Genomic DNA, 106173 nt, shown 5'->3' on the forward strand with positions numbered 1-106173 from the left:
CCCCCGCCGCCCGCGGCCACGAGACTGCCGGCGGTGCCGCCCCCGGCGAAGCCGTTGGCGCCGCCAGCGCCGCCGCCGACACCCTGGCCTGCCGTGCCTGTGCCGCCGCCGGCCCCAAACCCATTGGCCGCCGACTCGCCGCCGCCGCCACCACCTCCACCCGCACCGCCGACGGCGCCTACGGCGCCGCCGCCTTGGCCGCCGCGGCCGCCGCCCGAGATGACGTCGCTGCCAACGTTGACCATCTCGACAGTGCCGCCGGCACCTCCGACGCCGCCCGCACCGCCGGCGCCCCCGCCGGTGCTGTCGCCGCCTTCTCCCCCGCCGCCACCGCCACCGCCGCCAATAGCGGTACCGGCGGTGCCGGTGTTGGTCAGGAGGCCGCCACCGCCGGCGCCGCCGTTGCCACCGACGCCGCCGACGGCTCCGTCACCGCCGTTGCCGCCGCTGCCACCATGGCCCCCAAGGACATTGAGGTTGCTGCCGAACACGTCGTTGGCCCCACCGACACCACCGGTGCCGCCGGCGCCACCGTTGCCGTCGGCCCCGCCCTGGCCCCCGAACAATTCCGCGGCCTGGCCGCCGACCCCGCCGCTGCCGCCGAGGCCACCGTTGCCGCCGTTGGTGGCGGCGGTCGTGGGGCTCAAGGTGTCCCCGCCGGCTCCGCCGGTCCCACCGATGCCGCCGGCACCACCGGCTCCGCCACCGCCCAGGAACAGTCCGCCGCGGCCGCCGGCCCCGCCGTTGCCTCCGTTACCGCCGGCGCCGCCGTTGGCGTGGGTCGCGGCAGAGCCCGCAGTGCCGGGGGTGCCGTTGCCGCCGTCCCCGCCACGGCCGCCGTTGCCGAAGAAGAAGGCGTTACCGCCTTTGCCACCGGGCTGTCCGGGCGCCCCGGATCCGCCATTGCCGCCGTTACCCCAAAAAATGCCACCCGGCCCGCCCGGCTGCCCGGTCCCAGGCGCCCCGTTCGTGCCGTTGCCGATCAACGGGGTCCCAAACAATGCGTCAGTGGGCGCATTGATCACTCCGCGCACGTCTTGCCAAACGGTCTGCAACGGCGAGACGTTGGCCGCCTCGGTGGCCGTATAGGCGCCCCCCGCGCTGTTCAGCGCCTGGACAAACTGGGCATGAAACGCCGCTTCCTGCGCAGCGAGCGCCTGAAAATCCTGGCCGTGGTCGGAGAACAGCGCCGCAATCGCCGCCGACACCTCATCTCTACCGGCGGCCAGAAGCCCCGTCGTCGCGGCCGCCGCCGCGACGTTGGCTGCGGTGAGCTTCGAGCTGATACCGGCCAAATCCGTTGCCGCCGAGGTCATTATCTCCGGCGCCGCGATCACATAGGACATGTCGGCCCACCTGCCTAGCGAGCCCCCTGGTTGTCACCTGGCTCGGCGGTCCTCCACCGTCAGAACAAGAAGGATTCTAGGCCTGCCGGTCCCAAAGCACACCCACTGCGATCGCTCAAATCGGTGATCTCGGGGTGCGCCGCGGCCGCACTATCCTTCGGCCGAGTCGGCCGCCGCGATCAACGCGCCCGCCAGCTTCCGCGCTTCGGCCGGCGTGATGATCGGGGTGTCCGGGCAGTCGATGATGATCTCGCGCAACGCGTGCCCGTCCGCGTATTGCAGGCCGATCACCGATACCACGACGTCGGCGCGTCGGCCGTCGTTGGTGGTGTGCTTGATTTTCCATTCGGGGCCATCGAATGCCCGGAAGCCCCCTTCGAGGTAGTCCCATTCGTCGACGCAGGTCGCCCGGGCGGGTGGGGCAAGGTTGGGTTTCATGGCTAGATCCTTTCCACGATTCCCCCCGCGGGCACGAGTAGTCCACTACGTCAATCGACCGCGCCTGGCGCCGGACGGCGCGAAGGCGGCTACGGCAACACGGTATGCATCAGCATCACGTCGTAGGCCGACCACAGCGACAGGTTGAAGTACAGATCCCGCCCCGACGACCAGGGGTGGATCATCGGCGCGTAGATGCCGCCGGGCATCGAGAATGCCGACACCAGCGGTTGCTCCCCGCTCCACGGTCCCGTGGGCGTCGGCGCGGTCCGCGCCACCACGTCATTGCTGCCGCCGTTGGTATACAGCACCAGGTACTGCTTGAGGTAGCTGTTGTACTGGGCCGACATCTCACCCACGGGTCCGGGCCACAGCGGCGTCGCCGCCCCCGGATTGGCCGCGACCCAGTGTCCGCCGTTGTCGCCGTTCCAGTACTGGTACTTGCTCAGGTCCGGAAGGTAGTTCGGGGGAACCCGCGACAGAAACGTCGCGCCGCCGCGCCCCGACGGCGTGCCGAACTGGTAGAGGTAGCCGTCGTTGCCCTTCATGAAGGCGCCCATCTGGAAGTTCTCGTTCCCGGGCGTGAACCCCATCCCCGGGATGGCATCGGGCGAGGCGGTGCGGATGGTGCTCGGGAAGATCCCCCAGTTCTGGCCGTTGTCAACGGATCTCGCGATCGCCGAGTAGTTCGTGCTCCATTCCCCGTCGCGACCCCACTGCCTGATGGACATGTAGCTCATGTACTGGGTCCGCCCCAGGGAGATGGCGGCGGTCGGAATGATGCCCGTCTCGTGCGTGGCCTTGTGGATGGTGTTGACGACCTGCTTGGAAAGGCCGGTGGTCCACACCGGCGAGCCGGAGTATCGGTCGTTGGGCACGCCGTCGGAGATGTGGATTCCGTGCGAGAGGTCGCGGTCCGAACTGCGGAACAGCACGTTGTAGCGCCATTGCTGACCGTGCACCTTGCAGTAGCCGAAGGTGTCACCGAACGCCATCAGGACCTGGCGGTTGGCGGGATCGCCGTTGTCCCAAGCGATCCCGAGGTCGGTCCCGGATATGCCGAAGCGTTGCAGGGTCTTGTTGGGGCCGTCGGTTCCGGTCACCCAGTCGACGAGCGACGTCGGGGCGCCCGCGATGTTCGCCGGAGGCGCCGCCGGTTCGGGCTGCGGCGGCACCGGCGCCGCGTTGGGCTGGAGCTGGTTGGCGTTCGGCGGCTGCGGGACGCCGGGCGCGGGCGGATTCGGCCCGGGCGGCGGCACCACCCCGGCTTGGGGTTGGATCGGCGCGGAGTACCGCTGGCCCCCGGCTCCCGGCTTGAGGAACGACGAGATCAGCGGACCCAGCTTCGGCAACGGCGCCTGGTCGTTCGCGTGCGAGGGCCTGCGCCCCGTCGGCGGTTGGACGACCGGCTGGGGCGCGGGCATCGCCGGCGGCGCGGCCGGCGGATCGACGTTGGCTTCCGGCGCGCTGCAGGGCGTCGCGTTCGCCGACGGTGCCGGGCCTATCGCCACGAAGAAACCGATGGCGGTCATCGACGCCACCGATAGCGATAGGACTCGAGGAATCGCCGTCAAGGTCACACCTTCCCAGGAGCAGGCCGTCGCATTGACGTCCGCAGTTGGCTCATGTGACGATAGTGATCAGCGTGGCTTCTGTGACCAGTGATGTGCTGATAGGTATCCATCCGTGACCGTGTCGCAACGCATCGGTTTCCCGCGACGAGGCCGACGGTTGTCGCTGTGAGGCGGGCACGGCGGCGCATCCTCGAGATCACCTCGGACCCGTGACGCCAAGGGGCGAAGCCGGCCCGGCCGCGGTACGCTCCCATCCGGCAGCACACCACGGTCGGCACCGCCAGACCAAGGAGGCATCCGGTGAGCGTCCCGAATCAGTTGCCGCCGGACCCATTCCAGCGGCCCGCTTTTCTTCGGCGTGTGGTTGCGGCGTCCATGGCCGGCACCGTCGTCGAATGGTATGAGTTCTTCCTGTACGGCACGGCCGCCACACTGGTGTTCAGCAAGGTGTTCTTTCCGCGCGGGGGCAACGAACTCGACGCCATCCTCGCCGCCTTCGTGACCTACGCCGTCGGCTTCGCTGCCCGCCCGCTGGGCGGCGTCGTCTTCGGCCACTTCGGCGACCGGTATGGGCGCAAGAAGCTGCTGCAGTTCAGCCTGCTGCTGGTGGGTGCCGCGACCGTCCTCATGGGCTGCCTGCCCTCGTTCGCGCAGATCGGCTACTGGGCCCCCACGCTGTTGGTGGTGCTGCGCTTCTTCCAGGGCTTCGCCGTCGGCGGCGAATGGGGCGGCGCCGTGCTGCTTGTCGCGGAGCACAGCCCGAAGCTCACCCGCGGTTTCTGGGCGAGCTGGCCGCAGGCGGCCGTGCCCGGGGGCAACATGCTGGCCACCGTCGTCCTGCTCGGCCTCACGTCGACGCTGTCGGACGCGGCGTTTCTGAGCTGGGGGTGGCGCGTCGCGTTCTGGTTGTCGGCGGTCGTCGTGCTGATCGGCTACTACATCCGCACGAAGGTGACGGACGCGCCCATCTTCCTCGCGGCCCAGCAGGAGGCCGAGCGCTCCAAGACGAGCCAGCTCGGCGTGGTCGAGGTATTAAAGCGTTATCCGCGTGGCGTTTTCACCGCGATGGGGCTGCGCTTCGGCGAGAACACGATGTACTACCTGGTGGTCACCTTCTCCATCACGTACCTCAAGGTGCAGGTGCACGCCAACACGAAGGTCATCCTGTGGTGGCTGCTGGCCGCCCACGCCGTGCACTTCGTGGTCATTCCGCTGGTCGGGCGCCTCAGCGACCGATTCGGCAGGCGCCCAATCTATTTCGTTGGCGCGCTCTGCGCCTGCACCTGGGGCTTCTTCGCCTTCCCGATGATGGACAGCCGGCAGAACGCGGTCATCATGACGGCGATCGTCATCGGTCTGGTGTTCCACGGCCTGATGTACGCGGTGCAGCCGGCGGCCATGGCGGAGATGTTCCCGACGCGGATGCGCTACTCCGGGGTGTCGCTCGGCTATCAGGTCACCTCCATCGTGGCCGGTTCGCTTGCGCCGATCATCGCCGTCCGGCTGCTCGAGACGTACAAGTCCTCGGTGCCCATCTCGTGGTACCTGGCGGGCACCGCGGCGGTGAGCGCGGTGGCCGCCCTGGCCGCCCGCGAGACCAAAGGCATCGACTTGGCGGCCGTGGACCTCGCCGACGCCGAAGCCCTCCGGGGCCGCGCGACCACAGCCGCGCCGCGCGCGGATGGACCGGAACCGACGGAGCTTGTCGAGGGCCCCGTTTAGCACTGGCGCCGCCCTGAACAGCGCAAAGGCGAATTGAACCAGTTCAGCAAGCATTCGTGGTTCCGCTATCCCGTTATTTCGTAATGTTTGTCAACCGCCCCGGGCGGTAATGATCCAAAAGAGGCGTGCGCGTCGGCCGGCCTTCGCGCCCGTCTAGGTCCCGTCGGTTCAGCCCGAGAGCCGACGGGGCCGCCCTCATTTTCGGGCCTCGCGGAGTAGCGTTCCGCGTATGGACGGCTCGGCGGGCGTGTGGATCCTGGGCGGCTACCAAAGCGATTTCGCCCGCAATCTCACCAGGGAAGGTCGCGACTTCGCCTCGTTGACCGCCGAGGTCGTCCAGGGCACGCTGGCCGCCGCGAAAATCCCCGCCGCTGACGTCGGCGTCGTTCACGTGGGCAACGCGTTCGGCGAGATGTTCGCGAGCCAGGGTCACCTCGGGGCGATGCCGGCGACGGTGTGCGACGAACTCTGGGACACGCCGGCCTCGCGGCACGAGGCTGCGTGCGCGTCGGGCAGCGTGGCGGCGCTGGCGGCGATGGCCGATCTGCGGTCGGGCGCCTACGACGCCGCGCTGGTGGTGGGTGTCGAACTGGAGAAGACGGTGCCCGGTGACACAGCCGCGCAGCACCTCGGCGCCGCCGCCTGGACCGGGCACGAAGGGGCCGGGGCGCGTTACCTGTGGCCGTCGATGTTCGCCGAGGTCGCCGAAGAGTACGACCGGCGCTACGGCTTGGACGACGCGCATCTGCGGGCCATCGCGCAGCTCAACTTCGCCAACGCGCGGCGCAACCCCAACGCCCAGACGCGCGGATGGACAGTTCCCGACCCGATCAGTGACGACGACGCGACCAACCCGATCACCGAAGGCCGGCTGCGCCGCCTCGACTGCAGCCAGATGACCGACGGCGGTGCGGGGTTGGTCCTGGTCAACGACGCGTATCTGCGCGACCACCCGAAGGCGCGCCCGATGGGCCGCATCGACGGCTGGGGTCACCGCACGGTCGGGTTGGGTCTGCGACAGAAGCTCGACCGTGCCGCCGACGATCCGTACGTGGTGCCCCATGTGCGGGCGGCGGTGCTCGATGCCCTGCGCCGCGCGCGGGCGACGCTCGACAACCTCGACGGGTTCGAGGTGCACGACTGCTTCACGCCCAGCGAGTACCTGGCCATCGACCACCTCGGGCTGACCGGCCCGGGCGAGTCGTGGAAGGCCATCGAAAACGGCGAGATCGAGATCGGCGGCCGGCTGCCCATCAACCCCAGCGGCGGACTGATCGGTGGCGGCCATCCCGTCGGGGCGTCCGGTGTGCGGATGCTGCTCGACGCGGCCAAGCAGGTCAGCGGCGGAGCCGGCGACTACCAGGTCGCCGACGCCAGGACGTTCGGCACCCTGAACTTCGGCGGCAGCACCGCCACCACCGTCAGCTTCGTCGTGAGTGCAACCGAAGGTTCGTAAGCATGGATGTTGAGATCGTCGGCAAGTTCCTGTCGACCCTGCCCGATGACGACGACCATCCCTACCGGACCGGCCCCTGGCGCCCCCAGACGACGGAGTGGGACGCCGACGACCTCACCGCCGTGGAGGGCGAAATCCCCCACGACCTGGACGGCATCTACCTGCGCAACACCGAGAACCCGCTGCACCCGGCGCTCAAGACCTATCACCCCTTCGACGGCGACGGCATGCTGCACGTGGTCGGATTCCGGGACGGAAAGGCCTTCTACCGCAACCGCTTTGTCCGCACGGACGGGTTCCTGGCGGAGAACGAGGCCGGCGAGCCGCTGTGGCCGGGCCTGGCCGAGGCGGTGCAACTGACCACACGGGAGGACGGTTGGGGCGCTCGCACCCGGATGAAGGACGCGTCGAGCACCGACGTGATCGTCCACCGCGGTATCGCGCTGACCAGCTTCTACCAGTGCGGCGACCTGTACCGGCTCGACCCGTACTCCGCCAACACCCTCGGCAAGGAGACCTGGAACGGTCGCTTCCCCACCGACTGGGGCGCGTCGGCGCACCCCAAGGTGGACGGCAAGACTGGCGAGTTGCTGTTCTTCAACTACAGCAAGCAAGAGCCCTACATGCGCTACGGCGTGGTCGACGAGAGCGACGAGCTGGCCCACTACGTCGACATCCCGCTGCCCGGGCCGCGGCTGCCGCACGACATGGCGTTCACCGAAAACTACGTGATACTCAACGATTTTCCGTTGTTCTGGGATCCGAGGCTGCTCGAGCACGACGTGCACCTGCCGCGCTTCTACCCCGACATTCCGTCGCGCTTCGCGGTGCTCCCCCGCCGCGGCTCGACGGACGACATCCGATGGTTCGAGGCGGACCCCACCTTCGTGCTGCACTTCGTCAACGCCTACGAGGACGGCGACGAGATCGTGCTCGACGGCTTCTTTGAAGGCGATCCGCAACCGCTGGACACCGGCGGAACCAAGTGGGACAAGCTCTTTCGCTTCCTGGCGCTGGATCGCCTGCAGGCCCGGCTGCACCGGTGGCGCTTCAACGTGGTGACCGGCGCGGTGAAGGAAGAGCAACTGTCGGAATCGATCACCGAGTTCGGCACCATCAATCCCGACTACGCGGCGCGCGATTACCGCTACACCTACGCCGCCACGGGCAGACCGGGCTGGTTCCTGTTCGACGGCCTGGTCAAACACGACCTGCTCACCGGGAACGAGGAAGGCGTCTCCTTCGGCGACGGTGTCTACGGCAGCGAGACCGCCATGGCGCCGCGGGTCGGCGCCACCGGCGAGGACGACGGCTACCTCGTCACGCTGACCACCGACATGAATGCCGATGCCTCCTACTGCGTGGTCTTCGACGCCGCCCGCATCGCCGACGGCCCGGTGTGCAAACTCCAACTCCCCGAACGCATTTCCAGCGGCACGCATTCGACGTGGGCGCCCGGCGACCAGCTGCGACGCTGGCACACGTCGGAGTCGGCGCCCAGCGGGCTGGGGCTGTGACGATGTATCCCGCATCCAACCATCGGGCCACCCACTGGCCCCCGCATCTGGCGCCGCTCGGCGCCCTGCGCTTCGCCCGCCGCTCGTCGAACTTCGAAGAAACAGTGGGGTTTTACCGTGAGCTGGTCGGGCTGCCGCTCTACGAAACGTTCGAGGCCAGCTACGGCAGCAACGGCACCATCTTCGGCATGCCCAGCTGGAACCTGACGCTGGAGATCGTCGAGTCGGTCGAGCCCGTCGCCGTCGACGCCGGTGAACAGCTGTGCCTGTACTTCCCCGATCGGGAGTCGCAGCAGGCCGCGATCGCGCGCCTGCGGGCGGCGGGGCTGGCCCCGGTCGAGCAGCACCCGTACTGGGAGGCGACGGGCGCGGTGACCTATCGCGACCCGGACGGCCGCGAAGTCGTCTTCGCGCCCTTCGTGTTCGGCGTCAACGAGCCCACCGACAGCGCCGGCTCGGGCAAGCACGAGTTCCCGTCGGCCTGAGGCGTCAGCGGTCCGCTGCGGCCAGCGCCGTGATCACCGCGATGACGGAGCACGCCACCGCAAATCCGGCGCCCACCGCGCCGACGTAGAGCCCGTACTCGGCCGACACCGGCGGGTTGACGTTGAGCTTGTAATACCACACCGTCAGCGCCACGATCAGCAGCGAAATCACCAGCGCCGCAACCGAAGCCAGCTTCACCGACAGGCCACGCCCCACCATCGCCCCGGCCACCAGCAGCGACGAGGACAGCAACACGATGAGCTGTCCCGCGCCGAAGCCTCGCGGCAGTTCCAGGTTCCCGTGCGTGCCCCCGATGGCGCTGGCCCAGCCGCCGCCGTTGACGGCTGTCGTCAACCACGGCATCCAGGCGCTCGCCGAAATCAGCAGGGCGAAAAACGCCACCAGCCAGCCAGGGCGCAGGCGGCGAGTCATGGTTGGGAGATTAGCTGACTCGCCGCCGCGCCGGTGTGACCAACGCCGGGGGGCGCTAGCTCTGCAGCGACGACAGGTTGAAGTTGACGCCCGTCGGGTCGGTCGCCGCCGCCAACCGGCCGTAGGGGGTGTCCTCGGCCGCCCGCACCACCGCGCCGCCGTTGTCGGCGATCACCCGCAGCGTCTTGTCGACATCCTCGGCGCCGAAGAAGATCGTCCAATTCGACGGGACGCCGTCCGGCAGGCAGCCCGCGCCATCCATCACGCCGAGCAATTGCTGGTCGCCGAACCACGCTGTGCTGTAACGGAATTCGTCGGTGTCGGAAACCGCCTCGGTGCGCCACCCGAACACCTCACGGTAGAAGTCGACCGCGGCCGCGAAGTCGCGGGTGGTGAGCTGGTGCCACACCGGGGAGCCGGCCTCCCCGATCACCTCGAAGCCGCGGTGCTCCAGCGGCTGCCACAGCCCGAAGAGCGCGCCCGACGGATCGGTCAGCAGGCCCATGTGGCCCTTCGCCGGTACCTCCATCGGGCCCATGCACGCCGCGCCACCCGCCGCGGCCGCCGTGGACACGGTCGCGTCGATGTCGGCGGTGTGGAGGTAGGTGACCCATCTGTCCGGCGAGCCGAACTCGGGCCGGTTGGCCATCAGGCCGGCGACCTGTTGGCCGTCCTTGGTGGCGTTGGTGTATCCGCCGTATTCGGGGCCGGCGGACTCGAACGTCCAGCCGAAGACCGTGCCGTAGAAGTCCTGGGCGCGGTCGAGGTCCGACGTCGTCAGATCGATCCAGCAGGGCGCGCCCAGCGGCGCGCTGTCACGGATGGGCACGATGACCTCTCCTTTGTCGTGTGTCCTGGCCCCGTTCGCGGGGTTCGCACATATCGACTGGCGCCGACGCGGAAACTCATCGGCCGGGAGGTCAGGCGCGGGCGCCGCCGTGGCCGTTCATGCCGGGATCGGGTGCCGTGAACACCCTGACGAAGTTGCGCAGCGATTGGTTGATGTCGCTGCGCAGCGCGGCGGCGACGATCATGCCGATCGGCCCGAACAGCGCCGGACCGCCCAGGTGCACGTCGAATCCGACGATGGAGCCTTCGTCGGTGGGCCGCACCTTGGCCATCAGCTTGACCTTGACGCCGCCGACGCCATCCCCGTTGAGGGTCATGCCTTCCGGTGGCTTGTAGCGCACGACCGTCCACTTGATGCGGTTGTACATGCCCTTGACCTCGACGATCGACTCGACGACCGTCCCCTTGTCGATGTCGTCGGGCAACGTGCTGCGCCACACCCGATGGATGGTCAGCCAGTCCTTGTACCGCGACAGGTCGGAGGCGTGCTTCCAGGCCACCTCGGGCGGCAGCGGTACGTCGATTGATCCGGATAGTTTCGCCATGCGCTCAGTTCTGCGGGTCGTTGTCGGCGGCGGAACCGGCCGCCTTCTTGGCCTGGTCCTGCACCTTGTGGATGGTGTCGGAGTACTTGCCCTGCGTCTTGTCGTCGACGAATTCGCCGGCCTTGTCGATCGCCATCTCGACCTTGTCCGCGTTTTGCGACAACAGGTCCTTCGCCTTGTCCAGGAATCCCATCTTCGTGTCCCTTCCCCGAGGATTCGCCCGGAATTTTACTTGGCGGCCGTCACCGGCTCGCGCCACAGCCGCGGCTGCACGCCCAGCATCCTGGCCCGGATCCACCACGTCGCCTCGATCGCGGCGGCGCCCAGCACCCCGATCCCCAGCGCGGCCGAGGTCACCGCCGGATTGGACGGGTCGAGCAGGAACTTCTGCTGGGCCAGCGGGAGGCTGAAGATCACCACGTACGCCAGGCCGGAGCAGACGACCAGCGCCACCCGCCACCACTCATACGGGCGGGCCGCCACCGCGAGCACCCACAGGCCGCTCACCAGCAACGTGATCAGCGCAGCGGTCGACGCCTGGTCCTGCTGCTGGAACGTGGCGTGGCGACCGTGATAGGCCAACAGGTAGGAGACGAACGTCGCGACGCCGACGACGAGTCCGGATGGCAGCGCCGAGGACAACACGCGCCGCACGAAGCCCGGGTAGGCGCGTTCGTTGTTGGGCGCCAAGGACAGGATGAACGACGGGATCCCGATGGTGAACCACGCCGCGATGGTGACGTGGATCGGCTGGAACGGGTACAGCAACGGGTCGGCGTGCAGGGGTTTGGCGAGCAGGCATTCGAAGCCCACCAGCAGCGCCAGCAGCACCGAGTACACCGTCTTGGTGAGGAACAGGGTGGCGACCCGCTCGATGTTGCCGATCACCCGCCGACCCTCGCCGACCACATACGGCAGCGTGGCAAACCTGTTGTCCAGCAAGACGATCTGCGCCACCGCGCGCGACGCCGGGCTGCCGGCTCCCATCGCGACACCGATGTCGGCGTCCTTGAGGGCCAGCACGTCGTTGACGCCGTCGCCGGTCATCGCGACGGTGTGGCCGTGCGATTGAAGGGCGCGCACGATGGCCCGCTTCTGGTCGGGCCGCACCCGGCCGAAGGTGGTGTGGTCGTCCAGCGCGTCGGCCAGCTCCGCCGGTTCGGTGGGCAATCGGCGCGCGTCGATCGCGTCGCCTCGCAACCCGAGCTTGCCCGCGACGGCGCCGACCGACACGGCGTTGTCGCCGGAGATCACCTTGACCGAAACATCCTGGGCCACAAAGTAGTCCAGTGTCGCGCGGGCGTCGGGGCGCACCTTCTGCTCGAGCACCACCAGCGCGACCGGCGTGACCCGCCCGGGCGCCGCCGGATCGTCCACCGCCGACTCGGAGCGGCCCAGCAGCAGGACCCGCAGCCCTTGCGCCCCGATCTCCTCCGCCCGCTCGGCTTCCGCCGACGCCGGATCGAGCAGCACGTCGGGCGCGCCGATCACCCAGTCGCCGTGCTCGCCGAAGGACACGCCGCTCCACTTGGTGGCCGATTTGAACGGCGCGGTGGCGGTGGGCGTCCACCCGGGTGGCCGGTCATACGTCGCGGCGATGGCCTGCATGCTCGCGTTGGGGCGGGCGTCCTGCGCGGCCAGCGCGGCCAGCGCGTCGGCGACCGCGTCGGGGTGCGCGGCGCCCAGCTCGATGACCTCGGCGACCCGCATGCCGCTTTCGGTGAGGGTGCCGGTCTTGTCGGCGCACACCACGTCGACGCGCGCCAGGCCCTCGATGGCGGGCAGTTCCTGCACCAGGCATTGGCGCTGCCCCAACCGGACGACCCCGACCGCGAACGCCACCGACGTCAGCAGGACCAGGCCCTCGGGCACCATGGGCACCAGCGCGCCGACCGTCCGCAGCACGGCCTGCCGCCAGCCGGCGTGCGTGGTGAAGAACTGCGTGTAGATCGTCAGCAGGCCGGCCGGCACCAACAGGTAGGTGACGAACTGCAGAATGCGGTTGATCCCGTTGCGCAGTTCGGATTTCACCAGGCTGAACTTCCTGGCCTCCTCGGCGAGCTTGGCGGCGTAGGCCTCCGGGCCGACCTTGGTGGCGCGGTAGGCGCCGATGCCGGTGACGACGAAGCTGCCCGACATCACCGCGTCGGCGGGGGCCTTGGCGATAGGGTCCGCTTCGCCGGTCAGCAGCGACTCGTCGACCTCGAGGTTCTCCCCCTCGACGAGCTCGCCGTCGACGACGACCTGATCCCCGGGGTCCAGTTCGATGATGTCGTCGAGCACGACCTCGCCGGGCAGCAGCGTTCGGGTGCCGGATTGCCTGCGCACCAACGGTTTCGCCTGCCCGACGATCGCGAGCTTGTCCAGCGTCTGCTTGGCTCGGATCTCCTGGACCATGCCGATCACGCTGTTGGCGACGATGAGCAGTCCGAACAGCCCGTTGATGACCGAGCCCGTGACCAGCACGATCGCCAGCAGCACGCCCAGGATCGCATTGATCCGGGTGAACACGTTGGCCCGGACGATCGCCGCGACGCTGCGGGTGGCCCGTTCCGGGACGGCGTTGCTCTGCCCCGCGGCTACCCGCTGTGCCACCTCGGCATCGGTCAGGCCCGCGATCATCGGGTGAAGGTTCCCAGCTTGTCGGAGTCGAAGTACTCCAGGTTCAGGGTGTTGCTCGCGAAGACGGCCTTGGAAAGGGTTCCGGGCGGGGCGTTTTCGTCGGTGATGGTGAAGGTGAACGTGTCACCGTCCCAGTGCGTCAGTGGGAAGGTCCGGTTTTTCGGGCCGAGCGACAGCTGCAGCGCGCCGCTTTGTTCGGTGACTACGGCCGGACGCCAGTAGTCGCTGGCGTAGACGCCGGCGTAGTCGCCGAGCGGTCTGGGCGGCGCGGGGTGGGGCGGGGGCTGCTTGCCGACCAGCGAGCCTTCCGGGTTGTTCATCCAGCCGATCGCCTGCCGGTAGAGGTCGGCCCAGTTCTCGCGAATCTCGCCGTACTGCACCAGATCCATGAACTGCGCGGTCAGCGTCTCCGGCACGCCGATGGGTGCGGCGTTCGTGAGCGCGATGATGCCCAGGTCCTCGGACGGCAGCACCACGAAGTTCGTCGCCTCGCCCAACGAGAAAGCGCCGGAATGGCTGTATTCCGTGCGGCCCGACGAGGCCACCGAGACGTTGAAGCCGTACCCGTAGAAGCCGGAGCGCGCCTTCGGTGTGGTCGCGGGAACCGAGACCACCTGCGCGGTGGTGGCGGGCAGCAGCGCCTCGGGTGACGCGATGCGCTGGCCCTGATAAGTCCCGTTGCCCAGCAACATGATCAGCCAGCGCGCCATGTCATTGACCGACGAGCTCACCCCGCCCGCGGCGGACTGGGGATCCGGGTCGCGCTGAAAGCGCGGCTCCCATTTGTCGCCCGCCTTGACGTGGTTGGCGGCGCGGTTGGGCCGGGCGAGGAAATCGGCGAAGCGCGAACTCGTGGCCGTCATGCCGAGCGGGCGGTACAGCGCCTCGTCGGAGAGGTCTTCCCAGGGCTTGCCCGCGGCGGCCGCCACCGCCTCGGCGGCGGCGGTCACACCGAAGTTGGTGTAGGCGTAGCTGTTTCGAAACGGTGCGAGCGGCAGGTACTTGAGGCGCTCGAGCACCTGCCGGCGGTCGTAGCCCAGATCCTCCAGCTTGTCACCGGCGTGGTCGGGCAAGCCGGAACGATGCGAATACAGATCGGCAATTGTCGCGTGGCCGGTGACATAGGGATCGCTCAGCGCGAACCACGGCAGCTTCGACACGACGGGCGTGTCCCAGGCGACGACGTTGCCGCTGACTTCGTGTGCCACCACCGTCGCGCCGACCGATTTCGACACCGACGCCAACTGGAAGACGGTGTCGGCGTCGACCCTGTTGTCCGGCGCGTCACCCTTGCTGGTATCCCGGACGCCAAAGCCCTTGGCATAGATGGGTTTTCCGCCGTGGACGATGGCCACGGCCATGCCGGGGATCCCGGTGCTCTTCATCAGGTCGGCGACCAGGCCGTCGACCTTCGCTACGGCATCGTCGATGCGCCCGGCGGGGATCTGGACGCCCGACACTTCGTTGGGCGGCGCGCCGGACGGAGCGGGCGGCGGCGCCGACACCGGCGGCGCGGGCCGGCATCCCGTCAGCGCGAGGACGGCCAGCGCCACAGCGGCGGTCGCCGCGCGTTTCCCCATGGCCGGACTCTAGCGCGGCGGCTACACGCGCCGCGGGCGGAGCGCGGCAACGACCCGGGCCGGGATGACAATCGATTTAACGTTCCCGACTCACCGCCGACACGACCCGGCGCCACATTATTCACAGGAAGGGCACGGAAAGGTATTTCGACATCGACAATCCCTACTGGGAGGCGGTCAAGGATCGCGTCGAGGCCGACAGTTTCCGGGGGAACCCGGTCGTCGGTGAATACCGTTTGGACCGAAGCGTCGAGGAGACCATCGCCCGCACCCCCAACCGGCAGCGGCTCGTCAAACAGTACTGCTGGACCATTCCGGACCCCGGAACCGTGGCGTTCGTGGCCGAGCACGCCACCGGTGGCCTGGTCGATCCGATCGCGGGCACGGGTTATTGGGCCTACCTGCTCGGGCAGCTGGGCGTCGATGTCGTCTGTTATGACCTGAACGCCGGGAGCGATCGGTGGCATGGCGACCGGTCCTACGCCGGGATCTGCGCGAAGGATTGCACGGAAGCGGTGGCACTGCACCCCGACAGGACGCTGTTTCTTTCGTGGCCGCCCCATGACGAGGACGTCGGCGCGCGCATCCTACGGGCATACCGAGGCGGTCGCGTGATCTACGCCGGCGACGCCCGGGGCGGCGCCACCGGCGATGATCAGATGCACCGCATACTCGAGATAGATTGGGCCACAGTCGATTCCCGTCAGCCTGTCCAATGGTGGGGCCAACACGACTGGGTGACCGTCTACGAGCGCAACCAGCCGGCCGAGCCGAACGGCTCGTGAATCAGAGCCGCCACCACGGGTTGAACCTGCGGGGCGCGGCGGGATCGATGCGTTGGCCAGGCACCGGCACCGCCACCTCCACGTGCGCGGGCTCGGCCGCCTTCAGCACCCGCTCGACCGGCTCGGCCCACGGGTGCGGGGCCAGCCGGAACGTCCCCCAGTGGATGGGGACCAGCAGCCCCGAGCCCGAGTCGGTCACGTCCAGGTGCGCCCGCACCGCCTCTTCGGGATTCATGTGGATGTCCGGCCATGCCGTGTTGTACGCCCCGATGGGCAGCAGGGTGAGGTCGAACGGGCCGTGGTCGGCCCCGATCTGCGCGAAGCTCTTGGTGTAGCCGGTGTCGCCGCCGAAATACGCGCGATGGCTCGGGCCCAGAAAGGCCCAGGAAGCCCAGAGGGTCGTATTGCGGTCGAAGAAGCGACCGGAAAAGTGCCGCGCCGGCATGCAAATCACGGTGAGCTCGTCGAGCTTGGCGCCCTGATGCCAGTCGAGTTCGACGATGCGGTGCTCGGGAATTCCCCACGCGCGCAGGTGGGCGCCGACCCCGAGCGGCACGAAAAATGGGGCCCGCTGGGTGTGTGCCAGCGCCATGACCGTGTCGATGTCGAGGTGGTCATAGTGGTCGTGGCTGATGACCACCGCATCGACGGCGGGTAGCCCCTCCAATTGCACCGGCGGCGGATGCAGCCGCTGCGGCCCGACGATGTCCGACGGCGAGCATCGGTCGCTCCAGACCGGATCGGTGAGCACGCGGTAACCGTCGATCTCCACCAGCGCCGTCGAGTGGCCGAACCAGCTGACGGCCAGCCTGCTGGCGGCGCCGTCGTAGATTTCCGGCGCCGCCAACGGGATCGGCCCTTTGGGCCGGCTGCCGCCTCGCCCGGCCAAGAGCTCCCACACGATGAGCCGCAACTCCTCGCGGTCCATCTTGTAGATCGAGGCGGGGTCGAGGTTGACGAACTCCCCGTCGGAGTAGTTGGGCGATGCCTCAGCAACGGCCCGGATCGCCGCCGGCGACGCGCCGAGCGCGGCCGGGGCGCCGTGCAGGGCGCGCACCAACCAACTGCCGGCCGCCAGCGAGGCCGTGCCGGCGGCCAGTCGTAGCGCCCCCCGCGGCATGACTGTCAGGCTCCCTGAAACTTCGGTGGTCGCTTTTCGATGCGCGCGACCTGCGCCTCGATGACGTCCTGGCTGGCCCACGCCCGGTCGAAGAGCTCCTTGTGCTCCGGCCACGCTTCCTGAATGGCGCCGTCGTCGTTGAGCACCCGCTTGGCGTGCTGGACCGCCAGCGGCGCCAGGCCCGCGACCTCGGCGGCCCAGGCCTGGGCGTCGGCCAGCGTCCCGATGCGGTTGACCATTCCCGTCTGCAGCGCCACCTCGGTGGTGAGCTTCTCCGCGGTCAGCAGCATCGCGCGGGCCCGTCCGTGACCGACCAGCGAGGACAGCCGACGGATGCTCCAGTTGTCCAGGGCCAGGCCGTATTTGGCGGTCGGAAACTGAAAGAACGCGTCCGGCGCGGCGACCCGCAGATCGCATTGCATGGCCAGTTGCAAACCGGCGCCGATGGCCGGGCCGTTGATGGCTCCGATCACCACGATGGGCGCCGCGTCCATGACCTTGTGCAGCTCGATGAGCCGGTCGGGATAGTCGGCGGCGAACGCGTCCCCGGACAGGTCCGCGCCGGCGCAGAACACGGTGCCCTGGCCGGTCAGCACGATCGCGCGGGTCGACCCGTCGTCGCCGGCCTTGGCGATGGCCTCCCGCAGTTCGTCGACGAGCTGGGAATTCAGGGCGTTGCGACGCTCGGGGCGCTGCAGCTCGATGGTCATAACGGCTTCGGTCTGGGTCACGCCGATCATTAACCCAGCCTATATAGCCTCGTTTGGTGACTCGCACCACGACCGGACAGCTGCTGGATGCCGTGCTCGACGAGGGCTCCTTCGTCAGCTGGGACACCGAGCCGATGGCGGTTCCCGTCTCGGATTCCTATGCGCGGGAGCTGGCCGACGCGCGCGCCGCCACCGGCCTGGACGAAGCGGTGCTCACCGGCGAGGGCCGCATATCCGGACGCCGCGTGGCGGTGGTGGTGTGTGAGTTCGACTTCCTCGGCGGCTCGATCGGGGTGGCCGCGGCCGAGCGGATCACCGCCGCCGTGGAGCGGGCGACCGCCGAGCGGCTGCCTCTGCTGGCCTCGCCGAGCTCCGGCGGCACCCGCATGCAGGAGGGCACGGTCGCGTTCCTGCAGATGGTCAAGATCGCGGCGGCCGTCACCCTGCACAAGCGCGCGCACCTGCCCTACCTGGTCTACCTGCGCCACCCGACCACCGGCGGGGTGTTCGCCTCCTGGGGGTCGCTGGGCCACATCACCGTCGCCGAGCCGGGCGCCCTGATCGGCTTTCTGGGGCCCCGGGTGTATGAGCTGCTTTACGGCGAACCCTTCCCGGCCGGCATTCAGACGGCGGAAAACCTGCAGCGCCACGGCGTGATCGACGGCGTCGTCCCGCTCGAGGACCTGCGCCGCACCGTGGATCGCGCGCTGCGGGTGATCGCCCACCCGCCCGAGCCGCTGCCCGGCCCGGAGCCCCCCGAGCCGACGCCCGAGGTGCCGGCGTGGGACTCCGTCGTGGCGTCCCGGCGGCCGGACCGGCCCGGTGTCGGCGCCCTGCTGCGGCACGGCGCCACCGACTGCGTGCTGCTGTCCGGCACGGGCCGCGGGGAGGCGGCGACCACGCTGCTGGCGCTGGCCCGCTTCAACGGCCAGCCCGCCGTGGTCCTCGGCCAGCAGCGCGTCACGGGCGGAATCGTCGGGCCCGCGGCGCTGCGCGAGGCCCGGCGCGGCATGGCCCTGGCCGCCGAACTGCGCCTGCCGCTGGTGCTGCTGATCGACGCCGCCGGACCGGCGCTGTCGGCCGAGGCCGAGGAGGGCGGGCTGGCCGGCCAGATCGCCCAGTGCGTCGCCGAGCTCGTCACGCTGGAGACGCCGACGGTGTCGGTCCTGTTGGGTCAGGGCAGCGGCGGACCGGCGCTGGCGATGGTGCCCGCCGACCGGGTGCTGGCGGCGCTGCACGGCTGGCTGGCGCCGCTGCCGCCGGAGGGGGCCAGCGCGATCGTCTTCCGCGACACCGCCCACGCGCCCGAACTTGCCGGCGCGCAAGGGATTCGGTCGGCCGACCTGCTGGCGTCGGGAATCGTCGACGCCATCGTGCCCGAGCATCCCGACGCCGCCGACGAGCCGGTCGAGTTCAGCCAACGGCTGTCGCGCGCCATCGCCGCCGAGGTACGGGCGCTGCGCGAGACGGCGCCGGCCGAGCGATTGGACGCGCGCCTGCGGCGCTACCGCGGCATCGGACTGCCCCGCGACGCTTAAGCCGCAGCGCCCTCGTCGGGCAGACCGAGGTAGCGCTGGATCGTCGGGCCGAGCCAGTCGACGATCTCGTCGCGCGTCATCTCGACGACCGGGGGCAGCCGTAACACGAAGCGGCACAGGGCCATACCGAGGATCTGGGTGGCGATCAGCCCGGCCCGCACACCGGACTGCCCGGCGGGCACCAGGGTGGCGACCAGCGGCTGCAGCTGGGCCCCGAAGATCTCCTGCATCCGTTGGGCGGCTTCGCCGTTGGTGGCGCTGGAGCGCAGCAGGATGACCAGCGCCTCGTCGCCCTCCCAGCGTTCGAGGAAGTGGCGAACCACCGATCGCCCGACCTGCGTCCGGTCGGCCGAGGCCAAGTCCGGAAATCTCAGGTCGAAGTCGGCCGCCGCTGCGAACAGCTTGTCCTTGCTGCCGTAGTAGCGCATCACCATCGCGGGGTCGACGCCAGCGTCGGCGGCGATGGCGCGGATGGTCGCGGCCTGGAACCCGGACGCGCCAAATCGCTCGCGGGCCGCCGTCAGGATGGCGGCCTTGGTTTCTTCGGACGATCTCCTCATGTCAACAATTGTAGGCCAACAACTGTTGACATTGCCGCACCGGCGCGCCAGCATGGAGTTATGCCAACAAGCGTTGACTTGAAACGAGAGGAGCCAACCATGAACGACACCGACGTCCTGGTGGTCGGCGCGGGACCCACCGGCCTCGCGCTAGGCGCTTCCCTGATTGCCCGCGGGATGCGCGCGGTCCTGGTGGACAGGCTGGCGGAGGGGCAGAACACCACCCGCGCGGCCGCGGTCAATGCCCGCACCCTCGAGGTGCTGGAGGATCTCGACGTGGCCCCGCGAATGGTCAAAGCGGGGCTGATCGCGCCGCGATTCACGATCCGGCAGGGCCGGCGCGTCCTGATGCCCGTCGACTTCAGCGAGTTGCCGACGAAGCATCCCTACACGCTGATGCTCTCGCAGGCCGACACCGAACGGCTGCTGTTGGAGCGCCTGCGCGAACTGGGCGGCGCGGTGATCCGGCCCAAGGCCTTGAGCCGCCTCGCCCAGGACGCCGACGGCGTCACCGCCACTTTCGACGACGGCGAGACCATCCGGGCCCGCTATGTCGTCGGGGCCGACGGCATGCACAGCACGGTCCGCGAACACGCCGGAATCGGTTTCAGCGGAGGCGAATTCGGCGAATCGTTCGCGCTCGCCGACGTCCGGCTGGCCGGGGAGGCGCCCCGCGCCGAGGTGATCCTGTTCTACGCCCGGGAGGGCCTGAACGTGCTGGCGCCGCTGCCCGGCGACATCTTCCGCATCGTCGCCCCGGTCGCGGACGCGCCGAAGGAACCGTCGGTGGAATTCGTCCAGGACCTGCTGGACACCCGGGGCTTCGGGCCCGGCGAGTTGAAGGTCACCGAGTTGCTGTGGGGCACGCGGTTTCACATCCACCACCGCGTCGCCGACAGCTACCGCGCGGGCCGGCTGCTGCTGGCCGGCGACGCCGCCCACGTGCACAGCCCCGCCGGCGGCCAGGGCATGAATCTCGGTATCGCCGACGCGATCTCGTTGGGCGGCGCGCTCGCGGAGGTCCTGCGCGGGGGTTCCGACGCCGCGCTGGACGCCTACGCCGCCGCGCAGCGCCAGCGGGCCGAGCAGGTCCTGAAACTGACCGGGCGGCTGACCCGCATCTCCACCCTGCCGCGCCCGCTGCGCCCGATCCGCAACTCGACAATGCTGCTGGCCGCGCGCGTCCCCGGCGTGCGACGGCAGCTCGCGGTGCAGCTGAGCGGCCTCGGGCGCCGTTGAGCGCGGCGAGTGGACGCAAAAGTCCCTAATCGGGGCCGCTTTAGGGGCTTTTGCGTCTGCCGGCGCCAAGTCGCGCCTCCCACCGCCGAAAGCAGCGATCCGGCACAATGGGCCGCATGGACACTGGTGCCACCTCGCCTCGGGTGTTGGTCGTCGACGATGACTCCGACGTGCTCGCCTCGCTGGAACGTGGCCTGCGCCTGTCCGGGTTCGAGGTGTCGACGGCGGTCGACGGCGCCGAGGCCTTGCGCAGCGCCACCGAGACGCGCCCGGACGCCATCGTGCTCGACATCAACATGCCCGTCCTGGACGGCGTCAGCGTCGTCACGGCGCTGCGGGCCATGGACAACGACGTGCCGGTCTGTGTGCTCAGCGCGCGCAGCTCGGTCGACGACCGGGTGGCGGGCCTGGAGGCGGGCGCCGACGACTACCTGGTCAAGCCGTTCGTGCTGGCCGAGCTGGTCGCACGGGTCAAGGCGCTGCTGCGCCGCCGCGGCGCCACCGCGACGTCGTCGTCGGAGACCATCACCGTCGGTCCCCTGGAGGTCGACATCCCCGGCCGTCGCGCGCGGGTGAACGGCGTCGACGTCGACCTGACCAAGCGGGAGTTCGACCTGCTGGCGGTGCTGGCCGAACACAAGACGGCGGTGCTGTCCCGCGCGCAGTTGTTGGAGCTGGTGTGGGGGTATGACTTCGCCGCCGACACCAACGTCGTCGACGTGTTCATCGGCTACCTGCGGCGCAAGCTGGAGGCAAACGGCGGCCCGCGGCTGCTGCACACCGTCCGCGGAGTCGGGTTCGTGCTGCGAATGCAGTAACCATGCACTGAACAGGTAGACCGTCATGAAGATCCTGTCGCGGATTTTCGCCCGTACGCCCTCACTGCGGACCCGGGTGGTGCTCGCGACGGCCATCGGCGCCGCGATTCCGGTGCTCATCGTCGGCGCGGTGGTCTGGGTCGGGATCACCAACGACCGCAAGGAACGCCTCGACCGACGGCTCGACGAGGCGGCCGGTTTCGCGATCCCCTTCCTGCCGCGCGGCCTCGACGAAATCCCACATTCGCCCAACGACCGCGACGCCATCATGACGATCCGCCGCGGCAACCTGGTCAAGTCGAATTCCGACGTCACGCTGCCCAAGCTGGACGTCGACTATGGCGACGCCTACGTCAACGGGGTGCGTTACCGGGTCCGGACGGTGGAAATTCCCGGGCCCGGGCCGAGTTCGCTGGCGGTCGGCGCGACGTACGACGCGACCATCGCCGAGACCAACAACCTGCACCGCCGGGTGATGCTGATCTGCGGATTCGCCATCGGCGCGGCCGCGGTGTTCGCGTGGCTTCTGGCCGTTTTCGCGGTGCGCCCGTTCAAACAGCTTGCCCAGCAGACCCGTTTGATCGACGCCGGAGACGAGGCGCCGCGCGTCGAAGTGCACGGCGCCAGCGAGGCCGTCGAGATCGCCGAGGCGATGCGGGGCATGCTGCAGCGGATCTGGGACGAGCAGAACCGGACCAAGGAGGCGCTCGAATCCGCACGCGACTTCGCGGCGGTGTCCTCCCACGAGCTGCGCACCCCGCTCACCGCGATGCGCACCAACCTCGAGGTGCTGTCCACCCTCGACCTGGCCGACGACCAGCGCAAGGAAGTGCTCAACGACGTCATCCGCACCCAGTCGCGCATCGAGGCCACCCTGAGCGCGCTGGAGCGATTGGCCCAGGGCCAGCTGTCCACCTCGGACGATCAGGTGCCCGTCGACATCACCGAGCTGCTGGACCGCGCCGCGCACGACGCCATGCGGGTCTACCCGGAACTCGAAGTGTCGCTGGTGCCTTCGCCGACGTGCATCATCGTGGGGCTGCCGGCCGGGTTGCGGCTCGCGGTCGACAACGCGATCGCCAACGCCGTCAAACACGGTGGCGCGACCCGGGTTCAGCTGTCGGCGGTCAGCTCGCGGGCCGGGGTGGAAATCGCGGTCGACGACAACGGCAGCGGCGTTCCGGAGGAAGAGCGACACGTGGTGTTCGAGCGGTTCTCGCGGGGGTCGACCGCCTCGCATTCCGGCTCGGGCCTGGGGCTGGCCCTGGTGGCCCAGCAGGCCCACCTGCACGGCGGGACGGCGTCGCTGGAGGACAGCCCATTGGGCGGCGCCCGGCTCCTGCTGCGCATCCCCGCGCCGAGTTAACGCTGCGCCGAGCGTCGAGTTGTTGCGCGAAATTACGCCATTCTGGCGCAACAACTCCGCGTTCGTCCGCGGGTTACTTCCTCGAGCTCTTCCGCCACGGCGTGAAACAGGCGCGCGCCGCGGACTCTTCGTCCTTGAACCAAACCTGGGCGACCGTCGGGTCGTAGGTCTCGTCTTCGGGCGTGTAGTACAGCCGGGTGTCCGAACGACCCTTCACCAGCCACCCCGCCGGTCCGCCGCCGTCCGGGGTGGCGCGGGCCGAGCCCGGGCCGTAGGGCTCATACGGCAGGACGGGCTTCCACGAGCTTGGTGACTCCGCGGCGGTCGGCAGCTTCTTCGGCGGCGGCCGCATGCCGGTGGGCGCCTTTTTCACCGGGCGCCCCTTGGCGCCCGGAGGCCGCTTGCCGGGTGGAATCTTCTTGCCCGGTGGGACTTTTCGCGGCGGCGCCTTCCGCATGCCCGGAACCCTGTTCGCCGGTGCGCCTTTGGCGGGCGGGCGCGCCTTCTTCGCCGGGGCCTTCTTCGGGGCCGGGCGTTCGGCCTTGGCTTCGTTGGCGGCCGCCCTCTTGGCCAGGAACCTCTTGATGAACGAGAACCTGGGCCTGGGGGGCTTTTTCGTCTCGGGAGTTGTCGCAGGCTCCTCCGGGACGGAAGGCTCCGCCGCCGCCACCGGTTCTTCCGCGTCGGAATGTCCCACGGCCGCCGACTCATTCGCCAGCTCATCGGCCGGCCGCTCATCCGCGCTGGAGAGCTCCGCCGCCGGCGGCTCTTGCTCGACTGGTGGCTCCGCAGCCGACGGCTCGTCCGCGACGGGAGCATCCGCGGCCGACGGCTCGGGCTCAACCGGAATGAATGTCGTCGGTTGTTCTTCCTCCGCGGGAAGATCCGCGACCGGCGGCTCGTCCGCGACGGGAGGCTCCGCGGCCGACGGCTCGGGCTCAACCGGAATGAATGTCGTCGGTTGTTCTTCCTCCGCATAGGGATCCGTGACCGGCGGTTCTTCCGCGACGGGTACCTCCGCGGCCGACGACTCGTCCACGACGGGAGCCTGCGCGGCCGGCGGCTCGGGCTCAACCGGAATGAATGTCGTCGGTTGTTCTTGCTCCGCGGGAAGCTCCGTGACCGGCGACTCTTCCGCGACGGGGACCTCAGCGGCCGGCGGTTCTTCCGCGACGGGTACCTCCGCGGCCGACGACTCGTCCACGACGGGAGCCCGCGCGGCCGGCGGCTCGGGCTCAGCCGGAATGAATGTCGTCGGTCGTTCACGCGTTGCGAGGAGGTCCAAGACCGGCGACGGCTCTTTCGCGACGCGAGGCTCCGCCATCGGCGGCTCCGGCTCCACCGGAATCGCCATCGTCGGCTGCTCCTCGACCGGAATCTTTGTCGTCGGCGGTTCTTCCTCGACCGGGATCTTCGTTGTCGGCGTTTCCTGTTCGACGGGGATCGTCGTCGTCAGCGGGTCGTCGTCGGCGGGGACATCGATCGCGAAGAACTCGTAGGGGGCCGGAATCCTCGTCGTCGGGGGCTCGTGCTCGATGTCCGCAGCGGCGGCCGACGCCCCCGCCGGCGCCGCCGCCGCCATCGAACGTTTGACGGGGCGCACCGTGAGCGCGAGCGTCAACACCAAACCCATCACGAACGACAGGCCGAAGAGCAACCAGTGCATGTGGCTCATCGCTCCCTGCCTATCCCGCGACCCGCCGAGGCGGCGGGGACTTCGTCAACGTCGACGCGTTTGTTCATGATGTTGGCGATCACCCGCGCAACGGCCGAGCCCGCCACGAAAGCGAGGAGGTACCACAACCACTGGATCACAAAATCCATGCCGGATCTCCTTAACTGACAACGATTTCGACGCGGCGGTTCTTGGCCCGGCCCTCCGCCGTGTCGTTGGACGCGACGGGGTTTGCCGAACCGAGGCCCTTAACGATCAGCTGAGGGCCTGCGACGCCATGGGCAACAAGGAAATCGGCGACCTTTTGAGCCCGCTGGGTGCTCAACGGAATGTTGATCGCCTCGACGCCCGAATTGTCGGCGTAGCCGTTGAGCGTCACATGCGCGGCCGGACACACCTTGAGCTTGTCCGACACCTGGGTCAGTATCGGCTCGTCGGCCGGGGTCAGGCTGACCCCGTCGTTTGCGAACGTAATCGGGCCACCGGTCACGGCGGTGATCGCCACCTGCAGATCGTTGCACTGCGCGGCGGCCGGCGCCGCACCCGGCGGGTTCTGCCCGCTGATCACCAACTTGTCAATGACGTTGAGATTGGACCAGATGCGCACCGCCTCGAGGTGGACGGTGTTGTTTTGGTCTTGCGATGCGGCGGTGCCCGCGAAGGTGATGGTGTCCCCGCTCACCGTGAGACTGAAATCGGGAATCGGGGCGCTGTCTTTGAAAAATGGTCCGGCTTTTGCGAAGTCGAGCGCGTCGATATTGGGATTGATGCGCATTTGATCAACGATGTTGGCGCCCGGCGGCAGCGCCCCATTAAGCGCCCTGAGCAACGCGGCTTTCGAGGAGTCGTCGGGGAAATCCCCGCTGACGGTAACGGTATTGCCGTTGCGGGTAATTGAGAGCGGCGCCAACGTCAGCTTCGGGGCGGCGGTCCTGCTCGTCGGCGCCGCACCGGCCGGGCCATGAGCGGATCGGGGTCGCTCGAACGCACCGTAACCGATTGCCGCAATCAGCAACGGAATAACCATGACAGCAATCATCCACGGAAGGCCGATCGAGTGCCGCTCTAATTCCGGATCCGGCTCCAAGTCGGTATCTGCGGGCGCATGCCGCAAATCCACCCCTAACCCCACCATTGCCCCCTTGGTCATTAGTCACCCGCACTTTCGTTTTGCAGGCGATATGCAGCCTACCGATTCGGCGCGGCGGCGCTGGCCAGGTCGGGCACACTGGAGCGATGGGAAACGGCAGAAAACCGACCGACAGCGAAACCCTGGCTTACATCCGCGGCCTCGTCGACGAGGAGAAAACCCTGCGGTCGCAGCTGCAGCAGGGCGAAATCAGCACGTCGGAGGAGCAGGATCGCCTGCGTCGGGTCGAAGTCGAGCTCGACCAGTGCTGGGACCTGCTGCGGCAGCGCCGCGCGCTGCGCGAAACCGGGGGCGACCCGCGTGAGGCGCAGGTGCGCCCGCCCGACGAGGTCGAGGGCTACCTGAGCTGAGCGACGCCGACGCCTTCGATGCCGTAGTCGTCGGCGGCGGCCACAATGGGCTGGTCGCGGCCGGCTATCTGGCCCGGGCGGGTCTTCGGGTGCGGTTGCTGGAGCGGCTGGATGAGCTCGGCGGGGCCGCGGTTTCGGCGCAGGCCTTCGACGGGGTGGGGGTTCGGTTGTCGCGGTACTCCTACCTGGTCAGCCTGCTGCCGGCCCGCATCGTCGACGACCTGGGCGCCGCGGTGCGACTGGCCCGCCGGCCGTATTCGTCCTACACGCCGGATCCCGGAACCGGGGGGCGCAGCGGGCTGCTGGTCGGGCGCCCCGGGACGTTCGGCGCCATCGGCGCCGCGGAGGACGAGGACCGTTTCGCGGCCTTTTACCAGCGCTGCCGGGTGGTGACCGAACGGCTCTGGCCGACGCTGCTCGAGCCGCTGCGCACCCGCGAGCAGGCCCGCCGGCACGTCGTCGACGGCGGCGATCCCGCCGCGCCGGCGGCATGGCGGGCCATGGTCGACGAGCCGATCGGCCGCGCCATCACCGACGCGGTGGGCAACGACGTGGTTCGCGGGGTCATCGCGACCGACGCGCTGATCGGCACCTTCGCCCCCCTCGACGACCCCGCACTGCGGCAGAACGTCTGCTTCCTCTACCACGTGCTCGGTGGCGGAACCGGTGACTGGAACGTCCCCGTGGGCGGGATGGGTGCGCTGACCGCGGCCCTGGCGTCGGCCGCCTCCGGCCACGGCGCCGAAATCCTGACCGGCGCAGACGTTTTCGCGGTCGATTCCGAGGGTCTGGTGCGCTACCGCTGCGGCGACAAAGAGCACGCGGTGCGCGGCCGGTTCGTGCTGGCGGGCGTCACACCGACGGTCCTGGCCGGCCTGCTCGGCGAGCGGCCGGCGCCCCCGGACCAGGGCGCGCAGGTCAAGGTGAACATGGTGCTGCGCCGCCTGCCCCGGCTGCGCGACGACGCCGTCACGCCCGAGCAGGCGTTCGCCGGGACGTTCCACGCGAACGAGACCTGGACCCAGCTGGGCAGCGCGTATTCGCGCGCGGTCGGCGGGCACATCCCGAATCCGCTGCCCTGCGAAGCCTATTGCCATTCGCTGACCGATCCGAGCATCTTGTCGGCGGAGCTGGTCCGGTCGGGCGCCCACACGATGACGGTGTTCGGCCTGCATACCCCCCACTCGCTGTTCGACGGCAGCTACTCCGGCGCCCTGCGCGACCGATTGACGGAATCGGTGCTGGCGTCGCTGAATTCCGTTCTGGCGGAGCCGATTCAGGATGTCCTGATGACCGATGCGCAGGGCCGGCCGTGCCTCGAGACGACGACCACCCTGGACTTGCACCGCAAGCTGGGGATGACTGCGGGCAACATCTTCCACGGCGGGCTGGCGTGGCCGTTCGCCGACGACGACGACCCGCTGGACACGCCGGCGCGGCGCTGGGGGGTCGCCACGGCGCACGATCGAATCATGTTGTGCGGCTCGGGCGCCCGCCGCGGCGGGGCGGTGTCGGGCATCGGCGGCCACAACGCCGCGATGGCGGTGCTGGCCTCGCTTTAGCCGGTTTGGCTAGCGCTCGTTGATGGTGGCGTAGTCGCGCTCGGTGTACCCGGTGTAGATCTGGCGCGGGCGGCCGATCTTGCTGTCGCCCTCGTCGTGCATCTCACGCCAGTGCGCGATCCAGCCGGGCAGCCGGCCCAGCGCGAACAGCACCGTGAACATCCGGGTCGGGAAGCCGAGCGCCCGGTAGATCAGGCCGGTGTAGAAGTCGACGTTCGGGTAGAGCTTGCGTTCGACGAAGTAGTCGTCGGTGAGCGCGGCCTCTTCGAGTTCCTTCGCGATGTCGAGCAGCGAGTCGTCGCCGCCCAGCTTGCCCAGGATCTTGTCGGCCTGTTCCTTGACGATGCGCGCCCGCGGGTCGTAGTTCTTGTAGACGCGGTGGCCGAAGCCCATCAGTTTGACGCCGGCTTCGCGGTTCTTCACCTTGCGGACAAATTCGCCGACGTCGTCACCGCTCTCGCGGATCTGCTCGAGCATCTCCAGCACCGCCTGGTTGGCGCCGCCGTGCAGCGGCCCCCACAGCGCGTTGATGCCGCCGGAGATGGAGGTGAACAGGTTGGCGCGCGACGAGCCCACCAGCCGCACCGTCGACGTGGAGCAGTTCTGCTCGTGGTCGGCGTGCAGGATGAACAGCATGTCCAGCGCCCGCACGATTTCGGGGTCGGCGTGGTACGGCTCGGCCGGCAGCCCGAACGTCATCCGCAGGAAGTTCTCCACCAGGCTCAGCGAATTGTCCGGGTAGAGGAAGGGCTGCCCGATCGACTTCTTGTAGGCGTAGGCGGCGATCGTAGGCAGCTTCGCCAGCAGCCGGGTGGTCGACAGCTCGACCTGACCGTTGTCCATCGGGTCGAGCGCGTCCGGGTAGTAGGAGCTCAACGCGTTCACCACGCTGGACAACACCGGCATCGGGTGGGCGTTGGGCGGGAAGCCGTCGAAGAAGCGCTTCAGATCCTCGTGCAGCATGGTGTGCCGCTGGATCCGGCTGGTGAACTCGTCGAGCTGCTCCTTGGTCGGCAGCTCGCCGTAGATGAGCAGGTAGCTCACCTCGATGAAGGTCGACTTCTCGGCGAGCTGCTCGATCGGGTAGCCGCGGTAGCGCAGGATGCCGGCGTCGCCGTCGATATAGGTGATCGAGCTCTTGCACGAGGCGGTGTTGACGAAGCCGTTGTCGAACGTCGTGTAACCGGTCTTGGACAGCAGGGGGCCGAGCGCAATCCCGTCGGCTCCTTCAGTGGCTTGCACGACCTCAAGGTCGATCTCGCCCCCTGGGTACTTCAGAGTTGCGGTGTCGTCGGTGTCGGCCACGAGAACCCCTTTGCGCTCTGGCTGGCTTAGCTGCCCTGACTCGGTGCTTATAGCTGAAGGTAGTCGTTATCGGGACGGCGCGCCTGCGCGGGGTCGGGTCCGCCGGTCTGGCGGCCATCGGCCGGTTAAGCGGCGGTGAATTTGGGACGTGACGGGTGTCATAGCCGGGCCGGTCGCAGACAGCGGCGCGGCGCGGGTTCAGGGCTGAAGGCGCTCGATCCGGGCGTCGGTGACGCGAATCCGGTTGTGCACCCGGTTTTCCCGGCCCTGCCAGAATTCGACCACCTCGGGCGCGATGAGGTAGCCGCCCCAGTTGGGCGGCACCGGGACGGATTCGGAGTCGGCGAAGCGCGCGGTGACCTCGGCGAGCTGGTCCAGCAGCGCCACACGCGACGGGATCGGGCGCGATTGGTGTGACGCCCAGGCCCCCAGTTGGGAGCCGCGCGGCCGCATCGACCAGTAGTCCCGCGTCACCTGCGGGTCCACCTTGGTCACCGGCCCGCGGATGTGGATCTGCCGTCCCAGCAGGAACCAGGGGAAGGTCGCCGACGCGTACGGCGTCGCGGCCAGCTCGGCGCCCTTGTCGGAGTCGTAGTTGGTGAAGAAAGTGATTCCGGTCTCATCGGCGCTCTTGCACAACACCGCTCGGCTGACCGGCCTGCCGTCGGCGACGGTTGCCAGCACCATGGCGTTGGGCTCGGCCACGCCGGCGCGCTCGGCATCGTCGAGCCACCGGCGGAACAGCGCGAGCCACCCGTCGGCCAGCCAGTCCTCGTCCAGGTCCGGGCTGCCGTCTTTTTCGACCGACCCGTACTCCACGCGCATTCTCTCGAGGTGTTCTCGCCCCGTCTCGGAACCTGCTCCGGGGGCCGGTCCTGCCATTACGCCAACGCTACCGGGGGTTGCTACCGGCCGGTAGCATCCGCCCGGCGGTGGGGTGCGAGAATTTCTCCTATGACTGTGCCCGAGAACTTTGTCCCCGGCCTCGAGGGCGTGGTGGCGTTCACCACCGAAATTGCCGAGCCGGATAAAGACGGCGGCGCGCTGCGTTACCGCGGCGTGGACATCGAGGACCTGGTGACTCAGCAGGTCACGTTCGGCGACGTGTGGGGCCTGCTGGTCGACGGCAAGTTCGGGCACGGGCTGCCGCCCGCAGAGCCCTTCCCGCTGCCGATCCACACCGGCGACGTGCGGGTCGACGTGCAGGCGGGCCTGGCGATGCTGGCGCCGATCTGGGGCTACAAGCCACTGCTGGACACCGACGACGCCACCGCCCGCGATCAGCTGGCCCGGGCCTCGGTGATGGCCCTCTCCTATGTCGCACAGTCGGCCCGCGGCATCTACCAGCCCGCCGTGCCGCAGCGTGTCATCGACGAATGCCCAACCGTCACAGCGCGATTCATGACGCGCTGGCAGGGTGAACCCGACCCCAGGCACGTCGAGGCCATTGACGCCTACTGGGTGTCGGCCGCCGAGCATGGCATGAACGCCTCGACGTTCACCGCGCGGGTGATCGCCTCGACCGGCGCGGACGTCGCGGCCTCGCTGTCGGGCGCGATCGGCGCGATGAGCGGCCCGCTGCACGGTGGGGCCCCCGCGCGGGTGCTGCCGATGATCGAAGAGGTCGAGCGCACCGGCGACGCCCGCGGCCTGGTCAAGTCGATCCTGGACCGCGGCGACAAGCTGATGGGGTTCGGCCACCGCGTTTACCGCGCCGAGGACCCGCGGGCGCGGGTGCTGCGGGCGGCCGCGGAACGGCTGGGCGCCCCGCGCCACGAGGTCGCCGTCGCGCTGGAGCAGGCCGCGCTGGCGGAACTGCGCGAGCGGCGCCCGGACCGCGCCATCGAGACCAACGTCGAGTTCTGGGCCGCGGTCATCCTGGACTTCGCCCGGGTGCCGGCCAACATGATGCCGGCGATGTTCACCTGCGGACGCACCGCGGGGTGGTGCGCCCACATCCTCGAGCAGAAGCGGCTCGGCAAGCTGGTCCGCCCCTCGGCCATCTATGTGGGACCGGGCCCGCGCAGCCCGGAAGCCGTCGAGGGCTGGGACCGGGTTCTCACCCACGCCTGATCCGCGCGCGGTGTAACCACACCGCGAATTTCGGCCCAACATTTCGCGCTGTGGTCACGCTCGCGTGCGTTAGTTGTCGGTGCCCGGCGATTGAATGGGCGCGTGCCGCGACGCTCCGATGATTTTGCGTCGCGGGACGAGTCAATAACCGTGTGCCGGCCCACGCCGGGGTTGGCACGGGAGACCGACAACAAGGAGAAAACCATGGCAATCAACGTCGAGCCCGCACTGTCCCCGCACCTCGTCGTCGACAACGCCGCCGCTGCGATCGACTTCTACGTCAAGGCCTTTGGCGCCGTCGAGTTGGGTCGGGTGCCCGGTCCCGACGGCAGGCTGGTCCACGCCGCGCTGAACATCAACGGGTCCACCGTCATGCTCAACGACGACTTCCCCGAAACGTGTGGCGGCAAGTCGATGACGCCCAAGTCGCTGGGCGGCACCCCTGTCACCATCCATCTGACGGTCACCGACGTCGACACGAAGTTCCAGCAGGCGCTGGACGCGGGCGCCACCGTGGTGGCTCCGCTCGACGACCAGTTCTGGGGAGACCGCTACGGCGTGGTCGCCGACCCGTTCGGCCATCACTGGTCGCTGGGGCAGCCGGTGCGCGAAGTCAGCATGGAGGAGATCTCTGCCGCGATGTCCGGGCAGCCGGGCTAAGAGTCGAGTAGCCGGGCCAGCAGCCGGCGTCGCCGCGGCGGCGCCGGCGCGGTCGCGGCGACGGCGAGCATGTCGGCGACGTCGGTGAATTTGTTGCGCGGCCGCCCGTCGTGGCCGCCACGCTCGATTTCCGCGGCGTCGATCGCCCGCCATCCCGCGGAGTCGACGACGTCGGGCTGACGCCCGCGCACCAGCTCGTCCAGCGCGCCCGGCGCGGCGGCCGGGTCGGTCAGCCGGCCGGCGTTGAAGTCGGCCACCAGCGCCTGGACGGTTTGCAGGGAGCAGGACTTGTTGGTGCCGATGAACCCCGTCGGCCCGCGCTTGATCCAGCCGGCGACGTAGGCGCCGGGCACCGGACGGCCGGAGCCGGGGTCCACGACGCGGCCGCCGTCGTTGGGCACCACGGCCGCCGACTCGTCGAACGGAAGCCCACGAATCTCCTTGCCGCGGTAGCCGATCGACGTCAGCACCAGGCCCGCTTCCAGCCGGCGCAGCTCCTCGGTGCCGGTGACGGTGAACTCGACGCCGGTGACGCGCGCCTCCCCGAGCACGCGTTGCGGCGTCAGCTCGTAGGCCAGCCGGATTCGCCGGCGGGATGTGGGCGCCGCGGCGTCGCCGAGTTTGCTCAGGATCTCCAGCTTGCTCTTGGTCAGCGGGTCCGACGCGGCGGCCAGATCGCTAGCCACCCGCCGATGGTCGCCCGCGTCGAGCACGACCTCGGATGCGCCGGTGAGCCCGATCAGCTCGGGCAGGGTGAAGGCCGAGTGGGCCGGGCCGCGCCGGGCGGCGATCACCACCTCGCGCACCGCGGAGCGCCGCAACGCCTCGAGCGCATGGTCGGAGATGTCGGTGCGGGCCAGGTCGTCGGGGTCGGCCGTGAGGACGCGGGCCACATCGAGGGCGACGTTGCCGTTGCCGATGATCACCACCCGTTCCTGACCGAGATCGACTGGCAGGTCGGTGAACTCGGGATGCCCGTTGAGCCACGCGACGAACTCGGTGGCCGTCCCGGTGCCGGGCAGACCCATGCCGTCGATGCCCAGGCGACGATCGTCGGGCGCCCCCACCGCGTACAGCACCGCGTGATGGTGGGCCAGCAGGTCCGCGTGGCTCAGGTGCCTACCGATCTCGACGTTCAGGTAGAAGCGGAAGTGCCGATGGCCGGATATCCGGTCGAACAGCCGGGTGACCCTTTTGGTGTTCTGGTGGTCGGGCGCCACGCCGGCGCGCACCAGCCCGTAGGGCGTCGGCAGCTTCTCAAAAACGTTGACCCGCACGCCGTGTTGGGTGAGCAACTCGTCGGCGGCATACATGGCGGCGGGGCCCGAGCCCACGATGGCCACGGTCAACGGCCGACGGCGGGCGCGCACCTCGGCCGCGGGGATCACCGGGGCCAGCTTCGAGGTGGGCGGCAGCTTCTCACCCGCGGGCCGCTCCGGGTAGAACGACGCGTTGATCTCCACGAACGGCAGCTGCTTGGTGTCCAGCCGGGTGTCGGGCGCGATCGCGCCGACCGGGCACGCGCTCACGCACGCGCCGCAGTCCACGCACGCCACCGGATCGATGTAGAGCATCTCCGCGGTGGCGAACCCCGGCTCGTCCGGCGACGGGTGGATGCAGTTCACCGGACACGCGAAAACACAGGACCCGTCGTTGCAACACGACTGGGTAATGACGTGCGGCATAGAACTCCGAAAACCTATGCGGCCGGCGCGGCGGCCAGGTGCTGGCGCTGCGGCTCGCTGCGGTAGCGCGACGGCTTGCCGTTGATCTTGCAGAGGCGCCACATCAGCCGCGCGGACCGCGTCTCCATCAGGCCGGTGTCGTAAGCCAGCATCCGCACATCACCGAACATGTCACTGAGCCACTTGCGCGACTCCGGCGACCGGAAGAATAGTTCCTTCTTGACCTCGCGCGGAATGTCGAATTCGCGCCAGAAAGCCTTGGGCGGCACCACGATTGCGCGGCACAGCATCTTCATGGTCAGCGGCAGGTACAGCGCCGTCCAGAACCGCTGCCGCTGGGTCAGCTCCGGCAACCGCCTGCGCAGGAACTCGTGCGCGAACGAGATGTGCCGCGCCTCCTCGGCCACGTGAATCGCCATCACCCGTTCCATGATCGGGTGCAACGACTTGCCTTCGCGCAGAACGTTTTTCTGCGTGTGGTCGATCGGCTCCTCGCCGGCGAGCACGCCGATGAAGAACGCCACCGGCAACGGGCCGGCGACCAGCGGAACCAGCGGCGAGAGCCACTTGAGCATCCGCGGCATGCCCGGGACGTCCGCGCCGATGCGGTTCACCATCTCCTGGAACATCATGGTGTGGTTGCACTCTTCGACCGATTCGTGCAGGCAATAGCGGTATTCGGGCGACCCGTTGGGCACCCAGAACGTGTAGTTCATCAGGCCGCGGATCAGGATCGACTCGAAGTGCAGCCCCACCTTGGCCACGTTAGCCTGGCGCCACATGCCGATCTTGATCTTGCGCTCATCGGACTGGGCCTGGTACCAGGGATGCCGCCCCAGCGGGTCGGTCATTGGCAGGATCCACCGCGGGTCGTTCTCCGTCACCGCGAATTCCGGTGACTCCCAGTCGATGTCGGTGTAGGGATTGAAGTTTCGCCGCACCGACCCCTCGGACAGTGTGGCAAGCATGTTCACGTATTCGGCGTCGTCGCGCACTTCCATGTTGCGTCGCCAACGCCGGACCATTCGCGTCCTGTCCATTCCAAGCCTCCCCAACGAGGTTTACATTTGGACCTGCAATGTCCAGACAGTACCGCAGGTACCGGATATTTTCTAGACCCGCCGGAGGCACTGTGGCCTGACCAGTGGTCAGGCAATCCGTGTGGTCTGGCTCACATCCCGCCGGTCACCCCAGCCCGCGCCGTGGGCGCCTTCGGATCGCTCACTAGGCTGGCTGGCATGGCTGACCAGCTCGACATCCCCTCCGACATCAAACCCCGCGACGGCCGCTTCGGCTGCGGCCCTTCCAAGGTCCGGCCCGAGCAGCTCAAGGCGTTGGCCACCACCGCGGCGCCGTTGTTCGGCACGTCGCACCGCCAAGCTCCGGTCAAGGATTTGGTGGGCCGGGTTCGCTCCGGGGTGGCCGAGCTGTTCTCCGTACCCGACGGATACGAGGTCATCCTCGGCAACGGCGGCGCGACGGCGTTCTGGGACGCCGCCGCCTTCGGGCTGATCGACAAGCGGTCGCTGCACCTGTCCTTCGGCGAGTTCAGCGCCAAGTTCGCCTCCTCGGTCGCCAAGAACCCGTTCGTCGGCGACCCCATCGTCATCAAGGCGGATGCCGGCAGCGCGCCGGAGCCGCAAGCCGATCCGTCGGTCGATGCGATCGCGTGGGCGCACAACGAGACGTCGACCGGGGTCGCGGTGCCGATCCGCCGCCCGGCCGGCTCGGATGACGCGCTGGTCCTCATCGACGCGACCTCGGGTGCGGGCGGCCTGCCCGTCGACATCACCCAGGCGGACGCCTACTACTTCTCGCCGCAGAAGAACTTCGCCAGTGACGGCGGACTGTGGCTGGCCGTCATGAGCCCCGCCGCGCTGGCCCGCGTCGAATCCATCGCGTCCTCGGGTCGCTGGGTTCCGGACTTCCTGTCGCTGCCGATCGCCGTGGAAAACAGCCTGAAGAACCAGACGTACAACACCCCGGCGATCGGCACCCTGGCGCTGATGGCCGAACAGCTGGACTGGCTGCTCGGCAACGGCGGCCTCGACTGGGCGGTCAAGCGCACGGCCGACTCCTCGCAGCGGTTGTACTCGTGGGCCGAGGAGCGGCCCTACACCACGCCGTTCGTCGCCGACCCCGCGTTGCGCTCGCAAGTGGTGGGCACGGTCGACTTCGTCGACGAGGTCGACGCGGCGGCCGTCGCCAAGACGCTCCGGGCCAACGGCATCGTCGACACCGAGCCCTACCGCAAGCTGGGCCGCAACCAATTGCGGGTGGCGATGTTCCCCGCGGTCGACCCCGACGACATCAGCGCCCTGACCCAGTGCGTCGACTGGGTCGTCGAGCGGCTTTAACTTCCGCGTCATCAGCCCGCAACCCGCCAGCGTGTCAGAGCGGGTTACCGGCGTTAGCTGCACTAGAGTGCGGACCCGAGGGGTCCGTCGCTAACCGGCGCGGAGCCTGCGAGGAGAAGCCATGCGGGAACTCAAAGTGGTTGGTCTCGATGACGACGGCAAATACATCATCTGCGAGGGTGATGACCCCGCAGAACGGTTCAAGCTGGCGGCCGACGACAGACTCCGGGCCGCCCTTCGCGGCGAGTCGCCACAGGCTGAGCAGCCGCCGCTCGACATGCAGGTCACTAACATGTTGAGCCCCAAAGAGATTCAGGCCCGCATTCGCGCCGGTGCGTCCGTCGATCAGGTTGCCACGGCGTCGGGCTCCGACATTTCGCGGGTCCGCCGCTTTGCTCACCCGGTGTTGCTGGAGCGCGCTCGCGCCGCCGAACTGGCAACCGCAGCGCACCCGATGCTGGCCGACGGGCCGGCCGTGCTCACCCTGCTGGAGACCGTCAGCGCGGCACTGGTGGCGCGCGGCCTGGAACCCGACCGGCTCAGCTGGGACGCGTGGCGCAACGAGGACGGTCGCTGGACGGTGCAGCTCGCCTGGAAGGCCGGCCGCTCGGACAACATCGCGCACTTCAGCTTCGCCCCCGGCGCCCACGGCGGAACGGTCACGGCGGTCGACGACGCGGCCAGCGAGCTGATCGACCCCGACTTCGAGCGCCCGCTGCGGCCACTCGCCCGGGTGGCCCGCCTCGACTTCGAGGCGCCGGAAGCGCCCGCGTCCGGCGGCGACACCGCCGAACCCGCGGCCCCCGCGGCGCCGCCCGAACAGCCGGTGCACACCAGGCGCGGCAAGCCGGTCATTCCGGCCTGGGAGGACGTGCTGCTGGGGGTGCGCTCAGGCGGGCACCGCTAGCCGACCGTCATCGCCAGCAGCGTCACCCACGCGCCCACCACACCCACGGCCGCGCCCAGCACAAACCACCGCAGCACCAGGGTGCGCCGCCAGCCCCACAACGTCGGCGCCAGACCGCCCGCCGCCACGGCGTTAAGGCCGACCGCCAGCAACGGATGCACCCGGATCAGGCCGAGACTGAGCACCACGACCGCGGCGCCGGTCACGGCGGCGACGAACGCGGAGACCGTCAAACCCGTTGCCCAGGGGACGGACTCGTCGCTCACCACGTGAGCCTAGCCCGCTCGTAGAACGCCAGGGCCGCTGCGGTGGCGACGTTGAGCGAGTCGGTGCCCCGCGACATCGGGACGCGCACCGGCACATCGCTGAGCCGCAGAGCGGCCGCCGTCAGCCCGGGGCCCTCGGCGCCCACCAGCACCGCGACCCGCTCGTCGACCGCCGCGGCCATCGCCTCGGCCAGCGCGGACGCCTCGCGCTGCGGCGTCATGGCCATGAGCCGAAACCCGGTCTCCTTCAACAACAAAAGGTCGTGGGGCCAGCTGGCCGCCCGCGCAAACGGCACCAGCAACGCGTGGCCCATCGACACCCGCACCGCCCGACGGTAGAGCGGGTCGGCGCATCCGCTGCCGAACACCACCGCGTCCACACCCAGCCCCGCCGCGTTGCGAAAGATCGAGCCCAGGTTCTCGTGGTCGTTGACGCCCTCGAGGACCGCGACGGTCCGCGCGGCCTCGACGACCTCGGCGACGCTGGGTTCGGGCACCCTCCTGGCGGCCGCGAGCACGCCGCGATTGAGGTGAAAGCCGACCACCTGGGCCATCACCTCGGCCGACGTCCGGTAGAACGGCGCCTCGGCGCCGGCCAGATCCTCCTTGAGCTCGGACAGCCGCCGGTCGGTGCCCAGCAGGGCGTGCGGGGTGAACCGGGACGCCAGCATGCGCTGCACCACCAGCACGCCTTCGGCGATCACCAGCCCTTTGCCGGTCGGCAGATCGGGGCGGCGGTCGACGCTGTTGAGGTCGCGGAAATCGTCGAGGCGAGGGTCGTCGGGATCGGTGACGTCCTGAACATCCAAGCCGTCGGTCACGGGCTTTCGTCAACCAGCGCCAGCATCAGATCGGCCGCCTCGCGCAGGGTTTCCCGTTGCTCGCCGTTCAGCGTCGCCAGGCGCTTGGCCAGCCACTCCTGGCGCGCGCGGCGGTTCGCCTTGACCAGCTCGGCGCCTGACTCCGAGACCGAGACGAGGACCTGCCGGCCGTCGACCGGGTGCGGGGCGCGGTCGACCAAACCCATCTCGGCCAGCGAGGCGATCACGCGAGTCATCGACGGCGGCCGCACCCGCTCGCGGATCGCCAGCGCACCGGGGGTCATCGCGCCCTCGTTGGCCAGGGTCGCCAGCGCCGACAGCTGGGACAGCGACACCGGCGACGACGGGTTGCGGAACCGCAGTTGGCGGGCCAACCGCATCACCGCCAGCGACAGGTCGCTGGCCAGCCGGGCGTCGCTGTCAGGCATGGCGCGAGGTTACACGCAACGCAACGAATCCGGGATACCAAGCTGCATCCATGGATTTTGATCCATGGCCGCGTTCGGGCCGCTTTCGGGGCTGCGCGCCGCCGAGTTATGTTGATCGCGATGTCTGACCAACCCGGCCCGAGCCCCGAGGCGCCGCCGCTGCCGCGGGCGCTGCTCGAGGTCTGGCCCGTCGTCGTGGTCGGGTTCCTGGGCTGGCTGATCGGCGCGGTGCTCGCGTTCCTCGTGCCCGCCCTGCACAGCTGGCGCCCGGTGACGCTGGGCGGGCTGGGGGTCGGGCTGATCGGCACCAGCATCTTCGTGCTGCAGCTCGCCGCCGCCCGCCGCGGCGCCCGCGGCGCGCAGACCGGGCTGGAAACCTACCTCGACCGCCCATAAATTCGCCGCCCCGGGAGGAAAGCCATGGTCGCCCCGCTGCTGCAGACGCAAGTCGACATCGACGCGCCCACCGACAAAGTGTGGGCGTTGATCTCCGACTTCGGGCGGATGCCGGACTGGAGCCCGCAGTGTCGCTGGATGAAACCGCTGGGACCTCTTCGCGCCGGCACCCGCACCGTGAACCTCAACCGGCGCAACCGCATGTTCTGGCCCACCACGTGCACGCTGGTCGAGGTCATTCCGGAGAAAAGGCTGGCGTTCCGGGTCAACACCAACGGCACCATCTGGAGCTACGAGCTCGAGCCCAGCGGCCAGGGCACCCGGGTGATCGAGAGCCGTCACGCCGAGAACGGCGTCACCGCGTTTTCGAACCTGTCGGTGAACGCGCTCTTCGGGGGGACCGAAAAATTTGAGCGCGAATTGCTGGAGGGGATGAACGCCTCGCTGGCAAAGATCAAAGCCGCCGCCGAGCGGGGCTAGTCCCCCGGCTCGCGCGACTCCGCCTCCGCAGACTCCGGCTCCGCCGACTCCGGCGGCGACTCCGACTCCGGCTCCGCAGGCTCCGGCGGCGATTCCGGCTCCGCCGGCTCGGGCGGCGGCGGGTTGTCCGCGACGTCCAGCACGCCGTCGTCGTAGGGCTCGTACGCCGGCGAGCCGGTGCCCGCCGGGGCGGGGGTGTCCGAGTGGGCGCCGCAGCCGTATTGCTTGTCGACCACCTGCCCGTCGGCAGACAGCTCGTTGCCGCACACCCCGAACATCGCGCCCAGCGATCCGGCCAGCGGCAGGAAAAAGCCACAATCGCGGCACATCCGCTTGGTGGACCGAGCCATCGCCGAGTCGGGACCGTGGTCCCCGGTGTGCCACCGCTCGGCCGCCTCGGCGCGGCCCAACGCGCTCATCACCCAGCGCCGACCCAACCCGATCTCGGCGGCGGTTTCGTCCACCTCGGGGTCACCGCTGGCGGTGTAGCCCGGAACCAGCCGCGGGTCGTCCGCCGCGGGCGCCAGCAGGTCTCCGGGGCTCAGATCGCCCGGCCGCACCCGTTGGTCCCAGGGCACCCATTCCGGCGCAAGCAGCGCCGTCGGTCCGGGGATCAGCACCACTTCGCTGATCGTGGCGTGGTCGCAGCCGGGGTATGCGGCGACGACGGCCGCCCACTGCCAGCCCTGGTAGCCGGGCAGGTGCGCCAGGAACCGGTGGGTCGCGGCGTTCGGGTCCTCGTAGCCGACGCCCAGGTAGTCCCCGACGGCCTCGGGGCCGGCGAACTCCTCCACCGCCGCCCGGGCCCCGTCGGCGGCAGCCGTGAGCACCGCCGCCAACTCGTCGGGCCACTCGGCCACAGTTGTCGCGGCGGGTTCCACTGGCCCTTCACCGGGTCCGGTCACGCTGTCCCCTCTCTTGCACTGCGTCTCCAATAGTAAGGTTGGCGAGCCACGCCCGGTTGCCTGCCGGCATAAGACAGAATTGATCCGTGTCCGGACGGCGGCGTGATGATCGGGGTCGGGTGGCCTCCAACCCGGGCCGCCACCCCCGCCCGAACCGCAACGGATCGGCCAGCCAGCACCCGGGCATGGCCAATTACCCGGCCGACGACGCCGGCCGGGGCCGGTCGCGGCGGCCGCCGCCGATGCCCAGCGCGAACCGCTACCTGCCGCCGCTCGGCGAGCAGCCCGAACCCGACCGCGGCGGCGGCGCGCCCCCGCGCGGTCCCGCCGCCGGTGAACGCATCACGGTCACCCGCGCCGCGGCGATGCGCAGCCGCGAGATGGGTTCCCGCATGTACTGGATGGTGCAGCGGGCGGCCACCGCCGACGGCGCCGACAAGTCCGGCTTGACCGCCCTGACGTGGCCGGTGGTCGCCAACTTCGCGGTGGACGCCGCGATGGCCGTCGCGCTGGCCAACACGCTGTTCTTCGCCGCGGCCAGCGGCGAGAGCAAGTCCAAGGTGGCGCTGTACCTGTTGATCACCATCGCGCCGTTCGCGGTGATCGCCCCGCTCATCGGTCCGGCGCTGGACCGGCTCCAGCACGGCCGGCGCGTCGCCCTGGCGCTGTCGTTCGCGCTGCGCACCGCGCTGGCGGTGCTGCTGATCATGAACTACGACGGCGCGACGGGCAGCTACCCGTCGATGGTGCTCTACCCGTGCGCGCTGGCCATGATGGTGCTGTCCAAGTCGTTCAGCGTGCTGCGCAGCGCGGTGACACCGCGGGTGATGCCGCCGACCATCGACCTGGTCCGGGTGAACTCCCGGCTCACCGTGTTCGGCCTCCTCGGCGGCACGATCGCCGGCGGCGCGATCGCGGGCGGCGTCGAATTCGTCTGCACCCATTTGTTCAAGCTGCCCGGCGCGTTGTTCGTCGTCATCGCCGTCACCGTCGCCGGCGCCCTGCTGTCGATGCGGATCCCGCGCTGGGTCGAGGTGACCGCGGGCGAGGTGCCTGCCACCCTGAGCTATCGCAACGGCAGCGGCGCGCCGCGGCGAGGCTGGCCGGAAGAGGTCAAGAAGGTGGGCGGGACGCTTCGGCAACCGTTGGGCCGCAACATCATCACCTCGCTGTGGGGTAACTGCACCATCAAGGTGATGGTCGGCTTCCTGTTCCTGTATCCGGCGTTCGTGGCCAAGGCGCATCAATCCAACGGGTGGGAACAGCTGGCCATGCTGGGCATGATCGGCGCCGCGGCGGGCATCGGCAATTTCGCGGGCAACTTCACCAGCGCCCGCCTGAAGCTGGGCAGGCCCGCGGTGCTGGTGGTGCGCTGCACGGTCGCGGTGTGCGCGGTCGCGTTGGCGGCTTCGGTGGCCGGCACCCTGATGGCGGCCGTGATCGCCACCCTGGTCACGTCCGGGTCCAGCGCGATCGCCAAGGCCTCGCTCGATGCCTCGCTGCAACACGACCTGCCCGAGGAATCGCGCGCCTCCGGATTCGGGAGGTCGGAATCCACCCTGCAACTGGCGTGGGTGCTGGGCGGGGCGCTGGGCGTGCTCGTGTACACCGAACTGTGGGTCGGCTTCACCGCCGTCAGCGCGCTGCTCATCCTCGGCCTGGCCCAGACGCTGGTCAGCTTCCGTGGCAACTCGTTGATCCCCGGCCTCGGCGGCAACCGGCCCGTCATGGTCGAGCAGGAGGGCATGCGCACCGGAAGGCCGGCGGCGGTGCCGGAGTGAAACGCGGTGCGACCATGCTCGTCGCGTCCTTGGTGGCGCTGGCGTGCATCGGGGCCGGCGTCGGCGCATGGCTGTGGGTGCGGCCGCGCGGTGACCAGCGACCCGAGATCAGCGCGTACTCGCACGGCCACCTGACCCGGGTCGGGCCGTACCTGTACTGCAGTGTGCTCAACCTCAACGACTGCCAAACGCCGCAGACCCAGGGCGAGCTGCCGTTCAATGAGCGCTACCCCGTACAACTTTCGGTCCCCGAGGCCATCGCGCGCGCGCCGTGGCGGCTGTTGCAGGTGTACGAGGATCCCGCCAACACCGCCATGACCATCTTCCGGCCGGGCAGCCGCTTCGCGGTGACCATCCCGTCCGTCGACCCGCAGCGCGGCAGGCTGACCGGGATCGTCGTGCAGTTGCTGACCTTGGTAATCGAGCAAGGCCAGTCGAATGACAGCAACACGGTCCACGCCGTCCCGCACGCGGAATGGTCAGTGCGCCTGACGTCCTAACGCCCCGTCCAACGTGGAGTTGTTGCGGCAAAACCGCGTGATTCCCCGCAACAAGTCGACGTTCGACCGCAGGTGTCGGTGGCGACCGGCACCGTGTGTCCATGGAAATCCTGGACTGGCCGTTCAGAGGCACCGACGCGCTCGCGGCGGGGGTCGTCACCCGGCACCGGCTGCGGACCGATTTCGAGATGGTCCATCGCAACGTCTACATCCGTCGGGGCCAGAAGCTGACGCCGGTGACCCGAGCGGTCGCCGCCTGGCTGTGGTCCGGGCGGACCGCGACGTTGGCAGGCCTATCCGCTGCGGCGTTGCACCGCACGCTGTGGATCGACGACTGGCTGCCGGCCGAGTTGAACCGGCCCGGCCGCGACGAGGCGCGCGGCATCATGGTGCACAGCGATGCCCTGGACGACGACGAAACATGTGTGCGCGACGGGATTCGCCTGACCACGCCGGCCCGTACGGCATTCGACCTCGGAAGACGAAAAGGCTTGACTACGGCCGTTATCCGGCTGGACGCGCTCATGCGCGCGACCGGGGTGAAGGCAGCTGACATCGAGCTGATCGCCGACCGCCATCGCGGTGCGCGGGGGTTGGTTCAGTTACGGCGGGCGTTGCACCTGGCCGACGAGGGCTCGGAGTCGCCGTACGAGACGAAGACCCGCCTGGCCCTCGTCGGCGCCGGGCTCCCACGACCCCACACCCAGATCGAGGTGCTCAACGAGTGGGGTTGGGTCATGGCTCGGATAGATATGGGCTGGGAGGAGTTTAAGGTCGGCGTCGAATTCGACGGCGCGCACCATTGGACCGATCCCGCGCAGCGAAGCCGGGACATCGATCGACTGGCTGAACTCGAAGGGCACGGCTGGGCGATCGTCCGCGTCAGCGCCGAGATGTTGCGCAACCGACCCGACGTCGTCGTTGCGCGCGTCCGTCGGGCCTTGCTCGCCGCGGGCTGCCCACTGTGACGGGCCGAACGTGGAGTTGTTGCGCCCAAACGTCCCGATTCCCCGCAACAAGTCGACGCTCGGCAGGGGAAGGTCAAGCGCTGTGGCCGGCGGGCACCCGCTCGCCCTCGACCGGCGGCCCCGGAGGGGTGCCATCCCCGAAGGGCCTGCCGCCCAACGCCTCTCGCCCGTGCGGCGTCAGCCAGCCGGACAGGTCCGGGCCCTTGGGCACGATGCGGGTGGGGTTGATGTCGGCGTGCACGATGTAGTAGTGCTGCTTGATCTGGACGAAATCGATGGTGTCGCCGAAGCCCGGCGTCTGGAATAGGTCGCGGGCGTAGGCCCACAGCACCGGCATCTCGGACAGCTTGCTCCGGTTGCACTTGAAGTGACCGTGGTACACCGGGTCGAACCGGGCCAGCGTGGTGAACAGCCGTACGTCGGCCTCGGTGATGGTGTCGCCCACCAGGTATCGCTGGCCGGCGAGGCGATCGCTCACCCAATCCAGCGCGGTGAAAAGCCGGTCGTAGGCCGCGTCGTACGCCTCCTGCGAGCCGGCGAAGCCGCAACGGTAGACGCCGTTGTTGATCTCGGTGTAGATCCTCTTGCTCACCTCGTCGATTTCGGCCCGCAGCGGTTCGGGGTATAGCTGGGGCGCGCCGTCGCGGTGGTAGGCGGTCCACTCCGTCGAGAGATCCAGTGTCATCTGCGCGAAGTCGTTGGTGACCACCGCGCCGGTCGGCACGTCGACGATCGCCGGGACGGTGATCCCCTTCGGGTAGTCGGGGAAGCGCTTGAAGTACGCGTCCTGCAGCCGCGGGATCTGCAGCACCGGGTCGACGCCACCCGGGTCCAGGTCGAACGTCCAGCTGCGTTTGTCGTGCGTCGGACCGCAAAACCCAATGGAGAGCGCGCCTTCCAGGCCCAGCAGCCGCCGCACGATGATCGCGCGGTTGGCCCACGGGCAGGCCCGCGCCACGATCAGCCGATACCGCCCGGGCTCCACCGGGTAGCCGTCGCGTCCGTCGGCGGTGATGCGGGTGGTGATGTAGTTGGTGTCGCGGGTGAATTCACCCGCCGGGGCTACATAGGAGGCCATGGCGACAATTCTGCCCGGAAACTCAGGTCAGGAATCGGCGGGCCAGATTCGCCTCGGTCGACGCCGCGGGCTCCCAGTGCGCGATCCACGGTCCGGTCCCCTCCGACTGGTCGATGATGCCGTCTTCCAGCCAGGTGTAGTGGCCCTCGAGCACGTCGTGGGTCAGCCGGACGTCGCTGCTGTCGGTGTTGGACCACAACGCCGCGAACAACGCCTCCACCCGCAACGTGGCTTGCTGGCAGAACGTTTCGGCCAGCTCGTAGGCCTGCCGGCCGAGCACCGGGTCCGCGGCCCGCTGCCCCTCGGCGCGCACGCACGCCGCGGACATCGCGAACAGCTCCGCGCCGATGTCGACGATGCGCCCGAGGAATCCCTGCCGCTGCTCGAGTTTGGCCTGCCAGCGCGCCATCCCGTAGAAGGTGTTGCGGGCCAGCTTGCGCGTCGAGCGTTCGACGAACCGCAGGTGCGACGCCAGCGGGCCGAACTCGCTGTAGGCGGTGGGCCGCTGGCCTTCGCCGAACACCAGCTGTGGCAACCACTTTGCGTAGAACCCGCTCGCCCCGACGGCAGCGGTGGCCTTCTGCCGCAGACCCGTGTCGGGCTTGGCGAGGTCACCGGCCGCGGTCAGGTGTGCATCGACCGCTTCCCGCGCGATCAGCAGCCGCATGATCTCGCTGGATCCCTCGAAGATGCGGTTGATCCGCAGGTCGCGCACCACCTGCTCGGCGGGCACCGCGCGCTCCCCGCGCGCGGCCAGGGACTCCGCGGTCTCGTAGCCCCGCCCGCCGCGGATCTGCATGAGCTCGTCGGCGATGCGGCAGGCCATTTCGCTGGACCAGAGCTTGGCCAGCGCCGCCTCGATTCGGATGTCGTTGCGGCCTTCGTCGGCCATCTGGGCGGACAGCTCGAGTACCGCGTCGAGCGCGTAGGTGGTGGCGGCGATGAACGAAATCTTGCTCGCCACCGCTTCGTGTTTGGCGAGCGGCTTGCCCCACTGCACTCGCTCGCCGGACCATTCGCGGGCTATCTTCAGCGCCCACTTCGACGAGCCGGTCGCGCTGGCCGGGATCGACAGCCGCCCGGCGTTGAGGGTGGTCAGTGCGATCTTCAGGCCGTCGCCTTCCCGGCCGATCAGGTTCTCGGCGGGCACCCGGACGCCGTGCAGCCTCGTCACCCCGTTCTCGATGCCGCGCAGCCCCATGAACTTGTTGCGCCGCTCCACGGTGATCCCGGGTGAATCGGCCTCCACGACGAAGGCGCTGATGCCGCCGCGGTGCCCGTCGCTCTTGGGCACCCGGGCCATGATGACCAGCAACTCGGCGACCACGCCGTTGGTCGTCCACAACTTCACGCCCTCGAGCTCGTACGCCTTTCCGTCCTCGACCGGTGTCGCCGTCGACGCCAGGCGCGCGGGGTCGGAACCGACGTCGGGCTCGGTGAGCAGGAACGCCGAGATGGCCCCCGCGGCGCAGCGCGGCAGAAACTTCTGCTTTTGCTCGGTGGTGCCGGCGAGTTTGAGCGGCTCGGGCACCCCGATCGACTGATGGGCCGACAACAGCGCGCCGAGGCTGGGGTGCACCGACGAAACCATCACCAGCGCGCGGTTATAGGCGACCTGCGACATGCCCAGTCCGCCGTACTCGGCGGGGATCTTCATCCCGAAGCAGCCCAATTGGGCCAGGCCCTTTACGTATTCGTCGGGGATCTGCGCGTCGCGTTCAATGACGCTGCCGTCGACGCCGTCGAGGAACTCCCGCAGCCGGCCGAGGAACGCCCCGATGCGCTCTTCGTCAGCCCGGGACGGCTTGGGAAACGGATGAATGAGGTCTAGCGGGAAGTGGCCGAGAAACAGTTCCTTGGCGAAAGACGGCTTTTCCCAACCGCTTTCGCGGGATTCCTCAGCGAGGGCCCTGGCTTGTTCCTCGGTGACCTGCGCTTGCTGTGCCATCGCCGCCTCCTCGCTAACGACCCACATCGAGGCTCGAGTACCCGGCGCCGGCCCGAATACAGCGGCCTATGCATGTCGAAGTTACCACTCGGTAGCTTCGACGCGTAGGGGTACGTTCCGGGTCCCCGCCCGGTTAGGAGTCGAGCTCCCGGGCCACCGCTTTGACCACCTCGGAGACCCGTCGGGCGGTCTTGCGGTCCGGGTAGCGACCTTTGCGCAACTCGGGCTGCACGGCGCCCTCCAGCAGCGTGATCATGTCCTCGACCATCCCGTGCAGTTCGTCGGGGCTGTGCTTGTGCTCGACCGGCGCCTCGCGCCGCGCCTTGGCGAGGCTGGGCGGGGGATCGATCAGCTTGAGACTCAACGCCTGTGGTCCGCGCCGGCCCGACGCCACGCCGAATTCCACCCGCTGTCCGGCCTTGAGCCCCTCGACCCCCGCGGGCAACGCCGACGAGCGGACGTAGACGTCCTCGCCGTCCTCCTGCGACAGAAAGCCAAACCCCTTTTCGGCGTCGTACCACTTAACCTTGCCGGTCGGCACTGGTCTCACCTGCTTGTCTGACGGATCACTAGGTTGGGCAACGCAAGAAGCGTCCCGCCTGCGCAGGACGCATGTTGGATTCTGATCCTACTCGGGTGGTTGCCTGCCGAGCACCCCCGTTACCCCGTCACTCGGTACCCTGGCAGTACCGCTGGAGGAGATATGCGCCTGATCCTGAACGTCATCTGGCTCGTGTTCGGCGGCCTGTGGATGGCCGCCGGATACCTGCTGGCGGCGCTCGTCAGCTTCCTGCTCATCATCACCATCCCCTTCGGTTTCGCCTCGCTGCGCATCGCGTCGTACGCGCTGTGGCCGTTCGGCCGGACGATCGTCGACAAGCCCACCGCCGGAACGGGCGCGCTCATCGGAAATGTCATCTGGATAGTGCTCTTCGGAGTGTGGCTGGCAATCGGTCACCTGACTAGCGCGGCGGCAATGGCGATCACGATCGTCGGTATTCCGCTGGCGCTGGCCAACCTCAAGATGATCCCGGTGTCGTTGATGCCGCTCGGCAAGGAGATCGTTCCTGCCCGCTTCGGGGCGGTGCCCGCATGACGCTGACGGCGTTGGGTCTACCGACGATGCCCGGCCGCACCAGCGGCGCGGCCGCCCAAGGCATTCCGGCCAGCGGCCCACTGGTGGACACCTACGGGCGCGCCGCCACCGACCTGCGGGTCTCGCTGACCGATCGCTGCAACCTGCGGTGCAGCTACTGCATGCCGGCCGAGGGCCTGGACTGGTTGCCCGGAGAGCAACTGCTGCGGCCCGACGAACTGGCCCGGCTGCTGCACATCGCCGTCAGCCGGCTCGGCATCACCAGCGTCCGGTTCACCGGCGGCGAGCCCTTGCTGTCGCGCCACCTCGAAGAGGTCGTCGCCGCGGCGGCCGGCCTGCAGCCCCGCCCCGAGATCTCGCTGACCACCAACGGGGTGGGACTGGCGCGGCGGGCGGCCGCGCTCGCCGAGGCCGGCCTGGACCGGGTCAACGTGTCGATGGACAGCGTGGACCGCGACCACTTCGCGGCCATCACCCGGCGGGACCGGCTCTCCGACGTGCTGGAGGGCCTGGCGGCCGCCAAGGAGGCGGGCCTGACGCCGGTCAAGGTCAACGCGGTGCTCGACCCCGCGACCGGGCGCGACGACGTCGTCGGCCTGTTGCGGTTCTGCCTCGAGCGCGGCTATCAACTGCGCGTGATCGAGCAGATGCCGCTGGACGCCGGCCATCAGTGGCGCCGCGGCGCCGCGCTGAGCGCCGACGACGTACTGGCGACGCTGCGGCCGCACTTCCGGTTGCGGCCGGATCCGGCTCCGCGCGGTTCGGCCCCTGCCGAGCTCTGGCTGGTCGACACCGGGCCGAACACCCCGAGCGGGAAGTTCGGCATCGTCGCGTCGGTATCGCACGCCTTCTGCTCGACCTGTGATCGCACCCGGCTCACCGCCGACGGCCAGATTCGCAGCTGCCTGTTCTCCGCCGAGGAAACCGACCTTCGGGGCCTGTTGCGCGGCGGTGCGGACGACGACGCGATAGAGGCGGCGTGGCGCGGCGCGATGTGGAGCAAGCCCGCCGGCCACGGCATCAACGATCCCAATTTCGTCCAGCCCGATCGCCCCATGAGCGCGATCGGTGGCTAGCCCGATGGAGGCGCCGGCCGAGGCGGAGGGGATCCAGGTGACCGTCCGCTACTTCGCCGCCGCACGCGCGGCCGCCGGGGTCGAGGCGGAGACGGTGGTGGTGCGCCCCGGAACCACGGTCGCGGGGCTGGTCGAGCGGCTCGCCGTTCGCGGATCCCAGCTCGCCACCGTGCTGAACCGGTGCTCGTATCTGCGGGATGGAATCGCCGTTCGCGACGAGACCGCGGCGTTACAGCCCGGTGACACGGTCGATGTTTTGCCGCCCTTCGCGGGCGGATGAAACTGTGAGATACCTCACGTAACGAAACGATAACGACACAATCACGCTCCGATCTCGGGTGCAATGACCTGCGCAAATCCCAAGCGTTCCTGGGCTTTTCGCAGATGGCCGTGAGGGAAACGCCGGGTTTCGCTAGACGTGACGGGACGAACAGAACCCGCTAGCGTCTCCGAGGGTTCGCCAATCGCCAGAGTGGCGTTCCTCCCCGCTTATCGCGCCGAGCTCCATCCAGTAGGCGGGGAAACCCCGAAAGTGTGGATGGAGGCGGGGGACCCACCGGTCCACCGTGATCGGACTGGAGCCGCATGCGGCTCCTTGGGGTGAAGCCGGCGCCGGCTCCCACGGGAGTGCGACGACGGCCGGGTGGCCTCTCCAACCCGAACCCGACAGCTGACCTCGCAGGCGCGTTACGAGAGAGGAATATTCCGGCGCGTATGAGTGGACGTCATCGTAAGCCCACCACTTCCAGCATCAGCGTCGCCAAGATCGCCTTCACGGGGGCGGTTCTTGGCGGCGGCAGCATCGCCCTCGCCGGCCAGGCGGCCGCGGCCACCGACGGCGAGTGGGACCAAGTAGCCCGTTGCGAGTCCGGCGGCAACTGGGGCATCAACACCGGCAACGGCTACCACGGCGGCGTGCAATTCAGCGCCGCGACGTGGTCCTCGCACGGCGGCGGCGAGTACGCCCCGTCGGCCGAACTGGCCACCAAGGAACAGCAGATCGCGGTCGCCGAGCGCGTGCTGGCCACTCAGGGCAAGGGCGCCTGGCCCGTGTGCGGCGGTCCGCTGTCGGGCGCCACTCCGCGCGAGTTGCCCGCCCCCGCTCCGGCGGGCATGGACGCCCCGCTGGACGCGCCGTGGCTGAACGGTGGTCCGGGGCCGCTGGCGCCGCCGCCCGCGGACGCGCCCCCGCCGGACGCTCCTCCGCCGCCTCCCCCGCCGCCCGCCGATCCGGCGCCGCCGGTGCAGCTGACCTCCTTCGGCCAGCCTGCGCCCGCCCCGGATGCGCCGCCGGCTCCCCCGGCCGCTCCGGCACCGCCGGCCGACGCCCTGCCGCCGGCGCCGCCCGCCGACGCGCCGGTCCCGCCGCCCGCCGATGTGCCGCCCGCGCCGCCCGCCGACGCCCCGGTCGTCGACGCGCCGGCGCCGCCGCAGCACGCATCGCAGGTCGGCTACACCCGGCAACTGTGGGATGCGATCCGCGGCGCGGACATTCACGGCAACGACGCGCTGGACGCCCTGGCGCAGCCGCCCCAGGCGGGCTGACGTTCGGCCGCTAGGCCGCTAGGCCGCTAGGCCGAGCCCACCCATTCTTCGGTTCCGTCATCGAAGAACTGGTGCTTCCACACCGGTAGCCGCGCCTTGATGGTGTCGACCAGATGGGCGCAGGTCTCGAACGCCGCGCCGCGATGGTCGGCGGCCACCGCCGCCACCAGCGCGGCCTCACCGATGCGCAGCACGCCGATGCGGTGGCTGGCGGCGATGGCGCGCACGCCGCTGGCCGCCTCCGCGACCTCGGCCACCACCTCTGCGAGGACCTGCTCGGCCGTCGGGTGCGCGGAATACTCCAGCCGCACCACCCGGCGACCGCCGTCGTGGTCGCGGATCATGCCGACGAACCCGACGATGGCTCCGGCCGACTGATGGCCCACCAGTTCTTCGTGCTCGGCCAGGAAAATCGGCTGTTCGGTGACGGCGGCGCGCAAAACGCGCGTCATCGCTCGTGATCCCCGCCGGCGAGTTGATCAAGCGCGTGGTCGAGCACGTCGGCGAGCACCCCGAGGCCGTCGCGCACCCCGCCGGGCGAGCCCGGGAGATTGACGATCAGTGTCCGGCCGGCCACACCGCAGACGCCGCGTGACAGCACCGACGTCGGCACCTTCGGCAGCCCGGAACGGCGGATGGCGTCGGCCAGCCCGGGAATCATGTAGTCCAGCACCGCCACGGTCTGGTCCGGGGTGCTGTCGCTGGGCGAGATGCCGGTGCCGCCCGAGGTGATGATCAGGTCCACCTCGGCGTCCAGCGCGCCGCGCAGCGCCTCCCCGACCGGCTCCCCGTCCGATACCACTTCGGGCTGTGCGGAAGAAAAACCTTTCTGCTCAAGCCATTCCGTGATAATCGGCCCGCACCGGTCGTCATACACACCGGCCGACGCACGGGTCGAAGCGATGATCACTCGTGCAGATCGCGCGCCCATCACCTCTCCCAAGTTCCAGTTTTGCCGCCCTGCTTGCGCAGTACCCGAATGTCGTCGATGCGGGCGGCGGGATCGACCGCTTTGATCATGTCGTAGAGCGTGAGCCCCGCGACGCTGACGGCGGTCAGCGCCTCCATCTCCACGCCGGTGCGGTCGGTGCTGCGCACGGTCGCGGTGATCTCGATGTCCGACTCGCCGATAGCGAAATCGATGTCGACGCCGGTCAGCGCGAGCTGATGGCACAGCGGGATCAGGTCGCTGGTGCGCTTCGCCGCCAGAATGCCGGCCACCCGTGCGGTGGCCAGCGCGTCGCCCTTGGGCAGGCCGCCGGTCGAGATCAGCGCCACGACTTGCGGCGAGGTGCGCAACGCGCCCGCGGCGACGGCGGTGCGCTTGGTGGCGCCCTTTTCGGTGACATCGACCATGTGGGCGGCGCCGCGCTCGTCCAGGTGGGAGAGCGTGCCTGCCGAGGCCTTCGAGGCCTCTGGGGCCCTAGCCATGGCTTATCGGTTGACGACCGTGACCGGGTGAACGTAGGGCAGGTCCGTCGCGGGCAGCGGGAACACCAGCTCACCGAAGGGTGACAACGCACCCGTCCGGTCGCTCACCAGTTCGCTCACGGCGTGGTCGTCCGGGTCCGTCGTCGGCCAGCCGTTGTCGACGTAGTTGGTTTTGCGTGCCTTGTCCTCAGCAGTGTCAGCCACGCGGTCCATTCTGACAGGTCGGGTACGCGCGCGTGGCGCAAGGCCACTGGTCCGCCTTGTGAGCGGGGTCGGTGGCCCCGCCGACTGCTTTACGCTGGTCAGCAATGACCGACAACACCCCGGATATTCCGCTGGGGTCCTGGCTTGCCGACTTACCCGACGAGCGGCTGATCCGACTGCTGGAACTCCGGCCAGACCTCGCGCAGCCCCCACCCGGCAGCATCGCCGCGTTGGCCGCGCGTGCGCAGGCGCGCCAATCGGTCAAGGCCGCCACTGACGACCTGGACTTCCTCCGGCTGGCGGTGCTCGACGCGCTGCTGGTACTGCAGGCCGATTCCGCCCCGGTGCCGACCGCCAAGTTGCTGGCCCTCATCGGCGACCGCGCCGCCGAGGCCGACGTGGTCGGCGCGCTGGACGACCTCAGGCAGCGGGCCCTGGTCTGGGGCGACACGGCCGTGCGGGTGGCCGCCGACGCCGGCACCGCGTTGCCCTGGCACCCGGGCCAGGTGACCCTCGAGGACAGCTCCCGCACGGGCGAGGAGATCGCCGCCCTCATCGACGGGCTCGACCAGGCGCAGCTCGACGTGCTGGACAAGCTGCTCGAAGGTTCGCCGATGGGCCGCACCCGCGACGCCGCGCCCGGCGCCCCGGCGGATCGGCCGGTGCCGCAGCTGCTGGCGGCGGGCCTGCTGCGGCGCATCGACGCCGAGACCGTGATCCTGCCTCGCCACGTGGGGCAGGTGTTGCGCGGCGAGGACCCCGGCCCGCTGCAGCTGACCGCGCCCGACCCCGTCGTGTCGACCACCAGCCCCGACGACGTCGACGCGGTGGCCGCCGGAGCCGTCATCGACGTGCTGCGCGAGCTCGACGTGCTGCTGCAAAACCTGGGCGCCGCACCGGTTCCCGAGCTGCGCAGCGGTGGGCTGGGGATTCGTGACGTCAAGCGACTGGCCAAGGCGACCGGCGTCGAGGAGCCGCGGCTGGGCCTGATCCTCGAGATCGCCGCCGCGGCGGGATTGATCGCCAGCGGCACGCCCGATCCCGAGCCCGCCGCCGGCGACGGCCCGTACTGGGCGCCCACGGCGGCCACCGAACGGTTCACCGCGATGTCCCCCGCCGAGCGCTGGCACCTGTTGGCCAGCACGTGGCTCGACCTGCCGAGCCGGCCGGCCTTGATCGGCACCCGCGGCCCGGATGCCAAACCCTATGGCGCCCTGACGGATTCGCTGTATTCGACGGCCGCACCGCTGGATCGCCGGCTGCTGCTCGGCATGCTCTCCGCGCTGCCGCCCGGTGCCGGCGTAAACGCGGTCACTGCGTCAGCGGCGCTGATCTGGCGGCGACCGCGCTGGGCCAGGCGGCTGCAGCCGCAACCCGTCGCCGATCTGCTGGCCGAGGGCCACGCGCTGGGCCTGGTGGGCCGGGGGGCGATCAGCACGCCCGGCCGGGCGCTGCTGGAGGAGGGCGCCGACCCAGAGGTCGCGGTGCGCGCGATGACGCGGGCGATGCCCGCACCGATCGACCACTTCCTGCTGCAGGCCGACCTGACCGTCGTGGTGCCCGGGCCGCTGGAGCGCGATCTGGCCGACGACCTGGCCACCGTCGCCACCGTCGAATCGGCCGGCACGGCGATGGTGTACCGCATCAGCGAACAGTCGATCCGGCACGCCCTGGACATCGGCAAGACCCGGGACTGGATGCACGACCTCTTCGGAAAGCATTCCAAAACCCCTGTGCCGCAAGGGCTTACCTACCTCATCGATGACGTGGCCCGGCGGCATGGTCAGCTGCGCATCGGCATGGCCGCGTCGTTCGTGCGGTGCGAGGACCCGGCATTGCTGGCCCAGGCCGTGGCGGCCGCCGAGGACCTGCAGTTGCGTGCGCTGGCGCCGACGGTGGCGGTGTCGCCCGCGCCGATCGCCGAGGTGCTCGTCGCGCTGCGCAAGGCGGGCTTCGCCCCGGCCGCGGAGGACTCCACCGGCTCCATCGTCGACGTGCGGCCGCGCGGGGCCAGGGTGCCCACACCGCAGCAGCGCAGGCCGTACCGCCCGCCGCCGCGGCCCAGCAGCGAGACGCTGAACGCCGTCGTCTCGGTGCTGCGGAAGGTGACCGCCGCGCCGTTCGGGAACATCCGCGTCGACCCGGCCGTCACCATGTCGCTGTTGCAGCGCGCGGCCAAGGCCCAGGACACCCTGGTGATCGGTTACCTCGACGCCGCCGGCGTGGCCACCCAGCGGGTGGTGTCGCCGATCACGATCAAGGGCGGGCAGCTGGTGGCCTTCGACTCGGCCTCGGGGCGGTTGCGTGACTTCGCGATCCACCGCATCACGTCGGTGGTGTCGGCGGACTCCGGATAATGGTCGTATGACCGACGGACCATTGATCGTGCAGTCCGACAAGACGGTGCTGCTCGAGGTCGATCACGAGCTGGCCGGCGAGGCACGCGCCGCCATCGCGCCGTTCGCCGAGCTGGAGCGCGCACCCGAACACGTACACACCTACCGCATCACACCGCTGGCGCTGTGGAACGCCCGCGCCGCCGGCCACGACGCCGAACAGGTCGTCGACGCGCTGGTCAGCTTCTCCCGCTACGCGGTGCCGCAGCCGCTGCTGGTCGACATCGTCGACACGATGGCCCGCTACGGGCGCCTGCAATTGGTCAAGCACCCGGCGCACGGCCTGACACTGGTCAGCCTGGATCGCGCGGTGCTCGAGGAGGTGCTGCGCAACAAGAAGATCGCGCCGATGCTGGGCGCCCGGATCGACGATGACACCGTCGTCGTCCACAACAGCGAGCGGGGCCGCGTCAAGCAGATGCTGCTCAAGATCGGCTGGCCCGCAGAGGATCTCGCGGGTTACGTCGACGGCGAGGCGCACCCGATCAGCCTGGATCAGGACGGCTGGCACCTGCGCGACTACCAGCAGCTGGCGGCGGACTCGTTCTGGGCCGGCGGTTCCGGCGTCGTGGTGTTGCCCTGTGGCGCGGGCAAGACGCTGGTCGGCGCCGCCGCGATGGCGAAAGCCGGTGCGACGACGCTGATCCTGGTCACCAACATCGTCGCCGCGCGGCAATGGAAACGCGAGCTGGTCGCCCGCACCTCGCTGACGGAGGACGAGATCGGCGAATACTCGGGCGAACGCAAGGAGATCCGGCCGGTCACCATCTCGACGTACCAGATGATCACCCGTCGCACCAAGGGCGAGTACCGGCATCTGGAGCTGTTCGACAGCCGCGACTGGGGGCTGATCATCTACGACGAGGTGCACCTGCTGCCGGCACCGGTGTTCCGGATGACCGCCGACCTGCAGTCCAAGCGCCGGCTGGGCCTGACGGCCACGCTGATCCGCGAGGACGGCCGCGAGGGCGACGTCTTCTCGCTGATCGGCCCGAAGCGCTACGACGCGCCCTGGAAGGACATCGAGGCGCAGGGCTGGATCGCGCCCGCCGAATGCGTCGAGGTGCGGGTCACCATGACCGACAGCGAGCGGATGACCTATGCGACGGCCGAGCCCGAAGAGCGGTACCGGCTGTGCTCGACCGTGCACACCAAGATCGCGGTGGTCAAGTCGATCCTGGACAAGCATCCCGGCGAGCAGACCCTGGTGATCGGGGCCTACCTGGATCAGCTCGACGAGCTCGGCGCCGAACTCAACGCCCCGGTGATCCAGGGGTCCACCCGGACCAAGGAACGCGAAGCGCTCTTCGACGCCTTCCGCAGCGGCGAGGTGTCGACGCTGGTGGTGTCCAAGGTCGCCAACTTTTCCATCGACCTGCCGGAAGCCTCTGTGGCGGTGCAGGTTTCGGGCACCTTCGGTTCCCGCCAGGAGGAGGCGCAGCGGCTTGGCCGACTGCTGCGGCCCAAGGCCGACGGCGGCGGGGCCATCTTCTATTCCGTGGTGGCCCGCGACAGCCTGGACGCCGAGTACGCCGCGCACCGCCAGCGCTTCCTGGCCGAGCAGGGCTACGGCTACGTCATCCGCGACGCGGACGACCTACTGGGCCCGGCAATTTAGCGCGAGCTAGAGCGACAGAATCGTCGCGGACGCGGTGCCCGGCGCGCCGTACACCTGCGCCAGGCCGACGCGCGGGTTGCCCGGCACCTGGCGCTCGCCCGCCTCGCCGCGCAGCTGGCGCACCAGCTCGTGCATCTGCCGCAGGCCCGACGCGCCGATCGGCTCGCCGTTGGCGATCAGGCCGCCGTCGGTGTTGACCGGCATCGAGCCGTGGATTTCGGTGGCGCCGTCGGCCACCAGCTTCTCCTGCTCGCCGTCGGCGCACAGGCCCGTCTCGGCCATGTGGATGACCTCGTTGCCGGCATCGGTGTCCTGCAGCTGGGCGACGTCGACGTCGTCGGGGCCGATGCCCGCCGCCTCGTACGCCGCCTTGGCCGCGTACACCGTCGGCGAGACGTCCTCGTCCGGCGGGGCGAAGGTGGCGTGCACCTCGTAGGCGCCGTAGCGCCGCGTGCGGATCTCGCAGGCGCGCACATAGACCGGCTTGTCGGTGTACTTGTGTGCCATGTCGGCCCGGCACATGATCACCGCGGCGGCCCCCTCGTCGGGCGCGCAGAACATGTACTGGGTCAGCGGGTAGTTGAGCACGGCCGAGTTGAGGATCTCTTCCTCGGGAATCGGCTTGCGGCGGAACGCATTCGGATTCAGGGCGCCGTTGCGGAAGTTCTTCGCGGCGACCTTGGCCAGCGTGGCCTGGGAGATGTTGTGGTCGTGCAGGTACTTGTTGGCCTTCATGCCGAAGAACTTGGTGGTGACGAACTGCCCGTTTTGCGCGTACCACTGCGGCAGCGCCAGCTTGGCGGGGTCATCGGTGAACGCGCCGCGCGGGTGCTTGTCCAGGCCGATCGCGATGCCGAGGTCGTATTTGCCCAGCCGGATGGTGTCGGCGGTCTGCTGAATGGCGCTCGCGGCGGTGGCGCACGCGTTGAACACGTTGGTGAACGTGATCCCGGTCAGCCCGACCAGGCGGGTCACCGCGTCGGGGTTGGACACCTCGTGGCTGCCGCCGAAGCCGAACTGGATGTCCTTCCAGTCCACGCCGGCGTCGGCCAGCGCTGCGTGAATGGCCTCGGCCCCCATTTGCATTGCGGTCTTGTCGAACCTGCCGAACGGATGCAGGCCCACGCCGATGATCGCGACGTCGTTCGTCATCTCAGGCTCCTCCTTCTGAATCGATGGTGGCGACCCGCTTCGCCGGCTTCGCCGCGCTCGCGATCGCCCCTAGACCGGCTGGAAGGCGAACGTCATGACCTCGGCGCCCTCCTCGTCCGTGGTCAACGGCACCATGGTCAGCTCGACCTCCTGACCGAACTGCAGCTTGGCCGGGTCGTTTTCGGTCAGCCGCCCCTCGACCCGAATGATGTCGCCCAGCTGGACCAGGCCGACGCCGAACGGCACGAAGTCCTTGCCGGTCGGGCCCGCGAAGGGCGCCCCGGGCGGGAAGCCCTGGGTGGTCCACGCGACCAGCGTTCCGCGGCGCGGCAACAACAACTCCGTCATCTCACCGCCGCTGCAGCGCGGGCACCACTGCTGCACCGGGAAGGTCGTGGCACCGCAGTTGCCGCAGCGACTCCCGATGAGCTGTGGGTTCTCGTCGGGCCAGGTGGAGATTTCGGGGGCGAGTGCCTTCTGCATCGAGGGATCCTCCAGGAGCGTCCACAGTGGGCAAAAGAATATTGCTCACTGAACCGTATAACAGGTTTCCGAAAAGTGGAAACCGCATTCTCGCCGGCATCCGGGTCCGCGCCCGGCGGCCGGCCGAGCTATCTTGGCGAGGATCTGCGCGACGTGAGGAGACCAGCATGCCGGTGACGGTGACACTCGAACTCAGGATCAAGCCCGACGCCGTGCAAGCGGCGCGCGAGGTGATGGGACGGGCGCTCAAGGACACCCGCGCGTTCGCGGGCAACCTGCAGACCGACGTGCTCGTCGACGAGGACGACGAGGCGCACTGGCTGATCTACGAAATCTGGCAGAGCGTCGAGCACGACGAGGCGTACCGCGCCTTCCGGGCCGGCGAGGGGAAGCTGACCGAGCTGCCTCCCCTGCTCGCGGCGCCGCCGGGCAAGACCCGGTACGCCACCACCGACGTCTAGTTATTGGTCGCGACCCGCATCCTCCAGCTTCGCCGCGCTCGCGATCGCTCCTAACTCAGGGCGGGAATGACTTCCCGCTCGAACAACTCGATGCCGGAGCGGTCGTAGGCGGCCTCAGGGAAGTAGCAGATGGCGTATTCGCAGCCGAGGTCGCGAAGCTTCGCGAGCCGCTCGATCGCCTGTTCGGGGGTGCCCGCCGCCGAATCCGGGCCGCTCGTGTTGGCCATCATCGCGTCGGCGGCCGCCTCGGGCACGTAGCCGATCATACGGTCGCGCACCCGCTGCAGCCGGTCCTTGACGTCGGCCTCCGACGGGCCGACGACGGCGTTGACGTTGACCGAACGCACGATCGCGTCGAAGTCGGTGCCGACCTCGCGGCAATGCCGGGCCAGCACCTCCGACTTGTGCGCGAACGCCTCGGGCTCGGGGGTGAAATTGGTGTACTGCGCGTATTTCGCGGCGATGCGCAACGTCACCTTCTCGCCACCGCCGGCGATCCACATCGGGATCCCGTTGTCCTGCAAAGGCTTCGGAGCGACGATCGCGCCGTCGACCTGGTAGTGCTCGCCGTCGAAGCTGACCTTGCCGTCGCGCCAGGCATCCCGCATGATCTGCACGCCTTCGTCCAGCCGCGCCAATCGCACCTTGGCCGAGGGGAAGCCGTAACCGTAAGCGCGCCATTCGTGTTCGTACCAGCCGCCGCCGATGCCCATTTGGATCCGCCCGCCGGAGATGATGTCCGCGGTCGCGGCGACCTTGGCCAGGTACACCGGATTGCGGTAGCTCATCGCGGTGCACATCTGGCCGAGTTTGATCCTCGACGTGGTCGCCGCGTAGGCGGCCATCAGCGTCCACGCCTCGTGCGTGGCTTCGCCGGTCGGCATCGGGACGGTGTGGAAGTGGTCGTACACCCACAGCGAGTCCCACGCGCTGTCGTCCGCGTAGGCGGCCAGGTCGCGCATCACCGCCCAGTGTTTGTCGGTGTCGATGCCGACCAGATCCATTCGCCAGCCCTGCGGAATGAAGAGACCAAAGCGCATAACAAGGGACTCTAGCCCGCCGGCCTCACAGCGGATCGATAGCTCAGCCCCAGCCGCCGCCGACAACCGAGCCCTAAACAGAATGCATGACAAACCTCGGGCACCGACTCCGCGCGGCGCAACTGATCTTCGCCGGCGCCGCGACGCTCGCGCTGTTCGGCGCCGCGCAGCCGGCCGGCATCGCAACCGTTTTCGCGGCCGGTCCCTCGGCGACCGCGCCGTTCGCCACGGACGACACCAACTTCGTCAACGACAACGGGCAGACTTCGGGCGACATCTTCACGCAGAACGCGCAGGACCAGAACTAGCCCGCTGACCCGCCGCCGGCCTCGACCGTAGGCTGACGCCCATGCGGGTCCTCATCTCCGGTGCCAGCATCGCCGGGCCGGTGCTGGCTTACTGGCTGACCAGGCATGGCTTCGACGTCACCGTCGTCGAGCGCGCGCCGACGCTGCGCAAGACCGGCGGCCACGCCGTCGACCTGTTCCGTCCGGCAATGGAGATCTCGGAGAAGATGGGCGTGCTGTCACAAATCGAGGCGCTCGCCACCGGAACCGATCGCATGACCATGTATCGGGAGGGCCGGCCGCGAGCCACCGAGGTCGACCTCACCAAGCTCGTCGGCGTCGCATCGGATCGCCACGTCGAGATCATGCGCGACGACCTCAGCGAGATCTACTACGACGCCACCCGCGACGACGTCGACTACCTCTTCGGCGACTCCGTCACGGCGATCGACCACGACGGCGACGTGACGTTCGAGCGCTCCCCCGCGCGTAGCTTCGACGTCATCGTCGGCGCCGACGGGCTGCACTCCAACGTCCGGCGCCTGACTTTCGGCGAAGAGGACAGCCTGACCCGGTTCCTCGGCGGCTACCTGGCGGTGGTGTCCGCCCCCAAGTCGCTGGCCACTCCCAACGAGATGGTCGGCCACCTCGGGGTCGGCCGGCTCGCGGCGATCTACACCGCGGACCACCTGGACGACGCGCGGCTGGTGTTCATGTTCCGCAGCGAATCTGAACTCGACTACGACCACCGAGACTCGTTGCGGCAGAAGGAACTACTGCGCGGTGCGTACGCGGGCATGCATCCTCGGGTGGACGGTTGGCTGGAGGAGATCGACCGGACGCCGGCGTTCTACTTCGACGCGATCAGCCAACTGAGCATGAACATCTGGTCGCGGCGGCGGGTGACCCTCGTCGGTGACGCCGGCTACTGCCCCGGTCCCGCGGTCGGCGGCAGCACCAGCCTGGCCGTCCTGGGTGCCTACGTGCTGGCCGGCGAACTCGCCCGGGCGGACGGGGACCACCTGCGCGCGTTCGCCGCCTACGAACTGCAGATGCGCGAGCCCGTGCACCTCAGCCGCGCCTTTGCGCGCGGGGCCGCCCGGACCATCATCCCCGGCTCCCGTGCCGGCGTCTGGGCGCTGACCAGGGGGCTACAGCTAGTCTCGTTGATGCCGGGCTCGCTGTCCCGGGCGCTGGCGAGGCTCAACACCAAGGGCGTGCGGATGTACGACTCGATGCCGGTGCCCGACTACAGCGACCTTGAACCCGACAGACAGGAGCGCCCATGGAACTGACCGGGATCGGGATCTGGAGCAGCCAGCTGCGCTATGGCGACGCGGCCGAAGTCGCCGACGCCGCAGCGGAATTGGACGAGCTGGGGTTCACGGCGCTGTGGATCCCTGACGTGGGCGGCCCGGTCTTCGACGCGGTGGGGCGGCTGCTCGGGGCCACCACGCGGACGACGATCGCGACGGGGATCCTGAACCTCTGGATGCACTCGCCCGCCGACGTCGCCGACTCCTATGCGGCCCTGACCGACGAGCACGGCGACCGTTTCCTGCTGGGCATCGGGGTCAGCCACGCTCCGCTGGTCGACGCCAACGAGCCCGGGCGATACCGCAAACCATTGGCGGCCACGGCGGCGTTTCTGGACGGGTTGGATGCGGCGCCCCGACCGGTGCCGGCCGAAGCGCGGGTCCTCGCCGCGCTGGGCCCGAAGATGCTCGCCCTGTCGGCGACGCGCGCCCGCGGCGCCCACCCCTACCTGGTCACGCCGGACCACACCGCCTCTGCCCGTTCGGTTTTGGGTGAGGGGCCGTTGCTGCTCCCGGAGCAAGGCGTGGTCCTCACCGAGGAGGCCGGCGAGGCGCGCCGCATCGGGCGTGACTTCCTCAGGGGATATCTGGCGCTGCCCAACTACGCCAACAACCTACTGCGCAGCGGGTTTTCGGAAGAAGATCTGTCGCAGGTGAGCGATCGGCTCGTCGATGCGATCATCGCGTGGGGCGACGAAGAGGCCGTCCTGCGCAGGGTCGCCGAGCATCGCGCGGCCGGCGCCGACCATGTCTGCGTCCAGGTCCTGACCGCCGACCCGACGGAATTCCCCCGCGAGCAGTGGCGCCGGATCGCCGCCGCACTATAGGAGCGCGAACAGACGCAAAAGCCCCGAAAACATAGCGTTTCGGGGGCTTTTACGTCCGCTCGGCGGAACTAGGTCAGCGAGGCAGGCGGGTTGAAGCGGTCGCCGTACTTGGCGGCAAGCTCACGAGCCCGCGCGACGAACGCCTCCTTGCCGGTGCCCAGCGGGCCCGAGTAGCCGACGATGAACTGCGCGCTCCCACCGGTCCACGGCGGGAAGCCGATGCCCATGATGGATCCGATGTTGGCGTCGGCGGTCGACGTCAACACGCCCTCGTCGAGGCACTTCTGCGTTTCCAGCGCCTCGGCGAACAGCATCCGGTCGATCATGTCCTGCAGCGGCGGCTGCGACGAGCCCGACTTGAACGTCTCGCGCAGGCCCGGCCACAAGCCGGCCCGCTTGCCCTCGGGGTACTCGTAGAAGCCGGCGCCCTTGAGCCGCCCGGAGCGGCCGAGCTCGATCATCTTCTCGACGACGGCCTCGGCCGGGTGCGGCTCGTAGGTGGCGCCGGCGTCCTCGACACCCTTGCGGGTGGCGACGGCGATCTTGTGCATCAGCTCCAGGTTGAGCTCGTCGGACAGCTGCAGCGGCGGCGCGGGGTAGCCGGCCTGCGAGCCGGCGTGCTCGACGCTGGCCGGCTCGACGCCCTCGCCCAGCATCGCCAGCGCCTCGTTGACGAACGTGCCGATGACGCGGCTGGTGAAGAAGCCGCGGCTGTCGTTGACGACAATCGGGGTCTTGCCGATGGCGAGCGTGTAGTCGAACACGCGGGCCAGCGCCTCGTCAGAGGTCTTCTCGCCCTTGATAATTTCGACCAGCGGCATCTTGTCGACCGGCGAGAAGAAGTGGATCCCGATGAAGTCCTCCTGCCGCTTCACCCCGGTCGCCAGACCGGTGATCGGCAGCGTCGAGGTGTTCGACCCCAGCACCGCGTTGGGCTCGACGACGTCCTCGATCTCCTGGAACACCTTGTGCTTGAGGTCCTGGTTCTCGAACACCGCCTCGATCACGAAGTCGACGCCCTTGAGGTCGGCGGCGTCGGCCGTCGGGGTGATGCGGGCCAGCAGCGCGTCGGAGCGCTCCTTGGTCGTCTTGCCCCGCTCCAGCGCCTTGGCCTCCAGCTTCTCGGAGTAGCCCTTGCCCTTCTGCGCGGCCTCGAGGCTGACGTCCTTGAGCACCACGTCGTAGCCGGCCTTGGCCGAGACGTAGGCGATGCCGGCGCCCATCATGCCCGCGCCGAGCACACCGATCTTGTTGATCGGGGTCTTGCCGATGCCCTCGGGCCGCGAGCCGCCGCCGTTGATGGTCTGCAGGTCGAAGAAGAACGCCTGGATCATGTTCTTGGCGACCTGGCCGGTGACCAGTTCGGTGAAGTAGCGGCTCTCGATGCGGGTGGCGGTCTCGAAGTCCACCTGGGTGCCCTCGACGGCCGCCGCGAGGATGGCCCGCGGCGCCGGCATCGGCGCGCCCTTCAGCTGCTTGCGCAGCAGCGACGGGAACGACGGCAGGATCGCGGCCAGAGCCGGGCTGCTCGGGGTTCCGCCGGGGATCTTGTAGCCCTTGACGTCCCACGGCTGGGTGTGGGCCTCGGGGTTGGCCTTGATCCACGCCTTGGCGGCGGGAACGAGTTCGTCGACGCTGGAAACGATTTCGTCGACCAGGCCGTTGTCCTTGGCCGCGGCGGGCTTGAAGCGGGTGCCCTGGCTCAGCACGTTGACGAAGGCGTTCTGGATGCCCAGCATCCGCACCGTGCGGGTAACGCCGCCGCCGCCGGGCAGCAGGCCCAGCGTGACCTCGGGCAGCCCGATCTGGACGCCCTTGACGTCGGCGACGATGCGGTGGTGACAGGCCAGCGCGATCTCCAGCCCACCGCCCAGCGCCGCGCCGTTGATGGCGGCCACCACCGGCTTGCCCAGGGTCTCCAGCGCGCGCAGGTCGCGCTTGATGTCCTCGACCTCGGCGAAGACCTCGCCGGCGTTCTCCGGGCCCGCGTTGATCATGTGCTTCAGGTCACCACCGGCGAAGAAGGTCTTCTTGCCGCTGGTGATCACCACGCCGGTGATCGAATCCTTCTCGGCGACAAGGCGTTCGACGGCCTTGTGCATGGACTCCTTGTAGTGCTCGTTCATGACGTTGGCCGACCCGGTCGGGTCGTCCAGGGTCAGGGTGACGATGCCGTCGGCATCCTTGTCCCACTGAATCGTGTTCTCTGCCATGCGCTTAAACCCTCTCAATGATTGTCGCGACGCCCATGCCGCCGCCGATGCACAACGTGATCAGCGCGCGACGGGCGTTGCGGCGCTCCAGCTCGTCGACCATCGTGCCCAGGATCATCGCGCCGGTGGCGCCCAGCGGGTGGCCCATCGCGATGGCGCCGCCGTTGACGTTGAGCTTCTCGTCGGGGATGTTCAGGTCCTTCTGGAACTTCAGAACGACCGACGCGAACGCCTCGTTCAGCTCGAACAGGTCGATGTCGTCGACGGTCAGGCCCGCCCGGTCGAGCGCCTTCTGGGTGGCCGGCGTCGGGCCGGTCAGCATGATCGTCGGGTCCGAGCCGGTGGTGGCGGTGGCGACGATGCGGGCGCGCGGCGTCAGGCCCTGCGACTTGCCGGCGGCCTCGGAGCCGATCATGACCAGCGCGGCGCCGTCCACGATGCCCGAGCTGTTGCCGCCGGTGTGGACGTGGTTGATCTTCTCGACCCAGTGGTACTTCTGCAGCGCCACATCGTCGAAGCCGGCCATCGCGGCCAGACCCTCGAAGGCGGGCTTCAGCTTGGCCAGGCCCTCCATCGTGGTCTCGGGGCGCATGTGCTCGTCGTGGTCGAGGATGAGCAGGCCGTTCTGGTCGCGGACCGGAACCACCGACTTGGCGAAGTAGCCGCCCGACCACGCCGCGGCCGCGAGCTCCTGGCTGCGCAGCGCGTAGGCGTCGACGTCGTCGCGGGAGAAGCCCTCGATGGTGGCGATCAGGTCCGCGCCGATGCCCTGCGGGACGATGTACGCGTCGTAGGAGGTGGCGGGGTCGGCCATCATCGCGCCGCCGTCGGAGCCCATCGGTACGCGGCTCATCGACTCCACGCCGCCGGCGAGCACCATGTCGTCCCAGCCGGAGCGCACCTTCTGGGCGGCGGTGTTCACGGCCTCCAGGCCCGAGGCGCAGAAGCGGTTGAGCTGCACGCCGCCGACGGTGTCGGGCATGCCGGCCGCGATCACCGCGGTGCGGGCGATGTCGCCGCCCTGGTCACCGACCGGCGAAACGCAGCCCAGGATGACGTCGCTGATCAGGTTCTCGTCCAGGTCGGGGTTGCGCTTGCGCAGCTCCTCGATCAGCCCGACGACCAGGTTCAGCGGCTTGACCTCGGTCAACGACCCGTTCTTCTGCTTGCCGCGCGGGGTGCGGATGGCCTCGTAGACGAAGGCTTCTTCGGACATGTCGGCTTCCTCTTCACAAATGGGGGTTCGGATCCGGATTACACCCTAAACCAACCTGTTGGTTGGGAGTAATGGTGCTGGTCACTGGCCCCAATGTGCGGCCGGCCGCACGCTCGCCGCCGAATGCGCGGCGACCTTCACACTCGGGGCGCGCGGGGCGTCCTAAGCTCGACCCCCATGACGGTGTCGCGGCTGCGGCCGTACGCGACCACGGTGTTCGCGGAGATGTCGGCGCTGGCCGCGCGGATCGGCGCGGTGAACCTCGGCCAGGGCTTTCCCGACGAGGACGGACCCCCGGCGCTGCTACGGGCCGCGCAGGACGCGATCGCCGCGGGGGCCAACCAGTACCCGCCGGGGATCGGCATCGCGCCGCTGCGCCAGGCCATCGCCGCGCACCGCCGGCGGCATTTCGGTGTCGAGTACGACCCCGACACCGAAGTACTGGTGACGGTCGGCGCCACCGAGGCCATCGCCGCGGCGGTGCTCGGTCTGGTCGAGCCGGGCTCCGAGGTGGTCCTCATCGAACCCTTCTACGACTCCTACTCGCCGGTGGTCGCGATGGCCGGCGCGCAGCGGGTCGCGGTGCCGCTCGTCCCCGACGGGCGCGGCTTCGCCCTGGACGCCGACGCCCTGCGGCGCGCGGTGACGCCCCGGACCCGCGCGCTGATCGTCAACTCCCCACACAACCCGACCGGCACCGTGTTGAGCGCGGCGGATCTTGGTGCCATCGCGGAGATCGCGGTGGCGGCCGACCTTTTGGTGATCACCGACGAGGTGTACGAGCACCTGGTGTTTGACGGCCCGAACAGCAGGAAGCATCTGCCGCTGGCCGGCTTCGACGGCATGGCCGAGCGCACGATCACCATCTCCAGCGCGGCCAAGATGTTCAATTGCACCGGCTGGAAGATCGGATGGGCTTGCGGGCCAGCGCAACTGATCGCCGGCGTGCGTGCGGCCAAGCAGTACCTGAGCTACGTCGGCGGCGCGCCGTTCCAGCCCGCGGTGGCGCTGGCGCTGGACACCGAGGACGCCTGGGTCGCCGGGCTGCGCCGCTCGTTGCAGGCCAGGCGGGATCGGCTGGCCGCCGGGCTGACCGATATCGGCTTCGCGGTGCACGACAGCGACGGCACCTACTTCCTGTGCGCCGACCCGCGCCCGCTCGGGTACCACGACAGCACCGCGTTCTGCGCGGCGCTGCCGGAGAAGGTCGGCGTGGCGGCCATCCCGATGTCGGCGTTCTGCGATCCGGCGGCACCGCACGCGGACGTGTGGAATCACCTGGTGCGCTTCACCTTCTGCAAACGCGACGACACCCTCGACGAGGCGATCCGGCGCCTGGCCGCGCTGCGGGCATAACGCCGTCAGCTAGCCCTCCATCACCCGCTTGCGCAGCCCCTCCAGCGCGGCGTGCAGGATCTTCTTGCGGGCCCGGTTGATCACGAACTCGGGCAGCGGCGCCGACGGCTCGACCGTGATGCCGAACCGCACGCGCGTCTTGTCGTCGCTCTCGCGGGTCAGGTTGTACTCCCCGTGCTGGCCGTGTTGGTGGATGGTCTTGGCGGCGTCCCACACCATCCAGTCCGGCCCCCAGTGGTACTCCAGGAACTGGGTGTCGAAGATGCCCATCACCCTGATCGTCACCTTGACGTGGCAGGGCCGCCCGTCGGGATAGGAGTCGATCACTTCGACCTTCTTGTGCACCGCAGACCACGACGGCACGGTGTCCATGTCGGCGAGCGCGTCCATGATGACGCTCGGGGGCGCGTCGATCACGATTTCCGACGATGCTTGTACGGCCACTGCGACAACTAGGTCGGCTTGTCGAGGGCCCCGCCACCCATGACGAGGTCGCTCAGCCCCTTCACCGAGGCGTCGAGAACCTTCTCGGTGGCCCGCTTGACGACGAACGCCGGAATGGGTCCGGCCGGCTCGACGGTGATATCGAAACGCACGCGCGTCTTGTCGAGGCCCTCGGGCTTGAGGTTGTACTCGATGTGTTGGCCATGCTGCTGGGCGGTCCCTTTGACGTCGTAGACAACCCAGTCGGGGCCCCAGTGATACTCCAGGATCTCTTTGTCGACGATCCCGAGAATCTTGATCTTGGTCTTGACGTGGTGGGGCCGACCGTCGGGATAACGGTCGATCACCTCGATGTGCTTGTGCAGCGGCGACCACGACGACAGGACGCCGACATCTGTCAGCGCCTCCATGACCACTTCTGGCGGCGCGTCTACGACAAATTCCCGAGATGCTTTTACGGCCACTGAGATCAACTTAACCCCACCGCCCAACGCGCGGACAGTGTTCGCCGAAATCTCTACTTACCAGCCGATTTCGGTGAGCGGTGTGGTTGCCGCCGGCGGCGCCCCGACCGGGCCGGCCGGCGTTCGGGAGAACCGCGGCGCGGGCGCGGCCTGCTCGACGCCGTGGGCGGTGATCACCGTCGACCGCGCGTTCAAATGGTCGTCGGTGGCGGCTTCGCTCCACGTCAACACCGGGGTGACGCACGCGTCGGTGCCCGCGAAGATCTTTGTCCACTCGTCGCGGGTGCGGCCGGCGAACCGCTCGGCGAAGACGTCGTACATCCTTGGGTACGAACCGATGTCGAGCTGGCCGGGCACCTCGTCGGGCGACAAGCCGAGCCCGGTCAGCAGCGCCGCGAAGAATTGCGGCTCGATGGCGCCGACCGCCATGTACTTGCCGTCGGAGGTCTCGTAGCAGCGGTAGAACGGAGCGCCGCCGTCGAGCAGAAACGATTCGCGCTCGTCACGCAGCGAGCCGGTGGCCTTCATCGTCCACATCATCTGGGCGAGCAGGCTGACGCCGTCCACCATCGCCGCGTCGACGACCTGGCCCTTGCCCGAGCGTTCCCGCTCGTAGAGCGCGACGGCGATGCCCAGCAGCACCAGCATCGAGCCGCCGCCGAAGTCGGCGACCAGGTTCAGCGGCGGCATCGGCGGCCGATCCCGGTAGCCCAGCGCGGACAGCGCGCCGGTCTGCGACAGATAGTTGATGTCGTGGCCCGCCGTCTGGGCCACCGGGCCCTGCTGCCCCCAGCCCGTGATCCGCGCGAAGATCAGCCGCGGATTGACCGCGGCACAGTCCTCGGGACCGATGCCGAGCCGCTCGCAGGTGCCCGGCCGGAAGCAGTCGAGCAGCACGTCGGCCTTGCCGGCCAACTCGAGCAGCGCCTGGGGCTGGGCCTTGACGTCCAGGTCGACGATCCGCTTCCCGCGGTGCAGCAGGTCGCGGTCCTCGGGCGGCATCGTGAGGCCGCCGGGCCGGCGCACCCGCACCACGTCGGCGCCCAGGTCGGCGAGCATCATTCCGGCGTGCGGCCCCGGGCCGATGCCGCCGAGTTCGATCACCCGCACCCCGGCCAAAGGTCCGCCGGCCACGGGCGGCTACTCGCCCTTCTTGACCTGGAGCACGCGCTTGCGCAGCTCCTGGGTGGCGGAGTCCATGGTGCCCTTGACCGCGCGCTTGAGCACGAAGCCGGGCAGCGGGACGTTGGGGTCCACGGTCACCTCGAACTTGACCAGCGTCCGGTCGTCACCCTTGGGCACCAGGATGTACTTGCCGTCCTGCGACTTCTGCTGGGCCGAACTCACCAGCGTCCAGCTCACCTCGTTGCCGCTCCACGTATAGGCCACCACCTGCTCGTCGGTGATGCCCGCCGTTTTGACCTTCATCTTCACCTGGCTGGGCCGGCCGTCGCCGCCGGTCTCGAGCACCTCGGCGCTCTGGTGCGGTCCCGACCATTCGGGCATCGCTTCGAAGTCTGCGATGACGTCCAGAATCTCCTCGGGGCTGGCTTCGATGACGATCTCGCGGGATTCTTTGATTGCCATGGCCCGCACGATAGGCCAATCGGAGTCCGGCCGGTAGGCGTTTGAACCAGGGGTACCGTCGTCTTCGTGACTGATCCCCTCTACACCGTGGGTGACTACCTGTTGGACCGCCTCGCCGAGCTCGGCGTCTCCGAGATCTTCGGCGTGCCCGGCGACTACAACCTGGCATTCCTGGACCACATCGTCGCGCACCCGACCATTCGGTGGGTGGGCAGCGCCAACGAACTCAACGCCGGGTACGCCGCCGACGGGTACGGGCGGCTACGCGGAATGTCGGCCGTGGTAACGACATTCGGTGTCGGTGAGCTCTCGGCGGCTAACGCGATCGCGGGCAGCTACGCCGAACACGTGCCGGTGGTGCACATTGTGGGCGGTCCCTCGAAGGACGCGCAGGGCGCCCGGCGGGCGCTGCACCATTCGCTCGGTGACGGCGACTTCGAGCACTTCTTCCGCATCAGCCGCGAAATTACCTGCGCCCAGGCCAATCTCATGCCGGCGACGGCATGCAGGGAGATCGACCGGGTGCTGTCGGAGGTGCGCGAACAGAAGCGACCGGGCTACATCCTGCTGTCCACCGACGTGGCGCGCTTCCCCACCGAACCGCCCGACGCACCGCTGCCCCGCTACACCGGCGGCACCAGCCCCCGCGCGCTGTCGCTGTTCACCGAGGCGGCCGCCGAACTGATCGGCGGCCACCAGCTGACGGTGCTCGCCGACCTGCTGGTGCACCGCCTGCAAGCCGTCAAAGAGCTCGAGGCTTTGCTGTCGGCCGACGTGGTCCCGCATGCCACGTTGATGTGGGGGAAGAGTCTGCTCGACGAGAGCTCCCCGAATTTCCTTGGCATTTACGCCGGTTCGGCCAGCGCCGAACGGGTGCGCACCGCCATCGAGGAGGCGCCGGTGCTGGTGACGGCGGGGGTGGTGTTCACCGACATGGTCAGCGGGTTTTTCAGCCAGCGGATCGACCCGGCGCGCACCATCGACGTCGGGCAGTACCAAAGCACCGTCGCGGGCCAGGTTTTCGCGCCGCTGGAGATGGGCGCCGCGCTGGAGGCGCTGGCCGCCATCCTGGTTCGGCGCGGGATCACGTCGCCGCCGGTGGCGTCGCCGCCGCCCGAGCCACCGCCGCCGGCCCCGGCGCGCGACGTGCCGCTGACGCAGCAGCTGGTGTGGGACCGGCTTTGCGAGGCGCTCACGCCGGGCAACGTCGTGCTGGCCGATCAGGGCACCTCGTTCTACGGCATGGCGGATCACCGGCTGCCACAGGGCGTCACGTTCATCGGTCAACCGCTGTGGGGCTCAATCGGTTACACGTTGCCCGCGGCGGTCGGCGCCGCGGTGGCGCATCCGGAGCGCAGGACGGTGTTGCTGATCGGCGACGGGGCCGCGCAACTGACCGTGCAGGAGCTCGGAATCTTCTCGCGCGAGGGGCTGTCCCCCGTCATCGTCGTCGTCAACAACGACGGCTACACCGTCGAGCGGGCGATTCACGGAGAAACGGCCCCCTACAACGACATTGTGAGCTGGAAGTGGACCGAGATCCCCCGGGCGCTGGGGGTTGCCGACCACTTGGCGTTTCGGGCGCAGACCTACGGCGAGCTCGACGACGCGTTCACCGCGGCCGCCGAGCACCGTGACCGGATGGTGTTCGTCGAGGTCGTCTTGCCACGGCTGGAGATCCCCCGCCTGCTCGGCGAGCTCGTCGGATCCATGTCACCGGAGGGCAGCGCACGCCGCTAGGTCGGCCGCGCCGTTCGGTCCGGGGCCGACGATCGCAGTAGCGCCTGAACGGTGCGCCGGCAGCGGCCGCAATCGGCGCCCGCCCCGCATGCCTGCGCCACATCCTTGGTCGTCGACGCACCGGCCTCGACGGCCTCGGCGACCGTCTGGCTGGTCACGCCGTTGCACAGGCACACGAACATCGGGCGCTTAGTCCGCCTCGATGCGCATCATGTCGAAGAACTGCCCGACGAACAGCGGGGGGTAGGCCCCGATGCCGGCCCCCGACATCCATTGCGCCGCGGCGTCCGGGTGTTCGATCCACTGCCGCGCGCCGTCCTCGTCGGGAAATTCCTGCAGTATCAGGACCTCGTGCTCGTCGTCGAAAGCCTGAAAAACCCAGGTCTTTCGGATGCCGGCGGCGGTGAACCGCTCCATCGCGGAGCGAACCCCCGCGGTCAGGGTCGCCACGTCGTCGACGGAGGCGATCGCGCAGACCACCACGCCCGGCGCCCCCGGCGCCGCCGGCGGTTGCGGGATGAACCTGTCGACGATCTCGCCGGCGAAGACGGCGGGGATGTCCTCGACGCCGGCCTCGTCGAACCAGTCGAAGAAGACCCGCGAGCGCAGCAATTCCACGATGGGTTCGCGGCTGTGCACGCCGATCATCACGAGCACGCGACCGTAGTCGTGGGTGGAGGTGTACACCAGCACGTGGTGGGCACCGATGTCGGCGAGCGCGGCCTTGTTGCGCTCGAGCAGCGGCCACACCCGGGTGGGGTCAGGGACGCGATAATCCGACGCGATCACCATCGAGTGGATATCGCCGGTGGTCAACGCGACGGCCCTATACCGGGTTGAACGACGAAATCAGCCATCTGCCATTAGCTTTCGTCAACGTGACCGTCACGCTGCTGTTCGTGAACGTCGGCTCCGGCCGGTCCTTGCTCTGCGTGCTCTGGTTGACGAACAACAGCACCACGGCCGAGTCGGGATGCAGCTCGGAGACCGCGGACCGCAGGACCACCGCGGTGGTCTTCACCGCCTTCTGCTTGGCGGCCGGGGCGACGATCTGCTGGGTGAACTGGTCGTAGTAGGACAGGAAGTCGCCGGTCAAATGCGACTTCGCGGAAGAAAAGTCACGGTCGAGGGTGTCGGGGGAATACGACAGCACCGCCACCGTTCCCTCGCTGGCGGCCGAGATCGCCGCCTTGGCGGCGCTCGCGTCGGTCGCCCGGTCGGGCCGGTAGAAAAACCAGTACTGCCAGCCCAACAGGGCCAGCGACACGACCACGAGTACCGCCAGCGCGATGGTGAGAACTCGTCCCGACGCCAGTTTTTTCGCCTGGGCTGCAAAACGCTTCACTCGCCCCGGCTTCTCGTCGTCGCCGGTGGTGGCGGCGCCCTCGAAGGCGTCGATGTCTTCGGCGTCGCCGACGTCGGCCGACTTTTCGGCGTCGACTGTTTCGTCGACCTCCGCGGTCTCTTCGACCGCGGCGGTCTTTTGACCCGATGTCTTGTCTGCGGTCACGGCACGAACTCGACTTTCGATATCTTCAGCTGGCCCCCGTCGCGTGCGACCGTCACGATCAGCCGGTAGTTGCGCGGATCCTGCTTGGCGCCAGCCGCATTCGTGACCTCAGAGGTGGAGGCAACCAGCACCACCGCCGAATCCCTGGTCATCGAGTCCAGTTCCACCGCCGCGGCCTGCACGCTGCCTTGCGAAACCACCTTCGACTGCTCCACCACCTTGGTGAAATCGTCGGCCATCTTCAGGAAGTCGTCCTTGAACGAGCCGGTGGAGTTTTCGAGGATGCGCTGCACCCCCTGCTTGGCGTTGTTGAAGTCCAGCGAGGTCAGCGTCACGACGCCCTGGCGTGCGGCGGCGACGAATTCGGCCGCACGCTGGCGCCGCTGGACGGCGTCGTGATGCTCTTTGATCATGTAGCCGCTGCCCGCCAGCGCGCCGAGGATGACCAGGACCGCCAGGCTGGCGGCGAGGGTGGACCACTTGGGGCGGCGAAGTCGTCCGGGCAGGCGGCTCCGGCGGCGCGCCGGCTGCTCCGCATCGCCCTCCGCCTTCGCTGCCGGCTCGTCGGTCTCGACGGCTTCCGCGTCCTCCGCGTCCTCGGCGCCCTCGGCAGCCTCGGTGTCCTCGGCTTCCGCCTCGGCCGTGGCGGCGGGCTCCTCGGTCCCGACCGCTACCGTCGCGTCCGGCTCGGCCTCCGCCGGGACGTCCGCGACGGCTTTCTCTTCGGCTTGTTGCTTGGCTTCGGCGAGTTTGGCCTCGCGGCGCAACTGAATGGCCCGGGCCCGGGCGCGCGCGGCGGCGGCGAGGGCCTCCGCTTCATCGGCTTCAGCCTCGGCCTGTTCGGCCAGCGCCCGGATTTCGGCGGCAGTGCTTGGGGTTTCGTCCTCGTTCACCGGAACCGATTTTTCAGCGGCATTCGGGCGGGTGCCCCCACTCACCGCTCACCAGCCCGAGAACAAGGCTGTTCGTGACTCAATGCCAAACTCCTCTACCGCTTGCCGTCGTGGCAAGTCTGCTTCCGGCCGTCGCCGTGGGGCAACCCTACTCGGGCCACGCGCCGGCGCGCGAGCACTTGCGCCGATCTTCTTTCCGCCGCGAATGCCCTGACGACCAGGAGAGCCACGTTATCACCTTCTCCTGAGCGCTCCGCTCATTCCGCCGCGCCCTCGCTCTACAAACGCATAACAAGCTGTGGAAACGCGATTCTCTTATCGGGCATACGGCAGTGCCAGCACGCCTAACGAAGCAGGTCCTTGACCACCTTGCCGGTGGCGTTGAGGGGCAGCACGTCCAGGAACTGCACCGAGCGCGGCACCTTGAAGCCGGCCATGCGTTCGCGACACCAGCCGATCAATTCCTCAGCGGTGACAGCATCTTTGGCGACGACGAACGCCTTGCCCACCTGTCCGAGCCGCTCGTCGGGAACACCGATGACCGCCGCCTGCGCCACGGCCGGGTGGTGCATCAGGAAGCCCTCGATCTCGGCGGGGTACGCGTTGAACCCGCCGACGATGAACATGTCCTTCTTGCGCCCGACGATGCGCAGCCGGCCCGCGTCGTCCAGGTTGCCCAGGTCGCCGGTGTGCAGCCAGCCGTCGGCGTCGATCGCGTCGGCCGTGGCGGCGGGATCGTCGAGGTAGCCCTGCATGATGCCGTAGCCGCGGACCAGCACCTCGCCGTCGTCGGCGATGCGCACCTCGACCCCCTCACAGGGCAGGCCCGCGGTGGTGGCCACGTCCTCGAAGGAGTCACCGGGCCGGGACAGGGTCACGTTGCCGGCCTCGGTGAGGCCGTATCCGGTCATCAACGTCTGGAACGGCAATTCGCTGTGGATGCGGCGGACCAGTTCGACGGGAATGTCGGCGGCGCCGGTCACGCCCGCCCGCAAGGTCGACAGCTTGGCCTTGTCGCGGACGGTCAGCAGCGAGTGGTACAGCGTCGGAGGCCCGGGCAGCATCGTGATGCCTTCGCGCTCAATGAGATTCACCGCCGCGTCGACGTCGAACACCGCCACGGGCAGCATCGTCGCGCCGCGCAGGAAGGACGTGATGAGCCCGGCCTTCAGGCCGAACGTGTGGAAGTAGGGGTTGATCTGCAGGTACCGGTCACCCTTGCGCAGGTCCGCGAGCGTCGCCCACTCCTCGTACATGCGCAGCGTTTGCGCGTGGTTCATCATCGCGCCCTTCGGGCGGCCCGTCGTGCCCGAGGTGAAGATGATGTCCGCGATGTCGGTGCCGTCGACCGCCCGCTCGAACGGTGAACCGCTGGAAAGGAACTCGGACTTCAGGTCGATGACCGGTATCCCGGACGGCGCGACGTAGTCCTGGTCCAGAAACCCCTTCTGCACCAGCACGGCCTTCGCGCCGCTCCGCGCGATGACGTCGCCCGCCTCCTCGGTCTTGAACCGGGTGTTCACCGGCACCAGCACGCCGCCCGCGGTGAGCAGTCCGAAGGCGGCAATGATCCACTCGGCCGAGTTCGGTGCCCAGATCGCGATTCGATCGCCCTTGTCGACACCGGCGTCCGCGAAAGCTCCCGCGGCACAACGAATCCGCTCGACGACCTGCGCGAATGTCAAGCGCAGCGGACCGTCGACGACCGCTTCCGCGTCGCCGAACCGGTCCGCCGCGCTCAAGACCATCTCGGGGATGGTCCGCCACACCCGATTGGGCGGCTCCTCCTCATCGCGCTGCGCGCTCTGCATCGTCACCGCCCGGGCTGGGTGGCCGTCACACCGTGACGAGCCGACCGAGGTTGCCGCCCATGATCTTTGCCTGGTCGTCGACGGGAAGGTGCGACAGCGCGTTGACGTAGAAGGTCGGCTCAGCCAACCCTTCGGGGTGCGGCCAGTCCGAGCCGTACAGCACCCGGTCCACGCCGACGAGGTTGACCAGATCGTCGATGCCGTCCTCGAAGAACGGGCTGACGTGGATGCGGCTCTTGACCATCTCGACGGGGTCGCTCGGGAAGACCTCCGGGGCCTTCCGGAAGACCTCGGCCAGCCCGTCCAGCAACGGGGTCATCCACTTCGAGCCGGCCTCGACGATCGCCACCTTCAGCTTCGGGTGGCGGTAGAGGGCGCCGTGGATCACCCACGAGCCCACCGCGTCCTGGATCGGCCGCCACTCGTTGAGGATGCCCATCGCGTTGGTCTGGAACGGCAGCATCTCCTGCTCGGCGCCGTCCCACTCGGAGGTGTAGCGGGAGTAGCCGCTGTCGGACGAGTGCATGCCGACCAGCACGTCGTGCTCGACGACCCGCTCCCAGAACGGGTCGAACTCGGGCACGGCGAACGACCGCGGGCCGCGGAAGCCGGGGACGGGGGCCGGGCGGACCAGGATGCAGCGCGCGCCGCGCTTGACCGCCCACTCCAGCTCCTCGATCGCCTTCTCGACGATCGGCAAGGTGATGACCGGGGTGGTGAAGATCCGGTTCTGGTAGTTGAAGCCCCAGACCTCATGGAGCCATTCGTTCAGCGCGTGGATCAGCACGTGGATGGCGACCGGGTCGTCGCGCAGCCGCTCCTCGAGCAGGCTGGCCAGCGTCGGGAACATCAGGGTGCGGTCCAGACCGAGCTCGTTCATCTTCTCCAGCCGGGGGCCGGGCTCGAAGAACGCCGGGATCGCGCGCATCGGCTCGCCGAACAGCTCGCGCTTGCTCTTGCCATCCGGGTTGCCGTACTTGAAGTACTCCTCCCAGGCGCCCGGCCGGGCGACGACCTCGAACGTCGGGTTGGGAATGTAGTTGCTGATGTGTCCGCGGATCGCGATCTTCGTCCGCCCGTTGATCTGCACGTACTGGACGAAGTCCTTGTACTCCTTGGGCAGGAACTTGGTCAGCGCCTCCGGCGGCTCGTAGAGATGGTTATCCGCGTCAAAGATCGGAAACGGGACGTCCTCCCGGTGCGACAACTGGCCCATGAAATCCTCCTTCGCAATTTACGAGAATACTATTCTCTACGGGCACGCGACCGCAACGGGGCCCCACCTCGCAGGGCTTGGCCCCGGAGAGTCAGCAGGTCGCGATGATTTTGAACGTCGCGGAAGCCGGTTCGCCCGGGTTGTCGGTCTTGTAGCCGTTGGCGGTGCCGGTGATGGTGAACTTGTCGCCGCTCAGGCTCATGTCCGCGTTGCCACCGTCGTGTGCCGAGTACATGCCGGTGAATCCGCCCAGATTCTGGATGCGGACCGATTCGGCGCTCAGCGGCTCGGCTCGCTGATCGATCACGACCTTGGCCCCGGCGAAATCGCCGCCGATGTCGATCGTCCGGTACCACTCCAACTGGCTGCACTTGACCACATGGATGTTGGCGTCGTTTCCGTTGACCGTCACCGACGCGGTGCTGGAGATGGGGCTTTGCGGCTTTGGGCTGCATGCACCGAGGCCGGCCACGGCAAGCACCGCGGCCGCTGCCGCCACGATTCGGTTAGGCACTGGCGACCTCGATCCTCCGTGACGAACTTCTGGGACCTGCTGCGATGATGTTATTCTCCCCGAAAGAGAATGCCAATATCGGTATTTCGCGGCTTTTCCCTGGAGCGATAACGCATGGTGGACCTCGAGTACAGCCCTCTTCTCGAAGGCGGGCTGGCGGTACTCACCATCGACCGCCCCCACGCACGCAACGCCATCGCGCTGGACACCATGGAGCAGCTGGAGAAGGCGATCGACGCTGCGGCGGGCGCGCGGGCCCTGGTCGTCAAGGGCGCGGGCGATCGGGCCTTCGTCTCGGGCGGTGACCTCAAGGAACTGAGCGCGCTGCGCACCGAAGAGGACGCGGCGGCCATGGCCAGGCGGATGCGGTCGATCTGCGATCAGCTGGCGGCGTTTCCGGCGCCGGTCATCGCCGCCCTGAACGGCCACGCTTTCGGTGGCGGCGCCGAATTCGCCGTCGCCGCCGACATTCGGGTGGCCGCCGACGACATCAAGATCGCCTTCAATCAGGTGACGCTGGAGATCATGCCGGCCTGGGGCGGCGCCGAACGCCTGGCCGCGATCGTCGGCAAGAGCAAGGCATTGCTCTTGGCGGGCACGGGGACCGCGCTGGACGCCGCGGAGGCCGAGCGGATTGGGCTGATAGACCTCGTGTTTCCGCGGGCCGCGTTCGACGAGGGGTGGCGGTCGGTCGCCACGTCGCTGGCGCGCCATCCGGCGGCCGAGATAAAGCGGGTAATCAGCGGCGTTTCCGCTGATGAAGCGATAGCATCCTTTGCACGGCTGTGGGTTGCCGACGCCCACTGGCAGGCCGCAGAGCGGGTGATGAACCGCACCGCCAGTCCGCGCCCGGCAGCCGAAGGAGCGACATGACCAGCACCGCGGAGAGACTGTTGGGCGTTGGCGCGGCGATCTTGATGGCGCTGACCGGCCTGCTGGTGAACACCGGCCGGGCACAGGCCGACCCCGTCTGGCACCAAGTCGTCTATATCGTCACGGCCACCAGCCCGGCCTACGTCGACATCTTCTACCAGGACCAGGACCCGACGGTCTTCTCCGACTACAGCCACAACCCGTACAGCTTTACCCCGCAGGTGCACGCCGACGTCGGCCCCGGTAAGGCGTGGTCTCAGCCGGTGCAACTGTTAAATCCCGACCAGTGGGCGATGGTCACCGCCACCACCGGTCGTGAACCCTTGGCGCAGGGCGGCATTCAATGCGACCTGTCGGTCGACGGCAAGGTCGTGGTGTCCAAGCTTGGACCCAAGGGCGCGCTCTGTTCGCTGCGCACCTGGTGAACCACCCAGGTGGGCGGTACCCCGGCCACGGGCCGCGGTTCGCCTTCCAGCCGGCGCAGATAGGTCTCGACCAGCTCCAAGGTTTCGGCGTGCCCGCCGGATATGCCGACCGCCTGCTCGAGAACCAGGAACCGCGACAGGCTGGTCATCAGGACCGTCCACACCACCGGCGGGACGTCCTCGCTCTCGGCGCCGTAACGCTGCAGCGCGGCGGCCACCACCCGGCGTTGCTCCTCGCGGAAGCGTTCCGCGTAGTACGCGATCTCGGCTCGCATCTCCTTGCGATGGTTGGCCAAGGCCATGAACTCCATCGAGATTCGGGTGAAGCCGGGATCGGTGCCGAATCTCCACAAGGCCCAGAGCGGTTGGGGGCTTTGCAGCGCCCGCGCCTGCGCCTGCAGCCCTTCATCGGCGCGGCGGCGGAACACCTCGAGGAAGAGCTCGTCCATGGTGCGGAAGTAGTAGTGCACCAGTTGGGGTTTCAGCCCGGCCCGGCTGGCGAGCCGACGCGAGGTGACGGCGGCATAGCCCTCCTCGAGCATCAGCTGCTCGGCCGCGTCGAGCAGCAGGCCGCGGTTCTTCGCGTCCGGCGCCCCGATCCTGCGGGCCACGGAAGCAGGTGTCATGCCTTGACTCCATACTCTCGACGCACTCGCGACGTCCCAGTGTCGACCATGCCTGATCGTAGCCAGATCGTCCCGCCTCCCATGCGCGGCGATCTTGACCGTGACAATACCGCCATGCTAAGCAAGTGCTCAGCACTTCATGGATATGGACACCTGACTCGGGCGGCGCCGCGTCTCGCCGCCGACCCATCATTCGGCCGAGAGCCGCTCTTGGAGGCACGCACGACATGAGCAACTTCGACACGATCGACTTCTTCACCGATCAATCGCTGGTGCCCGATCCCCACCCCTACTTCGACTACCTGCGCAGCCAGAACCCGGTGCTGCGACTGCCGCACCACGGGGTCGTCGCGGTCACCGGCTACGAAGAGGCCACCGAGGTCTATAAGGATCCCGACACCTTCTCGAACATCGTCGCGCTCGGCGGGCCCTTTCCCCCGCTGCCTTTCCAGCCCGAGGGCGACGACATCAGCCTCCAGATCGACGAGCACCGCAGCTACTTCCCGATGAACGAGCACATGGTGACGATGGATCCGCCGGACCACACCAAGGCCCGGTCGGTGCTGGCCAAGCTGCTCACCCCGAGCCGGCTCAAGCAGAACGAGGAGTTCATGTGGCGCCTCGCCGACCGCCAGCTCGACGAGTTCCTGGTCAACGGCGAGTGCGAGTTCATCAGCGAATACTCAAAGCCGTTCGCCACCTTGGTGATTGCCGATCTGCTCGGCGTCCCCGAGGAGGACCACAAGGAGTTCCGCGTGGTGCTGGGCGCCGACCGCCCCGACGCGCGGGTGGGCGCGCTCGACCATGAGAGCGTCGGCATCAACCCGCTGGAATGGCTCGACGACAAGTTCTGCGCCTACATCGAGGACAGGCGGTCCCAACCGCGCGAGGACGTGCTGACCTCCCTGGCGATGGCGAAATACCCGGACGGGTCCACACCCGAAGTCATCGACGTAGTCCGTTCCGCCACCTTCCTTTTCGCCGCCGGGCAGGAAACCACGGCCAAACTGCTCAGCGCCGCGCTCCAGGTGATCGGCGAGCGGCCCGACATCCAGCAACAGCTCCGCGATGACCGCAGCCTCATCCCCGGGTTCATCGAGGAATCGCTGCGGATGGACAGCCCGGTGAAAAGCGACTCCCGCCTGGCCCGCAAGGCCGCCACGATCGGCGGCGTCGACATCCCGGCCGGCACCGTGGTCATGGTGTTGCCCGGCGCGGCCAACCGGGACCCGCGGCGGTTCGACAACCCGCACGAGTTCGACCTGCGCCGCAAGAACGTCCGCGAGCACATGGCGTTCGCGCGCGGCGTGCACTCGTGCCCGGGTGGGCCGCTCGCCCGGGTGGAGGGCCGCGTCTCCATCGAACGCATCCTGGACCGGATGGGCGACATCAAGATCAACGAGGTCCAGCACGGGCCGGCCGACGACCGCCGGTACACCTACGAGCCGACGTACATCCTGCGCGGGCTCAGCGAACTGCACCTCACCTTCACACCGCAGGCGCCGCCGCCCGGCCGCCCTGTGGCCTAAGGCCCGCTACCGATCTGCTCGAAGATCCCGGAGAACTCGAACGGGGTCTGCGCGATTCCGCTGCCGTCGACGGCATCGACGGCGCCCAACGTGCCGGTGATGTCGCGAGGCAGCTCCCACATGGACAGCTCGCCGATGTTGTTCTGCTGGGCGAAGGCGGTCAGCTGCTGGGCATTGGCGAGGCTGAAGATCTCGCTCGGGTCGTCATTGATGCCGATCAGGGGCGTCACGCCCAGCATGTGCCACGCCTGCTGGCTGGTCATCGAGGGGTAGAGCGTCATCAACTGGCCATGGGTGGCGGTCGCGGCATCGATCGCATACACCCCCACGCCGGGGTTGCCGGTCTGGTCGAAGCCGTTGCCGTAGTCCATGGCCATGACGTTGACGCGGGAAACGTCCACGCCGTTGGTGGCCGCGATCTGCAGCACATTCAACCCGCCGCCCTGCCCGGCGACCAGACCCGTCGGCAGCACCGGAAGCGTGTAGGAGACGGTCACCGGCGTGCCGTTGGCGGCCTCCTGCTGCTGCAGCATGGCGATCGCCTTCGCCTGGGTGGTCAGCGCGGGGGCGTTGGACTGCAACGCGCCTTCGACGTCGAAGTCCAGGTTGTAGATCTTGTACGTGTTGACCACCGACAGGTAGTCCTGCTCCAGCGCCGCGGGGGTCTGACCATTGACCGCGGACAGATCCGTGCCCGCCTCGCCGCCGAAGGAGATGGTCCCGTTGATGCCGGCCGTGTGCATGTTGGCGATCTGGTTGTTGATGTAGGAGATCTGCGAGCCGCCGTTGATGTCGTACGCCGAGTAGCCGCCCCAGGACGGTTGGCCGTTCGGGTCCGCGGTGATGAAGGCGAGCGTGGCGTCCCTGACTCCGGCGTGGCCGGCGGACGAGAAGTCGTATCCGTTGGGCCCGGGATAGAGCGTCACGTCGACATAGGGCGAGTACACGCCCGACGAGCTCCCGCCCGTGCCGCCGCCACCGCCGAGGCTGGTGCCGTCGTGCCCCTTGGTGCCGTTGGCCCCCGCGTGGCCCAGCATCGCCGAACCCTGCCCACCGGGCCCGCCCGCGCCGCCGGTCCCCCCGACGGCTCCGCTGCCGCCGTCTCCGCCGTTGCCGCCGACACCGCCGCTGCCGTAAAAGAGGCCACCATGGCCGCCCGCACCGCCCGCCCCTCCGCTGCCGCCGTTGACGCCCGGCGAGCCCGCGGCGCCGACGGTGCCGGGCCCGCCGGCGCCGCCCCAGCCGCCGTTGCCGAACAGGCCCGCGTCGCCGCCCCGGCCGCCGGGCAGACCGGCGGCGCCGGACCCACCCCTGCCGCCGTCGCCGACCAAAAGCCCTCCCGGACCGCCGTTTTGGCCCGTTCCGGGTGCCCCGTCCGCGCCGTTGCCGATCAGCGGACGACCCAGCAGCGCGTTCGTGGGCGCGTTGATCACGCCGAGCGCATCCTGCTCCAGTGCCTGCAACGGCGAGGCGTTGGCCGCCTCGGCGGCCGCGTACGAATTCCCGGCGCCGTTCAACGCCTGGATGAACTGCCGATGGAAGGTCGCCGCCCGCGCGCCCAGCGACTGGTAGGCCTTCGCGTAGCCGGAAAACAGCGACGCGATCGCCGCCGACACCTCGTCACCGGCGGCGGGCATCAGTGCGGTGGTTCCCACCAGGGCGACCGCGTTGGCTTCGCCGAGGGTCGAACCGATGCCGGCCAGCTCCGAGACCGCCGCCACCAGCGCCGGTGCCGCGATCAGAAACGCCATGGTGCCACCCGCCTTTCGGCGTATCACGCGATTGGCAAATGCTATTGAGGCGGACAAAACACCAAAGACGTCGCGAGGTAAGCGTTATCCAACCGTTACAAATGACGTACATCTCGACGACAGCGCGCGCAGCCGCGTCTAGCGCGTGGACATTTGCGAGCTACCCGACCGCCATCCCGGCGAAGTAGCACGCCAGCAGGCTCACCGCGATCAATATCACCCAGGCGTCCGTCAGCCGGCACAGCAGGACGGGCGCCTGCCTGACTTCCATGAACTCGCGAAAGATGATGCGCACCTTGATGACTGCGATCACGATGACGCTCGACGTGACCACCGCGCTCGGCCCGGACGACCCATCCACCGAGTGATCGATCACCAGGTACCCCAGGGTGAGCGACGCCAGCACCAGCCACACCACCAACAGCCGTTTGTTGAACGCGATCACCTTCTCACCTCACCACGTACAGCAGCGCGAAGATAAGCACCCACAGGAAATCGACGGTGTGCCAGTAGGTGGCACACGTTTCAATGATTTCCTGGGATCGCCGGGCGGGGCCGCGAAGTTGGTAGACGACGACACCGAGCACCACGAAGCCGATCAGCAAGTGCACGAAGTGGATCCCGGTCAGGAAGAAGTAGTAGGTGAAGAAGTCGTTGCTGTCGAAGCCGTTTCCCGCGCGGACCAACCGGGCCCACTCGAACACCTTGACGCACAGGAACACGGCGGCGAACGCGGCCGTGAGAATGACGTCGCGCAGCGCCGCGCGGTAGGCGCCGGCCCTGGCCGACTGAACGCACCGCGCCACCGACCAGGAGCTCAGCAACAACACCAACGTGTTGACCACCCCGATGCGCAGGTCGAGCTGCGCCTGAGAGTGCAGGAAGAGTCCCGGGCTTCGGCTCCGGTAGAACAAATAGAAGCCGAAATACCCTGTGAAGACGAGCGTTTCGAACAGGACGAAGGCCCACATGTCGGGCTGGCCCGGCACGAACCTGGCGCGCGTGTTCTTGTCGGCCACCTCGGTCATCGCGCGACCACCGTTCTGGCGGGCTCCGGCAGCGGCCCGGTGCCGAAGTCCTCGCGCCGGATCATGCGAAACAGCATGACGATGAAAGTGACTTGGTAGACGCCGAATACGACCATGTCCAGCCACCAGGCGATCTGGCCGTTCCATGCCAGCACCCCGCGCCGGAAGATCCAGCACGGCGCAACGACGACCTCGGTGAGCGCATTGCACAGGTTGAGATAGCCGAACCACTTGGGGAAGACGCGATTCCTGTCGAGCAGGATCGCGGCCATCCAGATCAGCGAGCCGATCAGGAAAACCCCCATGGTTCCGTCGAAGGACAAGAAGGCAAAGTCGTAGAGCCAACCGATCGCTTCGGGGTCTCGCTCGGGTCGCAGCGTGCCCACGATCAGCGCAATGTTGAGCAGCAGCATGCCCGGAACCGCGCTGAGCGAGTAGATGATCAGATACGAATACGCGAACGCCGGGCTGACCGACATTCGCCGCATCGAATACGCGATGAGGGCGTTGTTGATCGCGATCATGCCGCTGACCGCGAAGATGACGCCGAAGCCAACCGGTATCCCCAGGTGGCGTTCGTGAAACCAGTGCACCTGCGTCGCGAGGTCCCAGGTCGGCTGCGGCGGCGGCTGGACTTGCGCGACGATGAAGAACACAGGGAAGAACAGGTTGTAGAAGACGACGAGTACCGCCCAGGCAAGCCAGAGCTCGCGCTTGGGGCCGTGCATCAGGTGCCAACCGATGCGGCGGTGCAGCGGGCCCGAAGGCGGCGTGGCCGAGGACGCCGGCGGAGTCGTCATCACCGCGCTCATGCGACGACGAGTTCTTCGCCGCCCCGGCGGTATTCGGCACGCTCCCGATAAACGGCCTGCCCCAGAGCGACTCCCATCACCACGATCCACACGGCGATGGCGACGTTCTTCACCCAGAAGGACAGCAGGCCGTCCCAGGCCAGCGGGCCCGTCAGGGCCACGCCCACGAATGCCGCGGGCACCAGTGCGGCCGCCACGAGAAGGTTGAAGTGGGCCACCCAACGCTTGAAGACCGGGCGCGGCTGATCATCGAAATAGATTGCGAGGGCAAGGATCACGCTCTGCCCGATCAGGAAGGGCACCAGAATGGTGAAGGTGATCCAGGCGAAGTCGTTGAGCAGCTGCGTCAGCTCAGGGCTGCGCTCGGTCCGGAAGGCGGCCAGCAGCCAGCAGACGTTCGCGACAAGGAAGAGGGTCGGCCCGCCGGCCACGCAGCCCAGCATCGCGTAGGAGAAGATCGGCGTCCGGTGCGCCATCCTGCGGATCTGCAGGACGATCAGGGCCAGGATCGGCACGAGGCACACCCCGAACCAGTTGAACACGATCATGCTGTAGCGGATCTGCGGGAGGTGGGCCGGGTCGCGGTAGAACGCGGCGACCTGCTCCGCCGACATCGTGGGCGACATCGGCGGCGAGAAGCCCGGGAACAGCAGGAACGCACCGATCCAGATCAGCACCGTCGCGGGCAGAGTCCACAACAGGATCAACTCGCCATCGGTGCGCCGCAACGCCTTTCGCGGAGGGCCGGGACTGTGGTCGGCGCCGATGTCGGTCATCGGTGACTCCTTCCAGCGCGCGAGATCGGTTGGCCGCAGGCGGCTCGTCAGCGAAACTAGCCGATCGGCTATCCGCGGTCAATAGCCGATCGGCTACGCTTCCGGTGTGGTTTCCCCGCAGACCCGCAGCCGGTTTCGCTTCATCAGGCGCAGCCCCGCGCAGACGCGCATCCTCGACGCCGCGCTGCAGCTGATCGCCGAGCACGGCGTCGGTGGAACCTCGCTGCAGATGATCGCCGATGCCATCGGGGTCACCAAAGCCGCCGTCTACCACCAGTTCAAGACCAAGGAACAGATCGTCATCGCGCTCACCGAGCGCGAACTCGGGGGTCTCGAGGAGGCGCTGGAGGCCGCGGAGGCAGACGACCACCGGAGCAGGGCGCGCGAGGTGCTGCTCGATCGGGTCATCGACGTGGCCGTCGAACGGCGCGGCGCCGCAAGCACCCTGCAATTCGATCCCGTGATCGTGCGGTTGCTGGGCGAGCACGAACCGTTCCAGCAATTCATCCAGCGGCTCTACGGCGTGCTGCTCGACGACGCCGCCGAGGACGCGCGGGTCGCCGCGGCGATGCTGTCGGGCGCCGTCGCGGTCGGGGTGGTGTCCCCCCTGGTGGCAGACATCGACGACGACACCCTGCGCGCCCAGGTGGGGCGCATCACCCGCCGGCTGATCGGTGCGCCCGAGTGACGCCCGGTTCCCCCAATTTTCCTGGTCCGGAGCCGGCGCGCTCGGGTACGGTTCTCCCATGAGCAAAGTCGCGCGTTTCGCTGCCGCAGCGGTTATGGCCGGCACCGGCTTGGGACTGGTGAGCATGGGCACCGCGGCGGGCGCTCGCGCCGACGATCCTCCCTTTCCGTTCGTGGGATACCACTGGTGCCCGGGCCAGCCGTTTGACCCGGCGTGGGGGCCGCAGTGGGACCCGACCACGTGTCACGACGCGCACCATCGCGACGTGGACGGCACGATCCACGCCAACGACTACTACGGACCCAGCCCCTACCAAAATCAGCCCGAAAGACCGTTCCTAGGGCCGTAATTCGGCCCCGATGCTACGTGTCGCCGCGCTCCCAGTTTTGTACGCCGTCATGCGCATTGCAGACCAGGAAGAGGCCGTCGGGCGCCTGTGCGACGTAGTACTCCGGGTAGTCGCTGCAGGACGAATTCTCTTCCTTGACACCGGCCATCGGGGGCGACCGGAACCATCGCGGCTGATATCTCCTCGGCGAGCCGCAGAACATCAGGCGTCCCGGCTGCGTCGCGAAGGACACGTAGTAGTCGGCCGTCCCGAAGACGTAGTACGTGGTGTTGTCGCACGGCGCACCGAGCACTTGGTGCGGCATGATGCCCGGCGTGCAATCGGGGTAATCGCAATTCACCGGTCCGGCGGCGGCCTGTGGCGCCGCCAACAGACTGAGGCCCAGGAATACGGCGACAGCTGCCACGATGAATCGCACGGAACTACTTTAAGTTACTTCGCTACCTCAGGGAATAGAATTCTCCGGCTCGGAGAGGATCGGCATTTAAAGCCGCGGCCATCGGCGACGGCGGGGGTCCCTGGCAGTGATAATGTGGCTCTCCTGATAGCGCGGACGGGGAGGTGAGTCATGCCGCTGCGCAAGCTTCCCGCTGAGGCGACCGACGCCGACAGCCCGCGGTCGGCAGCATCCACCTCGGTCGCCGAAGCCGATGAGCTGGCTCTAGCTGAAGCCCGCGCCGCGGCCGCTCGGGCCCGTGCGGTACGACTGCGGCAACAAGCAGAAACGCCGGGCGACGAACCCGACGTGGTCGGCGCCAACGCGCCGGAGGCAGAATCCGATCCCGCGCCGCGGCGGCGGTGGCGGCCGCGTCGCCCGGGCCGGAAAGCCCTGGCCATCGCCGCCGGCATCGCGATCATTTGCTCCTCGTTGACGGCCAGCGGATACCTGATGTGGCATCACCGCGACGCGGTAGCGCAGCGGCAGCGCGAAGCGGAGTTCGCGGCCGCGGCGCGCGACGGGATTGTGATGATGATGTCGATCGATCCCGCCAAGGCACGACAAGACCTGCAACGCTTCGCCGACGACACCACCGGCGTCTTCAAGATCGGCTTTTTGATGGGCGCCGAGGACCTTGTCAAGGCGGTTGAGCAATCGAAAATCAGCACCAAGGCGACCGTGAAAGCCGTTGCCGTGCAATCCATGACCAAGGATTCGGCGCTTGTCCTGGTCGCGGCGAAATCCGAGCTGACCAAGCCGGGTGAGGATAAGCCGGAGTCGCGGTCCTTGCGGGCGGTGGTCGCCGTCCAACGGGACGCCGGGCAGCTCAAGATCGCGAGAGTCGAGTTCGTCCCGTGACGGCCGACGACGCATCACCGCAGGAGCCGGATCGGCGAATCGGCGCAATCCGGCGCTCGGCGCGTCGTCTCCTGGCGCGGTGGCGCCCTATCCTGCTGACACTTGTGCTGGTCGCCACCACCGGGTACGCCGTCGGCTATTTCTATTTGGTTTATCGCCCGGATATGCAAACCGACAATGCCGCGGCGCATCAAGTCATCAAGGCGGCCAGCGATGGCGCGGTGGCCCTGCTGTCGTATTCGCCCGAAACCCTTGACCGGGATTTGACCAACGCCAAATCCCGCGTGACCGAGGACTATCTGGCCTACTACCAGCGTTTTGCCGACCAGATCGTGGGGCCCGCGGCGCAGCGCGGCCAAGTCACGACGACCGCGAGCGTGGTCAAGGCCGCCGTGTCGGAGATGCATCCCAATTCGGCCGTCGTGCTCGTTTTCCTCAAGCAGAAGACCGCGAGCAAGGAAAAACCACAACCGATTGTGACGTCGAGCAGTGTCCGCGTGGAGATGACCAAGGTCAATGGTTCCTGGCTTATCGAGAAACTCGAGGCCATTGAGCCTCAACCTAAGCGTTGATTGAAACCAGACCGTGATATGCGAAAGCGGTGTTAGCCTGTGAATTCAACTGCACTGCAGACTGGCGGTATTTGCGCGTCAAGGAGCACGCGATGCGTTTAATGAATGCGACGGCAAGCGTGGCGCTGGCGGTCGCCGGCGTAATCGGCGGTGGGAGCGTGGCTCCGGCGGCATGGGCCTACGATGCCTCGATCAACGGGACATTCACCGCCACGTGGGTCGGTGAGTGGGCCAGGACCAACGACGTGTATCACCAGGAGCCGATGGTGCGGGAAACCTGGACGATCACCACTTCGTGCGTCACCGCAACGGACTGCTCGGGTCAGGTGGTCAGCGACGGGGGCTGGACCGCCCCGATCAACATGCACGACGGCAGCACCTGGTTCGTGAGTCGCGACATCCCCAACTGGACAACGTGTCCCGACGGCGGCCCTTCATACACCGGCCACGAAGTGATCCATTTCTACCCCGCCAACCCGGAGACCGGTGAAAAGGTGCTCGGGTCGTCGGTCTTTGCCGGAAGGGAACACACCACCGGCAAACCCGGCGCGTGCGGCACCAACCTCCCGCTCTACATCGACCAGCCTTTCCGGCTGGACAAGATCGGCTGACGCGGCGGGCCACCGCCCAAAAGCCTTGCCGGCCAGAGGCTTAACTCAACGGCCGGGTTTCAGATTGCGAACATGTCCTTCCACGTCTTCGGCGCCTTCGCCGGCACGAGATCTGACTGGCGATACACCTGGCCGTCCGGCGCGACGTAGGTCCCGGTGTGCGGGTCGTACTGGGCCGTCGATACCGACGGACCAGGCTGGTTAGCGTCGCGTCCGAACGCGCTGGGGGCCGCGGAAGGAGCGGCCGGCGACGGGCCGGACGGGTCGCTGACCGTCGCGTGCGCAAGGGATCCCGGCTGGGGCGACGGTTCGTCGATCGGCGCGATGGGCGACACCTCGCCCATCGTCGCCGGGTTGAGCGGCGCCGGTAAGGGCGGCGGCCCCGACGGGGGCGTCCCCCGCGGCACGGCTCCCGGCGGCAGCGGCGTTCCCTCCACCGGCCCGAAGATTCGTTCGCGGTTGAAGTTCATGCGGTCATCCGGCGGGATGCCCTGGGCGATGAGGTTGGGGTCCAGCGGATAGGTGCCGAAGACATGCTGCCGCATCGCCAGCGGTTGGAATGGCTTGTCGCTCTCGCAGATTTCGACGGTCGGCGCCCGTTTTCCGGGCTGTCCCATGCACGGGTAGTTGCGGGCGCCACGCACCCCGATGGGGGAATCCTGCGGAAGTTTGCAGTAGAGCCCGTCCGGCGTGTCAACGACGCGGGTGTCCGCCGGGGACCGCCATTGACTCGGTGGCAAAAAGCCCACGGTGCACGCGGGCGGGTCGCTGACGATGAGGTTGAAGGCGCCCTTGGCCAACCCGTCCGGGGCCTTGGTGCCGAGGAACGACTGAATCGCGGCGGTGAACGGCGGCAGCAACACCAGGACCTGCTCGAGCGAAGCATGGTAGGTCACGCCGATCTGGCCGATCGTGGTGAGGTTGGCGAGCAGCACGGGCAGCGTCGGTTTGATCTGATCGAGCAGCCGCGACGCCTCGTCGAAGGCCCCAGGACCCCTTTGCAGCAGCGTGCGGAATTGCGGGTCGACCTTGGCCAGCGTCCCGGTGACGCCGGCGAGGCTGCGCGCATACGTGCGGATCGAGTCGGCGGTCTGGGCCTGCGCGTCGAGGAAGGGCCCGGTGTCCTCGGTCAGGTTCCGCGCGCGGTCGGCGACGCTGTTCAGATCACCCGAGACCCGCGCCGACGAATCGAACAGCGAGCCGAAATCGTAACCGGCGCCGTTGAATGCCTGAAAAGACTCGTCCAGCAGGGTGCTGAGCTTGTCCTTGGGAATGCTGTTGACCAAGGCGCTGGTCTGATCGAGCACGGGGCCGATCGGCTGCGGGATCGTCGTGTCATTGACGGCGATGACCGAGCCGTCGCGCAAATAGGGCGCCGAGTCGGTTCGCGGCCGCAGATCGACGTAGTACTCACCCACGGCGGAGATGCTGAGCACGTGCGCCGTCAGGTCGGCGGGGATCTTCGGCGAAGTATCAAGGGACAGAGTGGCTTGCGCGCCGGTCGGCGTCAGCCCCACCGAGGTCACCTTGCCGATCTGCACTCCGCGATAGGTGACGTTGCTGAAGCGGTACAGCCCACCGGTGGCAGGCAGTTTCAGCGTGACCGTCATCTTGCCGATACCGAGCAGCGTGGGCGCCTGGATGTACCACAACACCATGACGACCACGCCGACGATCCCCACGATCGTGAAGATCGCCAATTGGATTCGCACAAAACGGGTTAGCATCTACCGCCCCCCGCCCGTCGGCTGGTCCGGCGCCGGAGTAGCGCCCGGCACCGGCGCGCCCCCGTCCGCCGGCGATGTCGCGTCAGCGGGCACCGGTGCCGACGGTTTCTGCGCATCTGGGCCGAGCATGGTCAGGCCCGCGACCAACGGCGACACCGGCGGCGGCGCCGCGGGTGGCGGCGCATCCCCCGACTGTGGGTTGACCGACGCGGGCGGCACGTACGGCGGTGGCACACCGGGTTGCCAGGGTGGCCGCGGCCCGAACGGCGCCGGTTCCCCGACCGGTCCGGGCTTGCTGAGCGCCCCGGGCGCTCCGGGTGGCGCGCCGTATCGGAATTGCAGGTACTCCGGATCCCCGGGTGCCGGAACGCCTTCCGCGCCGATCCGCTCCCAGTGGGTGCCCCGCAGGATGCTCTTGCGCAGCCCGGCGTTCGTCAGGTCGATGATGAAATACCCGTTCATGTAGTCGCCCCGGATGTACCGGTCGACGATGCTCTGGGTGAACGGGAACGTCGGCGCGTACGTCAGGGCGGCGTCGAGGTCCGGTCCGATGTCGGCGAGCGCGCCGAGCGCCGGTCCGAGATTCTTCAGGTTCCTGACCAAGTCATCGCCCGCATCGTTGACGAGCTTGGTGGCGGTGTTGCTGAATGTGCCGAGTTTGTCCAGAGCCGCCGTCAACCGCGGCCGCTCCTTGACGAGCACTTCCAACGCCGGCGGAATCTTGTACAGCGCCTGGGTGATCACGTCGCGCTGGGCGGCGAAGGTGCCGGAAAGGCGGTTCAGCGCTTGTAGCGACGCGACGAGGTTGTCGCGCTGCTGGTCGAGTGTGCCGACGAATCTGTCGAGGCGTTCAAGCAGATCGCGAACGTCACCGGCGTGCCCGGACAGGGCGGCGTTGAAGTTGTGGATGACGTCACCGATCTGCCCCAGCCCGCCGGCGTTGAGGATCACCGACAGCGACGACAGGGTCTGTTCGGTCGACGGATAGGTCGACGACCGGTTCAGCGGGATCGTGGCGCCCGGTTGCAGCCGCCCGACGCCCGGTTCACCGAGCGGCGGATTCAGTTCCAGGTGCATCGATCCCAGCAGGCTGGTCTGGCCGACGCGGGCCACCGCGTTGGCCGGGATCACCGTCCCGGGCTTTACCGAGATTTTCACGTCGGCGTGCCACCCGCGCACCGTGATGTCGCTGATGCTGCCGACGATCACGTCGTCGATCATCACCGGCGAATTCGCTTCCAGCGTGCCGACATTGGCGACCTCGACGTGGTAGACGTTGGCGCCCGGCCCCCGTCCCACCGCCCCCGGCAGGGGCAGCGAATTCAGCCCGTTGAACGCGCAACCGCTGGTGATCAGCATGACGCACGCGGCGATGCCGAGCATGCGGCGTGCGCCGACTCGGATGCTCATGGCTGCGGACCTCCGCCCGGGAGCAGCATGTCCGACACGTTGGCCGGCTCCGGCGGCGGCGGTGCGACGGGCGACGGCGGTTCGGCCGGTGACGGTGCGGCCGGTGGCGGCGCGGGCGGCGGCGGCGCGCCCGGGTGTGGTTCGGCCGGTGGGGGTTCCGGCATCGCCGCGCCCGGTATCCGGCCCAGCGGCACCGATCCCGGCGGCCCGACGGGATCACCCGGCAGACCCGTGTAGGCGGACACCGCCGGCGGCAGCTCCGGCGGCGACGGCCGTGGGCCCTCACCGCCGGGCGCCAGCCGCTGCTCGGCGTAGATGACGTTCTTCGGGTCGAACGCCGGCGACAGGATGGGGTTGACCGGAATCGGCAGATAGTTGAAGTTGAAGAACATCAACGGGTTGAACACCTTCAACGCGGTGCTCAGGTACAGGCCGCACAGCTTGCCCGTCTCGACCGCGGTGGCGTTCTCGATGGCCCCGATGTTCGAGCAGTAGGCGAACGTCGGGTTGCTGAAGTTCTGGAGTCCCACGCCGCCGCGGATGTTCCCGACGTCGGGGTCGTAGTCGTTGTAGGCGTTCGCCAGCGCGTTGGGCGCCACGTGCAGAACGTTTTTCAACGCCATCTGGTTGTCCACGAGTATCTGCGTCAGGTCGGCCAGCCGCGCGACCTGCTCCGAGGTCTGCTCGCGGCTACCCTCGATGAACCGCTGCACCTCGCCGACCGCGCTGGACAGGTCCGTCACCGCCGCGTCGAGATCGGATTTGTTGTCGTCGAGCACGCTGGTGAGCGTGGCCAGCCGGTTGTCGAACTGCACGATCTGAACGTTGCTGTCGCGCAACGCCCCGATGAAGTTCTGCAAATTCTTGATGATGTCGACGATGTTGCCGCTGCCGTTGGCGAGGATCCGCCCGAACCCGGATAGTTGAGCCAGCGTCTGCCGCAGCTTCTCACCGTTGCCGTCGCCCAGCGCGTTGGCGGCGCTGTCGATGAATCGCCCCACCGACGTGGTCGACACCTTGCTGTTGGGACCCAATTCGGTTGCCAGACGCATTAATTGGTCCTTGACCTGATCCCATTCGACGGGCACCGCCGTCCGGTCGACCGGTATCACCGCGCCATCGCGCATGGTGGGACCGCTGGACCGGTAGGCCGGGGTGAGCTGGACATAGCGGGCCGCCACCAGGTTCTGGGCGACGATCACCGCTTTCGCATCGGCGGGGATGGGCACGTTGCGGTCAACGTGCATCACCAATTTCGCCTGGGTGCCCTGCGGTTGGATGGACGCGATGGTGCCCACCTTCATGCCGGACACCCGCACGTCGTCGCCGGGATAGATGGCAGTGGCGGTCGGGAAGTACGCGGTGATCGTCGTCGGGCGAAAGAAGGTGTTGCGGATCGCGATTCCCGCGCCCACGACGAGGAGCCCGGCCAAGACGATGGCCAGTCCGACCTTGAGCTTGTTGCGCGGAATCGCCCTGAGCCCCGTCATGGGCGGCCTCCCGGGTCCATGTTGAACGGCCATGGGAAGAACGCCCGCGGCCCGGCGGTGTCCGGCGGTTGACCCGGCGCGCCGTAGGCGCGGAAGCCGAACGCGTAGTCGAACAACCACTGGAAGAATTCCAACTGGAAGAGGTTCGGAATGAACGGGTTGTAGTAGAACCCGCTGGAAACGGTTTCACCCTGCGTCAGCTCGTACTTCGCCAGCCCCGGCAACGCTTTCGCGATGTTGTCGCGGTTCTTTTCCAGCATCGCCGTCACCGAGTTGATCTTCTCCAGCGCCGGCGCCAGTTTCGCCTCGTTGTCGTGCACGATGCCGGTCAGCTGCTTGGACACCGCGGAGGTGCTGGCAAGGAGCCGTACGATCGCCTGCCGGCGAGTCACCAACATGGACAGTAGGTCGTTGGCGTTGAGGATCAGCGTGTTGAGTTGCTGGCTGCGTTGCGAAAGGATGCCGGTCACATCGGCGGCACCCTTGAGCAGCTGGCCGAGTGTCTGGTTGCGGGCGTTCAGCGTCTGCGAAAGCCGGGTGATCCCGTCGAACGCGGGCCCCAATTGTGGCGCAACCTGATTCAGCGTCGCCGACAGCGTGTCCAGCGACTGGTTCAGTGATGCCGTGTCGGTGCCCTGGATGTCAGAAGACAAGTTTTCGACGGCCTCGGACAACGAGTAGGGCGACGAGGTGCGGGACGCCGGGATGACAGACATCGGATGCAGCGTGCCGCTGCCCGCCGAATCGACGGTGAGTATCCGCTGCCCCAACAGCGAACCGGTTCGGATGTGCGCGGTAGTCGCCGACCCGAGCAAGATGTTGCCCTTGGCGGTGAACGTCACCAAAACGTCGCCATGCTGCAGCGACATCCCCGTCACGCTGCCGACCTTGATTCCCGATACCGTCACGTCATTGCCGGTTGCCAGGCCGCCGGCATCGGAGAACACAGCCTGGTAGCGGACCGTGGTCGCACGCTGCACCAGTTGGTCGGGGTTCAGCCCGACGGCGATGATCAGAGCGATGAGGACGGCGCCGATGAACCCGGCCTTGATCAGGGCTGCTCCGCGGTACTTATTCATTCGCCATCCTTCGGCTCCGCGCACCTGCCGGTGATCTGGTGCTTGATGCCGACTTCCACTGTCCGGTACTGCAAGTCGGACACGCGCAGGGCCAGTCCGCACAGGTAGTAGGGGAACCAGGCGCCGTACGCACCGAGCCTCGTCAGCTTGCGGTAGTCGTTGGGCAACTTCTGCAGCGACACGTCGAGAAGGTTCTTGTCCTGGTCCAGCAACGGGGCGAGCCGGCTCAACTGGTCCACGGTGCCTGCCAACGGCGAGCGGGCGCGGCCGAGCAGATCCGCGATCGAGGCGGTGCCCTTGTCCAGCGCCGTGATGGCGGTTCCGATGGTGTCGCGGTCCTGCGAGAGTCCGCTGATCAACTTCTCCAGACGGTCGATGGCGCCGGAGAACTTGTTGCCCTCCTTGTCGACGGTGCCCACCACGGTGTTCAGGTTGTCGATCAATTCCTGAATCGTTTGGTTGTTGTCAGCCAACGCGTTGGAAAACGACGTCGTCTTGGTCAGCAGCGACTGCAGGGTTCCGCCCTCGCCCTGGAAAACCTGAATGAGTGCTGCGCTCAGCGCGTTGACGTCTTGCGGATTGAGGCCCTGCGTAACCGGTTTCAATCCACCCAGCAGCAGATCGAGGTCGAGGGCGGGCGCCGTCCGGTCGATCGGGATCTGCGCACCGGCCGGCAGCACCTTCGTGGACCCGGGGCCGTCGACCAGCTCGAGGTAGCGGTCACCGACCAGGTTCAGGTAGCGGATGACCGCCCGGGTGCCGGTTGTGAGCACCACGCTGCGGTTGGCGTCGAACGTCACCACGACCTTCTTGTCCGGTCGCAACGACACGCCGTTAACCGTGCCCACCCGCACCCCGGCGACCCGCACCGTCTCGCCGGTCTTCAACCGCGACACATCGGAGAAGACGGCCGAATACCCGTTCGTCGAACCGGTGGTGTACTGGCCGAAAATGAAGAACAGGAACACCGTCAACAGAACCATCACGGTGGCAAAGATCCCGAACTTGACGATCATCGCGCGTGAGCCGCTCATCCGGGTTGCCCAATCTGCATGGTGTTGCGCGGCGGCCCGTCGATCGGCCCGTACAGCAGCTGCTTGAGGGCGTCGGAGTTGAGCAGCAACTGCTGGTTGTTGTACGCCATGGGATTCGAGCCGACGTCGGCCACCACGAAGGGCGGCGCTTCGTCGAATTTCACCACGGGAAGGCTGTGGCACTGCGGACCACCGGACGCGGCCACCTTGGGCAGGTTGCTCGGGTAGCGGTACCGCTCGGCGCCGAAGCCGAGATAGACGGTCACCTTGACCATCGGTTCGGGCAGGTCCGGCGCGTGCAGGTTCACCAGCGACCCCGACAAGCCGCAGTACAGCGCCTGGTGGTACTCGTTGAGCAGATCGGTGGTCGGGGCCAGCAGGTGCAGCGTGTCGGTCAGCCCTTGGCGGTTGTTGCCCACCACGTCGTTGCCCATGTTCGCCAGGCCGATCGAGCTGATCAGGAACGCATCCAGATTTCCTTGCTCGTCGACGATCGACTTGCTGATCTTGATCGAATTGTCCGCCGTCGCGAGGAGATTCGGCGCCGCGTCGGCGTAGGCGTTGCTCACCGCGGGCAGCACTTCGAGGTCGCGGCTCAGCGCCGGCAGGCTCGGCTCCTGGGTGGCCAGGAACGCGTCGAGGTCGTGCAGCATCTGCCCGATCTTGTGGCCCCGGCCGTTCACCGCCGAAGCGATCGCGCCGAGGGTTTCGTTGAGTTTGGCGGGATCGATCTTGGCCAACAGCGAAGTCAATTGCTGGAACACCGTGTTGATTTCGACGGTGACGTGTTTGCCCTCGAGCACCTGACCCGCGCGCAGCGGCTGCGACGACGGCTCGGCGGGTGGTACCAGCTCAACGAACTTGGCGCCGAACACCGTCGTCGATGCGATGTCGACCAGCACGTTGGCCGGGATGAGGTGCATCTGCGACGGTTGCATCGCCAGGTGCAGGACAGCTTCGCCGTTGGGCCGCGTGTCTATCGAGGCGACCTTGCCCACCTCGACGCCGCGCATCTTCACCTTGGCGTCCGGGTTCATCACCAGACCGGCGCGCGGCGAGACGACGGTGACGGGCACGCTCGTCGTGAAGGACCCCTGGAAGAGGCCTACCGCGAGGGCGAAGATCAGGCCGATCAGGACGATGGTCACCAGCCCGGCCAGGGGCCGCGCGTAGGACTGCACGCCGAAGTGACGGCCGGGTGACGCGGCCACCGGCCGTGCGGCACTGGTGGTTTCGGAACGATGGATCGGTCCCGGCCCGAGGTTGCGCGTCACTGTCCTTTCACCACCTTCCCTAGCCCGACAGGTTGAAGTTGCCGTTGGTGCCGTAGATGGACAGCGAGACGAGCAGCGTCACCGACACGACCACGATCAACGAGGTCCGCACCGCGTTACCGGTGGCGACGCCGACACCGGCCGGTCCGCCCGAGGCAAAGTAACCGAAATACGTGTGGATCAACAAGATCGTGATCGCCATCAGGACGGCCTGCAAAAACGACCACAACAAGTCGATCGGGTTGAGGAACGTCGAGAAGTAGTGCTGATACAGGCCGCTCGATTGGCCGAACAGAACCACCGTGGTGAATTGGCTGGCGAAGAACGACAGGATGACGGCGATGGAATACAGCGGCGTGATCGCGATCATCCCGGCCGCGATCCTGGTGCTGACCAGATACGAAATCGGCCGGATGGCCATCGATTCCAGCGCGTCGATCTCTTCGTTGATGCGCATGGCGCCCAGCTGCGCGGTCACGCCGGCGCCGAAGGTGGCCGCCAAACCGATGCCCGCGACGATGGGCGCGGCGATGCGCACGTTGATGAAGGCCGCCAGGAACCCGGTCAGCGCCTCGATGCCGATGTTGCCCAGCGAGCTGTAGCCCTGGACCGCCAGGGTGCCGCCCGCGGCCAGCGTCAGAAAACCGACGATGACCAGCGTGCCGCCGATCATGGCCAAAGTCCCCGCGCCCATGCTGATTTCGGCGATGAGCCGGATGACCTCCCGCCGGTAGTGGCGGACGGCGAAAGGAACCCCCGCCAGTGCCTGGCCGTAGAACAGCGTGTGATCGCCGATTCGGCTCAGGGTCGCGACCGGCTTGTCGAGCTGTCGCGTCAGGCGCGGATAGGTGGCGCGTAGCGTGATCACGGTCTGTCCCTACACCTCCTCAGTGGCCCTTGGTTGACATTCGGATGCCGATCGCGGTGACAACCACGTTCACGACGAACAGCGACATGAACGCGTACACCACCGTCTCGTTGACGGCGTTGCCGACGGCCTTGGCGCCGCCGGACACCGTGAGCCCCCGATAGCACGCGACCAATCCGGCGATCAGGCCGAAAAGCGCTGCCTTGACGCACGAAATGATCACCTCGGGCACGCCGGTCAACAGCGTGATGCCCGCGGCGAAAGCACCGGGGTTGACGTCTTGGACGAACACCGAGAAGACGTAGCCGCCCACGATGCCGATGATGACGACCAGGCTGTTGAGCAGCAGGGCTACCAGGCCGGCGGCCAGCATGCGCGGGGTCACCAGGCGCTGCACCGGGTTGATGCCCAGCACCTCCATGGCGTCGATCTCCTCGCGGATGGTCCGCGAGCCAAGGTCCGCGCACATGGCGGTGGAACCGGCGCCCGCGACGATCAGCACGGTCACGAGCGGGCCGACCTGGGTCACCGCTCCGAAAGCGGCGCCGGCCCCGGACAAATCCGCGGCGCCCAGTTCGCGCAACAGGATGTTGAGCGTGAAGCTGACCAGGACGGTGAACGGGATGGCCACCAGCAGCGTGGGCGCCAGCGCGACGCGCGCGATGAACCACGACTGCTCCAGGAACTCACGCCACTGCCAGGGCCGGCGGAACGCGAACTTGATGGCGTCCGCCGACATCGCGAACAGTCCCCCGACCGCCTCCATGGGCTTGGAGCCCCGGCCAAGTGAGATGCCGCCGGTCCACCGCTCGGGGCCGGCTCGCTTAATCGCCATCGAACCGCAGCCCTTCCCACTTTTCGAGACGGGTAGTCTTGTTCCTCGTCGTCGACTGCTGTAAATTCAGCTCAACCGGCGGCTGCGAACCACCGCCGCTGACGAAGAGATGCGAAGCGGGCAGCCACATTCCGGCGTTCACCTCCGGCATGGACACCGCTACCACCCTCACACCAGACCTCCGTGTCGCCGCGTGAGTTGGCGCTCCAAAACCAGGGGCCCCATGTCTTGAAGCGTCCGGCGATTATGACTCATGCCGCGGCCCGGGGGAACGAAAAGTTTAAAACCGTTATCGGACAGCCCATCGGGCGCAAAGCGCCATTCGGCTTTGACATTTGACACAGCTCCGGTCCCTGTCGCACTCAAGTGACCGCGCCGGCCGTCTTGAGTTCGATGATGCGGTCCCAATCGAGCCCGATCTCCATCAGGATCTCGTCGGTCTGCTCGGCGAATCCGGGCGCCGGCCCGGTGTGCGGCGCCGCGACATCGAACTGGACCGGGTTGGCGACCAGGTCGAGTTCGCCCGCGTGAACCAGGTATTCATTGGCGCGGATCTGCGCGTCGTCGACCGCCTGCAACGTGTCCTGCACGGGCGCCCACGGCCCCGCCAGCGTGGCGAAGCGTTCGCTCCACTCGGCAAGGGTGCGGGTGGCGATCGCCTTGGTCAAGATCTCGACCGCGTCCGCGGTGTTCGCGGCGATGGTCTCGACGGTGGCGAAGCGGGGATCGTCGGCCAGCTCGGGCAGGTCGACGTGCCGGCACACGTCCGCCCAGAACTTGGTGGGCTGCATCATCACGAAGGAGATGTAGCGGCCGTCGGAGGTGGTGTAGAGGCCCACCAACGGATTGTTCGGCGCGCCGTGCACACCCGGCGGCGGCGCCTCCATCCGCTGGCCCAGATGCTTTGTCAGCGCGACCGTATGACCCATCGACCACAGGCCGCTGCCCAGTAGCGACACATCGACGACCGACGGTTCACCGGTGCGTTCGCGCTTGAGCAACGCCGCCGCGATGCCGCCGGCGAGGTTGGTCCCGGAGATGGTGTCGCCGTAGGCCGGTCCGGGCGGCGCGATCATGCCGGGCATGCCGGCCGGGGTGATGGTCGCGGCGGTGCCGGCCCGGCACCAGAACGCGGTCATGTCGTAGCCGCCCTTCTCCGACTCGGCGCCGCGGGGGCCGAGCGCGCTGCCGCGGGCGTAGACGATGTTCGGGTTGACCGTACGAATGTCGTCGACGTCGATGCCGAACTTCTTCCGGTGAGCGGGAAGGAAGCTCGTGAGGAAAACGTCGGACCGCCGGGCCAGCTCGTAGAGCACCTCCTTGCCCTCGGGCACCGACATGTCCAGCCCGATGCTGCGCTTGCCCCGATTGGCGTGCTCGATGTTGGGGTTCGGGTCGCCTTCGACGCGTAGCATGCCGGTCTGCCGGAGCCCGCGCTGCGGGTCGCCGGTCACGGCGTGCTCGACCTTGACCACGTCGGCTCCCCACTCGGCCAGCACCGCGCCCGCCGACGGGACGAAGCCGTACATGGCGACCTCCAGGACCCGGATGCCCTCCAGCGGCCTCATGCCGAAGCCCCCACGGCCGGCACGGCGATCGTCTTCCGCTCCAGGAATTCTTCGAGCCCGGCGACGCCCATTTCGCGGCCGATGCCGGACTGCTTGAAGCCCCCGAACGGGCTGTCGGCCCCGAAGTAGTTGCCGCCATTGACGGAAAACGATCCGGCCCGGATCCGGCGCGCGACCGCCAGCGCGCGGTCCTGGTCGCGGCTGAACACCGCGCCGGCCAGCCCGTAGATGGAGTTGTTGGCGATGCGGACCGCGTCGTCGTCGTCGTCGAATGCGATGACGACCAGCACCGGCCCGAAGACCTCCTCCTGGGCGATCTCGCTGTCGGGATCGACGTTGGTGAGCAACGTGGGCGCATAGAAGTAGCCGGGATCCAACCGCTCGCCGCCGGTGACCAGGGTCGCCCCGGCGGCGACGGCGCGCTGCACCATGCCGTCGACCTTGTCGCGCTGACGCTCGTTGATCAGCGGCCCCATGAACGTCTTCGGATCAGCCGGGTCCCCGTGGCGCACCTTGGCGAAGTTCTGCGCGATCAGCTCCACGATCTCGTCGTGGTGCGACCTGGGCACCAGCAGCCGCGACGTCAGCGCGCAGCCCTGGCCGGCGTGGGTCACCATGCTGAAGGCCGCGAACATCGCGGCGCCGGCGAAGTCGGCGTCGTCGAGCATGATCACGGCCGACTTGCCGCCCAACTCCAGGAAGACGCGTTTCACCGTCTCGCTGGCGGCGGCCATGATCCGGCGGCCGACCGCCGTCGACCCCGTGAAGGTGACCACGTCGACATCGGGGCTCGTGGTCAGCGCGGCCCCGACGGCGGCGTCCGACGAGGTGAGCACGTTCACCACGCCCGGTGGGATATCAGTGTGGTTGGCGATCAACTCGCCGAGGGCCAGCGTGACGAGCGGGGTGTCCGGCGCGCCCTTGAGCACCACGGTGCAGCCGGCGGCCAGCGCCGGGGCCAGCTTGGCCAGCGCGAGCTGGTTCGGATAGTTGTAGGCGATGATCGCGCCCACCACCCCGGCGGCTTCCTTCTCCACCCAACGGTGATGGCGCATCCCCCGCGACTCGACCTCGCCGAGGTCTTCCGAGAACTGATACGCGGGGAGCAGGTCGGCGTAGAAACGCACGATCTTGATCGGGTCGTCGAGTTGAGCGCCCTGGGTGAGCGCACGGGTGGCGCCGACCTCGGCAATGGTCAACTCGCGAAGCTCCTCGGCATGGTCGACTAGCGCCCGGTGCAACTGGTCGAGGCAGCGCGCCCGCAGCGCGACGTCGGTCGACCAGCTCGTGGTGTCGAAGGCACGGCGGGCCGCGGCGATGGCCGCTTCGGCCTGCTCGACGCCGGCGTCGGGAGCGTGCCCGACGACGGCGCCGGTGGCGGGGTTGATCGAGGGGAAGCTCTGGTGGGTGGTCACGAGCCGGCCGTCGATCAGCAGCCGGCGGTCGACCGGTGACTCGGGCGCGGCGTCCGCGATGGTCACTGAGGTGGTCCCCAAGGCGGTGTCAGCCGTGTCCTGCACTGGCATCCCTACTTCCCTCTGCTTCGGGTCTGTGTGGTGACGGTCACGATAATTTGATTCTCGTCTCCGGCGAATCTTACATTCGGGTCTCGATAATTCAAGAAACTCTCAGGAACGGCACGGGGCCGCCAACCAGCGGCGTTATTGCTCAGGTGTCGAGGTGGGCGCCCTCTCGCTGCAGGCCGAATGTGGTTTTAGACCTGTGTTGCATGGCGCTCCGCGGCGAGAGTAAGGTTCTCATAATTGCAAGGGAGATTCTTTGTGACTGAAACGGCCGCATACGGAGTCGGGGCTAGCTTGGTGTCGGGAACGTGAAGACCGCCGTTGTCACCGGTGGCGGGTCCGGCATCGGTCAAGCGGTCGCGCAACGGCTGCGCGCCGACGGTCTTGACGTCGCCACGATCGACCTCAAACCGTCGGAAACCGAGTTGGCTTTCACCGCCGACGTCACCGATCGCTCGCAGGTGGATGCCGCGCTGGCCGCGATCCGCGCCCAACTCGGGCCGGTGACCGTTCTGGTCAACGCGGCGGGCCTGGACGGCTTCAAACGCTTCGCCAACATCACCTTCGAGGACTGGCAGCGGGTGATCGACGTCAACCTCAACGGCGTCTTCCACACGATTCAGGCGGTGCTGCCCGACATGGTCGAGGCCGGATGGGGGCGGATCGTCAACATCTCGTCGTCGAGCACGCATTCGGGCGCTCCCTACATGAGCCACTACGTGGCGGCCAAGTCCGCGGTCAACGGCCTGACCAAGTCGCTCGCGCTCGAATACGGGCCCAACGGCATCACCGTCAACGCCGTGCCGCCGGGATTCATCGACACCCCGATGTTGCGCACCGCCGAACAAAACGGGTTCCTCGGCAACGTCGAGGAGACCATCGCCCGGACCCCGGTGCGCCGGATGGGCAAGCCGGAAGACATCGCGGCGGCGTGTGCCTTCCTGATCTCCGAGGAGGCCGGCTACATCACCGGTCAAATATTGGGCGTCAACGGCGGCCGCAACACCTGAGCATCGACGGCAGAGGAGAGACAGTGGCAGAGGGCGCACCGGGGCGCGTCAAGGGCAAGGTCGCCTTCGTCACCGGCGCGGCGCGCGGTCAGGGGCGTAGCCACGCCGTGCGCCTCGCCGAGGAAGGCGCGGACATCATCGCCGTCGACCTGTGCCGTGACATCGAGACCATCGGTTATCCGATGGCCGCGCCGGAGGACCTCGACGAAACCGCCCGGCTCATCGAGAAAACCGGCCAAGCCGCCGTGATCGCCCGGGCCGACGTGCGCGATGCCGCGCAACTTCGGGCCGCGCTGGAGGATGGGGTCGGCCAGTTGGGCGGGCTGGACATCGTCGTCGCCCAAGCCGGCGTCGCCGGCATGAAGGGCGCGCCGCCGCTGCAGGCGTGGTGCGACGTCATCAACACCAATCTGATCGGCACCATCAACGCGATTCAGGTCGCGCTGCCGCACCTGCGCGCCGGCGCCTCGATCATCGCCACCGGATCCACCGCCGCCCTGATGGACACCGCCAAGAAGGACAACCCCGGCAACGACCCGGGCGGGATGGCCTACATCCACTCGAAGCGGGCGCTGTCGCATTACGTCCACGACCTGGCAACCGAACTCGCGCCCTTGGGAATTCGGGCCAACGTCATCCATCCGACCAACACGAACACCCCGATGCTGCAAAGCGAGCCGATGTACCGCTCGTTCCGGCCGGACCTCGAACACCCGACGCGGGCCGACGCCGAGCCGGTTTTCGGCGTGCAGCAGGCGATGAAGATCCCCTACGTCGAACCCGAGGACATCAGTAATGCCGTCTTGTGGTTGGCCTCCGAGGAGGCCAGGTACGTGACCGGCGTGCAGCTGCGCGTCGACGCCGGCGGCTACCTCAAGTGGTACGACCACGACAACTGAGCCACAGAAGATTTCGAAGGAGACACCGTGAAGGTCTGGGTTGATCCGGAACGCTGCCAGGGCCACACCCTCTGCTCGATGATCGCTCCGGATTCCTTCCAGCTCAGCGACATCGACGGCAGTTCGTCGGCGGTCGACGAGGTGGTGCCGGCCGACAAGGAGGACCAGGTCCGCGAGGCCGCCCACTCCTGTCCGGAGCAGGCCATCATCATCACGGATGAAACGTAAAGGGAGACAGTGCCTTGAGTGTCGACGACAGCGTTGATGACCAAGTCAGCGACAGCGACCGTCAGCGGTACCGGTATCACTTCGATCGGCACTCCGCGGAGTATCGCTCGCGGTTCAAGGACATCACCGAGGAGATGCACGCCCGGTGCCCGATGGCCTGGAGTGACACCTACGGCGGCCACTGGGTGGCGGCCGGCAGCCACGAGGTCTTCGAGCTCGCCCGCTGCCCGGCGGTCTCCAACGATCACGACGTCAACAACGAGCGCCGCGGCTACAAAGGCATTTCGATCCCGACCGCCAGCCGCATCAACGGCATCCGGGGCGGCATCCTGGAGATGGACAACCCCGAGCACAAGACCTACCGCTCCGTGCTCAACCCCTACCTTTCGCCCGCCGCGGTCAAGCGCTGGGAGCCGTTCATCGACGACGTGACGCGCGCCTGCCTCGACGAGAAGATCGAGGAAGGCCGCATCGACTTCGTCGACGACCTCGCGAACATCGTGCCGGCGGTGCTGACGCTGGCGATGATGGGCATCCCGCTGAAGAACTGGCAGATGTACAGCGAGCCAACACATGCCGCGGTGTACACCCCGGAGCACTCCCCGGACATCCAACGGGTCACCGAGATGCACCGGCAGATGGGGATCGACCTGATCAACAACATGATCGAGATCCGCAACAATCCGCGGCCCGGCCTGGTCAATGCCCTGCTCGAAATGCGGATCGACGGGGAGCCCGCGCCCGATCTGGAAATCATCGGCAATCTCGGGCTGATCATCGGCGGCGGGTTCGACACCACCACGGCGCTGACCGCCCATTCGCTGGAATGGCTTTCGGAGAACCCCGACAAGCGGGAGCTGCTCAGCAAGCAACGCGAAACGCTGCTCGACCCCGCGACCGAAGAGTTTCTTCGTTACTTCACCCCGGCACCGGGCGATGGCCGGACCTTCTCCGATGACGTCGAGCTCGACGGCATCAAGTTCAAAGAGGGTGAGCGGCTGTGGATTTCGTGGGCCATGGCCAACCGCGACCCGGCGGTGTTCCACGATCCGGACGAGATCGTCCTCGACCGCAAAGGCAACCGGCACTTCAGCTTTGGGCTGGGGCTGCACCGCTGCGCCGGATCAAACGTGGCGCGCACCGTGTTCAAGTCCATGCTCACGGCGGTTCTCGACCGGATGCCCGACTACCGGTGCGACCCCGAGGGCACCGTCCACTACGAGACGATCGGCGTCATCCAGGGCATGCGCAAGCTGCCGGCCACTTTCACGCCCGGCAAGAGGCTCGGCGCGAGCCTCGACGAGACGCTCGACAAACTGCAGCGCGTCTGCGACGAGCAGGAGCTGGCCCGCCCGATCACCGAACGCAAGGAAGCCGCCGTCATCGACTAGCCGGCTGACCGGTCATGGTTGAAAAACGATGTTGACCAAATAGGTGCCGATAGCCGTCGCGTCGAGCATGTTGCCGATGGCGACGGCGGAGTCAAGGGTGCCGACGAAGGTCGGGCTGGATCCGGCAACGGCGGTGCTGCCAGTGCCACCGGCGATTGCGGTATCGAAAAAGCCGGGGACGGAACCGGTGCCGCCGGCAATCGCGGTGCTGCCCGTGCCCATGGCCTGGGCAGTGTCATTGCTGCCGTTGAGGGCGTAGGCGCTGGTGTAGGCGCCGAGGGCGTTGGCGGTCTGGAGGTTGCCGTTCTGCGCATACGCCGAGCTGTTGGTGCCGAGAGCGCTGGCCTGGTTGAGGTAGCCCTGGTTCGCGATGGCCATGCTGTTGGTGCCAGTGGCGGTGGCGAGGTTCAGCGTGCTGGCCTGCGCGAGGCTGTTGGCGCCGAAGGCGAACGCGTCAGAAAATCCGGCGGCCCGCGCGGTGCTATCGGCGCCGAGGGCCACCGCAATGCCCCACGTCGAAGCATCTGTGCTGGCGGTCGCGCTGCCTAACCGAAGCAACGTGAACCCACCGACCGAGACGGCCGCGTTAGGGACGGGCAGCGCCTGCGCAACGGCCCGCAACGGCCCCGCGCCGGCGGCCTCGGCGCCCGCGTACGCCCCGGCCCCCGCGTTGAGCGCCTGCACAAACTGGGAATGAAACGCCGCCGCCTGGGCGCCCAGCGCCTGAAACGCCGTGCCGTGACTGGAAAACAGCGACGCGACGGCCGCCGACACCTCATCGCCAGCGGCCGCGATCACCCTGGTGGTCGCAGCCGCGGCCGCGCCGGTGGCCTCGCTGAGCGACGAACCGATACCCGCCACATCCGCCGCCGCCGCTCCCAACATGTCCGGCGCTGCAACCACATACGACATCGCTGACCTCCGACCCCAGTCATCGACCTGACACAGGAGCGTACCCGCGCTGCCGCCCGATATTTCGGCGTTTTGCAGGTCCGCGGGCTCCAAGAATCCTTGGAGGCTTCGTAGAGGCCGGCATTCGACCCTTCTCTCAGCACGCGACTCGCCAGCCGCTGGGAGGAGGAATCACAATGCAGCTGCAGCTGAGCAACCACATCTCGCTGATCCACGGCTGGGTGCCGCTGACGGTCGAGGTGGCCACCGCCGCCGCGCTGACGCTGGCCATCGGCTGGCGGTCGCGCCGCTGGCGCCTGTTGTGGCTGCCTTCGGCCGCCGTCGTGGGAGGCGCGACGGCCGCCGCGACGCACTGGTCCATCGCCGGGCTGAACACCGGACCGGCGCCGCGCGCGCTGTACGTTTGGATCGCTTTGATCGGCATGGCCATCGCCGTGCTGATCCTGGGCTGGCGCGGCGCGCGCTGGTGGCGGCGGGGACTGTCGATCCTGGCCGTGCCGCTGTGTCTGCTGTGCTCGCTGCTGGTGCTCAACCAATGGGTCGGGTACTTCCAGACCGTGCAGAGCGCGTGGAACCAGCTGACCTCCCGCCCGCTGCCCGACCAGGCCGACAAAGCGACCGTCGTGTCGATGGCGGCCAAGGGCAGCAAGCCGGCCCACGGCAGCCTGGTGCCGGTGCAGATCCCCGCCGACGCATCGCATTTCAAGCACCGCGAGGAACTCGTCTACCTGCCGCCGGCATGGTTCGCGAGCTACCCGCCGCCGCAGCTGCCCACGGTGATGATGATCGGCGGCATGCTCAGTTCGCCCGCCGACTGGGTGCGGGCCGGCAACGCGGTGGAAACCGTCGACGCCTTCGCGGCCGCGCACGGCGGCAGCGCCCCGGTGCTGGTGTTCGTGGATGCGGGAGGGGCGTTCGACAACGACACCGAGTGCGTCAACGGCAGCCGCGGCAACGCGGCCGACCACCTGACGAAAGACGTTGTGCCCTATGTGGTGTCGAACTTCGGGGCCAGCCCCGACCCGTCCCACTGGGGCGTGGTGGGCTGGTCGATGGGTGGGACCTGCGCAGTGGACCTGACGGTCATGCACCCGAACCTGTTCAGCGCCTTCGTCGACATCGAAGGCGACCTGACGCCCAACACGGGAACCAAGGCGCAGACGATCGGGAGCCTGTTCGGCGGCAACGCCGACGCGTGGGCGGCGTTCGACCCGACGACGGTGATCAACCGCCACGGCCGCTACACCGGCGTGTCCGGCTGGTTCGCGATCTCGTCGGGCGGCTCGCCGACACCGAGCCGCGATGTCACCACCGTCGACAGCGCCGCCATGGCCATCGCCGGGCGCGGCGCCGCCGCCGACCCGGGCAACCAGGCCGCGGCCGCCGGCTCGCTGTGCGCGCTGGGCCGGGCGAACGGCATCGACTGCGCGGTGGTCGCCCACCCCGGAAAGCACGACTGGCCGACCGCGGGGATGGCGTTCAGCACCGCCCTGCCGTGGCTGGCCGGCCGGCTGGGCACCCCGGACGTGCCCCGGATCGCGTTGCCGGGCATGGAGTCTGCTACCTCGCACCCACACCACACCGAGGCGGTGGTTCACCCGCAGCGCTAGCGCTAGCTGTACTCGGTCAGGACGTTGGTAGCAGGCGTGTCGGCTTGATGTGAGGAGAACCCCCGGGTGGGGTGTGGCTTGTCT

The 106173-nt window shown here is 68.4% G+C and carries 110 protein-coding genes, 1 pseudogene and 1 riboswitch; of the genes and pseudogenes, 45 read left to right on the top strand and 66 right to left on the bottom strand.

Annotated elements, in window-relative coordinates:
• From AWB89_RS00005 to AWB89_RS00015, 3 genes are all read right to left on the bottom strand, one after another.
• A partial coding sequence (locus tag AWB89_RS00005) for a PE family protein (RefSeq protein WP_142282383.1) occupies positions 1–1346 on the bottom strand: 1346 nt, incomplete at its 3' end.
• Between the two features lie 150 nt (positions 1347–1496).
• The gene (locus AWB89_RS00010; protein WP_068233727.1) at positions 1497–1784 is read right to left on the bottom strand and encodes a hypothetical protein; all 288 of its coding nucleotides are present in this window, start codon (positions 1782–1784) and stop codon (positions 1497–1499) included.
• An 89-nt stretch (positions 1785–1873) separates the two neighbouring features.
• Positions 1874–3316, bottom strand: coding sequence for a DUF4185 domain-containing protein (locus tag AWB89_RS00015; protein ID WP_139830446.1), 1443 nt, complete (start codon positions 3314–3316; stop codon positions 1874–1876).
• 342 nt (positions 3317–3658) lie between these two features.
• On the opposite strand from AWB89_RS00015, the gene AWB89_RS00020 reads away from it, so the two are divergent.
• The 4 genes from AWB89_RS00020 to AWB89_RS00035 all read left to right on the top strand — a co-directional run bounded on the left by AWB89_RS00020 (position 3659) and on the right by AWB89_RS00035 (position 8538).
• Positions 3659–5080: an MFS transporter gene (locus AWB89_RS00020; RefSeq protein ID WP_277621908.1), complete on the top strand. Its 1422-nt coding sequence runs from the start codon at positions 3659–3661 to the stop codon at positions 5078–5080.
• Positions 5081–5309: 229 nt separating this feature from the next.
• Positions 5310–6536 (top strand): acetyl-CoA acetyltransferase, encoded by a 1227-nt coding sequence (locus tag AWB89_RS00025; protein ID WP_085171065.1) that lies wholly within the window; start codon positions 5310–5312, stop codon positions 6534–6536.
• Positions 6537–6538: 2 nt separating this feature from the next.
• Positions 6539–8053: a carotenoid oxygenase family protein gene (locus tag AWB89_RS00030; protein WP_085171066.1), complete on the top strand. Its 1515-nt coding sequence runs from the start codon at positions 6539–6541 to the stop codon at positions 8051–8053.
• Positions 8054–8055: 2 nt separating this feature from the next.
• Positions 8056–8538: a VOC family protein gene (locus tag AWB89_RS00035; protein WP_085171067.1), complete on the top strand. Its 483-nt coding sequence runs from the start codon at positions 8056–8058 to the stop codon at positions 8536–8538.
• Positions 8539–8542: 4 nt separating this feature from the next.
• Here AWB89_RS00035 and AWB89_RS00040 read toward each other — a convergent pair whose 3' ends face one another.
• From AWB89_RS00040 to AWB89_RS00065, 6 genes are all read right to left on the bottom strand, one after another.
• On the bottom strand, positions 8543–8971 hold the full coding sequence (locus AWB89_RS00040) for a hypothetical protein (protein ID WP_085171068.1): 429 nt from the start codon (positions 8969–8971) through the stop codon (positions 8543–8545).
• Between the two features lie 55 nt (positions 8972–9026).
• The gene (locus AWB89_RS00045) at positions 9027–9800 is read right to left on the bottom strand and encodes a VOC family protein (protein ID WP_085171069.1); all 774 of its coding nucleotides are present in this window, start codon (positions 9798–9800) and stop codon (positions 9027–9029) included.
• A 91-nt stretch (positions 9801–9891) separates the two neighbouring features.
• Entirely contained in the window at positions 9892–10365 is a 474-nt protein-coding gene (locus AWB89_RS00050; protein WP_085093438.1) for a type II toxin-antitoxin system Rv0910 family toxin, read from the bottom strand.
• Between the two features lie 4 nt (positions 10366–10369).
• Positions 10370–10558 carry an antitoxin gene (locus tag AWB89_RS00055; protein WP_085093436.1) on the bottom strand — a complete coding sequence of 63 codons (189 nt, stop codon included), beginning with the start codon at positions 10556–10558 and terminating at the stop codon, positions 10370–10372.
• Positions 10559–10593: 35 nt separating this feature from the next.
• Entirely contained in the window at positions 10594–12987 is a 2394-nt protein-coding gene (locus AWB89_RS00060) for a cation-translocating P-type ATPase (protein WP_085171070.1), read from the bottom strand.
• Positions 12984–14567, bottom strand: coding sequence for a serine hydrolase (locus AWB89_RS00065; RefSeq protein ID WP_085171071.1), 1584 nt, complete (start codon positions 14565–14567; stop codon positions 12984–12986). Before AWB89_RS00065 ends, AWB89_RS00060 begins: the two co-directional genes overlap by 4 nt.
• A gap of 236 nt (positions 14568–14803) precedes the next feature.
• On the opposite strand from AWB89_RS00065, the gene AWB89_RS00070 reads away from it, so the two are divergent.
• Positions 14804–15352 (top strand): hypothetical protein, encoded by a 549-nt coding sequence (locus AWB89_RS00070; protein WP_085171072.1) that lies wholly within the window; start codon positions 14804–14806, stop codon positions 15350–15352.
• A 1-nt stretch (position 15353) separates the two neighbouring features.
• On the opposite strand, the gene AWB89_RS00075 is transcribed toward AWB89_RS00070, so the two are convergent.
• Positions 15354–16472 carry an MBL fold metallo-hydrolase gene (locus AWB89_RS00075; RefSeq protein WP_085171073.1) on the bottom strand — a complete coding sequence of 373 codons (1119 nt, stop codon included), beginning with the start codon at positions 16470–16472 and terminating at the stop codon, positions 15354–15356.
• A gap of 5 nt (positions 16473–16477) precedes the next feature.
• A complete protein-coding gene (locus AWB89_RS00080) occupies positions 16478–17212 on the bottom strand; it encodes an enoyl-CoA hydratase (protein ID WP_085171074.1) in 735 nt (244 codons plus the stop codon).
• 26 nt (positions 17213–17238) lie between these two features.
• On the opposite strand from AWB89_RS00080, the gene AWB89_RS00085 reads away from it, so the two are divergent.
• Complete coding sequence (locus tag AWB89_RS00085; RefSeq protein ID WP_085171120.1) at positions 17239–18720, top strand: acetyl-coenzyme A carboxylase carboxyl transferase subunits beta/alpha; 1482 nt, start codon at positions 17239–17241, stop codon at positions 18718–18720.
• Here the strand turns inward: AWB89_RS00085 and AWB89_RS00090 are convergent.
• Complete coding sequence (locus AWB89_RS00090) at positions 18717–19280, bottom strand: TetR/AcrR family transcriptional regulator (RefSeq protein WP_085093422.1); 564 nt, start codon at positions 19278–19280, stop codon at positions 18717–18719. The genes AWB89_RS00085 and AWB89_RS00090 overlap by 4 nt on opposite strands.
• A gap of 99 nt (positions 19281–19379) precedes the next feature.
• On the opposite strand from AWB89_RS00090, the gene AWB89_RS00095 reads away from it, so the two are divergent.
• From AWB89_RS00095 to AWB89_RS00105, 3 genes are all read left to right on the top strand, one after another.
• Entirely contained in the window at positions 19380–20519 is a 1140-nt protein-coding gene (locus AWB89_RS00095) for an FAD-dependent monooxygenase (protein ID WP_085171075.1), read from the top strand.
• Between the two features lie 107 nt (positions 20520–20626).
• Complete coding sequence (gene prrA / locus AWB89_RS00100; protein WP_139830445.1) at positions 20627–21337, top strand: two-component system response regulator PrrA; 711 nt, start codon at positions 20627–20629, stop codon at positions 21335–21337.
• 25 nt (positions 21338–21362) lie between these two features.
• Positions 21363–22703, top strand: coding sequence for a HAMP domain-containing sensor histidine kinase (locus AWB89_RS00105; protein WP_085093418.1), 1341 nt, complete (start codon positions 21363–21365; stop codon positions 22701–22703).
• A 73-nt stretch (positions 22704–22776) separates the two neighbouring features.
• Here the strand turns inward: AWB89_RS00105 and arfC (AWB89_RS28530) are convergent, their stop codons facing one another.
• The 4 genes and pseudogenes from arfC (AWB89_RS28530) to arfA form a co-directional block, all read right to left on the bottom strand.
• Positions 22777–24285 carry a channel accessory protein ArfC, sunset domain variant gene (gene arfC / locus AWB89_RS28530; RefSeq protein ID WP_443677811.1) on the bottom strand — a complete coding sequence of 503 codons (1509 nt, stop codon included), beginning with the start codon at positions 24283–24285 and terminating at the stop codon, positions 22777–22779.
• 6 nt (positions 24286–24291) lie between these two features.
• Positions 24292–24378 (bottom strand): annotated as a pseudogene (gene arfC, locus AWB89_RS28535) (channel accessory protein ArfC); the annotation flags it as partial.
• Positions 24375–24527 (bottom strand): channel accessory protein ArfB, encoded by a 153-nt coding sequence (gene arfB / locus AWB89_RS27445; RefSeq protein WP_169716573.1) that lies wholly within the window; start codon positions 24525–24527, stop codon positions 24375–24377. The pseudogene arfC (AWB89_RS28535) and the gene arfB, both read right to left, overlap by 4 nt.
• 11 nt (positions 24528–24538) lie before the next feature.
• The gene (gene arfA / locus AWB89_RS00115; RefSeq protein ID WP_372515136.1) at positions 24539–25510 is read right to left on the bottom strand and encodes a channel-forming protein ArfA/OmpATb; all 972 of its coding nucleotides are present in this window, start codon (positions 25508–25510) and stop codon (positions 24539–24541) included.
• Between the two features lie 104 nt (positions 25511–25614).
• Between arfA and AWB89_RS00120 the strand changes: the two genes are divergently transcribed.
• Together AWB89_RS00120 and AWB89_RS00125 are read left to right on the top strand one after the other, a co-directional pair.
• On the top strand, positions 25615–25878 hold the full coding sequence (locus tag AWB89_RS00120) for a DUF2630 family protein (protein WP_085093412.1): 264 nt from the start codon (positions 25615–25617) through the stop codon (positions 25876–25878).
• Positions 25875–27440, top strand: a complete 1566-nt coding sequence (locus AWB89_RS00125) for a phytoene desaturase family protein (protein ID WP_085171078.1) — start codon at positions 25875–25877, stop codon at positions 27438–27440. Before AWB89_RS00120 ends, AWB89_RS00125 begins: the two co-directional genes overlap by 4 nt.
• 9 nt (positions 27441–27449) lie before the next feature.
• On the opposite strand, the gene AWB89_RS00130 is transcribed toward AWB89_RS00125, so the two are convergent.
• Positions 27450–28745, bottom strand: a complete 1296-nt coding sequence (locus tag AWB89_RS00130) for a citrate synthase (RefSeq protein WP_085171079.1) — start codon at positions 28743–28745, stop codon at positions 27450–27452.
• A gap of 198 nt (positions 28746–28943) precedes the next feature.
• Positions 28944–29627, bottom strand: a complete 684-nt coding sequence (gene pdxH, locus AWB89_RS00135) for a pyridoxamine 5'-phosphate oxidase (RefSeq protein ID WP_372515131.1) — start codon at positions 29625–29627, stop codon at positions 28944–28946.
• 72 nt (positions 29628–29699) lie between these two features.
• On the opposite strand from pdxH, the gene AWB89_RS00140 reads away from it, so the two are divergent.
• Together AWB89_RS00140 and AWB89_RS00145 are read left to right on the top strand one after the other, a co-directional pair.
• Positions 29700–30818, top strand: a complete 1119-nt coding sequence (locus tag AWB89_RS00140; RefSeq protein WP_085093406.1) for a citrate synthase 2 — start codon at positions 29700–29702, stop codon at positions 30816–30818.
• A 204-nt stretch (positions 30819–31022) separates the two neighbouring features.
• Positions 31023–31478 carry a VOC family protein gene (locus tag AWB89_RS00145; protein ID WP_085171121.1) on the top strand — a complete coding sequence of 152 codons (456 nt, stop codon included), beginning with the start codon at positions 31023–31025 and terminating at the stop codon, positions 31476–31478.
• Here the strand turns inward: AWB89_RS00145 and AWB89_RS00150 are convergent.
• Together AWB89_RS00150 and AWB89_RS00155 are read right to left on the bottom strand one after the other, a co-directional pair.
• Positions 31475–33163: an FAD-dependent oxidoreductase gene (locus AWB89_RS00150; protein ID WP_085171081.1), complete on the bottom strand. Its 1689-nt coding sequence runs from the start codon at positions 33161–33163 to the stop codon at positions 31475–31477. The two genes, AWB89_RS00145 and AWB89_RS00150, sit on opposite strands and share 4 nt — an antisense overlap.
• A 14-nt stretch (positions 33164–33177) precedes the next feature.
• Positions 33178–34203, bottom strand: a complete 1026-nt coding sequence (locus tag AWB89_RS00155; protein WP_085093402.1) for an AurF N-oxygenase family protein — start codon at positions 34201–34203, stop codon at positions 33178–33180.
• A gap of 198 nt (positions 34204–34401) precedes the next feature.
• On the opposite strand from AWB89_RS00155, the gene serC reads away from it, so the two are divergent.
• Complete coding sequence (serC, locus tag AWB89_RS00160) at positions 34402–35520, top strand: phosphoserine transaminase (RefSeq protein ID WP_085093400.1); 1119 nt, start codon at positions 34402–34404, stop codon at positions 35518–35520.
• A 121-nt stretch (positions 35521–35641) separates the two neighbouring features.
• The gene (gene sepH / locus AWB89_RS00165; protein WP_085171082.1) at positions 35642–36427 is read left to right on the top strand and encodes a septation protein SepH; all 786 of its coding nucleotides are present in this window, start codon (positions 35642–35644) and stop codon (positions 36425–36427) included.
• Here the strand turns inward: sepH and AWB89_RS00170 are convergent.
• Genes AWB89_RS00170 through AWB89_RS00180 form a run of 3 tightly spaced genes read right to left on the bottom strand, consistent with a single transcriptional unit; the run spans position 36424 to position 37942 of the window.
• Positions 36424–36693, bottom strand: a complete 270-nt coding sequence (locus AWB89_RS00170; protein WP_085171122.1) for a DUF2537 domain-containing protein — start codon at positions 36691–36693, stop codon at positions 36424–36426. The genes sepH and AWB89_RS00170 overlap by 4 nt on opposite strands.
• Positions 36690–37514 carry a TrmH family RNA methyltransferase gene (locus AWB89_RS00175; protein WP_085171083.1) on the bottom strand — a complete coding sequence of 275 codons (825 nt, stop codon included), beginning with the start codon at positions 37512–37514 and terminating at the stop codon, positions 36690–36692. Before AWB89_RS00175 ends, AWB89_RS00170 begins: the two co-directional genes overlap by 4 nt.
• Positions 37511–37942: an Rv0880 family HTH-type transcriptional regulator gene (locus AWB89_RS00180; RefSeq protein ID WP_085093394.1), complete on the bottom strand. Its 432-nt coding sequence runs from the start codon at positions 37940–37942 to the stop codon at positions 37511–37513. Before AWB89_RS00180 ends, AWB89_RS00175 begins: the two co-directional genes overlap by 4 nt.
• 120 nt (positions 37943–38062) lie before the next feature.
• Here AWB89_RS00180 and AWB89_RS00185 point away from each other — a divergent pair, with 120 nt between their 5' ends.
• Complete coding sequence (locus AWB89_RS00185; RefSeq protein WP_085171123.1) at positions 38063–38338, top strand: DUF2530 domain-containing protein; 276 nt, start codon at positions 38063–38065, stop codon at positions 38336–38338.
• Between the two features lie 24 nt (positions 38339–38362).
• Complete coding sequence (locus tag AWB89_RS00190; protein WP_085171084.1) at positions 38363–38818, top strand: SRPBCC family protein; 456 nt, start codon at positions 38363–38365, stop codon at positions 38816–38818.
• Here the strand turns inward: AWB89_RS00190 and AWB89_RS00195 are convergent.
• On the bottom strand, positions 38815–39723 hold the full coding sequence (locus tag AWB89_RS00195) for a DUF3027 domain-containing protein (RefSeq protein WP_085171085.1): 909 nt from the start codon (positions 39721–39723) through the stop codon (positions 38815–38817). The two genes, AWB89_RS00190 and AWB89_RS00195, sit on opposite strands and share 4 nt — an antisense overlap.
• 119 nt (positions 39724–39842) lie before the next feature.
• Between AWB89_RS00195 and AWB89_RS00200 the strand changes: the two genes are divergently transcribed.
• The 3 genes from AWB89_RS00200 to AWB89_RS00210 all read left to right on the top strand — a co-directional run bounded on the left by AWB89_RS00200 (position 39843) and on the right by AWB89_RS00210 (position 42972).
• On the top strand, positions 39843–41504 hold the full coding sequence (locus AWB89_RS00200) for an MFS transporter (RefSeq protein ID WP_372515133.1): 1662 nt from the start codon (positions 39843–39845) through the stop codon (positions 41502–41504).
• A complete protein-coding gene (locus AWB89_RS00205; protein WP_372515134.1) occupies positions 41501–42004 on the top strand; it encodes a DUF2771 domain-containing protein in 504 nt (167 codons plus the stop codon). The genes AWB89_RS00200 and AWB89_RS00205 overlap by 4 nt, the downstream gene beginning before the upstream one ends.
• 101 nt (positions 42005–42105) lie before the next feature.
• The gene (locus AWB89_RS00210) at positions 42106–42972 is read left to right on the top strand and encodes an endonuclease domain-containing protein (RefSeq protein WP_085171087.1); all 867 of its coding nucleotides are present in this window, start codon (positions 42106–42108) and stop codon (positions 42970–42972) included.
• 73 nt (positions 42973–43045) lie between these two features.
• Here AWB89_RS00210 and AWB89_RS00215 read toward each other — a convergent pair whose 3' ends face one another.
• The 3 genes from AWB89_RS00215 to AWB89_RS00225 form a co-directional block, all read right to left on the bottom strand.
• The gene (locus AWB89_RS00215; protein WP_085171088.1) at positions 43046–44050 is read right to left on the bottom strand and encodes a glutathione S-transferase family protein; all 1005 of its coding nucleotides are present in this window, start codon (positions 44048–44050) and stop codon (positions 43046–43048) included.
• Between the two features lie 22 nt (positions 44051–44072).
• Positions 44073–45998, bottom strand: a complete 1926-nt coding sequence (locus tag AWB89_RS00220; protein WP_085171089.1) for an acyl-CoA dehydrogenase family protein — start codon at positions 45996–45998, stop codon at positions 44073–44075.
• A 133-nt stretch (positions 45999–46131) separates the two neighbouring features.
• The gene (locus AWB89_RS00225) at positions 46132–46539 is read right to left on the bottom strand and encodes a cold-shock protein (protein ID WP_085093380.1); all 408 of its coding nucleotides are present in this window, start codon (positions 46537–46539) and stop codon (positions 46132–46134) included.
• Positions 46540–46701: 162 nt separating this feature from the next.
• On the opposite strand from AWB89_RS00225, the gene AWB89_RS00230 reads away from it, so the two are divergent.
• The 4 genes from AWB89_RS00230 to AWB89_RS00245 all read left to right on the top strand — a co-directional run bounded on the left by AWB89_RS00230 (position 46702) and on the right by AWB89_RS00245 (position 49715).
• Complete coding sequence (locus tag AWB89_RS00230) at positions 46702–47094, top strand: YccF domain-containing protein (protein ID WP_085093378.1); 393 nt, start codon at positions 46702–46704, stop codon at positions 47092–47094.
• Positions 47091–48170, top strand: a complete 1080-nt coding sequence (moaA, locus tag AWB89_RS00235; RefSeq protein WP_085171090.1) for a GTP 3',8-cyclase MoaA — start codon at positions 47091–47093, stop codon at positions 48168–48170. The genes AWB89_RS00230 and moaA overlap by 4 nt, the downstream gene beginning before the upstream one ends.
• A 4-nt stretch (positions 48171–48174) precedes the next feature.
• Positions 48175–48450 (top strand): MoaD/ThiS family protein, encoded by a 276-nt coding sequence (locus AWB89_RS00240; protein WP_085093374.1) that lies wholly within the window; start codon positions 48175–48177, stop codon positions 48448–48450.
• A gap of 234 nt (positions 48451–48684) precedes the next feature.
• A riboswitch (cyclic di-AMP (ydaO/yuaA leader) is annotated at positions 48685–48871 on the top strand.
• A 13-nt stretch (positions 48872–48884) separates the two neighbouring features.
• A complete protein-coding gene (locus AWB89_RS00245) occupies positions 48885–49715 on the top strand; it encodes a transglycosylase family protein (RefSeq protein ID WP_085171091.1) in 831 nt (276 codons plus the stop codon).
• A 26-nt stretch (positions 49716–49741) separates the two neighbouring features.
• Here the strand turns inward: AWB89_RS00245 and AWB89_RS00250 are convergent, their stop codons facing one another.
• The 4 genes from AWB89_RS00250 to AWB89_RS00265 are packed head-to-tail and all read right to left on the bottom strand — an operon-like array spanning position 49742 to position 51350.
• Complete coding sequence (locus tag AWB89_RS00250; protein WP_085093370.1) at positions 49742–50167, bottom strand: molybdenum cofactor biosynthesis protein MoaE; 426 nt, start codon at positions 50165–50167, stop codon at positions 49742–49744.
• Positions 50164–50646 carry a MogA/MoaB family molybdenum cofactor biosynthesis protein gene (locus tag AWB89_RS00255; RefSeq protein WP_085093368.1) on the bottom strand — a complete coding sequence of 161 codons (483 nt, stop codon included), beginning with the start codon at positions 50644–50646 and terminating at the stop codon, positions 50164–50166. Before AWB89_RS00255 ends, AWB89_RS00250 begins: the two co-directional genes overlap by 4 nt.
• Positions 50646–51146, bottom strand: a complete 501-nt coding sequence (moaC, locus tag AWB89_RS00260; RefSeq protein ID WP_085093366.1) for a cyclic pyranopterin monophosphate synthase MoaC — start codon at positions 51144–51146, stop codon at positions 50646–50648. Before moaC ends, AWB89_RS00255 begins: the two co-directional genes overlap by 1 nt.
• A gap of 3 nt (positions 51147–51149) precedes the next feature.
• Positions 51150–51350, bottom strand: coding sequence for a hypothetical protein (locus AWB89_RS00265; protein WP_172405611.1), 201 nt, complete (start codon positions 51348–51350; stop codon positions 51150–51152).
• A 104-nt stretch (positions 51351–51454) separates the two neighbouring features.
• On the opposite strand from AWB89_RS00265, the gene AWB89_RS00270 reads away from it, so the two are divergent.
• The gene (locus tag AWB89_RS00270; protein ID WP_085171093.1) at positions 51455–53707 is read left to right on the top strand and encodes a helicase-associated domain-containing protein; all 2253 of its coding nucleotides are present in this window, start codon (positions 51455–51457) and stop codon (positions 53705–53707) included.
• A 7-nt stretch (positions 53708–53714) separates the two neighbouring features.
• Positions 53715–55364 carry a DNA repair helicase XPB gene (locus AWB89_RS00275; protein ID WP_085093360.1) on the top strand — a complete coding sequence of 550 codons (1650 nt, stop codon included), beginning with the start codon at positions 53715–53717 and terminating at the stop codon, positions 55362–55364.
• Positions 55365–55370: 6 nt separating this feature from the next.
• On the opposite strand, the gene AWB89_RS00280 is transcribed toward AWB89_RS00275, so the two are convergent.
• Together AWB89_RS00280 and AWB89_RS00285 are read right to left on the bottom strand one after the other, a co-directional pair.
• Positions 55371–56516 (bottom strand): thiolase family protein, encoded by a 1146-nt coding sequence (locus tag AWB89_RS00280; RefSeq protein ID WP_085171094.1) that lies wholly within the window; start codon positions 56514–56516, stop codon positions 55371–55373.
• A 69-nt stretch (positions 56517–56585) separates the two neighbouring features.
• On the bottom strand, positions 56586–56999 hold the full coding sequence (locus AWB89_RS00285) for a Zn-ribbon domain-containing OB-fold protein (protein ID WP_085171095.1): 414 nt from the start codon (positions 56997–56999) through the stop codon (positions 56586–56588).
• Between the two features lie 167 nt (positions 57000–57166).
• On the opposite strand from AWB89_RS00285, the gene AWB89_RS00290 reads away from it, so the two are divergent.
• Complete coding sequence (locus AWB89_RS00290) at positions 57167–57460, top strand: putative quinol monooxygenase (protein ID WP_085171096.1); 294 nt, start codon at positions 57167–57169, stop codon at positions 57458–57460.
• 50 nt (positions 57461–57510) lie between these two features.
• Here AWB89_RS00290 and AWB89_RS00295 read toward each other — a convergent pair whose 3' ends face one another.
• Positions 57511–58500 carry an LLM class F420-dependent oxidoreductase gene (locus tag AWB89_RS00295; RefSeq protein WP_085171097.1) on the bottom strand — a complete coding sequence of 330 codons (990 nt, stop codon included), beginning with the start codon at positions 58498–58500 and terminating at the stop codon, positions 57511–57513.
• Between the two features lie 86 nt (positions 58501–58586).
• On the opposite strand from AWB89_RS00295, the gene AWB89_RS00300 reads away from it, so the two are divergent.
• From AWB89_RS00300 to AWB89_RS00310, 3 genes are read left to right on the top strand one after another with little or no spacing between them, the layout of a single operon-like run.
• The gene (locus AWB89_RS00300; RefSeq protein WP_085171098.1) at positions 58587–58808 is read left to right on the top strand and encodes a hypothetical protein; all 222 of its coding nucleotides are present in this window, start codon (positions 58587–58589) and stop codon (positions 58806–58808) included.
• 41 nt (positions 58809–58849) lie between these two features.
• Positions 58850–60082 (top strand): FAD-dependent monooxygenase, encoded by a 1233-nt coding sequence (locus tag AWB89_RS00305; protein WP_085171099.1) that lies wholly within the window; start codon positions 58850–58852, stop codon positions 60080–60082.
• The gene (locus tag AWB89_RS00310) at positions 60073–60930 is read left to right on the top strand and encodes an LLM class F420-dependent oxidoreductase (RefSeq protein ID WP_085171100.1); all 858 of its coding nucleotides are present in this window, start codon (positions 60073–60075) and stop codon (positions 60928–60930) included. The genes AWB89_RS00305 and AWB89_RS00310 overlap by 10 nt, the downstream gene beginning before the upstream one ends.
• 68 nt (positions 60931–60998) lie before the next feature.
• On the opposite strand, the gene AWB89_RS00315 is transcribed toward AWB89_RS00310, so the two are convergent.
• On the bottom strand, positions 60999–63143 hold the full coding sequence (locus AWB89_RS00315; protein ID WP_085171101.1) for a 3-hydroxyacyl-CoA dehydrogenase NAD-binding domain-containing protein: 2145 nt from the start codon (positions 63141–63143) through the stop codon (positions 60999–61001).
• 4 nt (positions 63144–63147) lie between these two features.
• Positions 63148–64359 carry an acetyl-CoA C-acetyltransferase gene (locus AWB89_RS00320; RefSeq protein WP_085171102.1) on the bottom strand — a complete coding sequence of 404 codons (1212 nt, stop codon included), beginning with the start codon at positions 64357–64359 and terminating at the stop codon, positions 63148–63150.
• 177 nt (positions 64360–64536) lie between these two features.
• Here AWB89_RS00320 and AWB89_RS00325 point away from each other — a divergent pair, with 177 nt between their 5' ends.
• On the top strand, positions 64537–65715 hold the full coding sequence (locus AWB89_RS00325) for a pyridoxal phosphate-dependent aminotransferase (protein WP_085171103.1): 1179 nt from the start codon (positions 64537–64539) through the stop codon (positions 65713–65715).
• Between the two features lie 9 nt (positions 65716–65724).
• Here AWB89_RS00325 and AWB89_RS00330 read toward each other — a convergent pair whose 3' ends face one another.
• From AWB89_RS00330 to AWB89_RS00345, 4 genes are read right to left on the bottom strand one after another with little or no spacing between them, the layout of a single operon-like run.
• Positions 65725–66159: an SRPBCC family protein gene (locus tag AWB89_RS00330; RefSeq protein WP_085093339.1), complete on the bottom strand. Its 435-nt coding sequence runs from the start codon at positions 66157–66159 to the stop codon at positions 65725–65727.
• A gap of 8 nt (positions 66160–66167) precedes the next feature.
• The gene (locus AWB89_RS00335; RefSeq protein ID WP_085093337.1) at positions 66168–66623 is read right to left on the bottom strand and encodes an SRPBCC family protein; all 456 of its coding nucleotides are present in this window, start codon (positions 66621–66623) and stop codon (positions 66168–66170) included.
• Between the two features lie 57 nt (positions 66624–66680).
• On the bottom strand, positions 66681–67757 hold the full coding sequence (locus AWB89_RS00340) for a CaiB/BaiF CoA transferase family protein (protein ID WP_085171104.1): 1077 nt from the start codon (positions 67755–67757) through the stop codon (positions 66681–66683).
• 6 nt (positions 67758–67763) lie between these two features.
• On the bottom strand, positions 67764–68210 hold the full coding sequence (locus AWB89_RS00345) for an SRPBCC family protein (RefSeq protein WP_085093333.1): 447 nt from the start codon (positions 68208–68210) through the stop codon (positions 67764–67766).
• Positions 68211–68276: 66 nt separating this feature from the next.
• Between AWB89_RS00345 and AWB89_RS00350 the strand changes: the two genes are divergently transcribed.
• On the top strand, positions 68277–69950 hold the full coding sequence (locus AWB89_RS00350; protein ID WP_085171105.1) for an alpha-keto acid decarboxylase family protein: 1674 nt from the start codon (positions 68277–68279) through the stop codon (positions 69948–69950).
• On the opposite strand, the gene AWB89_RS00355 is transcribed toward AWB89_RS00350, so the two are convergent.
• The 7 genes from AWB89_RS00355 to AWB89_RS00385 all read right to left on the bottom strand — a co-directional run bounded on the left by AWB89_RS00355 (position 69947) and on the right by AWB89_RS00385 (position 75894).
• Positions 69947–70132, bottom strand: coding sequence for a (2Fe-2S)-binding protein (locus tag AWB89_RS00355; RefSeq protein ID WP_085093330.1), 186 nt, complete (start codon positions 70130–70132; stop codon positions 69947–69949). The two genes, AWB89_RS00350 and AWB89_RS00355, sit on opposite strands and share 4 nt — an antisense overlap.
• Before the next feature lie 7 nt (positions 70133–70139).
• On the bottom strand, positions 70140–70766 hold the full coding sequence (locus AWB89_RS00360; protein WP_142282384.1) for a fatty-acid--CoA ligase: 627 nt from the start codon (positions 70764–70766) through the stop codon (positions 70140–70142).
• A 10-nt stretch (positions 70767–70776) separates the two neighbouring features.
• Entirely contained in the window at positions 70777–71460 is a 684-nt protein-coding gene (locus tag AWB89_RS00365; RefSeq protein WP_142282385.1) for a twin-arginine translocation pathway signal, read from the bottom strand.
• Positions 71457–72353 carry a hypothetical protein gene (locus AWB89_RS00370; RefSeq protein WP_241520390.1) on the bottom strand — a complete coding sequence of 299 codons (897 nt, stop codon included), beginning with the start codon at positions 72351–72353 and terminating at the stop codon, positions 71457–71459. The genes AWB89_RS00365 and AWB89_RS00370 overlap by 4 nt, the downstream gene beginning before the upstream one ends.
• Positions 72354–72697: 344 nt before the next feature.
• Positions 72698–74164 (bottom strand): FadD3 family acyl-CoA ligase, encoded by a 1467-nt coding sequence (locus tag AWB89_RS00375; protein WP_085171127.1) that lies wholly within the window; start codon positions 74162–74164, stop codon positions 72698–72700.
• Between the two features lie 25 nt (positions 74165–74189).
• Positions 74190–75380: an amidohydrolase family protein gene (locus tag AWB89_RS00380; RefSeq protein WP_085093326.1), complete on the bottom strand. Its 1191-nt coding sequence runs from the start codon at positions 75378–75380 to the stop codon at positions 74190–74192.
• Positions 75381–75471: 91 nt separating this feature from the next.
• On the bottom strand, positions 75472–75894 hold the full coding sequence (locus AWB89_RS00385) for a lipoprotein LpqH (RefSeq protein WP_085093324.1): 423 nt from the start codon (positions 75892–75894) through the stop codon (positions 75472–75474).
• Between the two features lie 114 nt (positions 75895–76008).
• Here AWB89_RS00385 and AWB89_RS00390 point away from each other — a divergent pair, with 114 nt between their 5' ends.
• Complete coding sequence (locus tag AWB89_RS00390) at positions 76009–76767, top strand: enoyl-CoA hydratase/isomerase family protein (RefSeq protein WP_085093322.1); 759 nt, start codon at positions 76009–76011, stop codon at positions 76765–76767.
• Positions 76764–77192 carry a hypothetical protein gene (locus tag AWB89_RS00395; protein ID WP_085171107.1) on the top strand — a complete coding sequence of 143 codons (429 nt, stop codon included), beginning with the start codon at positions 76764–76766 and terminating at the stop codon, positions 77190–77192. Before AWB89_RS00390 ends, AWB89_RS00395 begins: the two co-directional genes overlap by 4 nt.
• Here the strand turns inward: AWB89_RS00395 and AWB89_RS00400 are convergent.
• On the bottom strand, positions 77108–77818 hold the full coding sequence (locus tag AWB89_RS00400; RefSeq protein ID WP_085171108.1) for a TetR/AcrR family transcriptional regulator: 711 nt from the start codon (positions 77816–77818) through the stop codon (positions 77108–77110). The genes AWB89_RS00395 and AWB89_RS00400 overlap by 85 nt on opposite strands.
• A 227-nt stretch (positions 77819–78045) precedes the next feature.
• Here AWB89_RS00400 and AWB89_RS00405 point away from each other — a divergent pair, with 227 nt between their 5' ends.
• On the top strand, positions 78046–79347 hold the full coding sequence (locus AWB89_RS00405; protein ID WP_085171109.1) for a cytochrome P450: 1302 nt from the start codon (positions 78046–78048) through the stop codon (positions 79345–79347).
• Here the strand turns inward: AWB89_RS00405 and AWB89_RS00410 are convergent.
• From AWB89_RS00410 to AWB89_RS00430, 5 genes are all read right to left on the bottom strand, one after another.
• Entirely contained in the window at positions 79344–81098 is a 1755-nt protein-coding gene (locus tag AWB89_RS00410; RefSeq protein ID WP_085171110.1) for a PE domain-containing protein, read from the bottom strand. The two genes, AWB89_RS00405 and AWB89_RS00410, sit on opposite strands and share 4 nt — an antisense overlap.
• 160 nt (positions 81099–81258) lie before the next feature.
• Complete coding sequence (locus tag AWB89_RS00415; RefSeq protein ID WP_085171128.1) at positions 81259–81540, bottom strand: cytochrome C oxidase subunit IV family protein; 282 nt, start codon at positions 81538–81540, stop codon at positions 81259–81261.
• Between the two features lie 7 nt (positions 81541–81547).
• On the bottom strand, positions 81548–82126 hold the full coding sequence (locus tag AWB89_RS00420; protein ID WP_085171111.1) for a cytochrome c oxidase subunit 3 family protein: 579 nt from the start codon (positions 82124–82126) through the stop codon (positions 81548–81550).
• Positions 82123–82938, bottom strand: a complete 816-nt coding sequence (locus AWB89_RS00425) for a hypothetical protein (RefSeq protein ID WP_085171112.1) — start codon at positions 82936–82938, stop codon at positions 82123–82125. The genes AWB89_RS00420 and AWB89_RS00425 overlap by 4 nt, the downstream gene beginning before the upstream one ends.
• Positions 82935–83714, bottom strand: a complete 780-nt coding sequence (locus tag AWB89_RS00430) for a hypothetical protein (RefSeq protein WP_085171113.1) — start codon at positions 83712–83714, stop codon at positions 82935–82937. Before AWB89_RS00430 ends, AWB89_RS00425 begins: the two co-directional genes overlap by 4 nt.
• 106 nt (positions 83715–83820) lie before the next feature.
• On the opposite strand from AWB89_RS00430, the gene AWB89_RS00435 reads away from it, so the two are divergent.
• Both AWB89_RS00435 and AWB89_RS00440 read left to right on the top strand, forming a co-directional pair.
• Positions 83821–84402 carry a TetR/AcrR family transcriptional regulator gene (locus AWB89_RS00435; protein WP_085093307.1) on the top strand — a complete coding sequence of 194 codons (582 nt, stop codon included), beginning with the start codon at positions 83821–83823 and terminating at the stop codon, positions 84400–84402.
• A 124-nt stretch (positions 84403–84526) separates the two neighbouring features.
• On the top strand, positions 84527–84751 hold the full coding sequence (locus AWB89_RS00440) for an Mtp family mycobacterial-type pilin (RefSeq protein ID WP_241519245.1): 225 nt from the start codon (positions 84527–84529) through the stop codon (positions 84749–84751).
• A 13-nt stretch (positions 84752–84764) separates the two neighbouring features.
• On the opposite strand, the gene AWB89_RS00445 is transcribed toward AWB89_RS00440, so the two are convergent.
• A complete protein-coding gene (locus AWB89_RS00445) occupies positions 84765–85169 on the bottom strand; it encodes a hypothetical protein (RefSeq protein WP_085093303.1) in 405 nt (134 codons plus the stop codon).
• Positions 85170–85319: 150 nt separating this feature from the next.
• Between AWB89_RS00445 and AWB89_RS00450 the strand changes: the two genes are divergently transcribed.
• The 3 genes from AWB89_RS00450 (at position 85320) to AWB89_RS00460 (ending at position 87231) form a co-directional block, all read left to right on the top strand.
• A complete protein-coding gene (locus AWB89_RS00450) occupies positions 85320–86048 on the top strand; it encodes a hypothetical protein (RefSeq protein WP_085093301.1) in 729 nt (242 codons plus the stop codon).
• Positions 86045–86620 carry a twin-arginine translocation pathway signal gene (locus tag AWB89_RS00455; protein ID WP_085093299.1) on the top strand — a complete coding sequence of 192 codons (576 nt, stop codon included), beginning with the start codon at positions 86045–86047 and terminating at the stop codon, positions 86618–86620. Before AWB89_RS00450 ends, AWB89_RS00455 begins: the two co-directional genes overlap by 4 nt.
• Positions 86621–86712: 92 nt before the next feature.
• Positions 86713–87231 (top strand): Rv2253/PknI dimerization domain-containing protein, encoded by a 519-nt coding sequence (locus AWB89_RS00460; protein ID WP_085093476.1) that lies wholly within the window; start codon positions 86713–86715, stop codon positions 87229–87231.
• A gap of 59 nt (positions 87232–87290) precedes the next feature.
• Here the strand turns inward: AWB89_RS00460 and AWB89_RS00465 are convergent, their stop codons facing one another.
• The 11 genes from AWB89_RS00465 to AWB89_RS00510 all read right to left on the bottom strand — a co-directional run bounded on the left by AWB89_RS00465 (position 87291) and on the right by AWB89_RS00510 (position 100042).
• Positions 87291–88958 (bottom strand): MCE family protein, encoded by a 1668-nt coding sequence (locus AWB89_RS00465; RefSeq protein ID WP_085093297.1) that lies wholly within the window; start codon positions 88956–88958, stop codon positions 87291–87293.
• Positions 88959–90368: an MCE family protein gene (locus AWB89_RS00470; protein ID WP_085093295.1), complete on the bottom strand. Its 1410-nt coding sequence runs from the start codon at positions 90366–90368 to the stop codon at positions 88959–88961.
• Positions 90365–91858, bottom strand: a complete 1494-nt coding sequence (locus AWB89_RS00475; protein WP_085171114.1) for an MCE family protein — start codon at positions 91856–91858, stop codon at positions 90365–90367. The genes AWB89_RS00470 and AWB89_RS00475 overlap by 4 nt, the downstream gene beginning before the upstream one ends.
• Positions 91855–92937 carry an MCE family protein gene (locus AWB89_RS00480; RefSeq protein WP_085093291.1) on the bottom strand — a complete coding sequence of 361 codons (1083 nt, stop codon included), beginning with the start codon at positions 92935–92937 and terminating at the stop codon, positions 91855–91857. Before AWB89_RS00480 ends, AWB89_RS00475 begins: the two co-directional genes overlap by 4 nt.
• Positions 92934–93971 (bottom strand): MCE family protein, encoded by a 1038-nt coding sequence (locus tag AWB89_RS00485; protein WP_085093289.1) that lies wholly within the window; start codon positions 93969–93971, stop codon positions 92934–92936. Before AWB89_RS00485 ends, AWB89_RS00480 begins: the two co-directional genes overlap by 4 nt.
• Positions 93968–95245: an MCE family protein gene (locus AWB89_RS00490; protein WP_085093287.1), complete on the bottom strand. Its 1278-nt coding sequence runs from the start codon at positions 95243–95245 to the stop codon at positions 93968–93970. The genes AWB89_RS00485 and AWB89_RS00490 overlap by 4 nt, the downstream gene beginning before the upstream one ends.
• Before the next feature lie 19 nt (positions 95246–95264).
• On the bottom strand, positions 95265–96110 hold the full coding sequence (locus AWB89_RS00495; protein WP_066916066.1) for an MlaE family ABC transporter permease: 846 nt from the start codon (positions 96108–96110) through the stop codon (positions 95265–95267).
• Between the two features lie 22 nt (positions 96111–96132).
• Positions 96133–96948, bottom strand: coding sequence for an MlaE family ABC transporter permease (locus tag AWB89_RS00500; RefSeq protein ID WP_085093285.1), 816 nt, complete (start codon positions 96946–96948; stop codon positions 96133–96135).
• Positions 96938–97105 carry a hypothetical protein gene (locus AWB89_RS27220; protein WP_158089791.1) on the bottom strand — a complete coding sequence of 56 codons (168 nt, stop codon included), beginning with the start codon at positions 97103–97105 and terminating at the stop codon, positions 96938–96940. The genes AWB89_RS00500 and AWB89_RS27220 overlap by 11 nt, the downstream gene beginning before the upstream one ends.
• 205 nt (positions 97106–97310) lie before the next feature.
• A complete protein-coding gene (locus tag AWB89_RS00505; RefSeq protein WP_085171115.1) occupies positions 97311–98516 on the bottom strand; it encodes a CaiB/BaiF CoA transferase family protein in 1206 nt (401 codons plus the stop codon).
• On the bottom strand, positions 98513–100042 hold the full coding sequence (locus tag AWB89_RS00510) for an aldehyde dehydrogenase family protein (protein ID WP_085171116.1): 1530 nt from the start codon (positions 100040–100042) through the stop codon (positions 98513–98515). The genes AWB89_RS00505 and AWB89_RS00510 overlap by 4 nt, the downstream gene beginning before the upstream one ends.
• Before the next feature lie 305 nt (positions 100043–100347).
• Here AWB89_RS00510 and AWB89_RS00515 point away from each other — a divergent pair, with 305 nt between their 5' ends.
• From AWB89_RS00515 to AWB89_RS00530, 4 genes are read left to right on the top strand one after another with little or no spacing between them, the layout of a single operon-like run.
• A complete protein-coding gene (locus AWB89_RS00515) occupies positions 100348–101049 on the top strand; it encodes an SDR family NAD(P)-dependent oxidoreductase (RefSeq protein WP_085171117.1) in 702 nt (233 codons plus the stop codon).
• A 23-nt stretch (positions 101050–101072) separates the two neighbouring features.
• Positions 101073–101948, top strand: a complete 876-nt coding sequence (locus AWB89_RS00520; protein ID WP_085093277.1) for a mycofactocin-coupled SDR family oxidoreductase — start codon at positions 101073–101075, stop codon at positions 101946–101948.
• A 27-nt stretch (positions 101949–101975) separates the two neighbouring features.
• Positions 101976–102176 carry a ferredoxin gene (locus tag AWB89_RS00525; protein WP_085093275.1) on the top strand — a complete coding sequence of 67 codons (201 nt, stop codon included), beginning with the start codon at positions 101976–101978 and terminating at the stop codon, positions 102174–102176.
• A 14-nt stretch (positions 102177–102190) separates the two neighbouring features.
• Positions 102191–103567: a cytochrome P450 gene (locus AWB89_RS00530; protein ID WP_085093273.1), complete on the top strand. Its 1377-nt coding sequence runs from the start codon at positions 102191–102193 to the stop codon at positions 103565–103567.
• A 12-nt stretch (positions 103568–103579) separates the two neighbouring features.
• Here the strand turns inward: AWB89_RS00530 and AWB89_RS28205 are convergent, their stop codons facing one another.
• A complete protein-coding gene (locus AWB89_RS28205) occupies positions 103580–104572 on the bottom strand; it encodes a PE family protein (RefSeq protein WP_276073351.1) in 993 nt (330 codons plus the stop codon).
• Between the two features lie 83 nt (positions 104573–104655).
• Here AWB89_RS28205 and AWB89_RS00540 point away from each other — a divergent pair, with 83 nt between their 5' ends.
• On the top strand, positions 104656–106089 hold the full coding sequence (locus tag AWB89_RS00540; protein WP_085171119.1) for an alpha/beta hydrolase: 1434 nt from the start codon (positions 104656–104658) through the stop codon (positions 106087–106089).
• Positions 106090–106173: the final 84 nt, after the last annotated feature.

This window comes from Mycobacterium paraense, from assembly GCF_002101815.1.
Classification (GTDB): domain Bacteria; phylum Actinomycetota; class Actinomycetes; order Mycobacteriales; family Mycobacteriaceae; genus Mycobacterium; species Mycobacterium paraense.

Coding starts and splice junctions, on each gene's coding strand:
- AWB89_RS00010 (WP_068233727.1), bottom strand. CDS start 1,784: ATGAAACCCAACCTTGCCCCACCCGCCCGGGCGACCTGCGTCGACGAA.
- AWB89_RS00015 (WP_139830446.1), bottom strand. CDS start 3,316: ATGACCGCCATCGGTTTCTTCGTGGCGATAGGCCCGGCACCGTCGGCG.
- AWB89_RS00025 (WP_085171065.1), top strand. CDS start 5,310: ATGGACGGCTCGGCGGGCGTGTGGATCCTGGGCGGCTACCAAAGCGAT.
- AWB89_RS00030 (WP_085171066.1), top strand. CDS start 6,539: ATGGATGTTGAGATCGTCGGCAAGTTCCTGTCGACCCTGCCCGATGAC.
- AWB89_RS00035 (WP_085171067.1), top strand. CDS start 8,056: ATGTATCCCGCATCCAACCATCGGGCCACCCACTGGCCCCCGCATCTG.
- AWB89_RS00040 (WP_085171068.1), bottom strand. CDS start 8,971: ATGACTCGCCGCCTGCGCCCTGGCTGGCTGGTGGCGTTTTTCGCCCTG.
- AWB89_RS00050 (WP_085093438.1), bottom strand. CDS start 10,365: ATGGCGAAACTATCCGGATCAATCGACGTACCGCTGCCGCCCGAGGTG.
- AWB89_RS00055 (WP_085093436.1), bottom strand. CDS start 10,558: ATGGGATTCCTGGACAAGGCGAAGGACCTGTTGTCGCAAAACGCGGAC.
- AWB89_RS00060 (WP_085171070.1), bottom strand. CDS start 12,987: ATGATCGCGGGCCTGACCGATGCCGAGGTGGCACAGCGGGTAGCCGCG.
- AWB89_RS00065 (WP_085171071.1), bottom strand. CDS start 14,567: ATGGGGAAACGCGCGGCGACCGCCGCTGTGGCGCTGGCCGTCCTCGCG.
- AWB89_RS00075 (WP_085171073.1), bottom strand. CDS start 16,472: ATGCCGCGGGGGGCGCTACGACTGGCCGCCGGCACGGCCTCGCTGGCG.
- AWB89_RS00080 (WP_085171074.1), bottom strand. CDS start 17,212: ATGATCGGCGTGACCCAGACCGAAGCCGTTATGACCATCGAGCTGCAG.
- AWB89_RS00090 (WP_085093422.1), bottom strand. CDS start 19,280: ATGAGGAGATCGTCCGAAGAAACCAAGGCCGCCATCCTGACGGCGGCC.
- AWB89_RS00095 (WP_085171075.1), top strand. CDS start 19,380: ATGAACGACACCGACGTCCTGGTGGTCGGCGCGGGACCCACCGGCCTC.
- prrA (WP_139830445.1), top strand. CDS start 20,627: ATGGGCCGCATGGACACTGGTGCCACCTCGCCTCGGGTGTTGGTCGTC.
- AWB89_RS00105 (WP_085093418.1), top strand. CDS start 21,363: ATGAAGATCCTGTCGCGGATTTTCGCCCGTACGCCCTCACTGCGGACC.
- arfC (WP_443677811.1), bottom strand. CDS start 24,285: ATGGCGGCGGCGGCGCCGGCGGGGGCGTCGGCCGCCGCTGCGGACATC.
- arfB (WP_169716573.1), bottom strand. CDS start 24,527: ATGGATTTTGTGATCCAGTGGTTGTGGTACCTCCTCGCTTTCGTGGCG.
- AWB89_RS00120 (WP_085093412.1), top strand. CDS start 25,615: ATGGGAAACGGCAGAAAACCGACCGACAGCGAAACCCTGGCTTACATC.
- pdxH (WP_372515131.1), bottom strand. CDS start 29,627: ATGGCAGGACCGGCCCCCGGAGCAGGTTCCGAGACGGGGCGAGAACAC.
- AWB89_RS00140 (WP_085093406.1), top strand. CDS start 29,700: ATGACTGTGCCCGAGAACTTTGTCCCCGGCCTCGAGGGCGTGGTGGCG.
- AWB89_RS00145 (WP_085171121.1), top strand. CDS start 31,023: ATGGCAATCAACGTCGAGCCCGCACTGTCCCCGCACCTCGTCGTCGAC.
- AWB89_RS00150 (WP_085171081.1), bottom strand. CDS start 33,163: ATGCCGCACGTCATTACCCAGTCGTGTTGCAACGACGGGTCCTGTGTT.
- AWB89_RS00155 (WP_085093402.1), bottom strand. CDS start 34,203: ATGGACAGGACGCGAATGGTCCGGCGTTGGCGACGCAACATGGAAGTG.
- serC (WP_085093400.1), top strand. CDS start 34,402: ATGGCTGACCAGCTCGACATCCCCTCCGACATCAAACCCCGCGACGGC.
- sepH (WP_085171082.1), top strand. CDS start 35,642: ATGCGGGAACTCAAAGTGGTTGGTCTCGATGACGACGGCAAATACATC.
- AWB89_RS00180 (WP_085093394.1), bottom strand. CDS start 37,942: ATGCCTGACAGCGACGCCCGGCTGGCCAGCGACCTGTCGCTGGCGGTG.
- AWB89_RS00185 (WP_085171123.1), top strand. CDS start 38,063: ATGTCTGACCAACCCGGCCCGAGCCCCGAGGCGCCGCCGCTGCCGCGG.
- AWB89_RS00190 (WP_085171084.1), top strand. CDS start 38,363: ATGGTCGCCCCGCTGCTGCAGACGCAAGTCGACATCGACGCGCCCACC.
- AWB89_RS00210 (WP_085171087.1), top strand. CDS start 42,106: ATGGAAATCCTGGACTGGCCGTTCAGAGGCACCGACGCGCTCGCGGCG.
- AWB89_RS00215 (WP_085171088.1), bottom strand. CDS start 44,050: ATGGCCTCCTATGTAGCCCCGGCGGGTGAATTCACCCGCGACACCAAC.
- AWB89_RS00220 (WP_085171089.1), bottom strand. CDS start 45,998: ATGGCACAGCAAGCGCAGGTCACCGAGGAACAAGCCAGGGCCCTCGCT.
- AWB89_RS00230 (WP_085093378.1), top strand. CDS start 46,702: ATGCGCCTGATCCTGAACGTCATCTGGCTCGTGTTCGGCGGCCTGTGG.
- moaA (WP_085171090.1), top strand. CDS start 47,091: ATGACGCTGACGGCGTTGGGTCTACCGACGATGCCCGGCCGCACCAGC.
- AWB89_RS00240 (WP_085093374.1), top strand. CDS start 48,175: ATGGAGGCGCCGGCCGAGGCGGAGGGGATCCAGGTGACCGTCCGCTAC.
- AWB89_RS00245 (WP_085171091.1), top strand. CDS start 48,885: ATGAGTGGACGTCATCGTAAGCCCACCACTTCCAGCATCAGCGTCGCC.
- AWB89_RS00250 (WP_085093370.1), bottom strand. CDS start 50,167: ATGACGCGCGTTTTGCGCGCCGCCGTCACCGAACAGCCGATTTTCCTG.
- AWB89_RS00255 (WP_085093368.1), bottom strand. CDS start 50,646: ATGGGCGCGCGATCTGCACGAGTGATCATCGCTTCGACCCGTGCGTCG.
- moaC (WP_085093366.1), bottom strand. CDS start 51,146: ATGGCTAGGGCCCCAGAGGCCTCGAAGGCCTCGGCAGGCACGCTCTCC.
- AWB89_RS00270 (WP_085171093.1), top strand. CDS start 51,455: ATGACCGACAACACCCCGGATATTCCGCTGGGGTCCTGGCTTGCCGAC.
- AWB89_RS00275 (WP_085093360.1), top strand. CDS start 53,715: ATGACCGACGGACCATTGATCGTGCAGTCCGACAAGACGGTGCTGCTC.
- AWB89_RS00280 (WP_085171094.1), bottom strand. CDS start 56,516: ATGACGAACGACGTCGCGATCATCGGCGTGGGCCTGCATCCGTTCGGC.
- AWB89_RS00285 (WP_085171095.1), bottom strand. CDS start 56,999: ATGCAGAAGGCACTCGCCCCCGAAATCTCCACCTGGCCCGACGAGAAC.
- AWB89_RS00290 (WP_085171096.1), top strand. CDS start 57,167: ATGCCGGTGACGGTGACACTCGAACTCAGGATCAAGCCCGACGCCGTG.
- AWB89_RS00295 (WP_085171097.1), bottom strand. CDS start 58,500: ATGCGCTTTGGTCTCTTCATTCCGCAGGGCTGGCGAATGGATCTGGTC.
- AWB89_RS00300 (WP_085171098.1), top strand. CDS start 58,587: ATGACAAACCTCGGGCACCGACTCCGCGCGGCGCAACTGATCTTCGCC.
- AWB89_RS00305 (WP_085171099.1), top strand. CDS start 58,850: ATGCGGGTCCTCATCTCCGGTGCCAGCATCGCCGGGCCGGTGCTGGCT.
- AWB89_RS00310 (WP_085171100.1), top strand. CDS start 60,073: ATGGAACTGACCGGGATCGGGATCTGGAGCAGCCAGCTGCGCTATGGC.
- AWB89_RS00315 (WP_085171101.1), bottom strand. CDS start 63,143: ATGGCAGAGAACACGATTCAGTGGGACAAGGATGCCGACGGCATCGTC.
- AWB89_RS00320 (WP_085171102.1), bottom strand. CDS start 64,359: ATGTCCGAAGAAGCCTTCGTCTACGAGGCCATCCGCACCCCGCGCGGC.
- AWB89_RS00325 (WP_085171103.1), top strand. CDS start 64,537: ATGACGGTGTCGCGGCTGCGGCCGTACGCGACCACGGTGTTCGCGGAG.
- AWB89_RS00345 (WP_085093333.1), bottom strand. CDS start 68,210: ATGGCAATCAAAGAATCCCGCGAGATCGTCATCGAAGCCAGCCCCGAG.
- AWB89_RS00355 (WP_085093330.1), bottom strand. CDS start 70,132: ATGTTCGTGTGCCTGTGCAACGGCGTGACCAGCCAGACGGTCGCCGAG.
- AWB89_RS00375 (WP_085171127.1), bottom strand. CDS start 74,164: ATGCAGAGCGCGCAGCGCGATGAGGAGGAGCCGCCCAATCGGGTGTGG.
- AWB89_RS00380 (WP_085093326.1), bottom strand. CDS start 75,380: ATGGGCCAGTTGTCGCACCGGGAGGACGTCCCGTTTCCGATCTTTGAC.
- AWB89_RS00390 (WP_085093322.1), top strand. CDS start 76,009: ATGGTGGACCTCGAGTACAGCCCTCTTCTCGAAGGCGGGCTGGCGGTA.
- AWB89_RS00395 (WP_085171107.1), top strand. CDS start 76,764: ATGACCAGCACCGCGGAGAGACTGTTGGGCGTTGGCGCGGCGATCTTG.
- AWB89_RS00400 (WP_085171108.1), bottom strand. CDS start 77,818: ATGACACCTGCTTCCGTGGCCCGCAGGATCGGGGCGCCGGACGCGAAG.
- AWB89_RS00405 (WP_085171109.1), top strand. CDS start 78,046: ATGAGCAACTTCGACACGATCGACTTCTTCACCGATCAATCGCTGGTG.
- AWB89_RS00410 (WP_085171110.1), bottom strand. CDS start 81,098: ATGGCGTTTCTGATCGCGGCACCGGCGCTGGTGGCGGCGGTCTCGGAG.
- AWB89_RS00420 (WP_085171111.1), bottom strand. CDS start 82,126: ATGACCGAGGTGGCCGACAAGAACACGCGCGCCAGGTTCGTGCCGGGC.
- AWB89_RS00425 (WP_085171112.1), bottom strand. CDS start 82,938: ATGAGCGCGGTGATGACGACTCCGCCGGCGTCCTCGGCCACGCCGCCT.
- AWB89_RS00430 (WP_085171113.1), bottom strand. CDS start 83,714: ATGACCGACATCGGCGCCGACCACAGTCCCGGCCCTCCGCGAAAGGCG.
- AWB89_RS00440 (WP_241519245.1), top strand. CDS start 84,527: ATGGGCACCGCGGCGGGCGCTCGCGCCGACGATCCTCCCTTTCCGTTC.
- AWB89_RS00450 (WP_085093301.1), top strand. CDS start 85,320: ATGCCGCTGCGCAAGCTTCCCGCTGAGGCGACCGACGCCGACAGCCCG.
- AWB89_RS00460 (WP_085093476.1), top strand. CDS start 86,713: ATGCGTTTAATGAATGCGACGGCAAGCGTGGCGCTGGCGGTCGCCGGC.
- AWB89_RS00465 (WP_085093297.1), bottom strand. CDS start 88,958: ATGCTAACCCGTTTTGTGCGAATCCAATTGGCGATCTTCACGATCGTG.
- AWB89_RS00470 (WP_085093295.1), bottom strand. CDS start 90,368: ATGAGCATCCGAGTCGGCGCACGCCGCATGCTCGGCATCGCCGCGTGC.
- AWB89_RS00475 (WP_085171114.1), bottom strand. CDS start 91,858: ATGACGGGGCTCAGGGCGATTCCGCGCAACAAGCTCAAGGTCGGACTG.
- AWB89_RS00480 (WP_085093291.1), bottom strand. CDS start 92,937: ATGAATAAGTACCGCGGAGCAGCCCTGATCAAGGCCGGGTTCATCGGC.
- AWB89_RS00485 (WP_085093289.1), bottom strand. CDS start 93,971: ATGAGCGGCTCACGCGCGATGATCGTCAAGTTCGGGATCTTTGCCACC.
- AWB89_RS00500 (WP_085093285.1), bottom strand. CDS start 96,948: ATGGCGATTAAGCGAGCCGGCCCCGAGCGGTGGACCGGCGGCATCTCA.
- AWB89_RS00505 (WP_085171115.1), bottom strand. CDS start 98,516: ATGAGGCCGCTGGAGGGCATCCGGGTCCTGGAGGTCGCCATGTACGGC.
- AWB89_RS00510 (WP_085171116.1), bottom strand. CDS start 100,042: ATGCCAGTGCAGGACACGGCTGACACCGCCTTGGGGACCACCTCAGTG.
- AWB89_RS00540 (WP_085171119.1), top strand. CDS start 104,656: ATGCAGCTGCAGCTGAGCAACCACATCTCGCTGATCCACGGCTGGGTG.